The organism is Bartonella sp. AC535YNZD, assembly GCF_042196625.1.
Taxonomy (GTDB): Bacteria; Pseudomonadota; Alphaproteobacteria; order Rhizobiales; family Rhizobiaceae; genus Bartonella.
The window spans coordinates 115343-230685 of record NZ_JBHIQP010000002.1 but is presented as its reverse complement, the minus strand read 5'-3'; the positions used below and the strand labels follow the sequence as shown (position 1 = coordinate 230685).

General features: G+C 36.9%; 84 protein-coding genes, 1 tRNA gene and 3 pseudogenes (1 of these 88 cut by a window edge). 39 read left to right on the top strand and 49 right to left on the bottom strand.

Features of this window, described 5'->3' with window-relative positions:
* Window positions 1-219: 219 nt before the first annotated feature.
* Window positions 220-2313 carry a S9 family peptidase gene (locus ACFIM8_RS02200; RefSeq protein WP_375606386.1) on the top strand — a complete coding sequence of 698 codons (2094 nt, stop codon included), beginning with the start codon at window positions 220-222 and terminating at the stop codon, window positions 2311-2313.
* Between the two features lie 82 nt (window positions 2314-2395).
* Here the strand turns inward: ACFIM8_RS02200 and ACFIM8_RS02195 are convergent, their stop codons facing one another.
* Window positions 2396-2998, bottom strand: coding sequence for a superoxide dismutase (locus tag ACFIM8_RS02195; RefSeq protein ID WP_375614421.1), 603 nt, complete (start codon window positions 2996-2998; stop codon window positions 2396-2398).
* A gap of 875 nt (window positions 2999-3873) precedes the next feature.
* Here ACFIM8_RS02195 and ACFIM8_RS02190 point away from each other — a divergent pair.
* A tRNA-Gln gene (locus ACFIM8_RS02190) sits at window positions 3874-3948 on the top strand.
* Between the two features lie 223 nt (window positions 3949-4171).
* Here ACFIM8_RS02190 and ACFIM8_RS02185 read toward each other — a convergent pair.
* Genes ACFIM8_RS02185 through ACFIM8_RS02175 form a run of 3 tightly spaced genes read right to left on the bottom strand, consistent with a single transcriptional unit; the run spans window position 4172 to window position 7618 of the window.
* A complete protein-coding gene (locus ACFIM8_RS02185) occupies window positions 4172-4636 on the bottom strand; it encodes a toxin-activating lysine-acyltransferase (RefSeq protein WP_375607790.1) in 465 nt (154 codons plus the stop codon).
* Window positions 4636-5961, bottom strand: coding sequence for an HlyD family type I secretion periplasmic adaptor subunit (locus tag ACFIM8_RS02180; RefSeq protein WP_375614420.1), 1326 nt, complete (start codon window positions 5959-5961; stop codon window positions 4636-4638). Before ACFIM8_RS02180 ends, ACFIM8_RS02185 begins: the two co-directional genes overlap by 1 nt.
* Window positions 5951-7618, bottom strand: coding sequence for a peptidase domain-containing ABC transporter (locus ACFIM8_RS02175; protein WP_375614419.1), 1668 nt, complete (start codon window positions 7616-7618; stop codon window positions 5951-5953). Before ACFIM8_RS02175 ends, ACFIM8_RS02180 begins: the two co-directional genes overlap by 11 nt.
* Before the next feature lie 242 nt (window positions 7619-7860).
* Between ACFIM8_RS02175 and ACFIM8_RS02170 the strand changes: the two genes are divergently transcribed.
* The 3 genes from ACFIM8_RS02170 to ACFIM8_RS02160 all read left to right on the top strand — a co-directional run bounded on the left by ACFIM8_RS02170 (window position 7861) and on the right by ACFIM8_RS02160 (window position 12371).
* Window positions 7861-8469, top strand: a complete 609-nt coding sequence (locus tag ACFIM8_RS02170) for a hypothetical protein (protein ID WP_375614418.1) — start codon at window positions 7861-7863, stop codon at window positions 8467-8469.
* 2270 nt (window positions 8470-10739) lie between these two features.
* Complete coding sequence (locus ACFIM8_RS02165) at window positions 10740-11069, top strand: hypothetical protein (RefSeq protein ID WP_375606378.1); 330 nt, start codon at window positions 10740-10742, stop codon at window positions 11067-11069.
* Between the two features lie 1056 nt (window positions 11070-12125).
* On the top strand, window positions 12126-12371 hold the full coding sequence (locus tag ACFIM8_RS02160) for a hypothetical protein (protein ID WP_375606377.1): 246 nt from the start codon (window positions 12126-12128) through the stop codon (window positions 12369-12371).
* A gap of 659 nt (window positions 12372-13030) precedes the next feature.
* Here the strand turns inward: ACFIM8_RS02160 and ACFIM8_RS02155 are convergent.
* The 4 genes and pseudogenes from ACFIM8_RS02155 to ACFIM8_RS02140 form a co-directional block, all read right to left on the bottom strand.
* The gene (locus tag ACFIM8_RS02155; RefSeq protein ID WP_375614417.1) at window positions 13031-13816 is read right to left on the bottom strand and encodes a DUF1499 domain-containing protein; all 786 of its coding nucleotides are present in this window, start codon (window positions 13814-13816) and stop codon (window positions 13031-13033) included.
* A 534-nt stretch (window positions 13817-14350) separates the two neighbouring features.
* On the bottom strand, window positions 14351-14890 hold the full coding sequence (locus ACFIM8_RS02150) for a hypothetical protein (RefSeq protein WP_375614416.1): 540 nt from the start codon (window positions 14888-14890) through the stop codon (window positions 14351-14353).
* Window positions 14883-15479 carry a DUF1214 domain-containing protein gene (locus tag ACFIM8_RS02145; protein ID WP_375614415.1) on the bottom strand — a complete coding sequence of 199 codons (597 nt, stop codon included), beginning with the start codon at window positions 15477-15479 and terminating at the stop codon, window positions 14883-14885. The genes ACFIM8_RS02150 and ACFIM8_RS02145 overlap by 8 nt, the downstream gene beginning before the upstream one ends.
* A 17-nt stretch (window positions 15480-15496) precedes the next feature.
* Window positions 15497-17646: pseudogene (locus ACFIM8_RS02140) on the bottom strand (transglycosylase domain-containing protein).
* A gap of 347 nt (window positions 17647-17993) precedes the next feature.
* Between ACFIM8_RS02140 and ACFIM8_RS02135 the strand changes: the two are divergent.
* From ACFIM8_RS02135 to ACFIM8_RS02080, 12 genes are all read left to right on the top strand, one after another.
* Window positions 17994-18230, top strand: a complete 237-nt coding sequence (locus ACFIM8_RS02135; RefSeq protein ID WP_375606372.1) for a hypothetical protein — start codon at window positions 17994-17996, stop codon at window positions 18228-18230.
* Between the two features lie 21 nt (window positions 18231-18251).
* On the top strand, window positions 18252-18917 hold the full coding sequence (locus ACFIM8_RS02130) for a response regulator transcription factor (RefSeq protein ID WP_375606371.1): 666 nt from the start codon (window positions 18252-18254) through the stop codon (window positions 18915-18917).
* Window positions 18917-20335 (top strand): ATP-binding protein, encoded by a 1419-nt coding sequence (locus tag ACFIM8_RS02125; RefSeq protein WP_375606370.1) that lies wholly within the window; start codon window positions 18917-18919, stop codon window positions 20333-20335. The genes ACFIM8_RS02130 and ACFIM8_RS02125 overlap by 1 nt, the downstream gene beginning before the upstream one ends.
* Window positions 20336-20569: 234 nt before the next feature.
* Complete coding sequence (locus ACFIM8_RS02120; RefSeq protein ID WP_375614414.1) at window positions 20570-21328, top strand: tetratricopeptide repeat protein; 759 nt, start codon at window positions 20570-20572, stop codon at window positions 21326-21328.
* A 331-nt stretch (window positions 21329-21659) separates the two neighbouring features.
* Window positions 21660-22139, top strand: a complete 480-nt coding sequence (gene ccmE, locus ACFIM8_RS02115) for a cytochrome c maturation protein CcmE (protein WP_375614413.1) — start codon at window positions 21660-21662, stop codon at window positions 22137-22139.
* Between the two features lie 7 nt (window positions 22140-22146).
* The gene (locus tag ACFIM8_RS02110; protein WP_375614412.1) at window positions 22147-24126 is read left to right on the top strand and encodes a heme lyase CcmF/NrfE family subunit; all 1980 of its coding nucleotides are present in this window, start codon (window positions 22147-22149) and stop codon (window positions 24124-24126) included.
* A gap of 1 nt (window position 24127) precedes the next feature.
* Window positions 24128-24538: a cytochrome c-type biogenesis protein CcmH gene (locus tag ACFIM8_RS02105; RefSeq protein ID WP_375606366.1), complete on the top strand. Its 411-nt coding sequence runs from the start codon at window positions 24128-24130 to the stop codon at window positions 24536-24538.
* Window positions 24539-24754: 216 nt separating this feature from the next.
* The gene (locus ACFIM8_RS02100) at window positions 24755-26266 is read left to right on the top strand and encodes a Do family serine endopeptidase (protein WP_375606365.1); all 1512 of its coding nucleotides are present in this window, start codon (window positions 24755-24757) and stop codon (window positions 26264-26266) included.
* 72 nt (window positions 26267-26338) lie between these two features.
* Complete coding sequence (locus ACFIM8_RS02095; protein WP_273791552.1) at window positions 26339-27025, top strand: response regulator transcription factor; 687 nt, start codon at window positions 26339-26341, stop codon at window positions 27023-27025.
* The gene (locus ACFIM8_RS02090) at window positions 27022-28404 is read left to right on the top strand and encodes an ATP-binding protein (protein WP_375606364.1); all 1383 of its coding nucleotides are present in this window, start codon (window positions 27022-27024) and stop codon (window positions 28402-28404) included. Before ACFIM8_RS02095 ends, ACFIM8_RS02090 begins: the two co-directional genes overlap by 4 nt.
* Before the next feature lie 77 nt (window positions 28405-28481).
* A complete protein-coding gene (locus tag ACFIM8_RS02085) occupies window positions 28482-31427 on the top strand; it encodes a bifunctional [glutamine synthetase] adenylyltransferase/[glutamine synthetase]-adenylyl-L-tyrosine phosphorylase (RefSeq protein ID WP_375606363.1) in 2946 nt (981 codons plus the stop codon).
* Window positions 31428-32197: 770 nt separating this feature from the next.
* On the top strand, window positions 32198-33022 hold the full coding sequence (locus ACFIM8_RS02080; RefSeq protein WP_375614411.1) for an outer membrane protein: 825 nt from the start codon (window positions 32198-32200) through the stop codon (window positions 33020-33022).
* Window positions 33023-34403: 1381 nt separating this feature from the next.
* Here ACFIM8_RS02080 and ACFIM8_RS02075 read toward each other — a convergent pair.
* The 5 genes from ACFIM8_RS02075 to ACFIM8_RS02055 all read right to left on the bottom strand — a co-directional run bounded on the left by ACFIM8_RS02075 (window position 34404) and on the right by ACFIM8_RS02055 (window position 42714).
* Window positions 34404-35288: a metallophosphoesterase family protein gene (locus ACFIM8_RS02075; RefSeq protein WP_375614410.1), complete on the bottom strand. Its 885-nt coding sequence runs from the start codon at window positions 35286-35288 to the stop codon at window positions 34404-34406.
* Between the two features lie 594 nt (window positions 35289-35882).
* A complete protein-coding gene (locus ACFIM8_RS02070) occupies window positions 35883-37979 on the bottom strand; it encodes a glutamine amidotransferase (RefSeq protein WP_375614409.1) in 2097 nt (698 codons plus the stop codon).
* Window positions 37976-40774, bottom strand: coding sequence for a DUF4159 domain-containing protein (locus ACFIM8_RS02065; protein WP_375614408.1), 2799 nt, complete (start codon window positions 40772-40774; stop codon window positions 37976-37978). The genes ACFIM8_RS02070 and ACFIM8_RS02065 overlap by 4 nt, the downstream gene beginning before the upstream one ends.
* Complete coding sequence (locus tag ACFIM8_RS02060; RefSeq protein ID WP_375606358.1) at window positions 40771-41682, bottom strand: DUF58 domain-containing protein; 912 nt, start codon at window positions 41680-41682, stop codon at window positions 40771-40773. The genes ACFIM8_RS02065 and ACFIM8_RS02060 overlap by 4 nt, the downstream gene beginning before the upstream one ends.
* The gene (locus ACFIM8_RS02055; protein ID WP_375614407.1) at window positions 41683-42714 is read right to left on the bottom strand and encodes an AAA family ATPase; all 1032 of its coding nucleotides are present in this window, start codon (window positions 42712-42714) and stop codon (window positions 41683-41685) included. It abuts the gene before it with no gap.
* 245 nt (window positions 42715-42959) lie between these two features.
* Here ACFIM8_RS02055 and ACFIM8_RS02050 point away from each other — a divergent pair, with 245 nt between their 5' ends.
* Complete coding sequence (locus tag ACFIM8_RS02050; RefSeq protein ID WP_375614406.1) at window positions 42960-44213, top strand: CCA tRNA nucleotidyltransferase; 1254 nt, start codon at window positions 42960-42962, stop codon at window positions 44211-44213.
* 485 nt (window positions 44214-44698) lie between these two features.
* On the opposite strand, the gene ACFIM8_RS02045 is transcribed toward ACFIM8_RS02050, so the two are convergent.
* A complete protein-coding gene (locus ACFIM8_RS02045) occupies window positions 44699-45175 on the bottom strand; it encodes a tRNA (cytidine(34)-2'-O)-methyltransferase (protein ID WP_375606355.1) in 477 nt (158 codons plus the stop codon).
* A 739-nt stretch (window positions 45176-45914) separates the two neighbouring features.
* Between ACFIM8_RS02045 and petA the strand changes: the two genes are divergently transcribed.
* From petA to ACFIM8_RS02025, 4 genes are all read left to right on the top strand, one after another.
* Entirely contained in the window at window positions 45915-46463 is a 549-nt protein-coding gene (petA, locus tag ACFIM8_RS02040; RefSeq protein WP_375614405.1) for a ubiquinol-cytochrome c reductase iron-sulfur subunit, read from the top strand.
* Window positions 46464-46467: 4 nt separating this feature from the next.
* Window positions 46468-47724, top strand: coding sequence for a cytochrome bc complex cytochrome b subunit (locus ACFIM8_RS02035; RefSeq protein WP_375606353.1), 1257 nt, complete (start codon window positions 46468-46470; stop codon window positions 47722-47724).
* The gene (locus ACFIM8_RS02030) at window positions 47718-48614 is read left to right on the top strand and encodes a cytochrome c1 (RefSeq protein WP_375614404.1); all 897 of its coding nucleotides are present in this window, start codon (window positions 47718-47720) and stop codon (window positions 48612-48614) included. The genes ACFIM8_RS02035 and ACFIM8_RS02030 overlap by 7 nt, the downstream gene beginning before the upstream one ends.
* 103 nt (window positions 48615-48717) lie before the next feature.
* Window positions 48718-49158: a PRC-barrel domain-containing protein gene (locus ACFIM8_RS02025; protein WP_375606351.1), complete on the top strand. Its 441-nt coding sequence runs from the start codon at window positions 48718-48720 to the stop codon at window positions 49156-49158.
* Between the two features lie 155 nt (window positions 49159-49313).
* Here ACFIM8_RS02025 and ychF read toward each other — a convergent pair whose 3' ends face one another.
* Entirely contained in the window at window positions 49314-50417 is a 1104-nt protein-coding gene (gene ychF, locus ACFIM8_RS02020) for a redox-regulated ATPase YchF (protein WP_375606350.1), read from the bottom strand.
* A gap of 265 nt (window positions 50418-50682) precedes the next feature.
* Here ychF and ACFIM8_RS02015 point away from each other — a divergent pair, with 265 nt between their 5' ends.
* Window positions 50683-51426, top strand: a complete 744-nt coding sequence (locus tag ACFIM8_RS02015; protein ID WP_375606349.1) for a L,D-transpeptidase — start codon at window positions 50683-50685, stop codon at window positions 51424-51426.
* A gap of 416 nt (window positions 51427-51842) precedes the next feature.
* Here ACFIM8_RS02015 and pth read toward each other — a convergent pair whose 3' ends face one another.
* Window positions 51843-52418, bottom strand: a complete 576-nt coding sequence (gene pth / locus ACFIM8_RS02010) for an aminoacyl-tRNA hydrolase (RefSeq protein ID WP_375606348.1) — start codon at window positions 52416-52418, stop codon at window positions 51843-51845.
* A 76-nt stretch (window positions 52419-52494) separates the two neighbouring features.
* Window positions 52495-53124 carry a 50S ribosomal protein L25/general stress protein Ctc gene (locus ACFIM8_RS02005; RefSeq protein WP_375610123.1) on the bottom strand — a complete coding sequence of 210 codons (630 nt, stop codon included), beginning with the start codon at window positions 53122-53124 and terminating at the stop codon, window positions 52495-52497.
* 287 nt (window positions 53125-53411) lie between these two features.
* On the opposite strand from ACFIM8_RS02005, the gene ACFIM8_RS02000 reads away from it, so the two are divergent.
* The gene (locus ACFIM8_RS02000; RefSeq protein ID WP_375606346.1) at window positions 53412-54911 is read left to right on the top strand and encodes a helicase HerA domain-containing protein; all 1500 of its coding nucleotides are present in this window, start codon (window positions 53412-53414) and stop codon (window positions 54909-54911) included.
* Here ACFIM8_RS02000 and ACFIM8_RS01995 read toward each other — a convergent pair.
* The 4 genes from ACFIM8_RS01995 to lgt form a co-directional block, all read right to left on the bottom strand.
* Window positions 54908-55840 (bottom strand): ribose-phosphate pyrophosphokinase, encoded by a 933-nt coding sequence (locus ACFIM8_RS01995; RefSeq protein WP_375606345.1) that lies wholly within the window; start codon window positions 55838-55840, stop codon window positions 54908-54910. The two genes, ACFIM8_RS02000 and ACFIM8_RS01995, sit on opposite strands and share 4 nt — an antisense overlap.
* Before the next feature lie 474 nt (window positions 55841-56314).
* Window positions 56315-57106 (bottom strand): peptidoglycan editing factor PgeF, encoded by a 792-nt coding sequence (pgeF, locus tag ACFIM8_RS01990; protein ID WP_375606344.1) that lies wholly within the window; start codon window positions 57104-57106, stop codon window positions 56315-56317.
* 124 nt (window positions 57107-57230) lie between these two features.
* On the bottom strand, window positions 57231-58310 hold the full coding sequence (locus tag ACFIM8_RS01985; protein WP_375606343.1) for a class I SAM-dependent methyltransferase: 1080 nt from the start codon (window positions 58308-58310) through the stop codon (window positions 57231-57233).
* Window positions 58285-59163, bottom strand: a complete 879-nt coding sequence (gene lgt / locus ACFIM8_RS01980; RefSeq protein ID WP_375606342.1) for a prolipoprotein diacylglyceryl transferase — start codon at window positions 59161-59163, stop codon at window positions 58285-58287. Before lgt ends, ACFIM8_RS01985 begins: the two co-directional genes overlap by 26 nt.
* A gap of 306 nt (window positions 59164-59469) precedes the next feature.
* On the opposite strand from lgt, the gene ACFIM8_RS01975 reads away from it, so the two are divergent.
* Together ACFIM8_RS01975 and ACFIM8_RS01970 are read left to right on the top strand one after the other, a co-directional pair.
* Complete coding sequence (locus tag ACFIM8_RS01975) at window positions 59470-59715, top strand: accessory factor UbiK family protein (protein ID WP_375606341.1); 246 nt, start codon at window positions 59470-59472, stop codon at window positions 59713-59715.
* Between the two features lie 403 nt (window positions 59716-60118).
* Window positions 60119-60619 (top strand): YbjN domain-containing protein, encoded by a 501-nt coding sequence (locus ACFIM8_RS01970; RefSeq protein WP_273724125.1) that lies wholly within the window; start codon window positions 60119-60121, stop codon window positions 60617-60619.
* A 45-nt stretch (window positions 60620-60664) separates the two neighbouring features.
* On the opposite strand, the gene ACFIM8_RS01965 is transcribed toward ACFIM8_RS01970, so the two are convergent.
* Both ACFIM8_RS01965 and ACFIM8_RS01960 read right to left on the bottom strand, forming a co-directional pair.
* Complete coding sequence (locus tag ACFIM8_RS01965) at window positions 60665-62005, bottom strand: ATP-binding protein (protein ID WP_375614403.1); 1341 nt, start codon at window positions 62003-62005, stop codon at window positions 60665-60667.
* 8 nt (window positions 62006-62013) lie between these two features.
* Window positions 62014-62718 carry a response regulator gene (locus ACFIM8_RS01960; RefSeq protein WP_375606339.1) on the bottom strand — a complete coding sequence of 235 codons (705 nt, stop codon included), beginning with the start codon at window positions 62716-62718 and terminating at the stop codon, window positions 62014-62016.
* 144 nt (window positions 62719-62862) lie between these two features.
* Here ACFIM8_RS01960 and ACFIM8_RS01955 point away from each other — a divergent pair, with 144 nt between their 5' ends.
* A complete protein-coding gene (locus tag ACFIM8_RS01955) occupies window positions 62863-63513 on the top strand; it encodes an MBL fold metallo-hydrolase (protein WP_375606477.1) in 651 nt (216 codons plus the stop codon).
* A gap of 68 nt (window positions 63514-63581) precedes the next feature.
* On the opposite strand, the gene ACFIM8_RS01950 is transcribed toward ACFIM8_RS01955, so the two are convergent.
* Window positions 63582-64205, bottom strand: a complete 624-nt coding sequence (locus ACFIM8_RS01950) for a BA14K family protein (RefSeq protein WP_375606338.1) — start codon at window positions 64203-64205, stop codon at window positions 63582-63584.
* A 482-nt stretch (window positions 64206-64687) separates the two neighbouring features.
* Window positions 64688-65092 (bottom strand): annotated as a pseudogene (locus tag ACFIM8_RS01945) (sensor histidine kinase); the annotation flags it as partial.
* On the opposite strand from ACFIM8_RS01945, the pseudogene ACFIM8_RS01940 reads away from it, so the two are divergent.
* Window positions 65088-65402 (top strand): annotated as a pseudogene (locus ACFIM8_RS01940) (MBL fold metallo-hydrolase); the annotation flags it as partial. The pseudogenes ACFIM8_RS01945 and ACFIM8_RS01940 sit on opposite strands and share 5 nt — an antisense overlap.
* Window positions 65403-65470: 68 nt before the next feature.
* Here the strand turns inward: ACFIM8_RS01940 and ACFIM8_RS01935 are convergent.
* The 3 genes from ACFIM8_RS01935 to ACFIM8_RS01925 all read right to left on the bottom strand — a co-directional run bounded on the left by ACFIM8_RS01935 (window position 65471) and on the right by ACFIM8_RS01925 (window position 69811).
* The gene (locus ACFIM8_RS01935; RefSeq protein WP_375606337.1) at window positions 65471-66259 is read right to left on the bottom strand and encodes a BA14K family protein; all 789 of its coding nucleotides are present in this window, start codon (window positions 66257-66259) and stop codon (window positions 65471-65473) included.
* 667 nt (window positions 66260-66926) lie between these two features.
* A complete protein-coding gene (gene uvrB / locus ACFIM8_RS01930) occupies window positions 66927-69236 on the bottom strand; it encodes an excinuclease ABC subunit UvrB (protein ID WP_375614037.1) in 2310 nt (769 codons plus the stop codon).
* Window positions 69237-69496: 260 nt separating this feature from the next.
* Window positions 69497-69811, bottom strand: a complete 315-nt coding sequence (locus tag ACFIM8_RS01925; RefSeq protein WP_375614402.1) for an SH3 domain-containing protein — start codon at window positions 69809-69811, stop codon at window positions 69497-69499.
* A 336-nt stretch (window positions 69812-70147) separates the two neighbouring features.
* On the opposite strand from ACFIM8_RS01925, the gene greA reads away from it, so the two are divergent.
* The gene (gene greA, locus ACFIM8_RS01920; RefSeq protein ID WP_375606334.1) at window positions 70148-70621 is read left to right on the top strand and encodes a transcription elongation factor GreA; all 474 of its coding nucleotides are present in this window, start codon (window positions 70148-70150) and stop codon (window positions 70619-70621) included.
* A gap of 17 nt (window positions 70622-70638) precedes the next feature.
* Window positions 70639-71697: a glycosyltransferase family 4 protein gene (locus ACFIM8_RS01915; protein WP_375607748.1), complete on the top strand. Its 1059-nt coding sequence runs from the start codon at window positions 70639-70641 to the stop codon at window positions 71695-71697.
* Window positions 71698-72928: 1231 nt separating this feature from the next.
* On the opposite strand, the gene ACFIM8_RS01910 is transcribed toward ACFIM8_RS01915, so the two are convergent.
* The gene (locus ACFIM8_RS01910; protein WP_375606332.1) at window positions 72929-74323 is read right to left on the bottom strand and encodes a TrkH family potassium uptake protein; all 1395 of its coding nucleotides are present in this window, start codon (window positions 74321-74323) and stop codon (window positions 72929-72931) included.
* Between the two features lie 310 nt (window positions 74324-74633).
* On the opposite strand from ACFIM8_RS01910, the gene trxB reads away from it, so the two are divergent.
* Together trxB and ACFIM8_RS01900 are read left to right on the top strand one after the other, a co-directional pair.
* Window positions 74634-75590, top strand: a complete 957-nt coding sequence (gene trxB / locus ACFIM8_RS01905) for a thioredoxin-disulfide reductase (protein WP_375606331.1) — start codon at window positions 74634-74636, stop codon at window positions 75588-75590.
* Between the two features lie 42 nt (window positions 75591-75632).
* Window positions 75633-76538, top strand: a complete 906-nt coding sequence (locus tag ACFIM8_RS01900) for a LysR family transcriptional regulator (RefSeq protein ID WP_273791217.1) — start codon at window positions 75633-75635, stop codon at window positions 76536-76538.
* A 1167-nt stretch (window positions 76539-77705) separates the two neighbouring features.
* Here the strand turns inward: ACFIM8_RS01900 and ACFIM8_RS01895 are convergent.
* From ACFIM8_RS01895 to ACFIM8_RS01880, 4 genes are all read right to left on the bottom strand, one after another.
* Window positions 77706-78908, bottom strand: coding sequence for a pyridoxal phosphate-dependent aminotransferase (locus ACFIM8_RS01895; protein ID WP_375610130.1), 1203 nt, complete (start codon window positions 78906-78908; stop codon window positions 77706-77708).
* A 317-nt stretch (window positions 78909-79225) separates the two neighbouring features.
* Window positions 79226-79435, bottom strand: coding sequence for a cold-shock protein (locus ACFIM8_RS01890; protein WP_012754908.1), 210 nt, complete (start codon window positions 79433-79435; stop codon window positions 79226-79228).
* Between the two features lie 247 nt (window positions 79436-79682).
* Entirely contained in the window at window positions 79683-83168 is a 3486-nt protein-coding gene (gene carB, locus ACFIM8_RS01885) for a carbamoyl-phosphate synthase large subunit (RefSeq protein WP_375614401.1), read from the bottom strand.
* Window positions 83169-83343: 175 nt separating this feature from the next.
* Window positions 83344-83535 (bottom strand): hypothetical protein, encoded by a 192-nt coding sequence (locus tag ACFIM8_RS01880; protein WP_375614400.1) that lies wholly within the window; start codon window positions 83533-83535, stop codon window positions 83344-83346.
* 443 nt (window positions 83536-83978) lie between these two features.
* On the opposite strand from ACFIM8_RS01880, the gene ACFIM8_RS01875 reads away from it, so the two are divergent.
* A complete protein-coding gene (locus ACFIM8_RS01875; protein WP_375606327.1) occupies window positions 83979-84500 on the top strand; it encodes a methylated-DNA--[protein]-cysteine S-methyltransferase in 522 nt (173 codons plus the stop codon).
* Here ACFIM8_RS01875 and ACFIM8_RS01870 read toward each other — a convergent pair.
* From ACFIM8_RS01870 to thiC, 9 genes are all read right to left on the bottom strand, one after another.
* Window positions 84497-86818: an ATP-binding protein gene (locus tag ACFIM8_RS01870; RefSeq protein ID WP_375614399.1), complete on the bottom strand. Its 2322-nt coding sequence runs from the start codon at window positions 86816-86818 to the stop codon at window positions 84497-84499. The genes ACFIM8_RS01875 and ACFIM8_RS01870 overlap by 4 nt on opposite strands.
* 288 nt (window positions 86819-87106) lie before the next feature.
* Window positions 87107-89737 carry an aminopeptidase N gene (gene pepN / locus ACFIM8_RS01865; RefSeq protein WP_375606325.1) on the bottom strand — a complete coding sequence of 877 codons (2631 nt, stop codon included), beginning with the start codon at window positions 89735-89737 and terminating at the stop codon, window positions 87107-87109.
* Between the two features lie 73 nt (window positions 89738-89810).
* Window positions 89811-90650, bottom strand: a complete 840-nt coding sequence (locus ACFIM8_RS01860; RefSeq protein ID WP_375606324.1) for a uracil-DNA glycosylase family protein — start codon at window positions 90648-90650, stop codon at window positions 89811-89813.
* Window positions 90651-91096: 446 nt separating this feature from the next.
* A complete protein-coding gene (locus tag ACFIM8_RS01855; RefSeq protein WP_375606476.1) occupies window positions 91097-91855 on the bottom strand; it encodes a hydroxymethylpyrimidine/phosphomethylpyrimidine kinase in 759 nt (252 codons plus the stop codon).
* On the bottom strand, window positions 91846-92451 hold the full coding sequence (locus ACFIM8_RS01850) for a thiamine phosphate synthase (protein ID WP_375606323.1): 606 nt from the start codon (window positions 92449-92451) through the stop codon (window positions 91846-91848). Before ACFIM8_RS01850 ends, ACFIM8_RS01855 begins: the two co-directional genes overlap by 10 nt.
* On the bottom strand, window positions 92448-93221 hold the full coding sequence (locus ACFIM8_RS01845) for a thiazole synthase (RefSeq protein WP_375614398.1): 774 nt from the start codon (window positions 93219-93221) through the stop codon (window positions 92448-92450). The genes ACFIM8_RS01850 and ACFIM8_RS01845 overlap by 4 nt, the downstream gene beginning before the upstream one ends.
* Window positions 93222-93223: 2 nt before the next feature.
* A complete protein-coding gene (gene thiS, locus ACFIM8_RS01840) occupies window positions 93224-93421 on the bottom strand; it encodes a sulfur carrier protein ThiS (protein ID WP_375606321.1) in 198 nt (65 codons plus the stop codon).
* A gap of 3 nt (window positions 93422-93424) precedes the next feature.
* Window positions 93425-94375, bottom strand: a complete 951-nt coding sequence (locus tag ACFIM8_RS01835; protein WP_375606320.1) for an FAD-dependent oxidoreductase — start codon at window positions 94373-94375, stop codon at window positions 93425-93427.
* Window positions 94372-96207 carry a phosphomethylpyrimidine synthase ThiC gene (gene thiC / locus ACFIM8_RS01830; RefSeq protein WP_375606319.1) on the bottom strand — a complete coding sequence of 612 codons (1836 nt, stop codon included), beginning with the start codon at window positions 96205-96207 and terminating at the stop codon, window positions 94372-94374. Before thiC ends, ACFIM8_RS01835 begins: the two co-directional genes overlap by 4 nt.
* 1865 nt (window positions 96208-98072) lie before the next feature.
* Here thiC and ACFIM8_RS01825 point away from each other — a divergent pair.
* A complete protein-coding gene (locus ACFIM8_RS01825) occupies window positions 98073-99047 on the top strand; it encodes a phage tail protein (RefSeq protein ID WP_375606318.1) in 975 nt (324 codons plus the stop codon).
* A gap of 1144 nt (window positions 99048-100191) precedes the next feature.
* Here the strand turns inward: ACFIM8_RS01825 and ACFIM8_RS01820 are convergent.
* The 5 genes from ACFIM8_RS01820 to ACFIM8_RS01800 form a co-directional block, all read right to left on the bottom strand.
* Window positions 100192-100992 (bottom strand): heme ABC transporter ATP-binding protein, encoded by an 801-nt coding sequence (locus tag ACFIM8_RS01820; protein WP_375606317.1) that lies wholly within the window; start codon window positions 100990-100992, stop codon window positions 100192-100194.
* Window positions 100989-102086: a FecCD family ABC transporter permease gene (locus ACFIM8_RS01815; RefSeq protein ID WP_375606316.1), complete on the bottom strand. Its 1098-nt coding sequence runs from the start codon at window positions 102084-102086 to the stop codon at window positions 100989-100991. The genes ACFIM8_RS01820 and ACFIM8_RS01815 overlap by 4 nt, the downstream gene beginning before the upstream one ends.
* 5 nt (window positions 102087-102091) lie before the next feature.
* On the bottom strand, window positions 102092-102994 hold the full coding sequence (locus ACFIM8_RS01810; protein ID WP_375606315.1) for a hemin ABC transporter substrate-binding protein: 903 nt from the start codon (window positions 102992-102994) through the stop codon (window positions 102092-102094).
* Window positions 102995-103007: 13 nt separating this feature from the next.
* Window positions 103008-104051 carry a hemin-degrading factor gene (locus ACFIM8_RS01805; RefSeq protein WP_375606314.1) on the bottom strand — a complete coding sequence of 348 codons (1044 nt, stop codon included), beginning with the start codon at window positions 104049-104051 and terminating at the stop codon, window positions 103008-103010.
* A gap of 263 nt (window positions 104052-104314) precedes the next feature.
* Window positions 104315-106492, bottom strand: coding sequence for a TonB-dependent hemoglobin/transferrin/lactoferrin family receptor (locus tag ACFIM8_RS01800; protein ID WP_375606313.1), 2178 nt, complete (start codon window positions 106490-106492; stop codon window positions 104315-104317).
* A 243-nt stretch (window positions 106493-106735) separates the two neighbouring features.
* Between ACFIM8_RS01800 and ACFIM8_RS01795 the strand changes: the two genes are divergently transcribed.
* Entirely contained in the window at window positions 106736-107506 is a 771-nt protein-coding gene (locus tag ACFIM8_RS01795; protein ID WP_375606475.1) for an energy transducer TonB, read from the top strand.
* A gap of 1015 nt (window positions 107507-108521) precedes the next feature.
* Here the strand turns inward: ACFIM8_RS01795 and ACFIM8_RS01790 are convergent.
* Window positions 108522-110615, bottom strand: a complete 2094-nt coding sequence (locus ACFIM8_RS01790) for a lytic transglycosylase domain-containing protein (protein ID WP_375606312.1) — start codon at window positions 110613-110615, stop codon at window positions 108522-108524.
* Window positions 110616-110868: 253 nt separating this feature from the next.
* Here ACFIM8_RS01790 and dapA point away from each other — a divergent pair, with 253 nt between their 5' ends.
* Both dapA and smpB read left to right on the top strand, forming a co-directional pair.
* Window positions 110869-111753, top strand: a complete 885-nt coding sequence (dapA, locus tag ACFIM8_RS01785; protein ID WP_375606311.1) for a 4-hydroxy-tetrahydrodipicolinate synthase — start codon at window positions 110869-110871, stop codon at window positions 111751-111753.
* An 18-nt stretch (window positions 111754-111771) separates the two neighbouring features.
* Window positions 111772-112248, top strand: coding sequence for an SsrA-binding protein SmpB (gene smpB / locus ACFIM8_RS01780; protein ID WP_012231306.1), 477 nt, complete (start codon window positions 111772-111774; stop codon window positions 112246-112248).
* Window positions 112249-112296: 48 nt separating this feature from the next.
* Here the strand turns inward: smpB and ACFIM8_RS01775 are convergent, their stop codons facing one another.
* Complete coding sequence (locus ACFIM8_RS01775; protein WP_375606474.1) at window positions 112297-112965, bottom strand: uracil-DNA glycosylase; 669 nt, start codon at window positions 112963-112965, stop codon at window positions 112297-112299.
* 569 nt (window positions 112966-113534) lie between these two features.
* On the opposite strand from ACFIM8_RS01775, the gene rpoZ reads away from it, so the two are divergent.
* Both rpoZ and ACFIM8_RS01765 read left to right on the top strand, forming a co-directional pair.
* Window positions 113535-113933, top strand: a complete 399-nt coding sequence (rpoZ, locus tag ACFIM8_RS01770; protein WP_273791104.1) for a DNA-directed RNA polymerase subunit omega — start codon at window positions 113535-113537, stop codon at window positions 113931-113933.
* A 127-nt stretch (window positions 113934-114060) separates the two neighbouring features.
* Window positions 114061-115343, top strand: the 5' portion of a protein-coding gene (locus ACFIM8_RS01765; protein WP_375606310.1) for a RelA/SpoT family protein. Its footprint extends 940 nt past the window's final position; 1283 of the gene's 2223 nt are visible here — the first part of the coding sequence; the start codon lies at window positions 114061-114063; the stop codon falls past the right edge of the window.

The window sequence follows — 115343 nt, the reverse complement described above, 5'->3', positions numbered from 1 at the left end:
TTTAATTGTTTTACCCGTCACTTTCATTATAAAAGTGGTATTATATCCCTAGAAAACAATAGCTGTGATATGTAATGAACAGAAAGGTATTAGTTTTAAAAATTATCATGGTGCTATTTTTGCAAGTGAATAGAACTTATAGATTTTTACACTTTCATCAATCATTGTGATTCTAACATATAAACGAAGCTATTAACATATTTTAATATAGGATTGTGTATGACTCGCACTTTTGCAATTCCTCCCAAAGCATCTAGAATCACTCATAAGGAAATATATCATGGTATTTTTCGTGATGATCCCTATCATTGGCTACGTGCGTCTAACTGGCAAGATGTTTTTAAAGATCCTAACTGTCTTGACCCCAATATTCGACAGCATCTTGAAAAAGAAAATGCTTATCAATCAGCTCAAATGGCTGATACAAAACCATTACGAGATTTGCTTTTTACAGAAATGAAAAACAGGATCCAAGAGAATGATAGTTCTGTTCCTATAAAACATGGTCCTTTTGCTTACGGATTCTCTTATGTTACCGGAGGCCAACAGCCACATTATTTTCGGACACCAAGGAATGGCGGAGAAAAAAACGTGTACCTTAATGGTGATGTCTTGGCAGAAGGCAAAGAATATTTTAAATTTGGTTCAGTTCAAGAATCTCCTGACCATACACATGTGGTATGGACCTATGATGACAAAGGATCAGAATTCTATACAGCTAAAATTCGTAATTTTGAGACATTGTCTGACTGTACGGACACAATTACTGATACATCTGGTCAAATTGTATGGGATGCTAGGTCTGAAGGTTTTTTCTATACTAAGATGGATAAAAACCACCGACCTTCAGAGCTCTATTATCACCAATTAAACACAGATCAATCACAAGATAAGCTTATTTTTCGTGAAGACAATCCAGGTTTTTTCTTAGATGTAAGCGGTTCTAAGCTTAATGATGTTATTTATATTAATATTCATGATCATGAAACATCCGAGATCTGGTTAATTCCTGCTGAGGCGCCTTTTACTGTTCCCCAATGTGTACGGAAACGACAACAAGGTATTGAATATTCACTTACAGAGGGTGGTGATGTCTTTTATATTCTAACCAATTTAGATAATGCAAAAGATTTCAAAATTATGGTAGCGCCATATACATCTCCACAATCAGAAAATTGGTCTGAGTTTGTCCCACATCAGCTTGGGTGCCTAATATTATCCCATGATGCTTATCAAGATTTTCTTGTCTGGATCGAACGTTTTGAGGGGCTTCCACGTATAAAAGTAATGGAACGTACCACTAAACAAGTTAATTCCATCGCTTTTACTGAAGAGGCTTATTCTTTAGGTCTGCAAGGAGTTGCAGAATATAACAGTCCAACTCTTCGTTTTTCCTATTCGTCTATGACAACACCTGATCAAGTGTTTGATTATGAGATGAAAAGTTGTAAACGAATGCTTTTAAAAACGCAAATAATTCCCTCTGGGCATAATAAAGATGCATATGTAACACGACGGATTATAGCAATAGCAGACGATGGTGAGAAGATTCCTATTTCACTTTTTTACCACAAAAACACTCCCCTTGATGGTGGTGCGCCTTGTCTGCTTTACGGTTATGGTGCTTATGGGATTTCTATTCCTGCCAGTTTCAATAGTAATGTACTTTCTCTAGTAAACAGAGGTTTTATTTACGCTATTGCTCATATTCGCGGAGGAAAAGAAAAGGGAGTAGAGTGGTATGAGAAAGGAAAACATCTCTTTAAGCACAATACATTTACAGATTTTATTGCTTGTGGGCGTTACCTTGTAAACAATAAATTCACTTCTCACGACCGGCTGATTGCCCATGGTGGTTCAGCAGGGGGGATGTTGATGGGAGCCATTGCCAATATAGCTCCCCAGGATTTTGCTGGGATCGTAGCGAATGTGCCTTTTGTTGATGTCTTAGCGACAATGTTAGATGCTTCATTGCCACTCACACCTCCAGAATGGGGTGAATGGGGGAACCCTCTTGAATCAGAAGAAGATTATAAGCTTATTGCTTCCTATTCCCCTTACGATAATGTCAAAGCTCAAAACTATCCCCCTATACTTGTGATGGCAGGATTAACAGATCCTCGTGTAACTTACTGGGAGCCTGCAAAATGGGTGGCAAAATTACGAGACCTAAAAACAGACGATAATGCAGTTTTATTACGTATTAATATGGATTCAGGGCACGCTGGTGCAGCTGGACGTTTTTCAAAGCTAGAAGAAGTTGCCTATATCTATGCATATATTCTAAAGATAGCAGGAAAAGACTTTTGCTAATCCATAATACTTCTGTATGAAAGTCTCCGATAATTTATTGGATTATAGAGACTTTCATACACTAAAAAGTTATCTAGATAGTTTAAAATTCACATTCTTCATAAAGTTCTAAAACATAGTCCCAATTAATTAAATGGTCTACAAAGGATTCGAGGTACTTCGGTCGAGCATTGCGATAATCAATGTAATAGGAATGTTCCCACACATCGACACCCAAAATAGGGCGAGCATTGTGCACTAAGGGATTTTCACCATTAGGGGTTTTCATAATTTCAAGCTTGCCATCTTTAACAGCAACCCACGTCCATCCAGAACCAAATTGGGCACTAGCAGCAGCAATAAAATCAGCGCGGAATTTGTCATAACCACCTAGATCAGCGTCAATAGCTTTTGCTAACTTTTCAGGAAGTTTTTGGCCACCACCATTTTTTTTCATCCAAAGCCAAAAGTGGTTATGATTGTAATACTGCGCTGCATTATTAAACAAACCAATATTTTTTCCAAAACTTTTTTTAACAATATCTTCAAGGCTTTCATTTTCTAAGCCTGAATCTTTCACCAAGTTGTTGGTGTTGGTAAGATAAGCAAGGTGATGCTTATCATGATGATATTCAAGCGTTTCGCGTGACATATAAGGCGAAAGGGCATCGTAATCATAAGGCAACGGGGGCAATTCAAAAGCCATTTAAAAATCTCCTCGATTCTAATTGTTAAGCTTATTTCATAAGCCTAATTTGCCATTTACCGAATTTAAAAGCAAATGTTGAATACCTAGTTTGTATGAAATAGTTTTAATGTCTCTCTTTTTGTAGAAGAAGCTTTTAGGAAATGTATATTCATCAATCAAAAAGGGTATTGGTCTACATAAAGATTGCTTCTGAAGATTTTTTACATCTATGAGCGGGTAATGAATATCATTATCTTTTGAATAAAAAGTAAATGGAAATAGCTATTATTCCTTGTTTTTGTATATCTATTTTTTCAAATACCATATAAAATGTTTTTAATTTTTGCAAAACTCTTCCAGTTTATTGGTGTATCATAATGTTTTCAACAGAATATTAAGTGTTATTTTTTAGGAAATATTTTTCAATGTGCTTGATTTTATTTTATGGTGCTACCCATGAATAATATAATGTAAAAATTAGTGGACATTACCATCTTTATGCTTAATGCAAGAGCACAGCAGCACTATCATACACTTACCGGTTGCTAATGTGGTGACAGCTTTTTTCTTAAATTGAGCAAGATGAGATTTTAATATATCAAGAAAAGTAAATCATATGCAAATTTATTAGATACATGAGTAAACTGAAAGATTTTCATGTTCTGTTCCTAAGACATCAATACAAAGAGCAAAATAATTGGTGGATAAATGGTTGCTACTTATGTTAAAATCACAATTGTATATCAGTTTCTGCTACGAATTTGTATCGATGGCAATTCCATACAAGACTCAGAAATTTTATGATAAAAAAGTAAGGTCTTTGATTTTCAGATATTGCGTCCAATCACAGGAATCGCTATAAGGTGCAGGAGTCGCTATAAAGCGTGTTTTTTTGGGGTATAGCCAAGCGGTAAGGCACCGGTTTTTGGTACCGGCATTCCCTGGTTCGAATCCAGGTACCCCAGCCAATTTTAGTGAAATGAATCAATCATAAACTTGAGAAATCATAGAGTTGAGAGTGGATTAAATCTCTTAATTATCTTTAGCCATTCATATCGGATTGGTCAGAGGGGAAATACGCGTCTGTAGCGGAGTGGCTCTTACTATAACTATAGTCAAAATAGTTATTTTAGGGATTTTTCTTTATAAGAGTGGGGCTTAAATGGTTTATGCGCACTTGCTTTAGAAAAACTATTTGGCTGGATTTTGCGCTCTATAGCAACACCAGCGTGCAATTTTTCGTATTCCACCATCTTCATTACGTCGTACAGCATAACAATAACGCTGATCAGGAAATATATTTCGTTGCATATCACGTACAATATGAGCAGTATGGCCATAAGGTGCTACACAATCAATAAACCATACGTATTTTCCATTTTGCCAATTGGCATCGGGTAAAAATTCTCCCTTTTCAAGCATAGATTGATGATTTTTCTCATCTAAAAAAGCCCAAGTGATAAAGGCGCAAAATTCTCCACGTTCATTTTTATAGAGCTTGTATTGCCCAGTCTGTAAAGCTGGACCTAAGTTTCGGTCTATATCCCAAATTCGCCAGCGGCGGTATAAGGGAGATGTAAGCATTAAAACAACCATGGCACCCAAAGCCGTAAGAGGATCTATGAGTGATGGTGATGGATTTTCATTTACAGACATTATCTTTCCTTTAGGGACTGTTCTAAAATTTTGGTGATAGGTTCAAAGAAATAAGAAATGAGACGCCGTTTTGAGGTAATGACATCCGTTGTTACAGTCATGCCAGGGATAAATTTAAATTGTTTGTTATTCAAAGTGATATGATCTTGGTCAATTTTGATTAAAACAGCGTAGACACCATTAATTTCTTTATTATAGCGTGCTGTAGCGCCTACATTAACGACTGAGCCGTGGATAACACCGAAACGTTCAGGCGGAAAGGCAGAAAACTTGATGTAAGCACGTTGGCCCTTTTCTAAAAAACCAATATCTCGATTATCAAAAAATGCTTCAATAATGAGACCGCCCGCACCAGGGACAATGCGCATGAGAGTTTTACCAGCCTCTACAAAGCCACCCAAAGTATGGATACTTAAATCATCGATACGTCCATCAACAGGTGCATAAAGTGATAAGTGGTCAAGATGGTATTGAGTGCTATCAAGCTTTGCTTTTAATCCTTGAAGATTCAGTTCTGTTTCACGCGAAAGTTGCCGATAGCGGGCGATTTCATCGGAAATGAGACTTTTCCGTTGTTGGCGGAGGGTATTTATTTCGGCGGCATTTTCTTCCAAATGTCTTTGATTGGTTAAAATTTCATGCTCGACATTTTTAAAGTCATGTAAACGCTCTAAGTAAACGGCTTGGCTAATGACTTTTGTTTCCATCAGGCTTTTTGCAGCTTTTAATTTTCCTTGGCTTAATTGACGATCATCTTCCAACCTATCTAATTGCGCATGTTGTGTTGCACCGCTGCGCTCGACGCGGTCCGCTTGTGCTTTTAGCGCTCTTAATTTATCTTGGAGAGATTGAAGGGTAGCGCTAATGAGTTTTTCACCTTCTATTCTTGCAGTCGTGTTGCCAGAAGGAGGAGCTGGCAGATAGGCAAGCCCTTTGGTCACAAAATCTTTATCCAAAGGATCACCTTCATGCAAAGCTGTTAAAATAGCTGTTGCGATTTGTGCTTGAAGAGTTTGTTGCGCGATATCTGCTTGAACACGTGCGTACTCATTGAGGGCTTCACGGGGATCTAATTGAATAAGGAGATCCCCTTGATGAACAAATTGCCCTTCTTTTACAAGGATTTTTTCAATGCGTCCTGTATTTTGCGCTTGGACAAGCTGAACATAGGTGGTGGGAATAACACTTCCTTGCCCCCGTGCAACAATCTCTGTTTTTGCGATAAAGCTGCCGATCACAATAAAGAGAAATAAAGCAATCAAAACAGCAACCACCATATGAAGCGTTGGTGACAAAGGGCGCAAATAGGGAGCTTTATCTGCCATTTTTTGCCTCCAAATCAGTAAAGTTTAAGACGGTTGCATGCTGAGGAAAGAGGTCACTTTTTTGGGTAATAACAAGAACAATACGATCTTGTGAAAGTTTATATAAATGCTCAACAATTTGTGCACTGACAGCGTCATCCAATGCGGAAGTAGGTTCATCCAAAATAAGAAGGCTTGGGTTTATCAGAAAGAAACAAGCCAAAGCCAAGCGTTGGCGCTGACCACCTGATAAAAAACCACCTTGCTCTCCTACTTGAGTATGGAGTCCTAGAGGCAACTGAGCAATCAAATCATGGCAAGCACTAATATATAGTGCAGCGTCGATTTCATCTTTAGTGGCATCTGGTTTTGCAAGAAGCATATTCTCAAGAATGGTTCCGGAAAAAAGGCAAGGATTTTGAGGAAAATACGCGATAGTTTCACGCACGCTACGGACATCAAAATTCTGTAAAGGTTGGGCGTTAATCAATATCTTTCCGCTTGTTGGGGGGTAGAGTCCACAAAAGAGCTTCGCCAAGGTTGTTTTTCCGCATCCTGAAGGACCAAGTAACATAATTGGTTGCCCAGGTTGTAAACAGATATCAAGATGATTGATAATGGACTTATCTCCATAAGAAAAACAGAGATCGTTGGCTTCAAGATGAGGAGGAGCACTGAGTTGAAGAGGCGGTTTTTCTTCTTCCCATTCTGGAGGGGAGTTAAGAATATCGCCCAAACGAAGACGAGAGATTTTCAAATGCTGCCATTCTTCCCATAGGGATGCAAGGCTTAAGATAGGACCAGAAACATTGCCTGCAAGAAGATGAAAGGCAATAAGTTGCCCTAGCGTAATCTGGTTTTGAAGAACTGCTTGAGCACCAAAAAAGATAATAAAAATAGTGAAAAGATCACCAAAAATATGGCTCATGGCTCCATTGAGAAGATGCAATTTACTGGTTGTAAGGCTTTGATCCAGACTACGTGCTAGAGTTTCTTGCATGCGTACCGTATGAGCAGCTTCTTTTACGTGTGCTTTAATGGCTTCAAGATTGGTAAAACTTTCAATAAGGCGCGATTTATGGACAGCTTGCAGAGTGAAAGAACGGCGTAATTGGCGGCGCAAGAAGGGACCGACCAACGCTAAAGAACCCATTTGTAAAGGTAAAATGATAAGGACAATGAAGGTCAGTTTCGGACTAATGGAAAAGAGTGCAACAATATAAATAATGGCAAAGAGAACATTTAGCACAGTTGTGGTGATGGTTCCTGTTAAAAAACCGCGAATTGTATCAACCTCTCCAATACGTGAAAACAATTCTCCCACTTGCCAACGGCGTAAAGTGGGCAAAGAGAGACTTAAAAGATGGGTATAAATGCGCCGTCCAAATTCTAGCGTAAGCCGATTGGCTAAATAAGCTCCTAAATAACCTGATAGAGTGCTAAGAGCTGTGCTAAACAGCATGATAGCAACCATCAAGACAACGATAGCATAGAGACTTTCAATACGCTGAAAAGGGAGAATACGGTCAATAATCGCTTGAAAAATAAAAGGATTTACCAAGCCCAACAAACGCAAAACAACAGCAACGCAACTGAGTTCGATGACATAATAAATATATTTCTTTGTTGTTCTTGTAAACCAAGAGAAGGCTACAGGTTTTTCTTGTGAATGACTCATTTGATTTTATGATTTTGTTTAAGAGAAAGAGCGATGGATGTCGCATATTTAAACAGTATTGTAAATAGTATTATTACTCAACAAAATATACATTTTGTATGAATATAATATAAACATAATGTATTTATTATTTATACAGTATTTTTATTATTATTTTTACAACTTATGTTTGACTTCTTATAAAGTAAGAAGTAAAGAATTTCTCACTGCATCATTATGATACAGTATTTTAAATATATATAATGGATAATAAAAAGGGTAGTTCAAGCTCATCGCATGATTCAAGTAGTAGTTCACATCCAAAAAGTTGGCTTTTTCCAGAAGAAGATGATTGTAGCGCAGGTGCTCATTCCCAAGCAGCAGGTGCAGGTGGCATCGTAGGAGAATTAATAGGAGGTATTGCTGGTGCAGTTGGAGGTCTTTTTTCTGGACCGGGAGGTGTTGGTTCTGGCTTTGTCAATGGAGCAATAGGAGGTGGACTAGCAGGAGCTGGTGACGCTGTGGTAGATAAATACAATAAATGCTATACGGCACCAAGGTGTGAAACAAGCGATTATGTTGAAGCAGCTGCCATACACGGAGGCATAGGAGCAGCAAGTGGTGCATTATTGGGGCCGGAAGTAGCACTAGCAGGCGGATTAGGAGGAGCTGCTAACGGTTTGATAGATAAGTACAATGAATGCCATCCGAATCCAAGTTGTGAAGCAGGCGATTATGTCGAATCAGCAGCCATAAAGGGAGGCGCAGGAGCATTAATTGGTTTATTAAGTGGTCCGGAAGGAGCAGTCGCAGGCGGAGTAATGGGAGCTGTTAGCGGTTTGATAGATAAGTACAATCAATGTCATCCGTAAAGTGGAGGGACATTGTTTCTAATTTATTTAGAAAATAGCTAGTAAGATATTTCTGAGATCAGTGATATTGTAAACATACTTTAAAGCTATGGCTAAACTGATTTCAGGGATATTTTTGTGTGTAATAATAGATATTTTATTTTGGATTTTTTTGTTATGAATACTTTTACTGGCTCCTTATTGGCAACGTTTATATGTGGATTTTTAATGTTCTCTTACAATAGATTTAAAGGTGAGAACTGGAGTATAAAAAGGACAATATTATCAACAATTATGTTTTTTATATTATATTATGCTGGAAATTTATTAGTTAAATATATGGGAATTTTATAAATATTGTTTATATATAAAATTATACTTAATTAAGTTAAGTTTATTATTTGAATTATACTTTCTATATATATTAAAGACTTCATAAAGTAGATGAAATTTCAGTCTGGATTTTTTGTTATGCATACTTTTACTAGCTCCTTAGTGACAGCAATTGGATTTGGACTTTGCATGTTTTCTTACAATAGATTTAAAGGTGAGAACTGGAGTATAAAAAGGACAACATTATCAACAGTTAGGTTTTTTATATTATATTATGCTGCAAATTTATTAATTGAATATATGGGAATTTTAAAATAATATAAAATAAAGTTGTTATCAGTATTTTATTATTTATTATAATTTATATATTTTTACAAATTATAGTTTATTTTTTGCTAAATAGCATGCTCATCACATAATTCAATTAGTAACTCACATCCAAAAAGTTGGCTTTTTCCAGAAGAAGATGATTGTAGCGCAGGCGCTCATTCCCAAGCAGCAAGCGCAGGCGGCATCGTAGGAGCATTAGTAGGAGGTGTTGCTGGTGTGCAGTCGGAGGTTCTATTGCTAAACTAGGAGGTGCAGGTGCTGGCTTTGTGAGTGGAGCAGTAGTAGGTGGACTAGAAGATCTGGTGACGCCATGGTAGATAAATACAATCAATGCCATCCGAATCCAAGTTGTGAAGTAGGCGATTATGTTGAATCAGCGGTCATAAAGGGAGGCACAGGAGCATTAATTGGTTTATTAAGTGGTGTCCGGAAGGAGCAGCCGCAGGCGGAGTAATGGGAGCTGTTAACGGTTTAAAAGATAAGTACAATCAATGCCATCCGTAAAATGGAGGGAGGCTGTTTCTAATTTATTTAGAAAATAGCTAGTAAGATATTTCTGAGATCAGTGATATTGTAAACATACTTTAAAGCTATGGCTAAACTGATTTCAGGGATATTTTTGTGTGTGATAATAGATATTTTATTTCGGATGTTTATTATGTATATTGGTGATAATATTATTTCACTATTAATGAGTAATGTTTTTGATGTGTTGTATTCAATATTTATTTTTATATTTTTATTTGCATTAATTTATAGATACAGTGGTGACAGTTGGAAAAATATTATAAAGGAATCGCTTAAGACATTTGGTTTGTTCTTTTTAGCATTTTTTTATTTATTTTTCTCTTAAATATATTAGATATTAGTATTTATATTTAACTTATCATAAAAAACAACTTTCATTTAAATAAGTTTATATTATTTTTAATTATATATATTATGTTTTGACTTTCTTATTATGTATAATTTAAAAATTTTTTCTTATATACTTAGATTAAGAAGTTGAAAAGAATATAAAATTAGATTTATTTGAGTTAAGTTTATTATTTATAGAATTCTAAATTTCTATCTATATCTCTATATATATAAAATCATTCGTAAAATAGATAAATTATTTTAAATTAAAATATTATTATATATGATATGTTTTTTATCAGGTTAAATAAGATTTATTTTTAGTATTTGTTTTATATCTATGTAGACTTTTTACATTTCAGAAAATGAGCTGACTTAGTTAAAAAGAGATAGAAAAAGCAACATTCTATACGAAAATTCTATTTTTTGTTATAGATTGTTTGCGTATCTATAAATTTATGTAGCTATAAGTTTATAATCAAATTTGCTAAGTTTATTTGTTTTACAGAGTTTTTTCTTAAAAAGCACGAATTGTATTAATCTTTCCAATACGTGAAAACAGTTCTCCCATTTGCTAATGGCGTAAAACAGGCAGGAGAGCCTTAAAAGATGGGTGTAAACGCGTCGTCCAAATTCTAGCGTAAGCCGATTGGCTAAATAAGCCCCTAAGTAGCTTGATAGAGTGCTAATAGCCGTGCTAAACTGCATGCTAACCATCTTAATTGTATCGTTCTGATATGTTTTTTTACAAAATATAAAGGGGGATTTATATGTTTGGTTCATTTAGTTCTAGTTTTTCTAATGGTTGGTCTCATGTTTCTAATACGTGGTCAAATATTTCATCAATGAATTTTTCAAGCAGTGGATCACGACCTGGGTGTACTGTTGGAGATTATCTCTCGACAGCACATTCATCGGGATTAGTAGGATATCATATAGGACAGACTGGTGGAGTAATTATAGGAGGTGTCGCGGGAGCATTCGGAGCAGGAGCGGGTACGTTGGCAGGAGCGGGAACTGGTGGTGCAATTGGTTCTGGTGTTGGCTACGGTCTTGGAGGACTTGTGGGGATAGGTTTTCGGTATAATGTATGCTATTAAGTTATAATATTTTAATATATATTTAAAGTTATAGTAATATTATAGACATATTTTAATAAATATGTCTATAGGTGTTTATAGAGTATATTTCATTAATAAATTGATTTATATTTTAATTTGGAAATTTTATGTGTTATGTATATTTTAAGTATCTTTTCTGAATTATTTTTTACAGTTTGTTGTTTAAGTATATTTATATCTTTGTTTGAATTGTATTATGTCTCTAAGGGATACGATGAAAAAAATATTAAAAAAAAATCATTAATAAGAATAATTTTATTTTTTAGTGTGTTCTTTATTTTGTTTTATTTAGTTAAGTTATTTGTAAATTAATATATTGTTTAACTAGTTTTTATATATCATAATATTATGTATTAAATTATTTAATTAATTGGAAAATATTATGGGAGATATTTTATTTAATATTAAAAATGCATTACTTGCAACAAACATTTTTTTAATTTTAAGTATACTTTTTTATAAATTACAATTTCCTACTTGGAAAAAATCTATTAAATTGGGGGTAGTTATAATTATTATATACTTTATAATATATTTTGGACTTTATTATTTAATAAATGATATTAATATATAAAATATTTGATGTGTTTTATCTTTATTTATAAGTATTTTACTAATGTAAATATAATCTTATGTAAAAATAAAATTAGATAAATTATATTTTATAATTTTATTATTAACTATTTTAGTGGTTATTATTAATGTGGGAAGATTTTAGTCATTTTATTGTAAATATATTACTTTCAATAATAAGTGTAATTACAATAATATATTATTTATTATTGCAAAATAAATATAAAAATTATAATACGAAAGAATATAAAAGAAATATATTATTATTTATAATAAGCTTAATTTTTATATTAATTTTTATAATATTTTTTATGAATATATACTATAAAATTAATTTATTTAATAGTGTATTAAATATATTTAAATAAAATATTAAACCATTTTAATTGTATCTCTCTAATACATTTTTTAATAAACAAGGAGGTTTTATATGTTCCTAATACGTGGTCAAATATTTCATCAATGAATTTTTCAAGTAGTGGATCTCGACCTGGGTGTACTGTTGGAGATTATCTCTCTGCAGGATTGTCAATGGGACATATCGGACATATCGGACATGATATGGGAGTGGTAACTGGTGGACTTATGGGGTGGTCAGTTGGAGGACCAATAGGCGCTGCGGAAGGTCTAATGTTAGGAGGAAGAGTTGGCACTGGAGTAGGATTTGCTACAGGTGTAGGAAATACACTCTATGGATGTTATCGCTAATATAAAAATCAGCAGATATTTCTAAAATGAACAAGCTTGTAGGCATAATTATGTGTCTACAAACTTGACAGGAAGGTTTAGGTGTATAATTTTACAAAATTATATATTTAATTTGGATTTTTTTTATGAATGAGCTTATTAGTATTATTGTAGAATTATTATTTTCTATAGGTGCTTTATTTATATTTTTCTATACATTGTTTTCATGTTATAAATCTAAAGGTTATAGTAAAAAAGAAATTGTGAAAAAAATTTTTTCACAACATTTTTTTTCATTATATTTATTATATTACTTTCTATAACATTTTTTATTTGTATACATTATTTATATGAACAATGACTATTTATTATCTTTATATAATAATGTTTTGATATGAGTTTTATAATAATTTATTTAATATTAAACTTTTAAAAATATTTACTGATTACAGTTAGACAGAGGCTTTAATATTAACATTATTATCAATATTTCTGTTTTTTATTTCCTATTTTTTTAATTTTTTTCATTATTTCAAGAATGGTTAGGTTTGAGAGTATTATCTTTTGTATAAGAATTTTTAGTTTATAGCTTTGAAAAGTGATTGTTTGCTTATGTATCATAATGTATTGAAAAATAAGCAATTTTTGTGAAATAAAGTGTCTTATCTCTCTCTTGATCGTTATTCATCGTCTTGTGAAAGAGGAAGGGAAGCGATTTCCGTATCAAGGGCATCCATAAAATCGATAATAAAAGCAGCATTTGTCCCCAAATCTCTTGGCAAATAACGAGAAGCAGAACGCATATCAACAAAAGTGGTATCCCCTTCATCAGTTAAACGAACGATGATATCTGAAATAAAGCCAAGGTAAAAAGTTTTTGCTATTGTTTCAATGTAAATTTCATTTTCTTCGCCTTTGAATTCTCTTTGCGCTACAACAGGCCAATCATAGGCTTCTAAAACATTGAGAACAGATTCGCAAATACGATCAGGTGAGCCATCATAACGGCGCCCCGATATTTCTGGCCATTGTGAGATCTGTATTGCTGCTTGTTCAGTCAAAACACTTTTGAGCGGTAAAGCATCGCTGGGACGTATTGTGCGAAAAAAAGCCGGTGGTCTTTGTGTATCGGTAGAAATATCGTAAAGAGCTGGTAAGGTAAACCAAAGTCCAAAAAAGAGCATCAATGGTGTCGCAGTTATTAATGAATAAATGATCCCTTTTAAAGCTTTCATTCCCCCTAGAGCACCATAGACCCACAAACTATGAAGTGCTTTAAGAGCCAGAAAAAGAGAAATAATTACACAGCCAGTAGAGATACCTATCAAGATTATGAAGTCGCTTACGTTAAGTAAGGAAAAACGTTGTAAAATGACTGAAAATAATAAAATAAAGAAGGCTAAACCACCAAATCGAGGGGACCATACTGCTGCTCTTGAAACGAATCGAACATATCTCTTCTTCATGAAGTTTTTTCCCCTCAATTGTAAACTATAAGCCAAGTTTTTTCAGAGTGCTATCTTACAAAAAGCTTCTGCTCATAAACCAAAAATAAAGCACTTATTTTTAAGGTCAAGGATGCGTAATGTCTTATAAGTTTCCAGCGGTTATTTTAGCACTTCATTGAAAGTGATCAGTATTTCTTCTATAGTTTATCATGTTGTTGATGCGAACTTTATGGGAATTTTTGTAAATAAAAAGAAGTAAACTCAAATAACAAGTTCTACGGTTGTTAGCAGCATATATTTTTAGAACTTTACTCTTGATTTTTCTCTTCTAATGGCGGGGAGTTTTTTCTGTCAGATAATGCGTCTCAAATAGGATATGATTATGTGCAATAGAGATTTCATTCTACCTCAATAAAAAATTGAGGGATCTACAATCAGATAAATCTGAATTCGAATATTTGATTAATAGAGAAAAAAGATAACCATTTTGATAGGCTTCATGTATTTTGTACAGAAAGTAAGGTATTGTACAAATGAGAGGTTAGTCCGTTTTTATTCATAAAATATGCGACAGGTCGCAGATGAAAGAAAAGCTTCACTTTCTTTTTTTGCAAGGGAAGAAGGGACAAAAATACGTAAAATAACAAACCCTTCATTCAAATTTTTAGCAACCAAAACTGAATTGGCATTTTTTTTAGGTTTTGATTTTTTGAGTTCTATGATTTGTATTGGTTTTCCAATGATAAGATCGAGTATCGCATCAGGGGCTGTTCGGTCATTAAGGCTATAGAAAATAATTCCGTCGTGTGTGTAGGCTGCTAGTGACCAAAATTGTCGTGTTTTCAAAGCTTTTAAATGAACAGGTCCATTTTCAAGATTAAATCTGCAGACTTTAAGAAGAAAGAGTGGATCAGTATATTGTTGAATAGGATTATCAGGAGTAAAATCGACAAATTGATAAGAGGTTCCAGATTTTTTTAGTGCTGTCCATATATTATCTTGTGCCCAGGTGGGGATCAGAAATAAAAAGCAAATATGAACGATAATAGCGCCAATGATTGCAAGAAGTGCGGTATAAATGAATCTAATCACAATTTATTTGTCCTGATGGAATTTGTTCTATAGAGGGCATTGTGAGCTTTTGTAATGCCGTTGCTGAGATGATTGGAGTATCGTATAAAGTAAGAATAAGCCCGAATTCTTTTTGACTAATTGTTGCAAGCCAATTACCGGTTTGCGGTGTGGGTGAAATATTGATGCGGAATGATCCATCATGCTCATAGATAATATTATTAGTGTGAAGTTCAAAAGGTATTTCTTTGGATGAAGTATAGGGTTTAAGGGATTTGTCAGCTGTATAAAGGGTAAAAAGACGGGTTTCAGGGATGGTGCCTTTGAGCAAATAATGACAGTGATGATGAAGTGGACGCCCTTGGTTATCTTGCCAAATCTGGAATTGAATACCTTCAGTTCGTCCGAGTGAAACAATACCTCGTTTGGCAGTGCGAGCGCGGGTATAAGGATCCATATTGGCGGTTCCTACTTGTGGATAAGCGCTCCATTTTCCAATTGTAAAGTGTCCAAAATGATGAAAGGAATTGAGCACATAATCGACACTCAGTGTTCCACATAAAATGGAAAAAGCGAAGATAAAAAAGAAAATGGTGATATTAAAAAACATCAGTGAATATCTTGAATTCAAAATGTTGAATCTCCAGTTGTTTTCATCTTCAAAGAGATTGAAGAGGTTTTTTCAGATCTTTGTTAATCAATCGCACGATATTTAATGTTTCAGGAGAAAGCGTAGAGGGTATTTGGGAGGAAACTTCAGAATCTGCATGGGCGGAAAGTACTGGAGGCTGATAAGGAAGGAGAGAATCTTTAACACCATAGAGCTGTTTGAGCATAATATTTTGATGCGCAGCAAGCATGATACGATGCCATATCATGGCAGGAACGCCACCCCCAAAAGCACGATTCATCGGTGAAAAATTATCATTTCCCATCCATACCGCTCCCGTATAATTTCCCGTAAAGCCAACAAACCAAGCATCACGATAAGATTGTGATGTTCCAGTTTTCCCAGCGACAAGAGTCATGGGCAACGCAGCACGCTTACCAGATCCTCGTGTTGTGACACCCACCATCATTTGATTCATATAAGCTGCTGATTGTTCACTCAGAACTCGGTGTAGTTTTTTTCCGTTATGTTCGAAATCCCACACAACACGACCACCAATTGTTTTGATTTGCGTAAACCCATGACGATTACCCGCTATTCCTCCATTGGCAAAGACATTAAAGCCTGTAGCTTGATCCATGGGGGTCATGTTGGAAGTGCCAAGAACCATCGTTTTGTGTGATAAAATATGCGCGTTAATCCCCATATTTTTAATGAGATCTATGATAGGTTGGGTATCGCGGTTAAGATATTGGTAGGTGAGATAAACAGGGACTGTATTAATGGAAAAGGCTAAAGCTGTTGCTAAGTCAATTTTTCCCAGATAACGACCAGAATTATTTTTGGGTGTCCAACCTCCCCAATTGATGGGAGCATCTAGAACGATTGTTGAGGGTGATAATCCATGTTCCATTGCGGCTGCATAAACATAAGGTTTGAATGAAGAACCAGGTTGTCGACCGCCCTGTGTTGCTCTGTTAAATTGGCTCTTTTTGTAATCTAGTCCTCCAACAATTGCACATACCGCACCGTTATTATCGAGTATAACGGTGGCTGCTTGTGTTACACGATATTGTTGACCATATTGATGTAAATGATAGGCAATTGATTCTTCTGCTGCTTTTTGAATATTCGGATCAAGGGTCGTTTGAATAATTAAACTATGGCTTGGAAGTTGATTGCGCATTTTTTTGACTTCCTCGAATGCCCAATCAAGAAAATAATCAGGCTGATTATTGTCTATTTGGGGAAGGGCCCTAGCAGGGTGGCGATGCGCGTTGATAATCTGGCTTTTCGTCATAAAGCCACTATTAACAAGATTAGAAAGGACGACATTGGCACGTGTTTGAGCAGCAAAGAGATGACTATGAGGGGCATATTTTGTTGGAGCTTTAAAGAGTCCTGCTAACATAGCAGATTCACTCAAAGATACATGACGGATATCTTTTCCAAAATAAAATTTTGCAGCGGCTGCAATACCAAAATTGTTTCCTCCCATATAGGCTCGATCAAGATAAAGTTGCAAAATCTGCTTTTTGCTAAAATTTGCTTCTAGCCAAAGAGCAAGATAAGCTTCTTTGATTTTACGTGTTATGGTTCTCTCGTTTGTTAAGAATAAATTTTTAGCCAATTGTTGTGTGAGAGTTGAACCACCTTGCACCACCCCTTTAGCTTGAATATTTTGTGAAATTGCCCGTGTAAGTCCTTGAAAATCAACGCCCCAATGATCAAAAAAACGACGGTCTTCTGTGGCAAGAACGGCTTTAATAACAGTGTCAGGCATTTCTTCAACAGGGACAGAAATAGCCGGCATTGCACCACGGTGTCCAATTGGATTTCCATAGAGATCGAGAAAAAGAATGGAAAAGTTTTTAGGAGAAGACCAATCTGTTTTGGTAAGTTCAAAAACAGAAATGCCCAAAATGGTGAAAAGAGTAAATCCCATCAACCCTAATGTTAGTATTTCATCGAGAACTTCAACAATAAAACGTTTCCATCCTTGAAGATGAAAATTTTGTGAGACGATTTTTGCCTTTTTCCAGAAAAAACTGTTAGCAGAACGAATGTGATAAAGCGCTGTGTCTAATCGTGCGTCTAATTCAATGAGAGCAGGACTATGAAATGGCTTACGGTGTTGCCCTTTCTTTTTTTTAAAAAAATCAAACATTTAAAGAGAGCCTATGGCAAAGCAATACAACCAAACAAATCTACAATAAGTATATGGAGTAGAAGTATTTTTTTTCTATAGTTATAACAGAGAAAGAATTTGTTTTAGAATTATGCATTTTTTGTAAGATAGTATATTAATATTTTATTATTTTATTGAATAAATTTTATTCTCATTATTAAAAATATTTTTTTGATTTTTTAAAAATTTGGATTAATGTTAATATGTTACTTCTGTAAGATAGAGGATAAAGTTTTTCCATTTGTGATTTTTTAATCGACCAAAAAAAACCATTATTTCTTTTATCCTTTATCAAGGAAGAGAAGAGATGGGTTATTGAAATATTTATGATGAAAAAAAAATTCTTGTTTGTAATAATAGCAGCTTTTTTAGAAGCAGATTATGTTCTAGCTTCGGGGTGTGCTGAATTAGGTAAGAAGGCTGCTGCGCAAGAGAGTGGGGTTCTCGTCCGTTCAAAACCGGTTGTTCAGGATGGAAAGGACATGTGTGCAATTGTGGTTGTTGTACCAGCCCGTAATGGTGAAAAATTACGTCGTGTTGAGTTTTTTGTTCCTGCTGATTAGTTTTTGGCAGATGGTGTTGTGATGCGTATCTTAATCGTTGAAGATGATCGGAATCTTCACCATCAATTAGCAGAAGCTGTAAGACGTGCAGGATATGTTTCCGATAGTGCTTTCGATGGTGAAGAGGCTTATTTTTTAGGTAGCACAGAGTCTTACGACGCGGTGATACTTGATATAGGTTTACCGCAGATTGATGGTATTAGTGTTGTTGAAAAGTGGCGTCAAGAAGGGCTCTCCATGCCTGTTTTAATGCTAACAGCGCGAGACCGTTGGTCTGATAAGGTGCACGGTATTGATGCTGGAGCTGACGATTATGTTGTGAAGCCATTTCATTTGGAGGAAGTGATGGCGCGCTTGCGAGCATTAATTCGTCGCACTACGGGACATGCGACGAGTGCATTATGTTGCGGAAATGTTTTGTTGGATACAAAGACGTCTCGTGTTTTTGTGGATGGTCAATTGATTAAACTAACATCTTATGAATTCAGACTGCTTTCGTATCTCATGCATCATTGTGACAGGGTCATTTCAAGAACAGAGCTTACTGAACATCTTTATGATCAGGATTTTGATAAGGACTCGAATACAGTGGAAGTCTTTGTAGGTCGGTTACGGAAAAAGCTTGGAGTGGATTTGATTGAAACTATTCGAGGAATGGGATATCGCGTGAGAACGCGAGGTGATTAATGAATGTTTTTGAAGAGAATAATTGGTATAGGAGGTTCTTTTTTGTAATTACTCGATCTCTCAGTTTACGTGTTATGATCTTATCAACATTATGGGTTGTTATTTCTCTTTTATCGATTTCTGCAGTAAGTATTTTATTTTATAAGCGTTCAACTGAACAAAGCCTAGAGCGTATCCTTTCTGCTCAACTCTACAGTCTTATTGCAACAGTGACGGTGTCATCGGAAGGTACCTTGATAGGAGGGGCTGGGATTGATGATATTCGTTATTCTGATCCAACAACAGGATGGTATTGGGAAGTTGTTTCGATATCCCATAATTTAAAAGGAAGATTGACATCTCCTTCATTGGGAACAGGCGAGATATTTACACCAAGTGATGTTGATATACCTTTTGACAATAAATTCTTTCGCTCTTATCGGATAACGGGGAACAATGGTCAAAAGCTACAAGTGATTGAGAGTGATGTTGTTCTTGATAATAAAAATCATATTGCACGTTTTCGGCTTGTTGGGAATATCGATGAAGCTCATGCCCAGGTAAAGGGATTTAAGCGAACTTTGCAAATTTTTCTTTGGAGTTTCGGTCTCGGGAGTGTTCTTATTAATATTGCTATTATTTTCTTTAGTTTTCAACCGTTAAAGCTTATTCGACGTGCATTGAATGATATTCGCGAAGGAAGAGTTCATTATGTGAATACGGATTTAGTAAGCGAAGTGATGCCGCTTGTACAAGAGATGAATGCTCTCATTAATAATAATCAGCGTATTATCGAGCGATTTCGCACACAGGTTGGTAATCTCGCGCATTCATTGAAGACGCCTCTATCCGTGATTATGAATGAGACAGATAAGATGCGCGGAGAAAAGGCTAGTTTGTTGAGAGAGCAAACGCAAATAATGCAAGCTCAAATCAATCATTATCTTCAGCGTGCGCGGATTGCAGCACAATGCGATAGTGTTGTCTATCATACGTCTGTTCGCAGTGTGCTTGAACGCTTGGTGCGGGTTATGAAAAAGCTTAATCCTGAAAAACAAATTCAATTTATTATGGATGTTGATGATATTGTTTTTTCTGGAGAGAAGGAAGATTTAGAAGAAATTATAGGAAATTTGATTGAAAATGCTACTCAATGGTCTCGCGCAAAGGTTTTGATCTCTTGTTGTTTAGAAGAAAATGCTGAAGAAACAGAATATTTTAGTATCTTTGTAGAAGATGATGGTCCTGGTTTAACAGAAGACAAAATTGATGAGGCATTAAAAAGAGGGCGGCGCTTTAATGAAAGTAAACTAGGGTCAGGCTTAGGGTTAGCAATTGTTTCAGATATGGTCAGTGAATATGGAGGCAATCTCTTTTTATCACGTTCTGATTTGGGTGGGTTGTATGCAAAAGTTTTATTACCTAAGATGGGAGAATAACATATTTTCTCCTTAAGCAAGAAATGTCTATAAATTTTGTAAAGCAGTATTTTCAGACAATACATTAAAGAGTAAGGAAACATTGTTTTTAGTTTCTTTGTTTAATTGATATATATAATAGATTTTATAATATTCTCCATGAAAAAATGAATTTTTATTAATTCACATCACTCTTCTTATGAAGAGGATAAAAGGTAAGCGAGAGATTCTCTGTTGGTATTGGAAAAAAGTGATATGCTCTTATTCATTTTTGCAGCATTTTTTCTGGCTTTTCTGGCAAGTGTTCTTTTTCTTTCACTCCGTTTTGACGATAGGATAAAGAAAGAAGGAAAAGATCAAACCATGGATGGTGATAGAAGCCATAGGCATACGATTGAGTGTAACAAGCTTTATATGCATTATAAAAAAAGGAATATTCTTAAGGCCTTAAGTGTTTTATTTGTTCTTCTCATCACATGGAGTATTTATGGGCTGACAGGTAATCCGGAAGTGAAAAGCTATTTTTTTAGCGAATTAATGGATAAAGATCCTAAAATTCTAAGTCAGCAAGAAAAGCTTGTTCGCTTACAAGTGCTGTTTTTCCGATCACCTCGTGATGGCAAGCTCGCAGATGCGTTAGCGGTAGGCTATCTTGAAGAGCGCCATTTTCAAGAGGCGGTCAATGCTTATTTAGATGCACTTCGTTTGAATGGAGAGACCGCGCCAAGGCTTGTAGGATATGGTTTAGCATTGGTTGGTTATGAAGGAGGGATGATAACGCAAGAAGCACAAAATGCTTTTCAAAAAGCGGCGGATTTAGCACCAACAGATTTTTATCCGCGCTTATTGTTGGCCGATGCCTTTCATCAAGCAGGAAAAACTGTGCAGGCAGTGCAATTTTTACAAAGCTTTCTTGATACAATGCCTGAAAATTTTGCAGGGCGATCACGTGTTGAAAAAATGATGATTCAGTTACGTGATTTATCGAGTGGGCCGTATAAAGAAAAGGAATAGGCGTCAATTGAGATGAGAAAATAAAAGAGAAAAGCTGTTGAGGAAGACAAAAGAGGGGGCGTTCTAGAAGAGGAAGGTATGTGTAGAGACGATTAAAGAACAGAAATGAAGAATGGAAAGAGCGCGATATAAGTGGTTATATATTAAATAAAATTTGATGAAAAAACTAAAAAAGGAAGAAAGCTATTGGTAAGCTTATTAGCAAAGGTGAGGGACTGGATAAAAAGTTGCACCTCTATAGAAGATGTGCAAAACTCTTAAAAAATAAACTATAGAAATGGATGCTTATATAACGTTTTTAACGCCTTTAAAATTTTTTCGTAGAGTGTCTATGAACAATCAATCTTTAAAAAACTCTCCTTCGTTGAAGGTTATTTTAAAGCAGCGAAAAAAAAGTCGCTTACTCATCGTCTTATTGTGTTGTTTGATTATGGCGATTGCAGCAAGTCTTATCGTGTATGCAATGCGTAATGCGGTCAGTTTTTTTAGAATGCCCTCTGACATTACAAGAGAAGATATTTTAACGGGGCGCCCTTTGCGTTTGGGTGGTTTTGTTGAAAAGGGAACGGTTAAATATGTTGGAGAGATGGGCGTTATTTTTTTTGTAACGGATAGCGTAGAGCATAAAAAAGTGGTTTTCAATGGTGTCCTACCGGATCTTTTTCGTGAAGGTCAGGGAGTGATTATCGAAGGATATTTTGATAAACAAGGTTTTTTTATAGGTAGGCGTATTTTAGCCAAACATGATGAAACTTATATGCCTAAAGGAACAGCTGACCGTTTGAGAAAACATTACAGTGTGGAGAAATAATTCGATTGTGCTTGTTGAACTGGGTCATATTTTTTTAGTTGCAGCATTTGCAGTAAGCTTATTAGAGACTTTATTACCTGCTTTAGGTTTTTGGTGGAGAGAGCGTTTGTTAATGCAAACAGCTGTTCCTCTAACATACATCACTTTTACATTATTGCTCTTATCTTTTTTAGTGATGATTTACGCTCATGTCGTATCTGATTTTTCTGTTTTGAATGTTGTTGAGAATTCTCATTCAGAAAAACCGATGCTCTATAAAATTACTGGTGTTTGGGGCAACCACGAAGGCTCTATGTTGTTATGGGTTTTAAGTCTCGCTTTTTTTAGTGCATTGATGGCGTTATTTAGCCAGCATTTACCAGAAGATTTTAAGACACTCGTTTTAATTTGCCAAAGTTGGATTACAAGTGCTTTTCTTTTATTTATTCTGTTTTTATCCAACCCATTTTTACGTGTGAATCCACCAGCGTTGCAAGGAAATGGTCTCAATCCTCTTTTACAAGATGTTGCGTTAGTAATTCATCCACCGCTGCTTTATTTAGGGTATGTTGGTTTTTCACTTTGTTTTTCTTTTGCCGTTGCGGCATTGATTATGGGACATGTTGATAGAATTTGGGCGCGTGGGATTCGTCCGTGGCTTTTACTTTCTTGGTGTTTTTTGACATTGGGTATTATGGTTGGCTCTTATTGGGCTTATTATGAGCTAGGATGGGGGGGCTACTGGTTTTGGGATCCTGTTGAAAATGTTTCGTTTATGCCTTGGCTTTCAGGAACAGCTCTTTTACATTCTATTCTTGTTCTCGAAAAACGAGAAATATTAAAAAGTTGGACTTTGTTTTTGGCTCTGCTAACTTTTTCTCTTTCTTTAATGGGAACTTTTCTTGTTCGTTCGGGACTTTTAGTTTCTGTTCATAGCTTTGCTATTGATCCAGCACGGGGGCAGGCAATTCTTGCACTTTTATTTTTCTTTACGGGAGCTGCTTTTCTTCTTTTTGCTTTGCGTACCCCTATTTTAAAAACAGAAAGATTTTTTCAACCAATTTCACGTGAAGGGTTTATTGTTTTAAATAACTTGTTACTGACAACAATAACAGCAACAGTATTGATTGGTACGCTTTATCCTTATTTTATTGAGATATTAACAGGGCAAAAAATTTCTGTAGGGGCTGCTTTTTTTAATCTTACCTGTGGACCGCTCATGCTTTTGCTGTTGTTGTTTGTTCCATTTGGGTCAATGATGGCATGGAAACGCGGTGATTTTCTCGCAGTTTTTGAACGGTTGTGGTTTGTTTTTGTATTGGTTGGTATCGTCTGTTTTATAACCTTTTACGCGACATCTTTGCGTGATATTTTTGCAGTTTTAGGCATTGGGCTTTCAGCATTTGTTTTCTTAGGCAGTTTAGCGGATCTGTGGGGAAAGAGTGGATATGGCAAGACAGATTTTTCAATACGCGTTAAGAGATTTTTGCAATTGCCATGGTCTGTTTTTGGTGCTGCAATGGCACATATGGGATTAGGCGTTACATTATTTGGCATTGTCTGTGTGGCCAATTTTGGGCAAGAACGTATTTTAACCATGAATATAGGAGATAGGGTAACAATAGCGGATAAAACTCTTCATTTTGATGCAGTACATGATGGTGTTGGTTCAAATTATTCGGCAATGGAGTTTTATTTTAAAGTGTATGAAAATAACAATATTGTGGGTCATGTAACAGCTTCAAAGCGATTTTACTCAAGTCAAAATACAGCAACGACAGAAGTTGGTCTTCAAAATCATGGCTTATCGCAGCTTTATATTGTGCCGGGACGGATCGATAATCGGGGTCTTGTTGTGCACATATGGTGGAAGCCTTATGTAATATGTATTTGGTTAGGGGCATTCATGATGGCTATGGGAGGATGTCTTTCTCTTTTGGGGTATTGGTTTCGCATTGGCATGTACAATAAGGTAGTGTTTGCTTTAAATTTTTGGAAAAGACATTGAGATGAAAAAAAAATTTTGGATTGTATTTTTTTTAATGGCAGCGTTTCCTTTTCGATTAGCAATAGCAGTAGAGCCGGATGAGATTTTAAAGGATAAGATTCTTGAAGCGCGAGCACGCCATATTTCATCGCATTTACGTTGTCCCGTTTGTCAAAATCAATCAATTGATGATTCAGATGCTGCTTTAGCACGTGATTTACGGCTTTTAATTCGGGAAAGGCTAAAAATGGGCTATAGTAATCAGCAAGTCACTGACTTTCTTGTTGAGCGATATGGTGAGTTTATTCTCTTGAAACCACCGTTGAATAAGATAACTTGGTTTTTATGGTTCTCGCCTTTGATCATTATTATCATTGGCGTAAGTATCATATTTTTCCACTTCAAACGGAATAATCATGAGTTATGTGAATGAAAAAGGACAGTCAAAAATGTCATTGCATTAAAAAAATGTTACATAAAAGAAAAAATAAGATTATCTGCAATGAGCAGACAATCTTATTGTAATTATATTAGGGAATACTGAAACCTTACAAAACTTTAATAATTTAGACAGAAAACGGTAAGGTCTGGTATTTTATAAGTGATCGGAATTGAAATAAAGGTATGATTGAATAGGAGCATAGAATAAATGGTTAAAAAGGCTTTCTTTAAAACGTTTGTCGCAGTGAGTTTTTCTGCGATATTGGAAAGTGCGCTGTTTTTTAGTGGATGTACATCAAGCTTGTGGATGACAAAGGCTCATGCAAGTTCTGTATTTACTTCGTTAATGCAACAACAGGGATTTGCCGATATTGTTGCTCAAGTGAAACCAGCCGTTGTAGCAGTACAAGTAAAGAGCAATAAAAAGAAAGAAGATAGGTTCTTTAGCAACTTTTTTAGTGGTCCAGGACTTGATCAATTACCAGATCAGCATCCTTTAAAAAGATTTTTTAAAGAGTTTTATGATTTTGATAAACCTAAAAATAAATTTCCGCACCAATCGCAGAGACTCCGTCCTGTTGCTTTTGGATCGGGTTTTTTTATTTCATCTGATGGTTACATTGTGACCAATGATCATGTGATTTCTGATGGAACAAGTTATACTGTTGTTCTTGATGATGGTACAGAATTGAATGCAAAGCTCATTGGGAAAGATCCCAAAACCGATCTTGCCGTATTAAAAGTGAATGATAAAAGAAAATTTTCTTATGTTGATTTTGGTGATGATTCAAAGCTTCGTGTTGGGGATTGGGTTGTTGCCATTGGGAATCCATTTGGTCTTGGTGGAACTGTGACAGCAGGTATTGTTTCTGCACGTGGACGTGATATTGGCACTGGTGTGTACGATGATTTTATTCAGATTGATGCTGCTGTTAATAGAGGAAACTCTGGTGGTCCAACGTTTGATCTTAATGGAAAGGTTGTTGGGGTTAATACAGCAATTTTTTCTCCTTCTGGAGGAAATGTTGGGATTGCTTTTGCTATTCCAGCAGCGACTGTAAAACAGGTTGTACAACAACTTATTGAAAAAGGTTCAGTTCAACGTGGTTGGTTAGGTGTTCAGATTCAGCCGGTAACAAAGGAGATTTCTGATTCAATAGGTTTGAAAGAAGCCAAAGGCGCTTTGGTTACTGATCCGTTAAAAGGACCGGCAGAAAAGGCTGGTATTAAAGCGGGTGATGTCATTATTTCAGTGAATAATGAAAAAGTTGCTGATGCGCGTGAGCTGGCGAAACGTATTGCAAATATTAAACCAGGAGAAATGGTAACCATAGGGATTTGGAGATCAGGTAAGGAGGAGAGCATCAAGGTTAAACTCGCTTCAATGTCTGAAGATGAAAGTAAGAAAGAGACTTCAAAATATTCAAATGGACAGAGTGATTTAGATGAAACATTGGAAGATTATGGTCTGATTGTTATGCCTTCTGATGATGGTGTAGGGGTTGTCGTAACGGATGTCGATACCGATTCAGATGCTGCAGATAAAGGGATACGCCCTGGTGATATCATTGTGACAGTAAATAATAAACCGGTTAAACGAATCTCTGATATTATTAACACAATCAAAAATGCTCAGCAGTTAGGACGAAAAGCTATACTCTTACAAGTGCGAACAAATGATCAAAATCGTTTTGTTGCTCTTCCAATTTTCAAAAAATAAAGCTTTAGTTGTAGGACAAATGTTTATTAAATATTTGTCCTACAACATAATAAAATAATGGAGATACGTTTTATGAAGATACTCGTTATTGAAGATGATCATGAGACGGGGCATTATCTCGAAAAAGCATTTTTGGAAGTAGGGCATTCTGTTGATGTTGCTTATGATGGAGATACGGGATATGCTTTAGCAACCACGGAAAATTATGACGTTATGGTTGTTGACCGAATGCTTTTGCATCGTGATGGTCTTTCTATTATTGCTGAATTGCGCGCTAAAGGCAATGAAACACCAGTTCTTATTCTGTCTGCTTTAGGGCAAGTTAATGATCGTGTAACGGGGCTGCGTGCAGGGGGAGATGATTATTTGACAAAGCCTTATGCTTTTTCTGAACTTCTTGCGCGTGTTGAAGTTTTACAACGGCGGAAAAATCCTAAAGAAGCAGAAACTGTTTACTGTGTAGGTAATCTTGAGCTTGATCGGTTAGCACATACGGTAAAACGGGGTGATAGAAACATTCTATTGCAACCACGAGAGTTTCGTTTGCTTGAATATTTGATGCGTTATGCGGGGCAGGTTGTTACACGCACTATGCTTTTGGAAAACGTTTGGAATTACCATTTTGATCCACAAACGAATGTCATTGATGTCCATATCTCTCGTTTGAGAGCCAAAATTGAAAAAGATTTTGATGTTCCCCTTCTCCATACAGTGCGTGGAGCTGGATATATGCTCAAAGTACCAGATAACAAAGCATGAATCGTTTGATTAATATAATGCGCACGACGGCGCTAAGGCTTTCAGCACTTTACATTTTATTGTTTGGATTGGTGGCAACAGGACTTTCGATTTATATGACGGCATTTTCTGCTTCATTGTTAACAGAGCAAACTGAACAGGCTTTACATGAAGAATTAAAGTATATTGAAAATGCTTATAATTATGGGGGATTATCCTTATTAATGCGCACTATTGATTATCGTTCAAGACAACCAGGAGCATTTCTTTATCTTGTTACAGATTCTATGGGGCGTATTTTAGCAGGAAATGTAGCGCGTATTGAATTAGGTCTTTTGAATCAGAGTGGTTTTATTTCTACCTCTTTTTTGTATTCCCGTTTTGGAGAACATGGCAAAACAAGTGAACATCGCGCTTTGGCGGTTATTGTTGACTTGCCTAATGCTATGAAGATTCTTATAGGACGTGATTTGGATGAGCCAGAACGTTTTGCAGTGGTTATTCGCAAAGCTGTGATCATTGCACTTGCTGCAATGGTTGGAGGCGCTTTACTCATATGGTTTTTTGTTGGCAGGAGAGCTTTACAAAGGATTGATCATGTAACGGCTGCATCACAGCGTTTGATGGATGGTGATTTCAGTGGGCGTTTACCTGTTTCTGGAGTAGGGGATGAGTTTGATCGATTGTCAACCAATCTTAATGTTATGTTAGACCGCATTGAAGAGTTAAATATTGGTTTACGTCAAGTATCAGATAATATTGCTCATGATCTGAAAACGCCGTTAACACGTCTTAGAAATCGCGCTGAAGAGGCGCTTTCAGGAAATAAGACAAAGCTTGAATATCGTCAGGTCCTTGATAGGGTTATTGCAGAATCAGATCAACTTATTTGTACTTTCAATGCGATTTTAATGATTTCACGTATTGAGGCCAGCAGTACAATTGAACATCTTGAAATGATTAATATGAAACTGATCATTGAGGATGCTGTTGAGCTTTACGAACCTTTTGCTGAAGAGTCAGGTGTTTTACTTCAGTTGGGAGATATATTTGATAAAGAGCTAAAATTGAATCGTGAGCTTGTTGCACAATCAATTTTTAATCTTATAGATAATGCAATTAAATATGCGCCTAAAGGTGGAAGGCAAGCGAAGGTTTGCTTATCAATGGAATATCGTGATGAACATTTATTAGTTGTTGTGAGCGATAATGGACCAGGAATAGCAGAGGATAAACGTGAAAAAGTGACAGAACGATTTGTTCGTCTTGAAGAAAGCCGCACACAACCTGGGTTTGGGATTGGTTTAAGTATAGCAAAAGCGGTTATGAAGCTTCATGGGGGTGAATTGTTACTTGAAAATGCAAATCCAGGGCTTAGGGCTATTTTGTTATTTCCTTAAAGATATTTTTCTTCACTTTTCTCTTTTCATACGTAATAACTATTTTAAAAGTATAAAGCAATAGAAAGGAAAGCAAAATGCTTTTCAAGGGAGCGCAGACGAAACAAGCTTTTTTAAAAACACAGCTTCTTTCTTTATGTCCTCTCGATAAAAGTGGTTCCCAATGGTTAAAAGACATGGAAGAACAAGCAAGGAAAGAAGGTTTAGAATCGCTTGTTTCCATCATTTCAGAGAGTGGAACGCAGATTGATTTTATCAGTTCGGTTATGACCTTATCTCCTTTTTTGCGTGAGGTTTTAATTGCCAATCCATCATATCTTAGTGTTTTATTAAATGTTGATATAGAAACAAGGCTGAGCGAAATTATAGATGATATTACGGCTATTGATAAGGATGAATCTATAAATGAAACTTCATTGATGGCTGCTTTAAGGCGCAAAAAACGAGAAGCGCATGTTCTCATTGCTTTAGCTGATTTGGGAGGTGTTTTTACTTACGAAATTTCATGTGCTTGGTTGACACGTTTGGGCGAAGCAGCATTAAGTGTAGCACTACGTTTTCTATTAAGAGAAGCGCATGATCATGGTAAGATTAATTTGCTAAGCCGCGAAAATCCAGAAAAAGACTGTGGTTTAATTATTTTAGGGATGGGAAAGCTAGGAGCAGGGGAACTTAATTATTCTTCTGATATTGATCTTATTGTTTTCATTGATGAAACATCACCTCATATTGGTAATCTTTCTGAAAGTGTTGACGTATTTTCTAAAATGGTACGCCGATTAATCCGTATCATTCAAGAACGCACTGCGGAAGGATATGTTTTTCGTCTTGATTTTCGTCTTCGTCCAGATCCAGGATCAACCCCTTTGGCCTTACCAGTAAGGACTGCATTGCGTTATTACGAAGGGCGTGGGCAAAATTGGGAACGAGCAGCCATGATTAAAGCACGTCCAGTTGCTGGTGATAAGAGGGCAGGTTTTAACTTTCTCAAAGAGCTTTTTCCCTATGTGTGGCGGAAATATTTAGATTACGCTGCTATTGCTGATATTCATTCGATCAAACGTCAAATTCATGCGCATAAAAATTATGGTCAAATTGCAGCTTATGGGCATAATATAAAGTTAGGTCGTGGGGGTATTCGTGAGATTGAGTTTTTTGTTCAGACACAACAACTCATTGCTGGTGGACGTTTTCCTCAATTACGTGGACGTCAGACAGTTGCAATGTTAGCAGAACTTCACACGCTTGGTTGGATCAGTGAAAAAACGAGAAATAGCCTTATAAAAAGTTATGCATTTCTTCGAAATGTGGAACATCGTATTCAAATGCTTTTCGATGAACAAACACATCTTCTTCCAAATGATACTGTTCAATTCACGAGTGTTGCCTATTTAATGGGTTATCAAGACAGTAGCAGTTTTATCCGTGATTTATTAAAAACACTTCAGGTTGTTGAAAAACATTATGCTGCACTGTTTGAGAATGAGCAAGAACTTGGTTTAGAAATTGGTAATTTAGTTTTTACAGGTGAAGAAGATGATCCAGAGACATTAATAACGTTAAGCCGTTTAGGCTTTGAAAGAGCAAGTGATATTTGTCGTATTATGCGCACCCTTCACTGTGGTCGTTATAAAGCAACGCAATCAGCCGAAGCACGCGAGAGATTAACGGAATTAACGCCAGCTCTTTTGAAAGCTTTTGGCGCGACAAAGCGAGCTGATGAGGCGATGTTGCGTTTTGATAGTTTTTTACAGGGCTTACCCTCAGGAATTCAACTTTTTAGTCTTTTGCAATCTAATCCCTCTCTTTTGGATATGCTTGTCCTTATTATGGGGGCTGCTCCACGTCTTGCAGAAATTATTGCACGCAGGTCCCATGTTTTTGATGGAATGTTAGATCCGAATATTCTTTCAGAATTACCGACCAAAATGTACTTAGAAAAACGGCTTGAATATTTTCTTGAAAATGTTCTTTCTTATGAGGAAATTCTTGACCATTTAAGAATTTTTGCAGATGAACAACGTTTTTTGATTGGTATTCGAATTTTGAATGGTACAATTACAGGAGAAAGAGCGGGTTTTGCTTTTACTGCGCTTGCTGATCTTATGATTACAAAAACATTTGCTACCGTTCAAGAGGAATTTTCTCGTCTTCATGGTCGTATTAAAGGGGGGCGTGTTGGCATATTGGGTATGGGGAAGCTTGGAAGTCGCGAATTAACGGCAGATTCTGATGTTGACCTCGTTTTGCTTTATGAACACGATGATGATGCAGAAATATCTGATGGAGAAAAGCCTCTTTATATCTCTCAATATTATACGCGTTTAGCACAGCGCCTCGTTTCTGCTTTATCCACTCTTACAAGCCAAGGTGTTCTTTATGTCGTTGATTTAAGATTACGGCCATTAGGCAATAAAGGACCTATTGCTGTTTCTTTTCCATTTTTTAAAAAGTATTATCGCCAAGAAGCATGGATATGGGAATATCTTGCTTTAACAAGGGCTAGAGGCATTGCAGGAGATCCTGATTTTTTACAAAAGCTAGAAAATGAAGTGTGTGCAATTATTGCTATTTCTCGTGATAAGAAGGAAGTTGCAAAAGAAGTATGTGAAATGCGTTCCTTGATTGCAAAAGAAAAGCCGCCAAAAAATCAATGGGATTTAAAAACGATGTCTGGTGGCATTATGGATTTGGAGTTTATTGCTCAATTTTCTCTTATTACGCATGTCATTGAGTTTCACATTGGAGAGACGACAGCAGATATTTTAGATAATTTACCAAATAGTTTTCTTAATCAGTCATGTGTTGCTGATTTACATTATGCCTATGGTCTCTATACAAATTTGAGTCAAATTATACGACTTTGCTTAAATGATTCTCTTGATCCCAATGATATGCCAGCTGGATTAAGTGATCTTTTGTTAAAGAGTGTTGGGGAACCTGATTTGCTTCGTGTTGAAAAATTAATTGCAGAAACTGGGCAATTAGTCTGTTCAGTTTTTACGAAAGTCATGAAACATTAAATGTATTTTATAATGCTTTTATGAAATTATTGAATGCGATTATTAGATAAAATCATAAAAAGATATTATAGAAGCTTAAAAATTATTAATTCCATTTTTATATATTAATTTTGATATTTTATGTCATATAGGTTTGAGAGATCTAGAGAGTAAAAACCATTCTCTACTTATTTCTTCAAGTGTCATGAAAGAGTTTCTCTATCAAAAAAAGTCATTCTAGGTGTTATTCTTTATACAAAAAGAAATAAGGACTAGATTTTAGCGAATGATGTTGCTCATGTATATGATACAAGAATATGGATCAGTTATAAATCAGTAGTATTATATTAGATATACTTATCAAGTTAGAGATATTAAACACAATAATTATATTCAATAATGTTTTTATCATATTAGATTTATATAAAATATTATAGAGGTAGTGGATATATATTATTTATTATTATACAAATATATTGAAGTAAATATGATAAAAATTTTTATTGATTATATATCTCATTTTTTAAACAAAATTGATATTGGAGTTGTTTATATTATTATGGATAATAATGAAATATCCATCTATGAAAGCTATTATAAAGTAATAATTTAAGAAAATTATAAATAATTTTTTTAAAGTATTTATAATAATTATTTATTAAAAAATAATTTTATTTTTAAATAGGAGTTTAAAGTTTTTAACTGTGTCATTTTTGCTATAGATTTTTTGCAAAAAATGTGAAACGATTTACTATTATTTATGTATCACATTAGCTTTTAGGGGAGCAATTATGATTACAAAGTATTTAATCTCAACATCTATATTTTCTTTAATTTCAATTTCTATCGTACAGGCAGCGGATAGCGTTATTCCTGAACAGCCTGTTCCTGTTATTGCAGCGCCTTCTTTTTCTTGGACAGGATTTTATCTTGGAGGGCAGATTGGAAACTTTTCAGGCAAAACGACTGCAAGTTATTTAAAAAAAGAGACAGGGATATGGAATCCAGTTGGAAAAGAGAATTTGCCTAAACTTTCTGGTTTTATCGGGGGCGTTTATGCAGGTTCCAATATTGATATCGATAATGGTTTTATTATAGGTATTGATACGGATGTTATGTGGTCTAATAAAAAAAGTACGAAGGATATCCCTCTACCAAAAAATAAACCTGAAGGAATAGCAAAATCTTTAGAAAGAACAGGTTACACGAGAGATTCTCATGAGGAGGAATCTCCAGCGTTACCTATTGAGGCTATACAGCATACTTTAAAACAAAAATGGTCAGGTGCTACGCGAGTGAAAGTTGGTTTTGCACTTGAACGTATGATGCCTTATGTTTCTGGAGGAATTGCTTATACGCAACTTCAGAATATTTTTGCGGCAGTAGCTGATAGCAAAAATGGAGAAGTTGATTTTTCTGATTGGTTGCATGATGAAAAAAAGACCATGATTGGTTATACCCTTGGAGGTGGTATTGATTTTGCAATGACTGATAATATTATTGTACGTGCAGAATATCGTTATTCAGATTTTGGCAAAAAGAAATTCATACAGGATAAATTTGAAATGGGCTACAAGACAAACGATTTCCGTGTGGGGGTAGCTTATAAATTTTAATTTTTTGCAGAATTAAACACTTCAAAAGTCTCATTTTCGAATGAGGCTTTTGTTTTTCAGATATGTTCTAGTAAATATCCTTTACTCAAAAAAGCTACTATTTTATTCGAACAATACTTTGATTTGTAAATATAAATTACTTTTTGTCATGTTGAGTGAGAGACCCAAGTGTCATAAGATTTTCTCATTTTTAACCTATACCATATTGAACCAATCTAAACCATGTCTTTTGTACATCAAAAAGAGGGAGATTCGTGAGATAAAAACATTCAAGAAAGAATAAAAATGCTTCTTATGAACCATCTTAAGTGCTAAAGACTTTCGCTACATTAGGGGGGTGGCGAAGTATGAGATTTGATACGAGCTTGCTTTTCCATAAACGTGAAGATGGTGTTGCTAAATGGACTTAACATTACATCATTCCTAGGTGCCGTCGGGAAATGGGTTTGGGTGCTTTAAAAGATGCTTTTTTAAACCAACATGTGAATTGGCAAGCTAATGGCATTTTATTTTATTTGAAAGATTTCTCATACAATCAACTTTTCTGTTTTGCGGTATCGTAAAATATTTTATTTAATAACAAAAAGCTCGCAAAAAATTCTAAAGAACATAAAATTACATCCACAATGTAACTCAATAATAAAATAATTATAAAGAGTATTATAAAGTGATTTATAGGAAAAAATAGATGAAAAATTAGGAATTTATTGAGACATAAAAAATATTATTACCTATGTTTTTTATCGAAACATAATCTATTATTTTTCCTAAATTTTTAATGTACGATAATAAATTTTGAGTGAAATAGTAATGGATCATTTCAAATCTATTTACGATAAATCAATCAACATCATTTGTTTATGAATCACAAGTATATTGGGTTATTTAAATTATATAATTTAGTTATTATTTGGCTTTTTTAGCCATTGATTTTCAGGCATAGAAGCTGAATGAGCTTCTCTATTATTCTATAAAATATCATCATTGTAATAATATAAGGATTTTACGCATTAGATGCTTTTGGAGGAGTGGATGATGAAATTCAAAGCAGGGTTTATGTGTAGAGCTTTGTGAAGTAAATCACATGTGCGATTAGCAGATGGAACCCTTGAGACAAGAATCCGAATTATTTATAAATCAGATGTGGTAGAATTTTCGTCCTTTAGGGCGGGAAGGAAGAAAACCAAAACCGATAAGTTTGTAAAAAGCTAGTCACATAAGTGGGGCTGCAGATGGAACTGTCTGAGAAAAATTGATCTATTGACAGAGAAGGTGAAACTTTATCTTTTAAGGAGAAAAAGGAAATAAGAATTATGATTTCCAAAGGGATATGAAATAAAAATATTTTCATTTTTGGTTGTTTGGGCAACTATGAAGGTGTTTAAAGATTAATTGTTTCAGTACATGCAATCTCGTTTTTGGGGTTGATAATGCTATAACGTTGTAATTGGCAATGCCATTGATTTTGTAAGCGTTCAATGGAAAATAAATTAAAGCCTGCGGGCGGTTTTTTATCACCAAAAGCTTGTGATGCGGAAGGAACACCAACAATAGGGATTTTTTTAATTGGTCCTTCAATGTAATTCAATGTGGGTAAATGAGTATGTCCGTGAAGAATAAGCTCACAACCGTGGTATTTGATAATGTCTAGAAAACGTTTTATATCCCGTAGTTTTTTATGCCAAGACGTTGCCTTTGGAAAGGGGGGGTGGTGAATCATGACGACACGAAAAAGGTTGCATTGTGCTGCTTCCTTTAAAAGGAGCGGTAAAGTTTGCGCTTGCATTTTACCAAAATAACCGGAAGCTTGAAAAGGCAATGTCGCAATGGCTGAAGAAGCTGCTATGATGGCAACATCTTTACGAATGCGCATATAAGGAAAGAGGCTTTTTTGAGGGATGTCACCTGTAATCCAAGGTTTAAAAAGAGTGCATGCTTTTTGTAAAGCGCCGCGGACATAGGCATCATGATTTCCAAATGTCAAAGAAATATCTTGGGGTTGTCCTAAGTTAAGGAGCCAACGATACGCTTGTTCAAATTCCTTATCGAGAGCAAGATTGACAAGATCACCAGAGATCACCAGGTGATCAGGCTTTGTTTTTTTCAAGGCATCCATTAAAGTTTCTAAGACATTTGTTGCCATCTGACTCTTACGTTTTTTTTGCCAGTTCAGATAACCGGTAAGACGCTTCCCAGAAAGTTCAAAAAGGGAAGGTTGCGGGAGAGGGGAAAGATGTACATCCGATATATGGGCAAGATAAAACATAAAAGCTCGTAGAGTATTAAAAACGATTTAAAGAATAAACATAAGATAACTTAGTGTTTAAAGGCAAGAAAGATGGTAAAATGAAAATTAGCTTGCAAAAAAGAATGTCTCAAGCGGAATGTTCCAAATAGAATATCCCTAATAAAATATCATTGTGTCGTACATTCACATATTTGTAAAAAACATTTCTCAATGCGTTTGAGCTAATTTCAAGACGGTACTCGATATTATAATGGAAAGCTTCTGTGAACTATATAGGGCTTACTGTACACTACCATCTCTACGCTTATACAAGGTGCAAATAAAAAACATCATACTATTTTCCCCCAATTTTATGAAAATTCTTGCTTTGCTTTAAGAGGATTTATAAGAGGTATTTCACTCTTTTCTTCAATGGTTTCTATCCATACAGCATTTCTTCTAATAATACGCAAGAGAATGTTTTTTATTATTTTAATATGAGGATATTGGAAATAAGGAGAATTCCACTGTATTTTTAGTTATAAATCAATACGTTATATAATTATAAAAGACAAGTAAATACGTAAAAGGATAAGCTAAATTTAAAAACTATTATACTAAATTTCAGATTTTTTAACGGCCTTCACGATACCACATGCTGCTCAACAGTAAAAGGCAGGCAAGCAGTGCAAAAAAGCCAGAAAATATCGAAAAATAAAAGGTATTGATTAAACGGGTTTCGGTTGCTTCTTTCAGAACAATTGAATGTGCTGGGGAAGAGGACGGACTTTTTTTTGATTGAATCAGCTTGAATGGAGGAAGATGAAAATTTTCTTTTCCCTCAGAGTGTAAACGTCCGATGTAGCCACCAGTGTGCTTAATAATGGGGGCCAGTTTTTCTTGTGTTGAAGTCAAGTCAAACAACTCAAGATTATCGAGCATCCCTACAGAAGAAAGTATTGTTAAATCGCCATTTTTAATGGTAAAAACTCCTGTCTCATCAGTGGTCACAGTTGCAGTAAAAAGGCCTTCTTGTTCTTTGGTGAGAGTAATATTTTCTTTTTTTCCAGAGGGAAAGATTATTTCGACGGGCTCTGGATGCTCTTTGAGGGTTTGGCGGCGAATTGTTAAATGATGATTGCTGCTGGTTGCACTTAATTTTTCTTCTTCAAGTTCTGGTTCTTTCATAAGCCAATGGGCAATTCGTCGATAAAGAGCAGCATAAGGACCTCCGCCTTCGAAACCTCTAGCCCAAAGCCAACTTTCATCGGAAAGCAACATGCCTACACGCCCTTTATCAACATGGGAGAGAATTAAAAGTGGTTGTTCATTGGCTCCTTTCATGAGGGCGATTCCGTTATTTATATTTTGAATAGCAATTTGTCGCAACCATTGTCCCCATTGAGAAGCGGGAAGGTTAAGTGTTGCAAGACCCCTTGTGACAGGATGGCGCTCACCTTCTTTGGTTAATGTGGGGCGAAAAGGTTTTTCAATAATAGTTCCATTGGGCAATGCCGGTAGAATGCTTATTAAAGGTGTTTTCGCAAGTGAGTTTTTTTGGGTAAATTCAGGTCCTGTTACCATCAACAATGCACCCCCCTTTTGTACATATTGGGCGATATAATCATAATAGATTAAGGGGAGAACAGTAGAGTGCTGGTAGCCATCAAGGATGATGAGATCAAAGTTATTAATTTCTTCAACAAAGAGCTTTCTTGTGGGAAAGACCACTAAGGATAATTGGCTTGAGGGCGTATTATCTGCTTTGGTGGGGGGACGCAAAATAGTAAAGTGAACAAGATCAATATTGGAGTCACCTTTCAAAAGGTCTCGCCATGTCCGTTCTCCATTATAAGGAGCACCTGAAATAAGAAGAACGCGTAAATTTTCTCTGATTCCTTCAATAATTGTTATAGCGCGGTTATTTTCAAAGCTTAGTTCACCTTTGTATGGATCAGTTATAACTTGGATAATATTTTTTTCAGCATGAGGAAGAGTAATTTCAGTTTGAAAAATCACGCCAGGAGTTACAGAATAATGGCCAATGTCTTGTCCATTGACGCTTAGTGTAATATTTGCTTTCTGTGGTATTGTTTTTTTGGCGGGGCCTTTATCTTCTACCAAAATAGAGAGCGTTTGTGGTTTGTTGACAAGGGCAAAGCGTGGAGGAGAAATAAACTTGATTTGGCGATCAAATTCATCTGAGTATCCTGTAATCAAAGCATTGAGAGGTACTTCATGATGAAGATCTGATAGGTCAGGGATGTCATGCACTTGTCCATCAGTGATAAAAATGGTTCCTGCATAACGAGAGAGTGGTACATCAGATACTGCTTGTGTTAAAGTCTCAAACAAATTCGTTGAGGGCGCATACTGATTATCAGCAAGTTTTCCAGCTTCAATAAAACGTGGTTCAAATTGTGGATAATGCGCCAATACTTGAGTTAATTGCGCGCGCGCTTCATCACTGTCGTTTGTACGTGTTCCAAATGTTTGGCTTTTGCTGCGGTCAATAATAATTCCCACTGTGCTTTTCAGTGGTTCGCGCTGTTCTTTTATGATCATTGGATTAAGCAAAGCAAGGATGAGGGCGCTTAATGCCATCAGACGAAATATAGAACCTTGACGTTGCGTAACAAGACCAACAACGACAAAAAGAAAGGATATTCCGCTTAAGAGCAGAATCCAAAAGAGTGGTAAGAAAGGCTGAAAAGTAAAAAGTGGTATCATTGCCTTCTTTCTCTTTTAAAGCGTTCCAAGAGCGCAGGAACATGAACTTGGTCCGCTTTATAGTTTCCTGTAAGCACATAAAGAACAATATTTAAACCTGCGCGAAATGCCCATAGACGTTGCATTGGATCATTGGGAACAAGGGGATATTTCCATGTTCCTTTTTCATCGAGTGCCCAAGCACCGGCAAAGTTATTTGCGGTGATGAGAAGAGAACTTACGTTATCACCACTGGCAAGAGAATTTTTATTTTTTTTGTTTGTTGATGAGGATTCAACCCATAAAGGTGAACCACGGTAGAGACCAGGAAAATCTGGCATAATATAAAAGGAACGTGCAACAACGTGATCGGTTGATGTTGGCTCAATGGATGGAATATTTAATCCTTTTAAGATGGTTCGTAATCTTTGCGTTTCTGGAGTGGCATCTCCTTCAAGATTAAGATTGCTCTTTATCTGATCGCGTGTGTCAAATAAAATTGTTCCCCCATGTTTCATAAAATTATTTATTTTTTCAAGGCTTTTGGGAGTTGGTATAGGACTCTCAACATCAATTGGCCAGTAAATAAGAGGATAAAAGGAGAGTTCATCTTTATCGAGATCAAGTGCTGTAACAGAGCCAGGGGAAAGCATTGTGCGCTCTGCAATAAATTGGCTTAAGGCTTCTAGACCACTTTTACTCGTTGTATCAATTTCACGATTGTTGGTTATAACGTAGGCAAGATGTGTTGCACCAGCGGCTTGTACACTATCATGATGATTTTCTGTCGTTTGTGCATGAAGAATTGGAGCATATGCAAACAAGGCAATAAGAATTATGAGAGGGAGGAAAAACATATTATGCCGTTTATTGAAAGAAAAAATACCTCCCATCCATAAAATGAGAAAATTATCAAAGGCGAATAATAAGATGGCTAATCCTAAAAGTGGACCGGTAAGATTTTTTTCTTTTATATCGTAAGATAAAGGACTCTTGTTAAGAGAAGGTGGCAATGATGATTGTTTCATCAAGCGCGATGAATGAGTTAAGAGATTAAGCGCATAAAAATTGTTTTTGACACCATAAAGTCCTGGTGGGGTATGATAGGAAGGACGGGGTGGATTTTGAGCATCAAAGACCAGTGGAACAATATCAGAGGATGGTACTTGTAATTGTCCGTCAACGGCTATAGTTCGCCAAGGGTTTTGTACCACTGTTCTTTTTTCTCTGTGTGTTAGGTTTGTGTTTTCGTTAGAACCTAATGTGATTAATTTTTGCAGCATTTGTGCAAAAAAGCCAGAAAGAGGAAGATTAGACCATGTTGGGTCAGGAGCAACATGAATGAGAATGAGGGTTCCTTTACCACGTTTTGCTGCGGTAATAAGAGGAGTTCCATCCGAAAGGCTAAGCCACGTTTTTTCAAAAAGATCTGGGGTTGGTTCTGCGAGGATTTGGCGAGAGACAGTAACATCTCCTGGAAAGGGAAGACCAAAGAAAAAGCTATTTTTTGCAAAAGGTGCAAGCTTTTGTGGTTTTGTCCAAGACATAATACTTCCAAGGGAACGTTGGCCTGGGCGCAGTGGTATCGGAAGAAGGTTATCGTAATGTTCTGCGCTACTGAGTTTTTCTCCTGCAAAGCGGATGAGTGTTCCCCCTTTATTCACAAAATCAGAAAGTTTTTTTTCTGCATTTTCGGGCATGTTAACAATGTCACCCATAATAAAAACAGATGGATTTTGTTTAAGCAAATGATCAATATCCGTTGAAAGTTCTCTTCCACCGGCTGTTATAAGCTGTGTATGACCTTGTAAGGCTTTAATAATGTAATAAAATGGAGCAAGTAAAGGCTGTGCCATTTCATTGGTATCGGGTGAGAGAAGAGCAACACGGCTTATCCTGTTATGGCTGTCTACCAAGAAGGTTGCAGCAGCATGGTTTTGATTGTTTATTTTTATCCAAGCGATATCATTGCGTAGTTCAAGTGGTACATTAAAAGGAACAAGTACTGTTGTTTCTCCTTCAGAGAAATTGTTCGTAAATTGACCGAGAAGTTGATTATTTGAATCGTAAAGGCTGAGTATAGCGGGAGTATTACTGTGTGTTGTTGAGCGGATAATACGCGCGCCCATGTTTCCATTGTTATTTTCTATGGATGTTATGCCGGTTAAATCGGAAATATCAGTCAAATACCACAAGAAGTTTCTAGGTTTTAGTTCTTCAAGAAGAGCAAAAGCTTGCTCATCTTCATTTGTTTGTAATCCATCACTTAAATAAGCAATATCAAGAGGTTTTCCTTTGGTTATTTCGCTGAGTTTTTTGAAGGCATGCACACGGTTGACAGGCCAAGGACGCGGTTGCAAATGCATTAAATGCTGTGTTATAATCTTGGCTGGTTGGGGCTCTATATTGGAGATATCATGTTCAGCCGTTGCAACAAGATAAATATCTTTTTGCTGTTTTTCTGCCTGTGCAAGGAGTATTTCAGCGATAGAGATGCGTTTTTTCCATTCTTTTACAGAAACCCAACTATTATCAATAATGAGTGCAAGGGGTTGAGACCCAGAAAGGCTTATTGGTTTTTGATTCCAAGTGGGGCGTGCTAGAGCTATGATAACAAGTGCCGCTATGGTTAAACGCAACAAGAGCAACCACCAAGGTGTATGTTTTGCTGTTTCTTGTTGATGAGTTGGTTTGGGTAAGAAGCGAAAAGGGGGAAAAAGCTCTTTACGCGGAGATGGAGGAGTTATCCGCAATAGCCACCAAATGACCGGTAGGAACAAAAGCCCTAGTAACAGAAAGGGAGCAGCAAAACTCAAAGTGCCCTCCTTTTTTGCAATGGAGAGTCGCTCATTGTATTTGCGAGATGAAAAATGGTCTCTGTTAAAGGTTGATCCGTTGTACTAACGTGATAAGACCATCCTTGGCGTGCGCAAAAATTTACCAATTCTTGTCGCCTTGCGTGATATAGTTTACAATAGCTCTTACGAAGATCTTCTGCTTTAGTGGAAACATGTTTCTCTTTCGTTTCAGGATCCAAAAATGCTGTGTGACCTGTGTAGGGGAAGCTTTCTTCTGCGGGATCAGAAATTTCAATTAAATGAGCTGTCACCTGTTTTGTAGTTAAAACGGTTAAATGTTGGATGATTTTTTCAGGATAGTCGAGAAAATCACTCATTATAACGACATGTGAAAAGCGTGTAATCGTTGAAAAATCCGGAAATGAATTTTCATCTGAATGATTTTCTAAAGCAAAGGCTATTCGTTCTACGACATTGGATGTCATTGTGGGGGACATTAAGTTGGGAATAGCAATATGTTCGCCACTGCGTGCAAGAAGGGATGCCAAGGTAAGGGTAAGAAGAGTGGCATGATTACCTTTAGAGATTTTAGAAAAGCGCGAACAGTAATGCATTGATGCGCTCTGATCAGGACAAAGCCAAACGGTTTGTGTCATTTGCCATTCATGTTCACGGAGATATGTATTTTCATCACGCGCTGAGCGACGCCAGTCAATGCGGCTAATGGATTCTCCTTCCATATAGGGACGAAATTGCCAAAAGTTTTCCCCATTACCGCTTTTACGTTGTCTATGCCATCCGGTTATCAATGTATTAGCGATATGACGCGCTTGTAAAAGGAAATATGGCATTTTGCCAGTATCCTTATGCAGTTCATTTGCCAGCGACAATGGAGGCTTTTGTAAAACTTTTTTGCCAAGAGCCATTCAAAGAGCATCTTTCACAAGGTTATTAATAATATCTTTTACGGTTATATCTTCAGCACGGGCAGAAAAATTAAGAGCCATGCGGTGTTGTAATACGGGATAGGCCAATGCTTCAACATCATCAAGTGAAGGAGCTAAGCGTCCATAATAAAGAGCACGAGCGCGAACACAAAGTGAAAGGGCTTGTGATGCCCGTGGACCAGGTCCCCAAGAAACATAAGTATTAGCAAGGCTATTGTCTTTATGAGGGCGAGATGAGCGGACAATTTTTAAAATAGCTTCAATCACATTTTCTGAAAGAGGCATTTGGCGAACGATATTTTGAATTTTTTGCAATTTTTTGCCGGATAAAATTGGTTTTGCATTTGATTTTTTTTCTTTTGTTGTTTCTAAAATAATCCGTCGCTCTGTTGTGAGGTCAGGATAGTCAATATCGATTTGCATCAAAAAGCGATCCAGTTGTGCTTCAGGAAGTGGATAGGTCCCTTCTTGTTCGAGAGGATTTTGCGTTGCAAGAACATGAAAAGGTTGTGGCAAATCATAACGGGTACCTGCAACAGTAACATGATATTCTTGCATAGCTTGTAAAAGGGCTGACTGTGTCCGTGGGGAAGCACGATTGATTTCATCGGCCATGAGAAGTTGCGTGAAAATAGGACCTTGAATGTATCGAAAAGAACGTTTACCGTCTTTATCGGAATCCATAATTTCAGAACCAATAATATCCGATGGCATTAAGTCAGGAGTGAATTGGATGCGTTTTTCATCAAGCCCTAAGACTGTTCCCAATGTTTCAACAAGACGTGTTTTTGCAAGTCCTGGAGCACCGACAAGAAGGGCGTGACCACCAGCAAAAATAGCGATTAAAGCATATTCGATTACCTGATTTTGCCCAAAAATAACTTTGTCAATTTCTTTTTGTAAAATATCCAACTCTTTGTGTGCCGTATCAATATCATCAATAATGACTTGAGCTTCATGATTGATATTGACCTTTTTTATAGAATTGGATGATGGATCATGTTGACTCATATTTCTTCCTTAAGGCGTTTGTCGCAAAAATGGTAATTTTCTCTGCATGATAATGGATATCTTATTGTTTGTAACAGAAAATGAGAAGAAATGAAGTATCATATGCCGTTTTTTTTCATATTCATATAGAAGAGAAAAGTTTCTTTGGAAGAATAGACGTGCTTTATAAGGGATGTCTTAAAAAAATTGTTTTATGAAGAGAGTTTTTTAAAGCAATGAAGACAACTTTTTTGAAAGGTTAAAGGGTGAATATAAGACAGAACTTCAAACAGGTTGCGTGGTTACAACAAAGCGATATCCAAACACTTCTTCGTGTTTTGTCTGTGGAGGGGGAAGAGGCGCGTATTGTAGGGGGAGCAGTACGCAATCAACTGCTAGGGCAGCCTATTAGTGATATTGATATTGCCACAACCTGCTTGCCGCAACAGATTATCGCACGTGTAGAAGCAGCAGGATTTAAAGCTATTCCTACAGGGATTGCGTTTGGTACAATAACAGTAGTTGCTCATTCATGTTCTTATGAGGTTACAACGCTTCGCTGCGATATTGAAACGGATGGTCGTCATGCAAAAGTGGCATTTGGTCGTGATTGGAAAAAAGATGCTGAACGGCGAGATTTTACGATAAATGCGCTTTATTGTGATGCTGCTGGCAACCTTTATGATGATGTGGGAGGTTTGAGTGATATTGCTAGCCGAACAGTTCGTTTTATTGGGGTTGCAGAAGATCGTATTGGCGAAGATTATTTGCGTATTTTACGGTTTTTTCGCTTTTTTGCGTGGTATGGAGCAGGGCGACCTGATGTGCAAGGATTGAAGGCATGTGTTCGTTTAAAACACGGTTTAAAAAAACTTTCTTCTGAACGTATTTGGGCAGAAATGAAAAAGCTTCTTGCGGCGTTTGATCCAACGCGTGCTCTTTTATGGATGCGACAAAGCAGAATTTTGGCACTCATTTTCCCTGAAACAGAACGATGGGGTATTGATGCAATTCACGCATTGGTGAAGACAGAACAGGCTCTTGGTTGGAAAGTTGATCCATTGTTACGGCTAGAAAGCCTTCTTCCTCCTGATCCCATGCGTCTTCATGAAATGGCACAGCGCTTGCGTTTTTCTCTTAAGGAAACAACGCGATTAAAAGAATGGGCGGAGTTAGAAATAATCAGCCAAAACTGTTCTGATCATTTTGTGCAAAAACTGATTTATTTTCATGGACGACAGCCAGTTTTAGATCAATTATCGTTGTCTGTCGCTGCATCACATCTTGATCATCTGGAAAAAAGTGATGCTTTGCAAAAAGCAGAGGGTTATATTAAGCTTTATCAACTTGCCAAAAAATGGCAAATTCCAACTTTTCCTATTAATGGTAACGATTTAATAAAAAAAGGTTTTACGAAAGGTATACTTTTAGGAAAAAAGCTTAAAGAGCTAGAAATGATATGGATTGAAAGCGGATTTTTAATGGATCGTCATGCACTATTAGAAAAAATTGATTTATAATATTTCTGTTTATAAACCCACTGTTTTTTATATTTTTTAAGTCAACATATTAATTTATAATAATCACTATTCATGTGAAAGAAGAGTCCACAATATTGTAAGGTTATTTCAAACCTGTTCATATTACATCAATCAAAATTATTGCCTTACACGTCACAAGTGAGGAAAAATGATTACAGAGGGGGAAAATGTCTCTTATAAACCATCTCAAAGATAAGGATTCTCGAAAATGAGAACGAATAAAGAGAATAGTGATAGCGGTTTGCACCTTGTATGACCATAAAGAGGGGGATGTTCACTGGATTTTTACTATGAGGAGTATTTAATCATTCATAGGTGGTGATATGAGGTGATATGAAATGGATGTGATGGGCACTAATAAATGTTTATTTTACAAGCACTTAATTGTTTGAAAATGATAGGCATTATACGCTCTAACTGTTCTTTATATGTTGTATTATTGTTTTTCGTGATAATTTATATTTTTATAAAATACATTTTCTTTCATAATAACCAATTTGGCGCAATGCTTCTCCTGTTGTTATAGCCACGCTCATGGCGAGATTGAGAGAGCGTGCCTGTGGTTGCATGGGAATTTTCAGTGTGTAATCGGCCGTTTCATGAACATAATCGGGAACTCCAGCTGATTCCCGACCAAAAAGTAAAACATCATTTCTTTGATAGCATATCTGTGTATAGCATGTTTTTGCTTTTGTACTTAAAAGCAACAGGCGGCGGTTAAAGTGTTTCATGGAGCTTATAAAATGTTGCCAATCAATGTGTCGTTCTAAGGAAGCATATTCGAGATAATCCAATCCTGCGCGTTTGAGATTACGATCCGACAGATTAAAGCCTGCAGGTTCAATAATGTGCACATGTAAACCAAAGCAAGCGCTAAGACGTAAAATCGTTCCAGTATTACCAGCAATATCAGGTTGGAAAAGAGCTATATGAAGTGTCATGTTCTCTGTAATATGATTTTTCTTTCGACTTTGTAAAGAAACACCACAATTTATTCGAAAAATATGCTTTGAGAAATACATGTTTTTTACGGTTAATTTTTATTCCCTTTAAATTTCAGGGAAAAAGTTATGTATACAGATCTGTTTGGGATAAGAGAGAAGCTCCCTATTCGGGACTTCATTTTATTGAGCGATCCATGAATGGATTGGCTCATTATGTTGAAAAGTGGGATATTTAATGAGGTTAGATCATCCATTTTAATTAAAATCAACAAAATATGCTTTTTATGCAAAAACAGAAGCTTATGCAAAAAAAGAAGCGAAAAAAATACTCATACAACCAGTTGGAATTGAGAGAGGGAGAGATGCTGTAAATGTGTTAAAGAAATAACCGATAAGCTCAACTTGTTTACTGAGATATGGTCATAATAAGACTATCTTTCTTTAGAAGTGTTTATTTACATGCTATCTCTGATTTTCACGGGCGGGGGAGTAATTTTGATTGATTAATATGAATAGGTTGGAAATGAAAAAACCTTACGGTGTTTCAGGATTTCATTCACTCTGTAAAATGATGAATTATCATTATAAAACAGTTTTTTGTATAAACCATACAAATGGCAGGAGTTTTTACGGGGATGTTTTTATGATTGAGGTAACTGAGTGATCAAGCATTGTACAATGGGAGAGGGTATGGTAGAAAGGATGCTTTAGCAAAGTGTCTCTTTAAGTTAAGGCCATGGGTGAGCAAACGAGGCGGGATTTTCTGTTTTTGGTAACAGCTGTTGCAGGAGCAGTTGGAATGGGAGCGGTTATGTGGCCTTTTATCCGTCAGTTGTGTCCAGATGAAGCTGTTTTGGCATCTTCCTCTGTTGAGGTTGATCTTTCTGGTATTGAAGAGGGGATGTCGATAACGGTAAAGTGGCGAGGACAGCCTGTTGTTATTCGAAATCGTACGGCAAAAGAAATTGCTGATGCGCGCGCTACTGAATTGAGACTTCTAAAAGATCGTCAAGCGCGCAATCCTAATCTTGAAGGTGAAAAGGAAGCAACAGATTTTGCGCGTTCAGCAGGTAAAGGACGTGAAAATTGGCTTATTGTTATTAATCTTTGTACGCATCTAGGCTGTGTAACACTTGGGCAATCGGGTAAATTTGGAGGATGGTTGTGTCCCTGTCATGGGTCTGTTTATGATACAGCTGGAAGAGTGCGTTCGGGTCCAGCTAACTATAATTTGGCTATTCCTCCTTACCAATTTCTTTCTGATACTTTGCTCAAAATAGGATAAGGTTATGACAAGGTTTTCTCCTTATTGTCCTAAAAATGCACTTGCTCGTTGGTTTGATAAGCGTTTTCCTCTTCCTCGTTTTTTTTATAATGCATTTGTGATTTTTCCTGTTCCGCGTAATCTTAATTACTTTTACACATTTGGCGGTATTTTAACCATTATGCTTTTATCACAGCTATTGACAGGTATTGTCTTGGCTATGCATTATGTTCCGGATATTCATTTGGCTTTTGAAACTAGTGAACGATTTCGGCGTGAAGGGCAGTTTGGTTGGCTTTTTCGTCCATGGCATTGTGTAGGCTCTTCGTTTTTTTTTATTGCTGTTTATATCCATTTGGCACGTGGACTTTATTATGGTTCTTATAAAAATATGCGAGAAATGGTATGGGTTACAGGTATTTTTATTTATATCATCATGATGGCAATAGCGTTTTTTGGTTATGTGCTTGTTTGGGGGATGATGTCTATTTCAGCTGCTTCAGTGATTGCAGGGCTTTTCAAAACGATTCCTTTAGTGGGGTCTTGGTTGCATGAGACACTTCTTGGTGGTTATGTCGTAGGACAACCAACGTTGAATCGTTTTTATGTTTTCCATTATGTTTTATCATTTGTTTTGCTTCTTTTTGTGGGGCTTCATATTTGGGCAATTCATTGTGTTGGGCAAGGAAATCCAACGGGTCTTGCTATACAGTCAGATAAGGAAACGGTTCCATTTTCGCCTTATGCACTGATCAAAGATATTTTTGCTATTACTGTTTTTCTCATCTTCTTTGCCTGGTTTTTGTTTTATATGCCCGATTATATGGGGCAGGTTGAAAATTATAGTGTGGCAGATCCTTTAAAGGCACCTCTTCGTGTGGTTCCAGAATGGTATTTTTTGCCTTTTTATGCGATGCTTCGTGCTATAACTTTTGATATTGGTATTTTCTCTTCAAACTTTGTTGGCTTTGTTTTATTCGTCAGTTCGATTTGCATTTTAATTTTTGTGCCATGGTTAGACCGCTCTAAAATATGTTCAGCAAGATATCGACCTGTTTATAAAATTTTCTTTTGGGCGTTGGTTATTGATGTCGTTTTTCTTGGTTGGTTGGGGTCAAGAGAAATAAGTGACAAAATTCTTTTATGGACACAATTGGCTACGGTTTATTATTTTATATTTTTTTTGGTTATTTTGCCGATTTTGCCAGCGTTTGAAAAAAATTATTCTCTTCCTTCTTCAATTATGCAAGATTTAAAACAGAAAAAAAAGAGACTATGGTAAATGTTTTTTTCGGGCTGGTTGTTATTGTTGCTATGAGTTTTTCTGCTCAGAGTTTAGCGGGTGATGCCTCTGATCAGGAAGAGGGATTTATTTCTTTTCCTTTACAGGTTCCTAAAAAACAAGAATGGAGTTTTTCAGGTCCATTTGGGTTCTACGATAAGGCGCAATTGAGGCGCGGATTAAAGGTTTATAAACAAGTTTGTTCCAGCTGCCATGGGCTAAAATATGTGGCTTTTCGCAATTTAAAAGCTCTTGGGTATGATCAAGAACAGATTAAAGTTTTGGCGGGGCAGTATGAAGTGCGTGATGGTCCTAATCGAGAAGGAAAATTTTTTAAACGTGCTGGGGTTGCAACGGATTATTTTCCTTCTCCCTTTGCGTATGAAGAAGAAGCAAGACAGGTTTTGAATGGTGCTTATCCTCCAGATTTGTCATTGATGGCACGTGCACGTGGTGTATCTTTGCCTTTTCCTGCTTTAATTACGGATGTTTTGACTCATTATGATACGGCTGGTCCAGATTATATTACAGCTCTTTTAACAGGATATCAGGAAGCGCCGAAGAAAGTAAAAGTTGCTGATGGTTATTGGTATAATCCTTATTTTATTGCCAGTAATTTTTTAACTATGGCACCTCCTTTGAGTGATGGTGTAGTTGCTTATGAAGATGGAACCCCAGAAACCGTTGAACATTACGCTCGTGATGTTTCTGCTTTTTTGATGTGGTCTGCTGATCCTCATATGGAAATTCGTAAAAAAACCGGTTTTCGTGTTATTTTATTTTTAATCATTTTTGCAGGGCTTGTTTATATTTTAAAAGGTCGTATTTGGCGTAGTTTAGAAGAAGAGTTTGAGAAAGAAACAAAAGACGAAATAAAGAAAAAAGGATAAGGCGACTGGTTTTGAAAGAGTATAAAAAGCATAAGGAACAAATCTGTTTATAATGCATTGAGGTTTTATAAAGTAAAAGCAAAGTAAAAACGGAGATGTTAAAATGAAAAAAATTTCATGTACTACTCTTATGTCAATTTTGATGATTTCTAGTACTTATGCGCAGTCTTTTGAAGGACCTTCTAAACCTGAAATGATTTCTTCGACAGGTATTGTACAGGTAGGGATAAATAATTCTGTGCGTTATGTAACACCTTTAGCAACGGATTTTGTTGCTTCTAGCCTTATAGGTGCTAAGGTATATAATATAGAAGATGAAAATATTGGTGAAGTAAAAGATATTATTTTACGTGAAAATAATATTGCGGGATTTGTTGTTGCAGTTGGTGGTTTCCTTGGTATAGGGGAGAGTTATGTGGTCGTTTCTCCAGAAACAATCCAGATGACAAATGATTATGGTAAGTGGAAACTTATTACAAATGCGACAAAAGATTCTTTAAAGGACGCTCCAACATTTAAATACGAAGGGCGTTGGACGCGCTAATTTTATATTTCCATTCTTGAATGGATAAAACAGTTGCTGTCACAATAATGGTAGCACCTGTTTTTTGTTCAGGAGACCTTTAGGAACTTTTGCGGTAAGCTCTCATGAACTTAATACAAAATTTTCAAGATAAACTATTAAGATAGAGTGAAGATTTAAGTATTATGTTTAAATAACATGATATCGCCATCTTGCACAATGTATTCTTTTCCTTCATCGCGGGCTTTTCCTGCTTCTTTTGCACCGCTTTCTCCACCCAGAGCAATATAGTCATTGTAGCTGATGGTTTGTGCACGAATGAAGCCGCGCTCAAAATCTGAGTGAATAACGCCAGCTGCTTGGGGAGCTTTGGTACCACGCGCAATTGTCCATGCTCGCGTTTCCTTAGGCCCACAGGTGAAGTAAGTAATGAGATCAAGTAAATGATAACCAGCGCGAATAAGGCGATTTAAACTTGGTTCAAAGAGTCCTAGAGCATTGAGATATTCTGAGGCTTCAGCATCACTCAGTTGCGTGATTTCCGCTTCGATAGAAGCCGAAATGATAATACTTTGCGCATTTTGCTCTGTTGCCATTTTTTCAACTGTTTGGGTAAAACTATTGCCATGAGCGGCGTCATTTTCGCTTACGTTGCAAACATAAAGTACAGGTTTGGAGGTTAAAAGATTTAAACTTTTAAGAATGTTCTTTTCATCAGAAGAGATATCTTTGAGTAATAAGCGGACAGGGTTTCCCTGTTGCAGTATGTTTAATGCTTTTTCCATAATGGGTAGAATTGTAAGGGCTTCTTTATCTTTTCCAGTTGCTCGTTTACGGATTTGTACGATTCTTCTCTCAAGACTTTCAAGATCTGCAAGCATAAGTTCGGTTTCAACCGTTGTTGCATCACTAACAGGATCAATACGTCCTTCTACGTGGGTAATATCTTCGTTTTGAAAACAGCGTAAAACGTGGACAATGGCATCGACTTCACGAATATTGGCTAAAAATTTATTCCCTAAACCTTCGCCTTTTGAGGCTCCTCGTACCAACCCCGCAATATCCACGAAGTTAATGCGTGTAGGAATCGTTTCTTTTGAACCAGCAATTGATGCAATTTTTTCCATTCGTAAATCTGGAACAGCAACTTCACCGGTATTGGGTTCAATAGTACAAAAAGGATAATTGGCAGCCTGTGCAGTGGCTGTTTTTGTTAATGCATTAAAAAGAGTTGATTTCCCGACATTAGGTAATCCGACAATACCGCATTTAAAGCCCATGAGAGTCTTTCTTTTCTACTGATTTTATGGTTAAGATAAAGCTTCCTTTTTATAGCATATTTTCAGAAGAGTTATAGTCCTTGTCTTGCGATAAGTGAGAAAAAAGTCTAAAGTAGTAGGTATCTACTTTTTTACCTTAGTTCTTCTTATCTTAATGCTCTCCTTAGTTACAAGGATAAGAAAACTTCGAATTAATGTTAATAGTGTGCTAAGTTTTTCATGGTATGCAAATCTGCATAAATAATTAATCGGAGAAAATAGAAGAGTGTTATCTCGTTGTGCCTTTTTAATTGCAGCACTTTTGGCTTTGGCTGGATGTGCTACACGTCAGTCAGATATGTCATCGGTACCTTTTCAACAAGTTCGATACATTCCACCAGAAATACAGGCTTTGTATGGTCCTGTAACGAATGAGGCCTATTCGTTACCTGCTGTTGATCTTGCGACAATTGATCCAAAATATTGGCGACAAGAGGTGATTTATTATACATCTTATGCGCCTGGAACATTGGTTATAGATACGCAAGAGTGTTTTCTTTACCTTATTGGTGAAAATGGAAAAGCTTTGCGTTATGGGATTGGTGTCGGTAAAGAAGGCCTAGCATTTGAAGGTGAGGGGGTTATACAGCGCAAGCGTCGGTGGCCAAATTGGGCTCCTACTGCAGCTATGATGGCTCGAGAACCAGAACGTTATGGTCATCTTGGGAAAGGAATGCCACCAGGGCCCGATAATCCATTAGGTGCGCGGGCACTTTATTTGTTCAAAAATGGGAAAGATACACTTTTCCGTATTCATGGCTCACACGAATCGTGGTCAATTGGGCGTGCTATTTCAAGTGGGTGTATCCGTTTGCTTAATCAAGATATTATCGATCTTTATGATCGTGTTCCCGTTGGTTCGCGTGTTGTGGTATTGCAAAACAATAGGAGTATTCCTACAGTTTATAGTCAACAATCAAATGGTTACGATCCGCTACAATCGACCATTCAGCCAAATGATTTTTTTTAATTTAGGGGAGAAGATTGGAGAGAGCCGTTTGGGTATTTTGGTTTGCTGTTCAATCTTCTCTTCCTCCAAAAAAAGAGTATAGACCTCTTCTCTGTTTCAAAAGATATGTACAAATATCATTGTTCTATTTGCTAGCTTTCATATTTTCCCAACAGGTTTTGCCTTTGAGGAAATTTATAAGAGGCATTTTTCTTTCTTTTTTCAAAAGTTTTTATCCATATGTCCTCCAACTTGTGAGGTGTAAGCCAATGGTTTTTATGGTTTCATTATTAATAGATTTAAAATAAATCTTGTGATATTTGGCATTTCTATTCAAGAATATAAAACAATTAATTCTTATAAATCAATAAGTTATATGTATAGATTTTATAGAGAAAAGTTGTTTTTTTATTGATGAGAGAAATAAGCTGTTAGGGTCAGTTCTTATTTTTTATTGTTTGTGAAACTTCATTCATAAAGAGGGATTTGTCATCTTTTATAAGGAGAGCGATATTTTTTGCGATTGCCTCTAAGAGAGGGGGAAGCCATTCTTGATCAGATTTGGTAAAATTTCCTAGGACATGCTGATGAACAAGTTCTTTGCTTCCAGGATGACCAATTCCTATGCGTATACGGCAATAATTAGTACCACAATGGGTATCAATAGATTTAATACCATTATGTCCATTATTTCCTCCACCAATTTTTACACGGACTCTTCCCGGAGGCAGGTCTAACTCATCATAAATGATGATCAAATTCTTCAAATCTAATTTATAAAATCGCAAAGCTTCACCGATAGCTTGACCCGAGCAATTCATAAAAGTTTGCGGTTTTATAAGAAAAATTTTCTCATTATCTATGAAACCATTGGAGATTTCTGCTTGAAACTTTTTCGACCATGGAGAAAAAGAGAAGGACTGATAAATGGCATCAACAGCCATAAAACCGATATTATGGCGGTTATTTTGATATTGTAAACCAGGATTACCAAGACCAGCAATAAGCCACATGTGTATTTTCAGTCAAAGTATGAGTAAGGGTAATGTCTCATAAATTAAGGCGGAAAAAATTTCCGCCTTTTGAGTTTTATGAAGTTTCCGTGTCTTCTTCATCATTTTCTTGTTCAGAGGTTTCATCGCTGACATCCATGCCAGCAGGAGCTGCAATGGTTGCAATGGTAAAGTCTCGATCTTGGATGATGGGAGTCACATCTTTTGGCAGTTGCACTGCTGAAATGTGAATAGAATCACCAATAGAGTAGCTGGAGAGATCAATTTCAATAGCTTCAGGAATAGCACTTGCTGGAGCTGTACATTCAATTTCGTGCCGAACAATATTGAGGACACCACCCTTTTTAAGTCCAGGGGCCGTATCTTCATTGAGGAAGTGGACAGGAATATTCACTTCTACAACGGATTTTGCTGAAATGCGTAAGAAATCTACATGGAGGGGAAAGTCACGCACGGGATCTAATTGATAATCTTTTGGCAAAACCATAATTTTTTGCTTGTCAAGAATAATCGTTGCAATGGTGGTACGAAAGCCACCAGCGTGAATTTTATAGAAAATTTCTTTATAGGGAACTGTTATTGCCAAAGGAGGTTGTTTTTCACCATAAATGACAGCAGGAATAAGACCGTTGCGGCGAAGTTCACGGGAGGACCCCTTACCAACCCGCTCGCGTTTTTCGGCCTTAAGAGTGTAGCTTTTGCTCATAATTTAAGTCCTTTTTACATGATTGGAGATCCTTCAAAAACAATAACAGTTTTTGCATGGATATGAAGATATGCGCTGATAAGCAGCGATTGCTCCATTCTGCGTTGCCTCCAAGGGTGTCTACGCAGAAGTCTGTTCTATAATTCAAACTATTCATAGATGCAAGAGTTGTGGGAAAAATCGATGATTTCTATCGTTAAAAAAGAGGAAATGTTACACATTATGGTACAGGATGGAGAATCAACCAATATGCGCTGATATGTTCAAAATCAAACACTGGAGATGTTATGAAGGTTGAGATTGCCTTGGGTGAGATATCAGAGAGTCGTGCTTTGCATAAATCGATGCCAGCACTTCTTGATTTGGAAGAGTTATTGGCAACACGTCTTCTTGTTCAAGGTAATTCTGGTTCAGGTAAATCACATCTTTTACGCCGTCTTCTAGAACAAAGTGCTCAGTGGGTACAGCATTGTGTGATTGATCCAGAAGGTGATTTTGTAACTTTGGCAGACAAATTTGGTCATGTTATTGTAGAGGCTCAACGGAGCGAACTAGAATTGACGCGTATTGCGCATCGCATTCGACAACATCGGGTTTCTGTAGTATTTAATCTTGAAGGTTTGGATACTGAACAACAGATGCGTGCTGTGGGTGCTTTCCTTGGGGCACTGTTTGATGTGGAACGTGATTATTGGTATCCTATGCTTGTCGTTGTTGATGAAGCACAATTGTTTGCTCCAACTGCTGCAGGAGAAGTTTCTGATGAAGCACGTAAAATTTCACTGAGTGCTATGACTAATCTTATGTGTCGGGGGCGCAAACGTGGTCTTGCTGGTGTTATTGCGACACAACGTTTGGCTAAGCTGGCCAAAAATGTTGCTGCTGAAGCTTCAAACTTTTTAATAGGGCGGACTTTTTTAGATATTGATATGGTGCGCGCTGCTGATCTTTTGGGAATGGAGCGTCGTCAAGCAGAAATGTTTAGAGATCTTGAGCGGGGAAATTTTATCGCTTTAGGTCCCGCTTTATCACGACGTCCCTTACCAATCATTATCGGTTCTGTTGAAACTTTGGCACGCTCTTCTAGTCCTAAATTAATGCCACTTCCAACAGAGCGGGATGATGTGCAAGAGCTCGTTTTTACTGCTTCACCAGAGGAAATTTTAACGCCATTTAAACAAACACGAGAGCCGATGAGGGAAAAATCAATGCACGAGATGTTAGAGGAGGTAGTACATAAAAAACAAGAGCTGTTGGAAGAAAACTTGAGTTTATTTCCTGAACTTTCTGATGTTGAGCGTGACGGCCAAGCAGAACATATTATTCGGGAAATTCTTGAGGATTCTGAGGCTTTTTATCGTTCAACAGCGGTGCTTTATCAAGATTTTTCAGTTCGTTGCCGTATCCATGGTATGTCAAAGGTTCCTTTTAATCTTTCACAATTTCGGCGTAAATTGGCTATTGCTCAGGCTTTTGTTGATGAACAAACGGCTGTCAGTGAACATTGGAAACATATTTTGCAGATATCAGAAAGTTTGGAAGAAGATGTTCAAGGAGTCTTCTTGAACGTGGCTCAAGCCGCATTGGGCGGAAAGCCTTGTCCATCCGATGCATTTTTAGCACGTCTTTATGGGACTCATTCTTTAAGCCGCGTCCGTCGGCTTTTAACCTACTTTGAAGAACGCGGTCTCATTGTTATTCATACGCATTTTAGTGGCCAACGCATTGTTGCATTTCCTGATCTTGGTGTTGAAACAGCACCAGGAGATCCCAAGGAACCACTTTAACCAAATAAGCTTGAAACGGATTGTTCTGCTGCTGTCCTTGCTATTGCTTCTCCCATAAGGTCGGCAATGGGCAAAACACGAATATTATGGGTTTTCTCAATAGCTTGTGTTGGCATGATTGAATCTGTAATAACCAATTCTTTCATCTCTGAATTGGCAATTCGCTCGATTGCATTACCAGAAAGAACACCGTGCGTGATATAAGCTGTGACACTATTGGCACCATGTTTAAGCAGAGCACTTGCTGCATTGCATAAAGTTCCACCTGAATCAACAATATCATCAAGCAAAAGGCAATCTTTTCCCGATACATCTCCAATGATATTCATAACTTCTGATTCACCGGGGCTTTCGCGACGTTTATCCACAATAGCGAGCAAACTGTTCAAGCGCTTGGCGAGTGCGCGCGCGCGCACCACACCACCCACATCAGGTGAAACAACGATAACATTTTCAAGAGAATAATGCACTTTGACATCGCGAGAAATGACAGGAACAGCATAGAGATTATCTGTAGGGATATCAAAAAAACCTTGAATTTGTCCTGCATGAAGGTCCAATGTTAAAACACGATGGGCCCCTGCTTCAGTAATGAGGTTGGCAACAAGTTTTGCAGAAATAGGAGTTCGTGGTCCTGGTTTTCTATCTTGGCGTGCATAGCCAAAATAGGGGATAACAGCTGTAATACGACGCGCAGAAGAACGACGAAGGGCATCAATCATGATGAGTAATTCCATCAAATGATCATTTGCGGGATAGGATGTAGATTGCAAAACAAAAACATCTTGTCCACGTACATTTTCATGCAGTTCTACGAAAATTTCTTGATCAGCAAAGCGCTTTACAGTTGCTTTGCCTAAGGGGATGTTCAAATAATTTGCAACATCTTCAGCTAGGCGTGGATTAGAATTTCCGCAGAAAAGTTTCATAGTAGAACCTCTGAATCATCATGGTAGGAATGCGACACGGTTTTTAATTTCTTTTTATTAAATTGCAAGAAAACAATTACAAAACCATTACAATTTTATTGATTATTATTAAAGAGCTATGCAGTATGTTTTCTCTTTTTCCAAAAGTTTGTTACTTTTAGAGCAAAGTTTTTTCTCCATGCGGCAAAGAAAAACATATTGATTAAGCTTTTTGGTTATTACTTTATAAAAATACTTTCAATATGGGGAATGTTTCATATTTAAGATGAATGAAAGGGAGTAATAAAAAGAAGTATTATCTTGCCTTCAATCATTATAACCAAACATTGAAAATGATCATAGCGAAGGCTATCATATTTTATGGGCTGGTAGATAATTTCGTGAAAAAAGCAAAGTATAATGGGATTTATTTTTATATTTGGGTAAAAAGTTTAGTTTTGCAGTTTTGGTATTGTTCTCAAGCATAAAAGGGGCTCATCTTTTATTTTTCAGCATAATAGCAGAAATTTGCCGTCCGTAATCGGGTTCGTTGCGGTGTATTGCACGGCGATAGGAGAAAAAACGCTGTTCATCTTGATAGGTACAAAGCTCTACACAAGAAGCATTAACACCTGCTTCTTTGAGTTGATTTATAATAAATGCCCATAGATTAAAATAAAAGCGATTTATTTTGTCTGTTTTTAAAAAATATTTTTGGTATTTGCTGTGGTAATCAATAAACTGGTCGTAAAATTCGTTTGTTACTTCATAGTGATAAGGGCCAATACAAGGTCCAAGGACTGCTGTTATTGATTGTCTTTTGGCTCCTTGTTTTTCCATAACAGCAATTGTTTTCTCGATAATTCCATTTAAGCTTCCACGCCAGCCAGCATGAGTTGCAGCGATGACTCCAGCTTGTGGATCAGCAAACAGAATGGGTCCGCAATCTGCTGTAAGAACTCCAATAACGAGTTCTGGGGTAGTCGTAACCAGAGCATCAGCTTGAGGAGGTGCACCGATAGTTGCTTGATGAGCTACGACAACGTTACAGGAGTGTATTTGATTAACTGTGACTAAATTTTGCGCTTCAATAGAAAAATAATTGGCGATCAAAAGACGATTCTGTACGATATGTTCAGGTTGATCATTTGAACCTTTCCCAACATTAAGACTATGATAAAGATTTTTTGAAAAACCACCTTGACGTGTAAAAAATCCATGTTTTATTCCATGGGTGTGTAAAGTAGAAAGATTTTTTGCAAGAATGGGATGAGGGATAGATTTCATAAAAGTTCCTTATGGAGATTATTTAAAGTGAGGATGGAGATGTTCATATTTGTCAATGAATATTTCAGATAATGATGTGGAATATTTCAGATAATGATGTGTTGATTGACAAAAGCGCCGATCATTAAAATTGGGGAGGTATGGAGATATTTTTATCACTGAAATGTAAAACTTTAAATAATTTTCCCATCTGATCTGGACCAGCGAGCCGTTCAATGTCTTGGCGGATTTTGTCTTGCAAAGGAGCACTTTTGCCAACTCCAAGCTGTTTTGCGCGCTCCAGTAGCCCCATTTTAAAAAGAAACTCTCCTTGCTCTAAGATTTCAGCAAAACAGCCCTGTTCAAGAGCTATGTTTTTTAAAAAAGAAAAATCAACATGGGATGTTAAATCATGTTCACCAGGGGCATCAAAAACATCACGAAATCTATGTTTTGAGAGTGCTTGCAAGGTATCGCCAAAGGCAAGCTCACAAGCACCATAGTCGATAAGTAAAGCAGAACCTGTCACTTGCACTAAATGGTGGCTGATTTGTTGCATGAATTGATGCCGTAAGGGGGCATGTTCAAAAATTGTTCCATCAGGCACTTTAGAACAATAGGTTTGTAGACAAGAAGAGGGAAGTTTATGCGGGGCAGCAATAAAGATAAAATCTCCATTTTGATTGACTGTAATGCGGCGCTCTTTCCATTTTCCATTGACTTTAATATATTGGTTGATAGGGAGTGTATCGAGAAATTCATTAGCAATGAGGAAGAGAGGTTTTGAAGGAATTTGATTAAAATTTTCAATGCTATGGATTTGTTTTTGATAAGAGCAAAGGCGCTTTTTTTGTTCTTTTGCGAGTTTTTGGCTTATTTCGATCAGAAAAATTTCAGCAGCATTAAATGCCGTTTGAGAGAGCTTTTGGATGGTTCGCAAAATGTCATCCATCAAAGTTCCTCGTCCTGGACCTATTTCAGCGAGAATAAAAGGGTGAGGACACCCTTGAGCTTTCCAGCTCGCAAGAGTCCAAATGCCAATCATTTCTCCAAATAATTGGCTTATTTCAGGTGCTGTAATGAAATCACCAGCACGTCCGAAAGGTGTTTGTGTTTGATAATAACCAAATTGAGGATCTGTAAGTGCCAACGTCATATATTGGCTAACAGTGATTGGTCCATTAAGGACAATAATTTCTTTAATTTTTTCTTTGAGATTGGCCATTTTCTGTCGGTTTATATTTAAAGGCGTGGAGAAGAAGATAAAACCCTACAAGAAGCATGGGAAGAGATAAAGCCATGCCATAGGTAAAACCAGTAGAATGGAAAAGAGTCGAAAACCATTCTGGATCTTCTTGAGGCGCACGGTAAACTTCAGAAATGCTGCGTGTTACTGCGTAGCCTATAATAAATGTTCCTGATACAGTACCGGGACGTTTTAATGCTTTGAACCCAAAAATAAGAAGACACAGGATGATGAAGAGAAGAAATCCTTCCATAAATGCTTCGTAAAGCTGGCTTGGATGGCGCGGTAAATAGTAAGGATCGAGAGGAAAACAAACAGCCCAAGGACGTGTAGTAATATTGCCCCATAATTCTTGGTTGATGAAGTTGCAGATTCGTACAACGCCGATACCAATAGGAGCACCTGCCGCAATGATATCAAACATGGCTCGTATGTTAATATGATTTTTACGGGCAAACCAGATCATAGCAATGATAATACCAATAAGTCCGCCATGAAAGGACATTCCCCCATCCCATACGGCAATAATAGCACTTGGATGGTTAAAATAGTAAATGGGATCCCATACAAGAACTTGTCCTAAACGCCCTCCGACAACAACACTTATGGCAGACCAGACAACAAAATCTCCGATCTTTTCTTTATCCATAGGAGGATAGTTTCTATACCATAGAGATGTTTTTTTTAATAATTTTTGCGCATACCACCAAGCAAAAAGAATACCCAGTACGTAACCAAGTCCATACCAATGAAGTGCTATGGGACCTAGATGGATAATGACAGGATCAAGAAAAGACGGAAAAGCAATGGCTGGACAAGACAAATTGTTCATGAGTTAAGCATCTTACATTATACGAGATGAATATGAAGTGACTCTGATGGTCAGAAATGACAGATGAATACACAATGGTCAAGTCAGTAGGAAGGCTAGTCAGAAAGGGGGGGAGATTTCCACTGATTTATTACGGTAAAAAAATATGGTGATAAAAGGAATATTAAAAAATCTGAAACAAAATCATTATGAAAAATCTGCACAGTATGTAAAATATAGAGTAAAAGGAACAAATTACAGTATCTAAATGTTATGAGAATACGCTATAATGCGTGTGTCAATAATTAAAATTTAAGGAAAAAGGTTATGCGTAATGGATCAAATCGTATTCTTGATGAATTAGCAAAATTAGCAACAGATGCTGCTGATGTTGCGCAAGGCATACGACGTGAAGCTGGAACAGCTTTTCGTGTGCAGGCTGAAAAGATAGCAAACAAACTTGATCTTGTTTCTCGCGAAGAGTTTGAGACTTTTAAGGAGATGGTGCTGAAAATCCATACTGATAACGCTGATTTGAAAAGACGCCTTGATGATTTAAAAAAAGATGATTAAAAAAAACGCAGGCACAAAAAAGTAAAATAGTTTAAAAAAAAGAATCTTCAAAAAAATATCCCCAATTTTTCAATATGATGCGTGAAACTAAAAAATGCTTAATCTTGAGTCTGTTAGAGCGGAGCATTTGTTTATTTTTGATTTTTTTTGGGTAAAAATACATTTTTTTGAATCAGGGGGGCTGGCGCTATCAAATTGTATCAATACACTGAAAAAACTTGATGATTCGTTTCATGATTATCAGGTTTCCCTAAAGAGCGCGATTGTGTTCTAGGTGTTTGTGTTTTGTTGATGTTTTTAATGTGTATTTGTTTGGTGTAAGAGGTTTGATTGTAGCAAATATTGTTACAATTTAAGCGGTTTATATTCTGTTGACAATGTTTTAAGATGATTGAGGATTGTGATGAGGCTTGCATTTTGCGCCACAGAAAGAAAAGAGCACCCTGTTGACTTTATCGAACAGATTGCCTGTGAATATGATTGGTCGTTTGAGCGAGATGCACAAGATGAAATTAGCGTTTGTGTGGAAGGAAAACGCGCAAACTATCGTCTTGCTTTTTCATGGATGGAAGAGCATGAAGCACTTCATTTAGCTTGTTCGTTTGATCTTTCTATTAAAAATGCTCGAACAGCTGAAATACAGCGCTTATTGCTAGCAATTAATGAAAAATTGTTGTTGGGACATTTTGATTACTGGCAAAGGAATAATTCAGTTATTTATCGACAAGGTCTTCTTTTGGCTGGTGGGATGCATCCATCTCATATACAGGTTGAAACATTATTGATACATGCACTTAAAGCCTGTGAAAGCCATTATGTTGCATTTCAGATGGTTGCTTTATCGGGAGAAAGTGCTTACAAGGCACTGCAGTACACTTTGTTTGAAACTGTAGGGAATGCCTAAAACATCAAGTTTGTTATTTTTACAGACGGTTTGCTGAAATATTGCTCATAGGGGGATATCAAGAATAGCGCGCAATCCCCCGAGTGGGCTCTCGTCTAATTGTATATTGCCACCATGGCTGCGTGCTATGTCTTGAGCAATAGAAAGACCAAGTCCTGTTCCACTTGCATCTTGATTTCGCGCTTTATCAAGTCGAAAGAATGGCTTAAAAACTTCTGTGCGCATATTTTCATGAATTCCAGGTCCATTATCATCGATTATCAATATAAAAGATTCTTGTTGAGAGTTAGCTGTTAGTTTAATGGTTGTGCCGTAACAAAATGCATTTGATACAAGATTGCTGACCAAGCGTGTGAAAGCACGTGGACGTACTTGTATTTCTGTAGGACCTTCAATAGTGTAAGAAAATTGACGTTTGTGAAGATGAGCATCGGTGGAGAATTTTTGCATAAGAGCATTTAAATCAAAAGTCTTGACACTTTCACTTCCTTCTCCACGGGCAAAGGCAAGATAATCTTCTAACATATTTTGCATATCACTTACATCTTGCTCAAGCGGTTTAATATCAAAGCCAGTATTTGCTAATGCTAACTGAAGTTTAAAACGTGTAAGAATGGTTCTTAAATCATGACTTACTCCTGAGAGCATCATGGTGCGTTGTTCTATTTGGCGTTCAATACGTTCTCGCATACGTAAAAAAGCGATGCCTGCACGACGGACTTCATCAGCTCCTAGTGGTTGAAATCCTTTTGGTAAGGGACGACCTCGCCCAAAGCTTTCAGCCGCTTCAGCGAGTTGTTGAATTGGTTTTATTTGGTTGCGTAAGAAATAAATTGCTATCAACAATAAAACAAGAGCTGTTCCTACCATCCAGCTTAAAAAAATAGAGGTATTGGAAGCATAGGCTTGGCTGCGTGGAGCGAAGACACGCAAGATGTTGTGACCAAGGTGGATACGGATTTCAACAAGATCAGAATCTCCTACGGTATCGATCCAGAAGGGACGGTTAATTTGTCGGGTAATTTCTTCGCTTAAAAAATAATCAAGAATTGCAAAAAATGGCTTAGGTCCCGGTGGGGGTAAGGGGGCAGGAGAGAGAATAGAAATGTTTAATCCCATACGTTGTTGTGCAATACGCTTGATATCTTCATAGTTATCTTGTTGTGGATATGTTTCAATAATATCAATAATGGCTGAAATATCATGCACGACAGCAGTTGAAAGACGCTCGGTTACCATTTGCCAATGACGTTCCATAAAGACGTAAGCAATAACCGTTTGCAGAAGCACCATGGGAGCAATAATAATGATCAAAGAACGAGCATAAAGCCGTTTAGGCATTTTTTTCGTTAGCCATCGAAAAAAAAATCTTAAAGGTTTGAACATTCTTGTGCCTATTCAATTGAGAGTTTATACCCTATTCCTCGCACAGTTTGGAGCCATATAGGAAGTGCTGGATTTTTTTCGATCTTACGGCGAAGGCGGTTGATTTGTACATCAATGGCACGTTCACTTATATTGCTGTCATCGGTCGCGAATTTATGGCGCGGAATTGTATCGCCTGCATTTTCGGCAAAAATGATCATCATTTCTTGTTCTTTATCGGTTAATTTAATAATTTCTCCTCTTTTTTTGAGTTCGCGCCGTGAAATTGAAAATATATAAGGACCAAAAATGATTTGCTCAATTTTAGGTTGGCTAAGGGGAAAACCACGTCGTAAAATGGCGTTGATGCGAAGGAGAAGTTCACGAGGGTCAAACGGCTTAGCCAGATAATCATCTGCCCCTGCTTCTAATCCACGGATACGATTGTCTATTTCTGATAAAGCTGTTAACATGAAGATAGGGACATCTTTTGTTTGACGGAGTGAATGAGTGAGATCAATACCGTTTTCGCCAGGCATCATGACATCAACAATAAGAAGATCAAAATCTAAACTTGCTAACAGTCGTCTTGCTTCATTCGCATTGGCTGAAACTGAAACACGAAATCCATTTTTAATGAGAAACTGAAATAAAAGATTGCGAATACGCGTATCGTCATCAATCACAAGAAGGTGAGGGGCATCGTCACACAAAACTTGAACGTGATTGCTCATTCTTAAAAAAACCTTGATAAAAATTTAGTTTACACAAAGTGCAAGTTTACATAAGTTGTATAAAGCTGTCGAGCAGCACCTTTACCTTAAAGGAGAGAAAGTTTTATTTATAAATTGAAAAAAGTTATTTTTGAAAAGGATATGATGGGTAGTCTTAATATACATATTATTCCAGTTACGACATTCCAACAAAATTGCACTTTGCTTTTTGATAGTGAATGTAAAACGGGGGTTCTCGTTGATCCTGGTGGTGATTGGCCGCGGATTCAAGACGTAATCGAAAAGAATGGTGTTATCGTTGAGGCTATTTGGATAACACATGGTCATTTTGATCATGTAGGAGCAGCAATGCAAGTGAAAGAAGCGCTTAATGTAAAAATTATCGGTTCACATCGCGATGATAAGCCTGTGATGGATGCCGTGAGCGAAAGCGCAAAAAATTATGGCATCACTGATGCTTGCATTTGTATTCCTGATCGATGGTTAGAAGATGGTGAGTGCGTTCATTTTGCTGGACATGTGTTTAAGGTTTTTCATACACCAGGGCATTCTCCTGGTCATGTTATTTATTTCAATGAAAAAGAGCGCTTAGCCCTCTTGGGTGATGTTCTTTTTCGTGGCTCTATTGGACGTACGGACTTCCCCTTCTGTTCCCATGAAAAATTGATGCAATCTCTTAGAGAAAAAGTTTTACCTTTAGGCAACGATGTTCGTTTCATCTGTGGGCATGGTCCCAAAAGTAGCATAGGCTATGAGCGCCAAAATAATCCTTTTCTTCAAGATTTTAATATATGAGCAAACAAAAAAAACGCTTTGAAGCGTTTTTTTGCCATTTAAAACTTTTTAGTAGGGCAGAACAGAAGTTAATTTATTGGGGCATAACAAAGGTGTTCGACGCCTTTACGGTCTCGGAAAGTTCCTGTTTTAGGGTTGAAGGAACGGTATTTTTTCTTGCAATAGTTAAGCCAATCAGATTCTAATGATTGTTGTACTGGCTCATATTCCACCGTTTGCGGAGCTTCATAAATTATCTGTTCTTGTGGAACCTGTTGATATACAATTTGATGCTGTGGTGCGGTTTGATAAACAACTTGTGGCTGTTCTGTTTTTTTAAAAATTTTGCCGAGAAGTGCACCTGCTGCAAGAGCAAGAATGCCCATTGCTAAAGCTTCTCCTGAGTTATTTATATTAATACTACTGTGTTTTGTCTTTTTGCGCTCGACATAATGATATGTCTTGTGTTCAACATGATGGTGTTGTTGTGCTCCCCATTTATGGCTAACATAATGACGCTTGTGGGGATTATCAAAAGAGTGATGTTCACTATGAGAAAAATGGGAGCTAAAATTGTGAGACGGTAAACCAGCCTCCCTTCTCATATCATAGTTATGATACCATGCCATATCCGCAAGCGTTGGATCTAATGGCATCAAAACGGTTACAGTAGACATTGCTGATAATACCGCTAACCTGATCACTTTTTTCATAATGATGCTCCTTGTGTCAATTCGTATTTTTCACATCCTACACGTTTCAAACTGAATAGAGACTGAACAATTTTGGACTTTATTGTGACAAAAAAATAAAAATTCATTTAGTTAAAACTATTATCAATACAATAAAATAAAATCATGACAGAATTTTGATTTCAATTAATGTACTCTTCTTAAGCTTAATTAAGCAGCTTGTATTTAGAGCACCAGATTTTTTACTATTGGTTATAAATTATTTATTGATGAGTACTTTTTTATTGCTTGATACAATATGAATTGAACAATAGGTGTATGAATAAAAGTTATCGTTTTTTATTATAGGCTTATGGTGCTAAGATAGAACCTTATTTCACCTTATTTGTGTGATTGAATACAGTCCTGTTTCACTACTCTCTTGTGAGGCTAAATATTGAGTTCGATATCATATTATAACTGTATAAATATAATATGTTGCGGGAACTTTTTTTGATATATGGGAAACATTCTTGTTGGGATATGGCTGTTAGTTTGACAGTATTGGCATGACAAAATGCATTTGACACAAGATTGCTGATGAGACGCGTGAAGGCACGTGGGCGTGCTTGTATTTGTGTAGGGCTTTCAATGGTGTAGGAAAATTGACGTTTGTGAAGATGTGCATCGGTAGAGAATTTTTGCATAAGAGCATTTAAATCAAAAGTCTTGACACTTTCACTTCCTTCTCCACGGGCAAAGGCAAGATAATCTTCTAACATGTTTTGCATGTCGCTCACATTTTGCTCAAGCGGCTTGATATCAAAGTCAGTATTTGCTAATGTTAGCTGAAGTTTAAAACGGGTGAGAATGGTTCTTAAATCATGGCTTACATCCGCAAGCATCATGGGGCGTTGTTCGATATATTTAGAAGATGGTGAGTGTGTGTATTTTGCTGGACATGAGTTTAGGGTTTTGCATACACTGGGGCATTCCCTTGGTCATGTTATTTATTTCAATGAGAAAGAGCGCTTAGCCTTCTTGGGTGTTGTTCTCTTTCGTGGTTCTATTGGACGTACGGACTTCCCCTTCTGTTCTTATGAAAAATTGATGAAATCCCTTCGAGAAAAAGTTTTACCCTTAGGCGATGATGTTTGTTTTATCTGTGGGCATGATCCCAAAAGTAGTATAGACTATGAGCGCCAAAATAATACTTTTCTTCAAGATTTTAATATATGAGAAAACAAAAAAACGCTTTGAAGCGTTTTTTTGCCATTTAAAACTTTTTTAGTAGGACGCAACAGAAGTTAATTTATTGGGGCATAACAAATGTGTTCCAAACCATTACGGTCTCGAAAGGTCCCTGTTTTAGGGTTAAAGGAACGGTATTTTTTCTTGCAATAGTTAAGCCAATCAGATTCTAATGATTGCTGGAATGGCTCATATGCCACCGTTTGCTGCACTTGATAAACCCTTTGATTTTGCGGAACTTTTTGATAAATTACCTGACTTTGTGGTACTATTTGATAAACCACTTGTGGCTGTTCTGGTTTTTTTAAAATTGTACCAAGAATTGTACCTGTTGCAAGACCAAGAATGCCCACCGCTAAAGCATCTCCTGAGTTGTCTATATGAATATTACTGTGTTTTGTCTTTTTGCGCTCGACGTAATGATATGTTTTGTTTTCAACATGATGATAATGGTGGTGGTGGTGATGATGGTGTTGTTGTTGTTGTTCCGTCTTACTATGTTTGGCTACAGACCTTTCATGTTTGGCTTTAAATCTTCTCTTGTTGTCATCAGAACTCTTGTGGAAATCATCAACAAACTTTTGGAAATCATCAGAAAAAAAGCCACGTTTTTTATCAGAACAATGGGAGTGAGAAAAACCGCAAGGCAGAATATCAGCTCTCTTCCTTATTTCCCTTATCGCATCATCTGTTTCTTTACGCATCTTCCTCATCATATCATCTATTTCTCTCGAGATAGAGTCACTACGATTCCATGCCATATCCGCAAGCGTTGCATTTAGCGGCATCAAAATGGTCACAGTTGACATTGCTGATAATACCGCTAACCTGATCACTTTTTTCATAATGATGCTCCTTGTGTTAATTCGTATTTTTCACATCCTACACGTTTCAAACTGAATAGAGCCTGAACAATTTGGGACTTTATTGTGACAAAACAAATAAATAAGCCATTTAGTAAAAGCTATCATAGATACTGACAAAATTTTGATTTCAATTTAATGTATTTAATTGATAAGATTGTATTGGTAGTAGATGATTTTTACTATGTTGTATAAAGTATTTATTTGGGAATAATTTGTTCCTATCAATTAATTTAATGTAATTTAATAACTATTTTATAAATAAAGCCTATAGTTTTATTACTATATAATTATGATTAATATTAAATTATATATTATAGTATAATTGTATAAATATAATATATTTGTAGTAATATTTTGTTTCATGGAAGATATTTTTTAAAATTTGTCTGCATTTATTTATATTTTAGAAGTTTTTACAGTTTTAAAGATTTTTATAATAAGGTTGAACAAGAAAGATTTTTTGAAAAGTCAATAATTTTAGGCATTTTTTGTAAAATATCCTCTCTTATGTTATCTTAGAAAAATTGGAATATTTTTAATATTTGCTGTTATCTATTTTTAGGGCAATACTGTTTACTCTTCATCGATAGTCAGTTTTTTAGAAGAGCTAAAGATTAGTTTTGGCGGTGTGAAATTTCTTGCTCCTTCATTGATTGCGTTTTTTTCGTTTTATTGTTGCTTGATTAGGAGTGTTTTTACGAGATTTTCCTTTTTGATTTTCCAAAATACCAGTGTCCATGGTTGGTCCCATGTGTGCAAGGTCTGGTTTGGAGAAAAGACTTGGTTGTAACACGGGCTCTTGGGGGGATTGTTCTCTATGATGTGTTAAGGGATTCTCCGCGAGTTCTAGTTCTATCTTTTGTAATTGTTTGATTTCATCGCGAAGGCGTGCTGCTTCTTCAAAATTAAGATCAGCAGCTGCTTCATGCATTAATTTTTCGAGGTGTTTAATATGAGATGCTAAATTGTTGCCAACCATATTTTTTTTCTCGATGACATCAGGGATATTTGTACGAATATGGTTGTTTTCATAACCTGAATTGAGAATATCTCCGATATTTTTTTTGATACTTTTCGGTGTGATATGGTGTTCTTCATTATAGGCTATTTGTTTTTGTCGACGTCTTTGTGTCTCTTGTAAGGCTCGTTTTATGGAACCAGTGATCGTATCTGCATAGAGGATAACACGGCCATCTACGTTACGTGCAGCACGTCCGATTGTTTGTATGAGGGAAGTTTCAGAGCGCAAAAAGCCCTCTTTATCGGCATCTAGAATGGCAACAAAACCACATTCTGGAATATCTAAGCCTTCTCGGAGCAAGTTGATACCGATGAGGACATCAAAGGTGCCAAGCCGAAGATCGCGTAGAATTTCAATGCGTTCTAATGTATCAATGTCGGAATGCATATAGCGTACACGAATACCTTGTTCGTGGAGATATTCAGTTAAGTTTTCGGCCATACGCTTTGTGAGAACTGTCACCAATGTACGGTAGCCCTTTTGAATTGTTTTCCGAATTTCATTCACAACATCATCGACTTGAGTGCGTGCTGGACGAATTTCTGTTTCTGGATCGACAAGCCCTGTTGGGCGAATGATTTGTTCAGCAAAAATACCATGGGATTGTTCTATTTCCCAGCGTCCAGGTGTTGCGGAGACAGCAATTGTTTGTGGGCGCATGGCATCCCATTCTTCAAAGCGCAAAGGACGGTTGTCCATACAGGAAGGGAGGCGAAAACCATATTCTGCTAAAGTTGCTTTTCTGCGAAAATCACCTCGGTACATACCACCAATTTGGGGAATGGTTACATGGCTTTCATCGATAAAAACAAGAGAATTGAGTGGAATATATTCGAATAAAGTTGGGGGTGGTTCACCGGGATTTCGTCCTGTTAAATAACGTGAATAATTTTCAATTCCCGGACATGAACCGGTGGTTTCCAACATTTCCAAATCAAAAACTGTACGTTGTTCTAAACGTTGTGCTTCTAAAAGACGCCCAGCTTCGTTCAATTCATCGAGGCGTTGAACGAGTTCCATTTTGATAGATTTCATCGCTTGGTTAAGTGTTGGGCGTGGTATTACGTAGTGTGAGTTGGCATAAATTTTAATTGATTGAAGATCGCCTGTTTTTTGTCCGGTGAGAGGATCAAATTCCGTAATTGTTTCCACTTCATCGCCAAAGAGCGAAATACGCCAAGCACGATCTTCGAGGTGGGCAGGGAAAATTTCGATTGTATCCCCTCGTACACGAAAGGAACCACGAACGAAGTTGATATCTTGTCGATAATACTGTTGAGAGACTAAATCAGCCAAGAGTTTTCGTTGATTGAGTTTGTCCCCTTTTTCTATTTCGAAGGTCATGGCCGTATAGGTTTCTACGGAACCAATTCCGTAGATGCAGGAGACAGATGCGACGATAATAACATCATCACGCTCTAAGACGGCACGTGTTGCAGCATGACGCATCCGGTCGATTTGTTCATTAATAGAGGACTCTTTTTCAATATAAGTGTCAGAGCGTGCAACATAGGCTTCTGGTTGATAATAGTCATAATAAGAAACAAAATATTCGACAGCATTGTGAGGAAAAAAGCTTTTAAATTCTCCATAAAGCTGTGCCGCTAAAGTTTTATTTGGAGCTAAAATCAGAGCTGGACGCTGTGTTTTTTCAATGATATTGGCCATTGTATAGGTTTTTCCTGAGCCGGTAACACCCAAAAGCACTTGTGTACGTTCATCTTTTTGAATTCCCTCAACCAGAGTTTTAATGGCTTGAGGTTGATCTCCCGCTGGTTTAAAAGATGTTTCGAGTTGAAATGGAATACCACCTTCAGATTTTTCAGGACGAATAGGGCGGTGAGGTGTCCATAATGCACCATTCTTAAAAAGAGGATTACCTGAAGCAATGAGAGCAGAAAGAGCTTCTACTGTTGCAGTAACACCATTTTTCATTGTTGTATCCTTTGATAGAAGCGTGCTGGTGATTTTAAAGAAAATACTAATTTTTACAATTTCATTACAACAACAGCAAAACATTATTGAACAGATTTGTTTTGGTTTATTGGAGCTTTCATTAGGATCTTGATCAAGTTTTTTCTGTGAGACAAATTCTTCGAAGTATTTCTTTGGAGGGAGCATATTTGTGGTTGTTCATAGACACTATTGCATTTTTTCCATGATGATATTCAAGAGGGCATAAGTTATTATGGCTGTTATGGAGAATAATCGGTACGTTTGGGCACTAAAGGCATTGTGTATGTGTGATAAAGATCATTTCCATCTTTAAATGAAAGATAACGAGATGACACCCAACCCATTTGAGCGTTATATCGGATATGGCACCAGTTTCCTTCACAGTTTTTGACAAAGACCAATTCCCCCGCAGAGATTAAGCCACAAAGCGCATACTGAGTGCTGGGACCTGTTCTAAAATTAAGATTTCTCGTAACAAAAGCATCTGCTGCCTCTGATATTGTTGTGGCTAAAAAGAAAGGAACAAACATAAAAAAAATTATGATTTTTTTCATTTTACTGCAAAGAACTTCTTTAGTAATTTTCTATCCTTCTCTCTTCGTATCACATATGATTTCTTTTGCCAGACTATGATAAAACAGAAAAAAATACAATTCTTTCTTCTTTAGGAGACTCAGCAGTAGAGTGAATTTTAATATTTTAAACACCAAAATGAGATGTTTTAAACACTATTGGTGCATGTTTTGTTCCCTTTATTTATTTTTATATGGAAAACAGAGAGACTGTACTATATAATGAAAAAGATCGTAGTTTTCGGATTCCAAAAGTAATTTTGGAAGCCGTTTTTTGTATTTTTATTAAACTTTCCGTGTAATAGAAAGGGACGGATTATGGAAAAAGTTCCGATGACTACAGCTGGTTTTGAAAGTCTTAAAGAAGAGTTGCGTTGGCGTCAACAACAGGAGCGTCCGCGGATTATTGAAGCAATTTCTGAGGCGCGAGCACATGGTGATTTGTCAGAAAATGCCGAGTATCATGCAGCTAAAGAAGCGCAAAGTCTTAATGAGGGGCGTATAAATGAGCTTGAAGATTATATCGCACGAGCAGAAGTGATAGATGTCTCGCGTCTTTCAGGTGACAAAATAAAATTTGGCGCAACCATTAAACTCTTGGATGAGGATACTGAAGAAAAAAAAGTGTATCAGATTGTAGGGGATCAAGAAGCTGATGTAAAAATTGGTAAAATCTCTATTTCTTCGCCTATCGCACGTGCACTTATTGGCAAGCAAGAAGGTGATGTGATTGAGGTGAATGCACCAGGTGGTGCGCATAATTATGAGATCATTAAGGTTCAGTACATCTAAATAACATATGGATTATTATGCGTATCTCTTTGGAAGAAACTGAGGTTATTGCGCCTCATTTAAAAAAGCGTTTGTCGGGAGTGACATCTACGATTATTCAGCTTATTCCACTACAGCGCGAACAGGGGGTGCGTATATCTACTTTGGGATTTGGATTACCACAAAACTTGCCTGCTCTTACCTTTAGGGACCTTTTCGGACTTTGGAAAAGTCCGAAAGGGAAATCATTTCGTATTTGGCATGCACGACGCAATATTGAGATGCTTTGTGGGATCTTTTTACGCGATATCTTGCGAATGAAGCTGAGGCTTATATTCACATCGGCTTCACAACGCCATCATAAGCCTTTTACCAAATGGTTGATTCGCCGTATGGATAGAGTTATTGCTACCAGTACGCATACGGGTGCTTATCTAGAAGTGCCTCACAAGGTTATTATGCATGGGGTGGATGTAAGGCGTTTTACGCCACCACAGACTCTTAATGATTACTTTTCTTCAACAGGATTTCCAGGAAAATATGCGGTAGGATGTTTTGGACGTGTGCGTAGCTCAAAGGGAACAGATTTATTTGTTGATGCTATGATAGCATTATTGCCCCACTATCCTGAGTGGACAGCACTTATTGCTGGTCGTACGACAGAACAACATTATCATTTTGAAAAAGAATTACGCCAAAAGATTGCTAAGGCTGATCTGAATGATCGCATTATTTTTCTTGGTGAGATTCTGGATACACCTTTATGGTATCGTCGTTTATCACTTTATGTGGCACCTTCTCGTACAGAAGGTTTCGGTTTAACACCATTAGAGGCAATGGCATCACAGGTTGCGGTTGTAACGAGTGATGCGGGAGCTTATAAAGAGTTGGTAGTAGCAGAAACAGGAACGGTTGTAAAAGCAGGAGATGGTTCGGCTTTAACGGCAGCGATTGAACTTTATTTTTCTGATGTAGAAAAAACATTAGCAGCCGGAAAGAAAGCTTTAACCCATGTTCGTACTCACTTTCCTTTGGAAAAGGAGGCAATTGAGATTGGAAGTATTTACAAAGAACTGTTTGCGGAAAAAATACTTTAAAATATATTATATCAAAAATCTTCTTGAGGAATGATAAAAAGTGTTTCCTTTAAAGGTTTTTTATGATCATCAAGAAAACATCTCAATTATATAAGTGTTATTTCAAAAAATTTATCATGTCTTTCATATAACGCTATAAGAAGTTCTCAAAGTTTGGGATCAAAGATTAAAAAATCTATAGGTTTGAGAGCGATATATGGCTTATGACAAAGCATACGAGGAGAGAGAAGAATTATTTTAATTCCAGCAATATTTTAGAATGAGAAAATAATACTTTAACTTTTAAAGTCTAGAGATTTATGCACTATCTTAACGCTGTCATGCTAATATTATTACGTTTTGTAAGACTTAAATATAGAGCAAAAAAATTCTTATCTTAAATGAGAGAAAATTTTTGAGGTTTTCTCTAGTATTTTCATGGATAAAATAGTTGTACATATTTTCGGGTAGTAGAAATTCATAAACAAAATGTGCTTTGATTAATATATTGATATCATATAAATAATTTATCTTTGCAATTTGAATAAGAACTTTCAATATCGTATGATTCTTCCATGTCAAATCTGTTTATAGTAAATCAATAAAAACTATACATTTGCACGTCACAATTGGAAGAGAGCATGTGGCGGATAAAAACTATTTAAGAAAGGTGTAAAGAGATTTCTTATAAATTGTCTGAAATGCAGTCTGTTGCACATTAACAGCAGAAAAATAATATGATGGTGCTAATTGTATCTTATGTTGTGGTTTCGGTATGCACTTTATTATTTAAGTAAAAATGATGGGACCAATTAGATCTTATACCTTTCATAAGAATTGTTGTGAAATGAATAAGATGAGTATTGTGAGATGTTTTTTAACAAGCTCGTAAATTTGTAATAGAATGCATTCTATTTTCCATAAAGATGTTGTTCTATTAAAGAGAAAAAACACTTTTATCAGCAAATATTCATATTTTTGCATGAGGGATTATTCGTAAAAGAATGTTCTATGCGTCCACTTTATTTGATAAAGAAGATCAATAAAGTGAAGTTTTATATGTTATGGCTTTGAGAGTATTGGTATTTGATTGTTTTTGTTGAATTATTTTTATATCATTGATATGATGTTTTGTATGAAATTTTAGGAAATCTTCAGTAGATTGGGTGAGGGGTGAATATTATGACGCATACTGTTCTCGCCTTTTTATCTTGTAAATTTTTTATCATGGTAGCATAAAATACTCTATGCATTAGAATTGTTCACGCCAGAAAGCGGGAATAAAAAGGACGAATATTGTTATGATTTCAAGGCGTCCAGCTAACATTAGAAAACTTAAAATCCATAAAGCATTATCATTGATTGTAGAGAAATTACCTGCAGGGCCAATGATATCTCCAAAGCCTGGACCAACATTTGAAAGTGCGGTTAAGACACCTGTAAAGGAAGAGGTAAAGTCAAGACCGGTTGTAAGCAAAAGTGCAGTGCCGATAACAAGGCAGAACATATAAAGACATACAAAAAATAAAACGGCTTGAGCAACATCGTTTGATATATTTGAGTGATCATAGCGAGCTTTTACGACAACATTAGGAGAAAGAAGTTTTTGTATATTTGTTTGTGTAATACGCCAAAGAATAATAAGGCGATTGATTTTCATACCACCAGAAGTAGAACCAGCACACCCACCTGTAAAAGAAACAATAAAGAAAATTCCAAGCGCAAAGGGGCCCCAAAGTTGATAATCTTCAGCACTGTAACCTGTGGTACTAATAATGGATGAAAGGTGAAAAATGGCATCAAGAAAAACCAAATGGAAAGCGCGATGATCATGAAACCGTAGCCACACTGCTAAAGCAAAGCTGAAAAGGAGAACGATATGGAGAAAAACAATTACTTGTGGATCAAGGAAGCGTTTGGAGTGTCCAGGAAGAACTAATTTAACATAAAGGACGAAGGGTAAAGCAGAAAGCAACATGAAGATTGTTGAGATAATTAAGATAGCTGGTGTATTAGAAAAATAGCCAAAAGAAGCATCGTGAGTCGAAAAACCAGCAGTTGCTACTGTACTCATTGCATGGTTAATGGCATCAAATAAATTCATGCCTGCAGCAAAATAAGAAAGCATACAAGCCAATGTGAGACCAACATAAGCTATGATAATTCCATTAGCAATTTGGTTGATGCGAGGCAATATTTTTTCAGATTTATCAGATGATTCCATATGAAAAAGTCGTACTCCCCCCACACGCAGTGAAGGCAAAATCAAGAGGGCTAAACCGATAAAACCGATGCCTCCAATCCAGCATATGATAGAACGCCATAACAAAATACTTCGCGACAAATTATCAAGACCCGAAAGGACTGTAGAGCCTGTTGTTGTAATTCCAGAGACAGATTCAAAGATGGCACCTGCTAGAGAAATGGGTAGAGGGGAAAGATAAAGAGGTAAGGCACCCACGATGCTTCCTGTGAGCCAAAGACAAACAGTGAGCATAAAACCAAGGCGTGCTGAAAAACGACAAGTAGCCCCCTTAGTTGCTAAAAGAATCAGCGTTGCTAACATGGTGGTTATGGCACAAGAATAGAGAAAGCTTATCCAATTACGATTGTTGTCGTGCAAATCCACAAAAATTGGCAAAAGCATTGCTCCTCCCATGATTAAGGCAAAACGTGCACAGACATTGATAATAAATTGAAAAATGATCGTTCCCTATCTTTGTATCTCTTTTTATTATGGTTTTGTGCTCATAAGAAGTTACATTTTTCTCTTTATAGGATAAGGATTAATTCTTAACATTAGCGCGCCTTGATGAATTAGTAATCAGACCTTTTCATAAAACTTGAAAAGAAGTATACATAACATAATTAGGGCTCTTGAAAAATATTTTTTTAAAAGGCTGCATTCCGTTATCATTTATAGAATAATTAATTTATAATAAAGTGAAGGGGATTTAATGGTACAATCTCATATTCGTCTGCTGATTATTGGCTCAGGTCCGGCTGGTTATACAGCGGCGATCTATGCAGCAAGAGCAATGCTTAAGCCGGTTTTGGTGACGGGCTTGCAGCAGGGTGGGCAATTAACAATTACAACTGATGTTGAGAATTATCCAGGTTTTGCAGATCCCATTCAAGGACCATGGTTGATGGAGCAAATGGCAAAACAAGCTGAGAATATGGGGACAAAAATTGTCTATGATACAATTATAAAGGCTGATTTGTTGAAGTATCCTTTTGTTTTATATGGGGATTCAGGAACACAATATTCTTGTGATGCACTGATTATTGCAACAGGAGCTCAAGCGCGCTGGCTTGGTTTAGAAAGTGAACAGACCTTTATGGGCGGAGGTGTTTCCGCTTGTGCGACATGTGATGGCTTTTTTTATCGTGATAAGGACGTTATTGTCGTGGGAGGAGGAAATACGGCTGTTGAAGAAGCACTTTATTTATCGCATTTGGCTAAAAGTGTAAGCGTGGTTCACAGGCGGGGGCAGTTTCGGGCAGAAAAAATTTTGCAAGATAGGTTGCTAGCTTGTAATAATGTACGTGTTCTTTGGGATCATGTGGTCGAAGAAATTTTGGGGCTACCCGCTCAAGATTCAATGGGCGCTGTTGTAACAGGGGCACGTCTGAAAAATGTTAAGACAGGTCACGAGATGAAAGTGAATGCAGAGGGCATATTTATTGCCATTGGGCATGATCCTGCTGTTTCTCTGTTTGAAGGACAGCTGAAACAAAAACAAAGTGGCTATTTATGGACAGCACCGGACTCAACAGCAACAAGCATTGCTGGTGTTTTTGCTGCTGGGGATGTGACAGATGAAACATTCCGCCAAGCTGTAACAGCTGCGGGAAGAGGATGTATGGCAGCGTTGGAAGCAGAACGGTTTTTGGATATACTCAAGCGTTAGTCACCCATTGAGAACATAGAGAATATAGAGGTAAAATTAATTGTGGCGCCACCGTTGGATTGGGATAAGTTAAGGGTTTTTCACGCTGCAGCAGAAGCGGGATCTTTTACGCATGCTGCTCAAAAACTTCATTTATCTCAATCAGCCGTTTCACGACAGGTTTCGGCTTTAGAACAAGAGGTTGGGGTATCCTTATTTCAACGTCATGCGCGTGGTTTGATTCTTACAGAACAAGGAGAAACTCTTTATCGTACAGCTCATGATGTTTTGATGAAGCTTGAAAGTGTGCGTTTGCAATTAAGTGAAAGCTATGCAAAACCAACGGGGCACTTGCGTGTGACCTCGACCTTTGGAATGGGGGCAGGGTGGATTGCAGAGCGTATGCCAGAATTTCTTAGTCTTTATCCTGATATGCAGGTTCAGCTTTTGCTTTCCGATGAAGAGCTTGATTTGACAATGTGTCATGCGGATTGTGCTGTTCGCTTACATCAACCCAAACAACCTGATCTTATACAAAGAAAACTCTTTACAATTCATATGCATGTTTATGCTTCGGAAAAGTATATTGCAAATTATGGAAAGCCGGAAAAATTGTCTGATCTCGATGAGCATCGTATTATTTCGTTCGGTGAACCGGTTCCACCTTATTTGTCTGGTTTAAATTGGTTGGAAAAGGCTGGTAGAAGTGATGGATCATTGCGCGTTTCAGTTCTACAAATCAACAATATCATCTCAATAAAGAATGCGCTTATGCGTGATCTTGGGATTGCTGTGCTTCCTGATTATATCGTCAATAATGATGAGCATTTAGTGCGTCTTTTTCCTGATATGGTTGATATTCCTTCTTTTGATACTTTTTTTTGTTATCCTTATAATTTAAAGAATTTGGCAAGGTTAAATGCTTTTCGAGATTATATTTTTTTAAAAGCCCGTCAGTGGTCTTTTTAATATTAATATCTTAATTTATAAGGGACAATTAGCTATTTTGCAACTTGAGACTCCCGTAATATTCTTTCGTTTCAAATTTGCCTATATTGAATCAATTAAAATTATTTGTTGCACATTAAAAGTGGAGGGAGTCTGTGCGGATAAATATTTTTGAAAAGAGGGATAAATGTTTTTTATGAATGCTAGCAACGGTGAGGGTTATTATATATTGAAAAATGGAAAATCGTGTGATGGTGTAGTTAACATTTTTACTATTTAATTAAAGAGAGTGGTACATGATGGAGACAAATTTAAAGCTATGTGTTTATCGCATAGCAGATACGCTTAAGTCTTTATTGTGCTTTTCCTTATAAAATGACATAGAATATTATCTCTTGATTATGTTGCCTCCCAGTTTCGTTTTCTTGAGTGTTCCCTTACGAAGATCTATCAGATTGATTTTATCTCTGAGGATTTTCCAAATTTGCCGGACATATGTCCGGCTTTTTTTTTAATTTTTGAAAGAGTCCCTAGAAATTGCAATATATGGGAAGATGATAAAGAAAAAATTTCGAAACTGGCGGATATCCAACAATTTTTTTAAGAATACTAAAATTCAATGAGGAATTTGAGAGGGGGTATTCTACTGTACTGTAAAAGTCTGTCTTTTAGGAGCGTGATATAAAATATTTAAAACCTTATACATGAAGTGCTTTTTATTAGAATGTGAGATGAATATTTAAGGCAGGTCTTGTTCATAAAGCCTATGAAGTAAATCAAGTAGTTATTAGATAGAACTTAAAGGAAACTGGATTGTTTACACAACGATGGGAGGTGGCTTCTTCTTCATTTTAGGACGAAGAAGAAGCTGAGAAAGAAATAGAAGAGATTTTATTGTAAGGGCCTTTGATTATAAGGGCAATTGTGTTTAAAAGTGCTCGGTCTTTTTTAGAGTTATAAATTGAATGGAGAAAGCAGAATAGGCTTGTCATCTCTTATGATAAGAGACCGATTCATTTATTTGATAGCTAGATTTTTTTGATCTTTATCTACAGCATCTATTTTTGTGTTTATTCATAGATATTTTTGCTGAATCGATAGATTTAGACCATGACGCAGTTTCTGGTATTTTCTCGGATATACTAACATTCGGCAAAAAAACAATCACAAGAGATGATGTTAAAAATTTTAAGTTAAACTGTTGCAAAAGCGCTGGATACGTAAGCAAGCTTCTTCAAGCAGTTTTTCTGATGTTGCATAAGAAATACGAAAAGTTAATCCAAGTCCAAAAGCAGACCCTTGGACGACAGCAACAGCCTCTGTTTCTAGAAGCGCTATGACAAAGTCTTCATCATTCATAATACATTGACCGTTAGGTGTTTTCTTACCAATAAGTCCTTTGCAAGAAGGATAAACATAAAAAGCACCTTCGGGTGTTGGACAGTGAATGCCAGGAGCTTGGTTTAACATGGAAACAACGAGATCACGGCGTGCTTGAAAAATACTTTTATTTTTAGTGATAAAGTCTTGTGGTCCATTGAGAGCTTCAACTGCAGCCCATTGTGAAATAACACTCGTGCCAGATGTTTGCTGGCCTTGAATGGTATCCATAGCTTTAATGAGTTCTTGTGGTCCGCCTGCATAACCGATTCTCCAGCCCGTCATCGCATAAGCTTTAGAAACACCATTCATTGTGAGTGTGCGATCATAAAGCGCTGGTTCTACTTGAGCTGGAGTAACAAAGGTAAAACCCTCATACGTGAGATGTTCATATATATCGTCAGTGAGAATATATACATGAGGATATTTTACTAAAACATCGGTGAGTTTTTTCAGTTCATTATATGTATAAGCGGCACCTGATGGATTTGAAGGAGAGTTAAAGATAAACCATTTGGTTTTTGGGGTAATGGCAGCTTCTAGCTCTTGTGGTTGGAGTTTATAAGAAAATTCCGCTTTTGTTTCTAAAAAGACAGGCGTACCATCGTTAAGTGTGACCATTTCTGGATAACTAACCCAATAAGGAGATGGAATGATGACTTCATCTCCTCTATTCAAAGTTGCCATAAATGCATTAAAGAGAATTTGTTTACCACCGGTACCAACAATAATTTGTTCTGGTTGGTAAAGAAGGTTATTTTCTCTTTTAAATTTTGCAGAAATTGCTTGGCGCAATTCTGGAATTCCAGATATGGGAGGGTATTTTGTTTCTCCCCTTCGAATAGCTTCAATAGCCGCGTTTTTGATGTTGTCTGGGGTATCAAAGTCTGGCTCTCCAGCACTTAAAGCAATAACATTTCGCCCTAATGCTTTTAAATGACGGGCTTTTTGAGAAGCAGCAATTGTTGCAGAAGGTTTGATACGAGACAGTTTGTCGGCAATAAAAGCCATAATTTAAAATCCTTATATTATATCAAATGATTATTGCTTTAAGAATATTTTATAAGAGATTATATTGTATGCAATAAAAAACTTCCACAATACTCTTACATAGGCTTTATATTCTTCTTTTTTGAGATTTTTGCAAGGTCATTTCTTCTTAGGTTTTATGAAAGATTTAAAGGAAAGATAGAGGAGGTTTGATAAATTGTGCAAAGGAGATAAGCAGTCTTTTATTTTAACAAGGTAAAATAATGTTTTATACAAAATAAAAAATCTTCGTCGTTACAGACGAAGATTTCTAAATAAAATATTGCAGAATTTAAACTTTAAAGTGCTGCAAGGTTACCAGCGGCAAATTTTCCTGAACGACGATCTTGAAGAACATCATAAGAGATTTTTTGCCCTTCATTAAGACTGTTTAGACCTGAACGCTCGACGGCAGAAATGTGTACAAATACATCTGCACTACCATCACTAGGCTGAATGAATCCGAAACCTTTTGTTGTATTAAACCACTTAACTGTTCCTGTAGACATAGGAAACTCCTTAGAATATATAATTATATTGAGCATTGAAGCTTTTATCCCTTCAATACGGCTGTAGATCGAAATTAGGTGGGAGAAGTTTCGTCGAAAGTGCAGATTGCACAGGAAAGAAAGTCACGTAACCGAAAATTCGATGAAACCTCTATAAAAGTTTTTAGAACAAAAAGCAAGTCTTAATCAATTTTTATATAAAGAAAAAACAAGAAAATAGTGTACATTTTACTAAGTAGAAAAAAAATCAACTAAAATAACTTTGTAGTGAACGTACCTCAAGGTGCCTTTTTTTGAGTGCTTTGATCGCTTCTACGACGGCTTCGGCTCCAGCTATTGTTGTATAATAGGGAACATTTTGCATGAGTGCTGCATAACGTAATGATTTTGAGTCTGAGATGGCACTGGCAGTGCTAGTTGTATTAAAAATCAATTGAATTTGGCGATTACGAATAGCATCTTCAATATGGGGGTGTCCCTCTAGAACTTTGTTGATTTTTTTTGCTTCAACGTGGTGTTCGGTGAGAAATTTTTGTGTTCCACTTGTGGCGACAACAGAAAAGCCAAGCTCAGTTAAACGTTTTACAGGATTTAAGATGCGTTTTTTATCTTCATCCCTTACAGAAACGAACAAAGTTCCCTCTTTAGGGAGTTTTACACCAGCTCCAAGTTGGGCTTTAGCAAAAGCAAGCGAAAACTCATAGTCAAGACCCATAACTTCACCGGTTGAGCGCATTTCTGGACCAAGAAGTGTATCAACACCTGAAAAACGAGCAAAAGGAAACACTGCTTCCTTGACAGCAATATGTTGTTTTTCCTGCAAAGAAGGTAATCCACCATAAGCTTGAAGAGCATCATGAAGCGTTTCTCCTGCCATAATACGTGCAGCCATTTTAGCAATAGGGCGACCAATCGTTTTTGCAACAAATGGAACAGTACGTGAAGCACGGGGATTGACTTCTAAGACATAAATGGTGTCATCTTTTATAGCATATTGTACATTCATTAAACCGCGAACATGAAGTGCTTGTGCTAATGCTTTGGTTTGGCGCTCTAATTCAGTAACTATTTTATTTGAGAGCGTATGGACTGGTAAAGAACATGCTGAATCACCAGAGTGGATACCAGCTTCTTCAATGTGTTCCATAATACCAACGATTAGTGTTTCTTTGCCATCACAGAGACAATCAACATCTACTTCAATTGCTTCTGTTAAATAGGTATCAAAAAGAAGCGGATTTTTACCAAGCAATATATTGATTTGTCCTGTTGTGTCGTTAGGATAACGGACTTTGATATCTTCTGAAATTAATTCAGGGACACTCTCAAGTAAATAATTTTGTAAGCTACGCTCATCACGAATAATTTGCATAGCACGTCCTCCTAAAACATAAGATGGACGTACAACCAAGGGGAAGCCTAGTTCGTGGGCAATGAGGCGTGCTTGTTCGATGGAGTGGGCAATACCATTTTGAGGTTGTGTTAAATTAAGTTTAAATAACAGTTTTTGAAAGCGATCTCTATCTTCAGCTAAGTCGATAGCGTCAGGTGAAGTACCTAGGATGGGGATGTTGTGTTTTTCTAGAGCGCTTGCCAATTTCAAGGGTGTTTGTCCGCCAAATTGGACGATGACTCCAACCAAATCTCCTTTTTCCTGTTCTGCTTCTAAAATAGCGATAACGTCTTCTGTTGTTAAAGATTCAAAGTAAAGGCGATCAGAGGTATCATAGTCGGTTGAAACTGTTTCAGGATTACAGTTAATCATAATCGCTTCAAATCCTGCATCACGCAGTGCAAAAGCAGCGTGGCAGCAACAGTAATCAAATTCAATACCTTGCCCAATGCGGTTTGGTCCACCGCCTAAAATAGCAATTTTTTTGCGTTCAGAAACGTGTGCTTCCGAGTGCTCTACACCTGCAAAGGGAACTTCATATGTTGAATACATATAGGCTGTAGGAGAAGAAAATTCAGCCGCACAAGTATCGATCCGTTTGAAGACGTGTTTAACATTCAGTGATTTACGCAAAGCTGCGATATAATCGGTTTCTTGTCCGATAAGGGAGGCTAATCGCGCATCTGAAAAGCCCATAGCTTTTAACATACGTAAATTATCTGCATCTTGGGGTAATCCATGAATGCGGATACGCTGCTCCATTTCAATGATGGAGGCTATTTGTTCTAAAAACCACGGATCAATTTTGCTAATTTGGTGAATCTCATTTAAAGGTAAGCCTGTGCGCATAGCTTGAGCAATATAGCGTAGACGATCAGGGCTTGGTATGGCAATGGCTGAGCGTATAGAACTTTTTTCATCACCTTCAGCATGCTCTGGAATCACAATTTCATCAAGACCCGTAAGCCCTGTTTCAAGTCCACGGAGTGCTTTTTGTAACGATTCTTGAAAAGTGCGTCCAATTGCCATGACTTCTCCTACAGATTTCATCGCAGTTGTGAGGACAGGTGATGAACCGGGAAATTTTTCGAACGCAAAACGAGGAATTTTTGTCACAATATAGTCAATAGAAGGTTCAAATGATGCTGGTGTTGCACCGCCCGTGATATCATTTTTTAATTCATCAAGTGTATAACCAACAGCCAGTTTAGCCGCTACTTTGGCAATGGGAAACCCCGTTGCTTTTGAAGCAAGCGCTGAAGAGCGAGAAACACGCGGATTCATTTCAATAACAATGAGGCGCCCATTTTCAGGATTGACAGCAAACTGTACATTGGATCCCCCCGTTTCAACGCCAATTTCACGCAAAACAGCAATCGAAGCATTACGCATACATTGATATTCTTTATCGGTTAAGGTGAGAGCAGGTGCTACAGTGATCGAATCACCGGTATGAACCCCCATTGGATCAATGTTTTCGATAGAACAAACGATGATACAATTGTCGTTCTTATCACGAACAACTTCCATCTCATATTCTTTCCACCCTAAAACACTTTCTTCAATTAATACTTCTGTTGTTGGTGAAGCTTCAAGCCCACGTTCAATAATTTCATAGAATTCAGAGCGGTTATAAGCGATTCCACCACCAGTTCCACCAAGGGTAAATGAAGGACGAATAATAGCTGGAAGCCCAACAACATCAAGAGCTTGAACTGCTTTTGCTGTTGCATGAGCGATATAATGTTGTTTGCGATCAGCTTCGGTATGTCGCCAGTTGCGCTCAAGTTCTTCGAGTGCTTTGTCAAGCGCGGTACCAGAAAGCTTTGCTTTAAGTTCAGCACACGTTTTTGCGTGTTGTTGGCGATTTTCTTCTTTCAGTTCTGTTGCATTGGCTAACATAGAGCGTGGCGTTTCCAAACCGATTTTTGCCATCGCTTGGCGGAATAAAGCACGATCTTCAGCTTTATCAATAGCATCAGCATTGGCTCCTATCATTTCAACATGATAGCGGTCTAAAATACCCATACGCTTTAATGATAAAGCAGTATTGAGGGCTGTTTGTCCTCCCATAGTGGGTAAAAGGGCATCGGGACGTTCATGGGCAATAATTTTGGCAACGATTTCAGGCGTAATGGGCTCTATATAAGTTGCATCAGCTAGATCTGGATCTGTCATAATCGTGGCAGGATTAGAATTGACCAAAATAATTCGGTAACCTTCTTCTTTTAATGCTTTACAGGCTTGAGTACCAGAATAATCAAATTCACATGCCTGACCAATGATAATAGGTCCTGCTCCGATGATAAGAATAGATTTTATATCTGTGCGTTTGGGCATGACTTTTTCCTATGACAAATATCTATGTGCGATTGTTGCAGGCAAAATATTTCAGTTTTGAAGCTACAGTTATTTTATAAGTTAAGTGACAAAGAAAGTAAGCATTAAAATACCTTTTCCATGCTTTTTTTCATAAAATTTAAGATAAATTTCTTTTTTGAGTTGAGTCATCTCATCAGTCTATCAAAAGTATGACCTTTGATAAAAAATAATAACAGTGCTCCAACAAATTAGAATATTCAATCATACGTGGAGCATAAAAAGTCGGAACATCTTCCCAATACATTGCTTGCATATTTTGTGTTTTATGACGTTGTTTGCCTAAGAGACCCCGCGCTTTTTCTATTGCTTGTAAAACATAAGCCATTATTTATGGTTTGATGGGATTTCGTACAATGAAATGGGAAACTTATCGTGTTGTTCCGTAAAATACTGCTGTTTAGAGCTGTGATATAAGGTATGAAAATTTACCACATTAAGGTGTTTTTTGTTAGAGCGTATGATAAAATTCAGGACCAAATTTGTCTGTAGAGAGCTTATGAAATAAACCATATAAAATGGTTTCAGTTGGAATCTGTTAAATAAACAATAAGATTGTTGATAAGTCGGCTCTGGTCGAAGTTTCCGTTTTAGGGTAGGGAACGTCAATCTATAGATGTGTCCGTTTCATAAAAGGGTGAGAGTGTATTTTAATACAATGGCTAAGGAGATAATTTCAGAATGATTTTGTTTGTTTTTAAAAGAGAGTAAATACTCTCCCTTTACTTTATGGTGATGTTCAAAACTTTTTAAAATATAAAGAAGGATAAAATGCCGAGCATTTCCCAAACGAGATTTTGTCTGAAAGATGTATCAATAGGAAAGCTTTTGGTGGCTAGGTCTCAAAAAGGGATTTGTCATAGTGCGTTAGGAGACACTATAGAGCAATTACTACAGGAGTTTACGCTACGATTTGGTGATGCACAACAAGTTGTAGGTGACAATACATTTAAGAGAGAAGTTGCCCATATTATAGCCATGATAGAAACACCTAAGCTGGTAAAAAAATATAATTTTCCCTTAGATATAAATGGTACAGTTTTTCAACGACAAGTATGGGCAGTATTATGTGATATACCATGTGGTGAAACAATTTCATATGAGGTTTTAGCATGCCGTATTGGTATGCCGAATGCTTTTCGTGCCGTTGCTAATGCCTGTGCACGTAACGAATTGGCTGTTATCATTCCGTGTCATCGTGTTGTGCGTAAAAATGGTTTTATTTCAGGGTATCGTTGGGGGGACAAACGGAAACAGATTTTACTACAACGAGAACAAAATGGAGAAATTTAACTTTGTGTGATGGGCATTATAATCGTTACAGTTGTTCCTTTCATTTCTTTTGAAGTAATTTCAAGTTTTCCCTTGTGGAGTTCTAGCAAGGAGCGTGAAATGGCTAAGCCAAGACCTGAGCCCGTATGAGATTTAGTAAGTTGATTTTCAACTTGTTCAAAGGGTTGTCCAAGTTTTTTAATTGCTGATTGTGGAATACCAACACCTGTATCTGTAATTTTAAAAATAAGATTATTTTTTTTCTTGAAAGCGCAGACATCAATATTTCCGCCAGAAGGAGTGAATTTAACGGCATTAGAGATGAGATTAAGGAAAATCTGTTTCATTGCACGACCATCAACTTCAGCATGAAGTTCTGGGGTAATGTTTGTTGTAACAGCAATATTTTTTTCTTGAGCCTGAGGCGTTAGTGTTCGTACTGCTTCACTAATGATAGGTTCAAGATCGGTATTTTTACAATCAAGCGTAAATCTTCCAGCTTCGATTTTTGACATATCAAGGATGTCATTGATAAGGGTTAGAAGATGGGTTCCTGAATTATAAATATCATGCATATATTCTTTATAGCGTTGTGAACCAAGAGGGCCAAAGGTTGATTGTAACATAATATCTGAAAAGCCGAGAATAGCATTTAGTGGAGTGCGCAATTCATGAGACATATTGGCTAAAAATTCTGATTTAGCCTTATTAGCACTTTCGGCGCGTTCTTTTTCTGCTTTCAGACTTTTATTAAGTTTTTCAACTTCTGTTGCGCGTTGTTGAGCACTCCCTCTCGCACGTTTGAGTTCTTGAATGAAAGAAAAAAGACGCCTTTCGCTGTCTTCAAATTTTTCCTGTTGTTGTTTAAGCTCAGAAATGTCAGTACCAATACAAACCAATCCTCCATCTTGGGTTCGTCGTTCGTTAATTTTGAGCCAACAACCATCTGCCGTTTGGCGAATACTGGTTAAGTTACCAGTACCATCATCTTTAAGGGGATATTCACTAAGAGCAGGGCGTGCCATGGCTTCGACGGTTGCACGTTGGATACCTGATTGGAGAATTTGTTTAGGAATAGCGGCATATTCGCAAAATTTGCTGTTGGACATGACTAAACGTCCTTCAGCATCCCACAAGACGAAAGATTCTGAAATGTTTTCAATCGCGTCACGAATACGAAGGTCGGCTTGTGCCGTTTGTTCAGCCAATTGTTGCTGTTCACTAATATCGAAGGAAATACCAACCAAATGGGGTTCTTCTTCTTCAGTCACTTCGGCACGAATGCGCATCCATACATAATGACCATCAGCATGACGCATAGGAACGTTAATATCGATATGCTTTTTTTTGCCGCTCATTAATTCCTGAGCAAGGTCAAAAAAATTCGCATCATTTGGATTGATAATGGCGCTAATTTGGGAAATTGAGAGCAATGCATCTTGAGGGACATAGCCGAGCATTTCGTACATTGCTCGTGACCAGTAGACGCGCCCACTGGCCATATTCCAATCCCATAGTCCACAGCGTCCACGCATCATTGCCATATCAATACGGTTTTGAATTTTTTCTGAAACAAGATCTGTTTTGCGTGCTCGTACAATTTGGTTATAATAAGCATAAAGAAGAGCGAGGATAACGCCACTAGTTCCAATGAACATGGTTATATTTAACGAGAGAGCTTTCCGCCATTCCATATAAATATGTTGCATCTTTTCGCTAATGAATACGCCATATTGTCCATTTTCTGTTTGGTGAAATGAAGCAAGAGCAGGGGTATCTTTGCCTATTGTGATTTTCATAACTCCAGCGTGTTGTCCAAGAGATTGTAAAGCAATGCTGTCAGAGATAAAATCTTGCAAAGGTTTTCCTAGGATGATCTCAGAACTTGATGAAGCTAGGACATTGCCTTTTTGATCGACAATAGCAATAACAGCGCTGGTTTTTATAAAACCTTTGTTACGAAAATTGGTTAGGATATTTTGTAAATGATTATGAGAAAGAGCAGCAGCTTTTCCTTGTCGAGTGGCGGCAAGTAAGTCACGGTCGATTGTATTGGTAATATGAGAAGCTAAGAGAGTGATGGTAGAATGCGTGTTTTTATCAATTGTGTTGCGCCAATCATAGATTGATACGAAACGGATTGCTGCAAGCGCAATAAGAAATGCCACAATGACAAATGGAAGTGAGCGTCGCAACCAAGGTTCAATAAAGAGAAGCTTTTGATAGGTAGAGCCAGAAAACAGATGAATACGCTTTGTCTGCGCTTTATGGCTTTGAGCGCTCGATTTTGAATCAGCATATATCTCCGTTGGCGCATTATATGCGTCCAATTTAGCCATCTCTTGTTCCTTTAATTCCGGAATAATGTGATTTAAAAACTGCTTCGATATTCATTAATAACCCCATGAGAGTGCAATGAATCAAAACAGGAGTCTTCTGTCCAGTCTTTTTTTAAAAAAAAGTATTTTACTTTTATGAATTTGGAATATGAAAAGGAAAAGGCATTTTAAACATGGCCTATAAACAGGCTTAGATTGCCTGTTTATAGGTTTAATGATGATCAAAGTAGCTTGTAGAGTTTATTTTTAAAAATATTATAGTATATTGATTTAAAATGTTTTTTTGTTTCAAGTGAGTAGACGATTGATGATATCAGAAACATCGCTTGATAATTTTGGTGCGGCAGCAATCGTTTTTAATGCCGTTTCAAGTTTTTGTTGCCGAATGGGTTCTAATTGTCGCCAAGAGCGCAAAGTTGTTAATAATCGTGAAGCAAGCTGTGGATTTTTTTTGTCAATTTCTAAAATGATTTGGCAAAGAAAATCATAGGAGGCACCATCAACTCTGTTAAAGCCTGTTAGGTTGTTAGAGGCAAAGATACCGATCAGAGATCGTACACGATTAGGATTATCCTTTGAAAATAGCGGGTGTTGCATGAGCTTTTGAACATTTTCGAGTGTTGATGTGCCAGCAACCATTGCTTGAATAGAAAACCATTTATCCATAACCAAAGGGTCATGTCGATAGCGGTTTTCAAAATCATTTAAGGCATTTTGTGCCTGCTCACTTTCATTAAAACGCTTCACGAGAACAGCAATACTCGCCATTCGGTCAGTCATATTATCAGCTGTTGCATACTGTGTCGCCGCACGATTTGGATTGTTCTCAGAAATGGAAAGATAATCCAATAGTATGTTCTTGAATGCTCGCTTTCCGGCTTGTACAGTGTCTGGTGAATAGGGTTCTTGGGTTTGCATTTGTTCATAAAATTTTGTTAAGAGTTTTTGATGTGTTTGTGCAAGTGAAGCGAGAAACTGATTGCGCACGTAATGAATACGATCTGGATCAATATTTTTACCGATTGTATGAGCAAGCTCAACTTCACTAGGTAAATTTAAACAGAAGGCACGAAATTCAGGCTCTAAGGTTTCATCTGTTATGATTGTTTCAATCAGGTTTAGCAAAGCAGAGGAGATTGTTTCTTTTGCTGCTTGTGTTTTATCTTGAATGCTTTGAAGCAAAGCTTGCGTCATTAAATGATTAAGAGATTGCCAGCGATTAAGGTGATTGTCATCATGTTGTGCAAGAAAAATAAGTTCACTTTCATTAAATGGCGTGTGTAGAATGATTGGTGCAGAAAAGTCTCGCAGCAGTGATAAAACGGGTTTTTCACGCAGTCCTTTTAATGTAAACGTTTGGCTTTCCTTGGATAAAAGCATAACGTCTGATTGAATATCTGTATCCGCTTCATAAGCGAGGGTTTCTCCGTTAGGTCCTAATAAGCCAAATGCGATAGGGATAAGCATGGGCTTTTTTGTTTTTTGTTGTGGGGTTGCGGGAATATGTTGCTTTGTATGAATTGTTAAAACACCATCGCTATAATGACTATCGATTTCTACATTGGGTGTTCCTGCTTGTTCGTACCACAACATGAATTGGGAGAAGTCTTGACCAGATACTTCAGCAAAACAGGTAATAAAATCTTCAATTGTACAAGCTTGTCCATCATGACGTTGAAAATAAAGATCAGTGCCTTTACGAAACAGAGTAGGACCTAAAATAGTTCGTATCATGCGAACAACTTCAGCACCTTTTTCATAAACAGTTGTGGTGTAAAAATTATTAATTTGGCTATATTGACGAGGACGTACAGGATGCGCAAGAGGTCCTGCGTCTTCTGTAAATTGCGTCGCTTTTAATGCTTTTACATTTTCAATTCGCTGTAGGCTGCGTATATTTTGATCTGATGAAAATTCCTGATCACGATAAACAGTGAATCCTTCTTTTAAACAGAGTTGAAACCAATCGCGACAGGTAACACGATTACCGCTCCAATTATGGAAATATTCATGGGCAATGACACGTTCAACATTTCTATAATCCTGATCGGTTGCTGTTTCAGGATCGACAAGAACATATTTATCATTAAAAACGTTAAGGCCTTTGTTTTCCATTGCTCCCATGTTAAAGTCGGACACAGCAACAATATTGAAAACATCAAGATCATATTCGCGTCCGAAACATTGTTCATCCCAACGCATGGAACGTTTAAGAGCATCCATTGCATAGGTTGCGCGTTCGGTTTTTCCTTTTTCTACATAGATACCAAGCTCGATACGTCGTCCAGATACAGTTGTAAAATGGTCTTCTAACTTATCAAGATCTCCACCTACTAAAGCAAAGAGATAAGATGGCTTGGGATAAGGATCTTCCCAAATAGCAAAATGACGATTATTCTCTAAAGTTCCTGTTCCCACGAGATTACCGTTTGAAAGCAAGATTGGGATTGTTTTGGAATCTGCTTCAATTTTTACTCTATAGGTAGAAAGAACATCTGGGCGGTCGTAAAAATAAGTGATACGACGAAAACCTTCCGATTCGCATTGTGAGCAATAAACACCATTTGAAAGATAAAGCCCCATAAGTTGGCGGTTGCTTTCAGGATTCAGTTCCGTAACCAATTTTAATGTAAAAGGAGCCGTTGGTGGCGTTGTAATCTCTAAACGTGAAGGCGTCACTCTATAAGTGTTTGGGGCTAATATCTCATCATTAATAGAAACGGAAATTAAAGTAAGATCATCACCAGAAAGAACGAGAGGTGTTAATTCTTTTGTATCGTGACGGGGCTCAATAAACAATATGGCTGTAACATAGGTTTTTGTTGGTGCCAATTGGAAAGAAAGGTGTGTTTTAGGGATAGCGTAAGGAGTTGGTTGGTAATCTTCCAAACGATAAATAGATGTTATTGGCTGTTTCATAGTTTTTTCCCATTAGTATTTTAAGAGTTAAAGAAGGGTGTTTTAATTTTAGAAGCAAGATAGGATTAAAGAATTACAAAAGGCTGTCGAGGCGATTTTTTACTTCTAAGAAGTCTATCCATGTAAGCTTCTTTTGACTAGGGGTTCTAAGAAGGTAAGCTGGATGAAAAGTTGGCATAACAGGTATTTTTATATTATCTTCGCTTTCATAGATATGCCATTTCCCTCTTGTTCGGATAATCCCATTTTGAGATCCAGTAAGAAATTGTGCAGCAACGCCTCCCAGTGCTATAAGAACACGAGGACGTGCTAAATAAATGTGCCGTTCAATAAAAGGGCGGCACAAGGCAACTTCTCTTGGTGTTGGTGTACGATTTCCTGGTGGACGCCAAGGAATAGTGTTGGCAATGTAAACATTATTTCTTGCTAAGCCAATTGATGCGAGAATTTTATTAAGTAACACCCCTGCTTTTCCCACAAAAGGAATTCCTTGTATATCCTCTTCTCGTCCTGGTGCTTCACCTATGAGCATTAGGGGACTTCCTGCTGTTCCATCTGAAAAACAGGTATTTTTTGCTGTCAATTTTAGTGAACAGCCATTAAATGCAAGGAGGGCAGATTTTAATTCATCAAGTGTCTTTGCACTTTTTGCACTCTCTATAGCAGCGGATTCGTTTTGTATAGGACTAGAATTATACAGTGGATGATTATCTAATTTTACGCTTGGAGATGTTTTGGCAGATGTTTGTTGATTACCAGAAATGTTAACAACAGGCGTTAATTTTCTCTCTGAACAAGCAGACTGCTTAAAACGATCAATAGGGAAGTCTGTCAGAACGGCATCCGCACCACTTTCTTTATAAAAGTTTAAGAGTTCTTCATAGGAAATCGAGTACGGCGTTTGATTTAACATTTTACTTTTTCTAATGATCTAGGCACTATAGATCAAACAAAATTATCCTTCAAGTTTTATAAACGTATTCGCTAGCCATTAATGTATAAGAATGCTGATAGGATTCTCTCTTTTCACAAAAAAGGCAAATCGTAAAATGCGAGTTTTCGCGATTATATGCATCTTTAAATGTATAATTTGTTTAAATTGCGCTATTTCAACTTTTTAAACAAAATAAACTCACTCATAATAAAAGAATTTTTTACTGAATGCAAGTGGCGTGATAATATTTTTAATCATTATATTCTATATTTAATACTTAGTGAAAGTGAATTTTGTAGTATTTTATTTAAAAAATTAAGTATAATTTTTTATTATTTAATTTATTTAATAGCTTTTATTAAATAAATTAAATATATTAATTGAAATATATAATTATTACTTTTATATGAGAAAACACTAAGACGTTACAAACAGTTTTCACAATGGGTTAAAAGCAATGTGTGGATATATTCTTTTGCTTTTTTTACAGCTGAAATGAGAGGTTCATTGAGTGCCAAATGCGCTGCAATAGCGCTTGATAGAATGCAACCTGTTCCACGCATTGTTCCTTTTAAACGTGGAGTAGAAATATTGATGACTTCAATTTTGTCAATGAAGCTATCAATTGCAAGAGGACCCTCCGCATGTCCGCCTTTTACTAAGATAGAGCGAGCTCCCAATGACAAAAGTTTTTTTGCTTGTTGTATTGCTTGCTTATCATTAGATGCCAATGGACTTTGGCTAAGAAGAGCGAGTTCTTCTCTATTCGGTGTTAAAAGATCAACATGAGGAAGCAGTTTATCGATCATAGTGTCGATGATTGTTTCTGTTATTAGTTTTCCTCCTGATGAAGCGACAAGTACAGGGTCCAAAACAACTGGAACATGGGGATAGTCTTTGAGTACGTTACAGATTGCTGCTATAATTGCTTTTGTCCCCGTCATACCAATTTTTATTGCGCTTATTGGATTTGCTTCTAGAGCAGCACGCATTTGCGCAGCGACGAGGTCTCCACACATTGGAATGATTTCGACAACGCGATTATCATCTTGTACGTTAACACAAGTAATTGCTAAATTTGCTTTTATTTGAAAATGTGCAGAGGTTTCTATATCACGAACAATACCGGCACCTCCTGTTGGATCAGTGCCTGCAACAATAAGAATGGAAGGTATCAACGCCATTTTTGTGTCACTTTTATCCACTGCTGTACACGCTCTTCAGGTTTTTTATGGAGGATAATATCAGTCACAACAGCAGCACTATTTGCTCCTGCATTTAAAACACTAACTGCACGTTCTGGTGTTAACCCACCAATACCCACTAAAGGTAAAGCACCAATCCGTTTTCTCCATTGTTTGATTTTCTCTAGTCCTTGTGGCATCCATTTCATTTTTTTTAAGATTGTCGGATAAATAGGACCAAGTGCAATATACTCAGGATTAGCAGAGAGTGCGATATCCAATTCATGTTCATCATGTGTACTAAGACCAACTTTTATACCACTTTTACGAATTGCGTGAAGATCAGCATTGCTCAGGTCTTCTTGTCCCAGATGAATAAAATTACACTTTTCATCAATTGCTATTTCCCAATGATCATTAATAATTAATTGTGTTCCCAATTTATTGCATATGTTTTTTGCACGCTTAATATGTTGACGGATTATTTGTTGATTTTCATGTTTCATACGCAATTGTACGAGCTTGATACCAAGAGGAAGCAAACGTTCAATCCAATCAGCGTTATCAACGATGAGGTAAAAAGGATCCAGTTTCATGAAAATACCGCTTTTCCAATGATTGGTGTTGAAGGGACTGCTACATTGCGTGCTTCGATCATGCCAGCTTTATACCCCATACGCCCTGCCTGAATAGCTTTGGAAAAGGCCTCAGCCATCAAAACAGGATCAGCTGCTTTAGCAACTGCGGTATTAAGCAGTACTGCATCATAACCTAGTTCCATCGCAATGGCGGCATGGGATGGGCGTCCAATGCCGGCATCAATAACAAGAGTAGCATCAGGAAGGTAAGCACGGATAGAACGCAATCCATCAGTATTATGAGGTCCTTTGGCAGAACCAATAGGAGCACACCAAGGCATAATAACACGGCAACCAATGTCGAAAAGTTTTTCAGCAACAATGAGATCATCCGTTGTATAGGCAAAAATTTTGAAACCTTCATTGTTTAAAATTTGAGCAGCTTCGATTAAGGAAAAAATATTTGGCTGTAAGGTGTCTGAATTACCGATAATTTCGAGTTTAATCCAAGCTGTTTTAAAAAGATCTCTTGCTAATTGCGCTGTGGTTACGGCCTCTTTAACAGTATAACAACCAGCAGTATTAGGAAGCAATGTTACCCCAAGATCTTGAAGGAATTGCCAAAACTGCCCTCCTTGTTTTCCACCTGCGCTTTCTCGACGTAATGAAACGGTTACAATTTCTGTATTGGATTTATGAATAGCATCACGAAGGATGACAGGAGAAGGATATTGCGCTGTACCTAACATAAGACGAGAGGTGAATTGTCGTCCATAAAGATTCAACATAATTAACCACCTTGCATTGGGCTTAAAATTTCCACTTTATCTCCTTCATGCAAAATAAATTGGTCTCGCGCATCTACAGGAACAACTTCAGCATTAACAGCAGTTGCTAGCCAATTTCCTTCATACCCCAATTCCACAAGCAAGAGACTAAGAAAAGGAGCTTCTGTTTGAAGTGTTTCACCATTAACAAATATTTGCATGCTTTATTCCAATGCCAATTTCACTGCTCGTTTTGCCATTTCTGGAGACAAAAGAAAACCATGTCTATAAAATCCATTAATAGAGATATGGTTACCATATTTGCATACAGAAGGGAAGTTATCAGGATAAGCTGGACGAATACCAATGCCGGATTCAACAATTTCTGCTTCGGCAAAAGCAGGGTGCAATGTATAGGCCGCGTTGAGCAATTCCATCATTGATCTTACAGAGATTGCACCATCAAAGTCACTTTCAATCATCGTTGCGCCAATCATGAAAATATCATTCTGTCGTGGAACAACATAAAGTGGAAATCGTGGATGAAGAAGACGAATTGGGCGGGAAATTTTAATTTCTGTACTCCGCAAGAGTAGCATTTCACCACGTACACCCCGTATATTTTTATCTTTTCCTAAACGTCCTATTCCTGTCGCATCAATAACAATATCAAAATTTTTTTCAGCCTTCTCTACATCAACAAAACAGGCTCCATTGTTGAGAAGCTTTTCTTTTAAAGCCATAAGTGCTTTGCGAGGATCAATATGGGCTTCATTTTCATAAAAGAGTGCACAGTTAAAACGTTCCGCAAGATCTGGTTCAAGATGAGCTATTTCTGTATTATCTATGGTTTTGTGATTATGCGTACGCATAAAAAATCGTTCAAGCTCTCCTCTATCTCGTGTAGGTGCAACTACTAAAGTGCCTTTTTGTATGACAAGGTTGGGGAGCGTTTTACGCCACCATTGTATAGCTTGTACACCAAGATCTTCAACAATCTGTTCCGCATTTTCTCTTTCACAGTAAGGTGCGAGCATTCCTCCTGCATACCAACTAGCACTTCCTATAGGTGAATGAGGGGGGGCTGATACAGTAACAGAAGCACCTTTTTGCTGTAACATAAAGGCAACTGTTAAGCCGCCTACACCTGCACCTTTGATAAGAATGTTCTTCAACTGTTTACTTTCTTTTTTTGAGGAGGAACAATTTCCATATAAAGATCACCACTTTCTTGATATTTTTCAGCCATAGCAATCATACCTTCACCTTTTGTTTTTTTGAGTGCTGCAGCATCACGAATATCATGGGAAATACGCATAGAACAGAATTTTGGTCCACACATGGAACAAAAATGCACCAATTTATGGGCATCTTTAGGCATTGTCTCATCATGAAAGGCACAGGCTGTTTCTGGATCAAGAGAAAGGTTAAATTGATCATGCCATCTAAAATCAAATCGTGCACGCGAAAGAGCATTATCGCGCAATTGTGCTCTCGGCAAACCTTTGGCAAGGTCTGCGGCATGAGCAGCAATTTTATAAGTAATCACACCAGTTTTTACGTCATTCCTATCGGGGAGTCCTAGGTGTTCTTTAGGTGTTACATAACACAACATAGCAGTTCCAAACCATCCAATCATAGCGGCACCAATTGCTGATGTAATATGATCATAACCCGGAGCAATGTCCGTTGTAAGAGGTCCTAAAGTATAAAAAGGCGCCTCATGACAAAGATCTAATTGTTGCTCCATATTTTCTTTAATTTTGTGCATTGGGACATGCCCAGGGCCTTCAATCATAACTTGTACATCTTTTTTCCAAGCAACTTTTGTCAATTCTCCCAAGGTTTTAAGCTCTGCAAATTGGGCCTCGTCATTGGCATCGGCAATAGAGCCAGGACGCAATCCATCCCCCAATGAAAGAGAGATGTCATACGTGCGTGCAATATCACAAATTTCATCAAAATGTTCATAGAGAAAACTTTCTTTATGATGATGCAAACACCATTTTGCCATAATAGAACCACCTCGTGAAACAATACCTGTTACCCGATCAACGGTCAAAGGGATAAAAGGTAGTCTTAATCCTGCATGAATGGTAAAATAATCAACACCTTGTTCTGCTTGCTCAATAAGGGTATCACGAAAAATATCCCATGTTAAGTTTTCGGCAATACCCTGTACTTTTTCGAGTGCTTGATAAAGAGGAACTGTTCCGATGGGCACAGGAGAATTTCGGATAATCCATTCACGAATATTGTGAATATTTCGTCCTGTAGAAAGATCCATAACTGTATCTGCTCCCCAGCGAATGGCCCAAACCATTTTATCAACTTCTTCTTCCATAGATGAAGTTACTGCTGAATTTCCAATATTGGCATTAATTTTAACACGAAAATTACGTCCAATAATCATAGGTTCGCACTCTGGATGATTAATGTTTTGTGGAATAATGGCGCGTCCACAAGCAATTTCATTGCGAACAAATTCCGCAGTATAAGTTTCAGGTATTGATCCAGAAAATGTTTCATTTGATGGTACATTTTGCCGCTCTTCTACTGCTAATCCTTCATTTTCTCGTATAGCCACATATTCCATTTCTTCGGTAATAATGCCTGCGCGTGCGTAAGCCATTTGTGTAATTGCTTTGCCATTTTTTGCTCGTAAAATAGAACGTTTTTGCTTAAAGGCTGGTGTAAGGTTTTTATCAGAAGTCAATCCATTATCTTCAGGTTTAACTAATCGTGCAGGATAAGTTTCAGTATCATCCCGTTTAGAGAGCCAAGGCAAGCTAATTGCTGGAAGGCCTTTTGTAATATCAATGATCATATCTTTATCTGTGTAGGGGCCAGAAGTATCGTAGACGTTTAAAGGTTTTTCACCACTGCCATCAGCCAGTGAAATTTCACGCAATGGTACGCGCACATCAGAAAAGAGAAGGCTCTGTTGATAAATTTTGCGTGAAGCGGGAAAGGGGTTACAACTAATTGATGGAGTATTTTTCTGCACAAACTTTTTCCTTATAGACACGGAGTTCAAAAATAGGTTGCGATGTTAATGGAGTTACGATGTTAATGGAGATGTATTCAAATTATCAATCACGAGCATTCGGATGAATAGGGGTAAGTATTGCTTTGTAGCAAAGAAAACCCAATACAGCTCAAGAAAAGTTATTTTGAAAAACTGATACAATATCTATTCTAATATTTGCATGCCTCCTCCCACTTAAAGTATTTTTGTTAATACGAATATGGTTGGCTTAAATATCTATATTGTCAATCATAAAAATATATTTTAAACGATTTTGGTGTGTTTTTAAGAGTGAAAATAAATATTATGAAGTGATAAACTATGATATTGAAGCTTTTATAAACCAGAATAAAGTTAAAAGCGGATTATCAGAGAAAAAGTAGATAGTTTATGGCTCTGATTGAGATTTTTTTCATATTAAAATAATAACTCAGAATACCATAAGATTCTCTCATCATATATCTTTTCATATAAAAACACTTCCTTGCACGTCATAAGTGGGAGCGTATGGGGCAAAACACTTGAAGAAAGGAAGCCAAATGTCATTTAATGAACATTCTAAGATGTGAGGCTGTCAAAAAGTGGAGGCCAACAAAATGTATGATGGATTCCACTTGTATCTTCAAAAGCTTAAAGCTGATGATCTATAATGGCTTGCTATTGTATCATTGACGTGCGCTGTCGTAAAATGAAAGGAGTATATTTTGAGCAATATTTCTTAAAAAGTGCGTAATATGCAATATCATTATATTTTGTTTGGGGTATTCTATTCTTCATGAGGGGGATGTTTCCATTAAGAATGCGATAAACAAAAGCGGGAAACAATACCTAATCTTTATTATTAAAAATAATATTGTCTTGAATTAAGAAGAACACCAATAATTGCAAGATGTTGTTTAGAATGATTTATTGCTCTTGCAAAAAACATATACATATAATAGTATATAGAGGGAGATGTGCTAAGTGTGGGAGGGGGAAAGTTGGTTATGGGGCGTTTAAAAAACAAGGATATTGTTCATAAAGATTGGGGGAGGGGCTAGGTTATGCTTTTTAATTTTTTCCGGATCGGATACAACCTTCAAATTTTGTGAAGGTGTGTGATATTTGATATTTCAAAGTATTTTATTTCCAGTTTAATGAAAGTGTGGAGCAAGTGTCCATATTGAATATATTTTCTATGATACATTTAGATTGAATAAAAGCTTATTCAAAAAAACATTGGTGCTAATCTTGTGACACAATTTCAGAAATAAATTGAATAAAATAGAACAAAGTATCTGCGTGTGAATAAAAAGATAATGAAGCATGTAAAAAATTTGAAGCTAATTTTTAAAGTTTTAATACAAATGATAGCCAAAAGATAGAATTTCTTTGTTTAAAATATATGGTATAAAATATCGATGAGATAGATTTAAACTACTGAAAAAAATAAAAAAAGATAATGTTTAAGTCAGAAACTTTCTATGTGGATGATAAGTTATTACATTCAGTAATGGTTATATGAAATCCATAATAAGGAAAAATTTGAATAATATTTATAAATTTTGCAACAAGATGCAAGATTTAAAAAATAATTATATAACAACAGCAAAACAACAAAACAAGATATTAAGTAACATCAGATGAGGTGGTTACATTATACATTAGAAGAGAAAGCATTCATACTAATGTTATGAAAAGCGTCTGGTGAATTTAGGTTATAAAATTGGAAGGAGTGAAGAGAGATAAAATGCGTAAATAAGGATGGTGCAGTGGTTATGATGTATCAATCAACAGCGGCAGCACATTTTAGTGCACAGAACGAGAAGTTGTTAGAAAAACTATGAAAATAATGGGGGTTTAAAATGTCAAATATTTACGATTGGTCTCTAAAGGCTGATGAAAATGCTTATTCAGATAGTATCATTAATTGGGCAGAAGGACAGCCGCCTAGTTCTGTTAATGATAGTGCACGGGCGATGATGCAGCGCGTACGAGAATATCTTGCAGATAATGGTGGATCTATTGACTCAAGCTTTATGGTAAATGCGGAAGATAAAACAACATTAATTACCTTAAAGACAGTTTCACCAATAAAGAAATACAACAATGATATCATCATACGTTTTAAAGCTCGTGGCACAAATATTGGCACGACGACAATAACTGTTAATAATATAGGAGAAAAGCTTATCTATAAAGCCACTGATGTGGGGGTTATCCCCTTAGAAGGGGGAGAGCTGCAAAGAGGTGGCATTTATGAAATGGTATATAATAATGGTGTTTTAATAAAAGAGCATGAAGGGTGGTATTTATTAAATCCTACACCACCAAAAATAGAAAATTTTCCTGCTGGATTCATTGCAACATTTGCTATGCAAAGTGTGCCAAATGGTTGGCTTTTATGTGATGGTAAGTCCTATAAGTGTGAGGATTATCCGCAGTTATTCAAGGCAATAGGTGATAAATGGGGGAAAAACAGCTATGGAACTTTTAAAGTTCCTGATTTTAGAGGTATGTTTTTACGCGGCTTTGATGATGGCCGTGGTTTAGATGGTGGTAGAAAATTTGCAGATAAACAACAAGATAGCATAAGATCGCATACGCATATTGGGACCATTGAAGAAGCAGGCGAGCATGCACACAGTTTTGAGTATAAAACAGTAGGATGGCCCGTTGGTGATATTGGAAGACTACCAAATCATTATACCTATAATGCGACCCTGAAAGGGACAACAGCTTCTGCTGGTGCACATACACACAAGATCACTCTTTCCCATACGGGTGAAACAGAAACGCGCCCTGTTAATACAACTGTTGTCTATGCTATAAAATCATGAGTATGATCTGCTCATAAATAATCTATACACTTTGATAATTTTGTTAACGCGGAGCAATTCCGCGTTATTTTTTATGTATGTGAAGAGGAAATCTATACTCTTTATACAATACTTGAGAGAGTTAAAAAATAATTTTAAATGATTGGAGGGAAGAGTTAAGGATATAATTTATTATAATTGTATGATTATGAAGAGAAAATATGTAAAAATTATTTTAAATTTGCCATTAAATGATCTGGAGATATATCTTTTCATCAGGTGTTTTGATAGGGGCTAAAGTGATACAATTACTCAATCTGAGGCATGAAAAAGTGCAACATTTGTAGCGTTTTATTACAAAAACAGTATATCTTTGTATCAGCGAATTGATCTCATAAAGAGATTTCTCATCTCTTTATCAATTTTATTTCTTTGCAATGCTATGATGTAGGTTATATTTGTAAATTGTATACTCCTTGAGTGAAATTATCGTTATACTTTCTTTTCATCTCTATATTACGCATTGTTTTTGCGTTAAGGGGACGACAAGAAGCGTTATTGAATTTATTTTAAATATTTTATTCAATAGTTTAATTCTTTTGATGTACCAATAAACAATTTTTCTAATAGAGGAAGAAAAATAAAAATATGATTATATTTAATGTTTTTATTGACTACAGAGATAGATAAAGAATCAATATAAAAAAAGATAAAGAAAAAGCATATATGTTATGAGAAAAAATAACGCCGTTAAAGCAACAAATAAATCTTTTACAGATTGTTAAGAGGTACTTAATTTTTATCTAGTCCCTAGAAAATATAAATAATCCATGTAATTATTATGACAAAGGTATTTGTATGTATTTCTGGATCATTTTTATTAAAGACAAGAGTGATAGAAATAGCGAGGAAAATACATATTTATGTCGTATAAACTTGCATTATATAAAAGTATGATAGCAAAACAAAATCTCAAATATTTTTAGTACGTAAAATCTTGAAAGATTTTAAACAGATAGTCTTTTCCAAAAATATCTTTGATGCGAGCGGAAGACGTTAGATGATAGAAAGGAGTTCATTAAAAATAAAATAGAATCTTGAATATTTGCGTACTTTATTGTGCTAGGTACATTAATTTTTAGATTGAAGCTGACTGCTTTAGGATCTAAATCTCATAAGAGGATGCTGTTTGAGGGAGTATAAATGGGATATCTTCTTTAGGTAATTCAGAAACGTTTAAGGAACAATGATAAACATCGCGGAGATTTTGTGTTGTCAAAACATTAGTCGCATTTCCTTCGCAATAAATCTCTCCTTCTTTTAGCAAGATCATGCTATCTGCATAATGTGCTGCAAGATTGAGATCATGAAGAACAGCGAGAACGCCGCCACCAGAATGAGCAAATTGTTTAGCAATATCCATAACGATGATTTGATGTTGAATATCGAGGCTAGCAATAGGTTCATCTAATATCATCCAGCGAGGAACCTCATTATGAACAGGTTTCCAGATTTGGCAAAGAACACGAGCAAGTTGTACGCGCGCTTGTTCTCCACCTGATAATTGGTGATAATATAGGTTACCATAATCAGAAAGGTCAACGCGATCTAAAGCTTTCTGGATAAGATTTTGCAATTCGGCTTTGGCAGTGCTAAATTGGTTTACAGAAAGGCCAAGCCCTACAACTTCATGGACTAAGAACGGAAATACGAGCGTTGTTGATTGTGGTAGTACAGCGCGCATTTTTGCCATTACATGAGTTTTTGTTTGGCATACATTATAACCATTTAAAGTTATTTTTCCACTGTAAGGAATTTCACCACTCAGAGCTTTGATAAAAGTACTTTTTCCTGATCCATTAGGGCCAATAATAATGGTAAAAGCACCACTTTTAGCTTGAAGATTAATGTGTTTAAGAATCTGTTTTTTTCCGCGCTGAACACAAATATTTGTCGCTTCAATCATGAAAAGTCTGTTCCTCGTTTGCATATAAGGATCCATAGAAAGAAAGGTGCACCAAAAAGTGCTGTTACAATCCCAATCGGCAATTCTGCGGGGGCAACAATTAAGCGTGCAAACATATCAGCAAAAATAAGTAATGCTGCTCCCAAGAGAGCAGAGCAAGGAATGAGATAGCGATGATCAGGACCTATGAGCTGACGTAAAATATGAGGAACAATAATACCAATAAAACCAATACCACCACTGACAGCAACAGCACTACCACACATAAGAGCAACAAGGGGAATAGAAATATTTTTGACGCGTTGAATATGGAAACCAATATGGCCAGCAACAGCTTCTCCAAGAGCAAGGGCATTAAGTGCTCGTGATAAAAAGGGAGAGAAAAGAAGACCAATAACGATAAAAGGGAGAACGAGCCATACTTTCAACCATGTAGCGCCCGCAAGAGAGCCCAGACTCCAAAAAGTGATATCACGCAGTTGTTGGTCATTTGCGACAAAAATCAATGTTCCGACAACAGCACTACTTAATGCACCAAGAGCAATACCAGCAAGCAGCATGGTTGCAATAGAGGTAAAGCTGTTATGTGTTGCTATTATGTAGAGAATAATCGTTGATAAAAGTCCACCAAAAAAAGCACCTATGATAACTTTATAAGGCTCTAGAAAAGGTGCAAATGAAACAGGAAAAGCAATGCCGACAACAATTGCTAAGACTGCTCCAAGTCCAGCACCTGCTGATACACCTACAATTCCGGGATCTGCAAGAGGATTACGAAAAAGCCCTTGCATAAGAACACCGGAGACAGCTAAAGCTGCTCCAATCAATAATCCCAAGATAACACGGGGAAGCCTTATGTCGATGAGCACGAGGTAATCACGCGTTTTACTACTTACCGAAAAATCTTGTGTAAGCATCACATGGAGGAGATCAACGAAAGAAACCTTTGCTGCACCATTCAAGAGCCCACCAAAAATACTTAAAATAAGGAATATTATTAAGCTTAATAATAAAATCTTCCCCTGCTTTGAACGGTTTATTTTTTTACCTTCTTTTTCTTTAGGTAAATGCATCCTGGATGTACCGTCTACCATTTTTATCAGCTCTTACCGTTTTGATGTGCACCATAAAGTATCTCAATAAGCTCTCTTGATGCGTCTGCAGTACGTGGACCAAATCCCAAAAAATACATAGCATCCATCTGTTTTATGGCATGATTTTTCGCTGCAGTTGTTGCTTGAATTGCCGGTATGGCTAAAATCTTATCAATGCTGGTTGATCTTGCACCATGTTTTACAAGCAAAATAACATCAGGATCTGATTTCAATAATGCTTCGCCGTTGAGAAGTTTATATCCTTTATAATCGGTGATAGCATTGATAGCGCCTGAAAGTTTGATCATACTATCAGCTGCAGTACCTGTTCCAGATGCCATGACGCGTCCATTTTGCACAGAGAAAACAAAAAGAACACGCTTTGGTGTTGTTACTTTCGCCAAAAGCGCATCGTTGTCTAAAAAATTACGCTTCAATTTCTCAATTAACGCTGCGGCTTGCACTTCCCGATGAATGGCTTGACCAACGAGGCGAATCTTTTCTATCACATTTTCACGGGAGTAGTCTTCTGGTATGATCACCAGAGGTATCGATGTTTTTTTGAGAATATCAATTGTTGAAGCGGGACCACTTCCTTCAACAAGCAATATACCCTCTGGAGCAAGTGATAAAACCCCCTCAGGTGAAAGAGCACGCATATATCCTAGCACAGGAAGCTTGAGCGCTTCTTGTGGGTAGACGCTTGTACTATCACGGGCGACAAGTTGATCTTGGGCTCCCAATGCATAGACAATTTCTGTAAGTGCTCCGCCGATAGAAACAATTCGAGCATTTTCAGGAAAACGCGTTGCAGGTTCAGCAATCACTTGTTTAGAAAAACAAGTAAGAGAGAGCAGTAAACACATAAGAAAAAGGTTTGATAACCTATGTAAAAGAGATATGAACATGTCTAACCTTATCTTAGTTACTACTGTTTTCTTGGCATGATGGCAAACTATTCAATAAAGAACGCCAATCTTCACGTTCTTTTTGACCCTCTTTGCGTACGCCAAAAAATTGAATAACCATCTCATCATCTTTATCGAAAACTTCAAGTGAACTGACATAACCATCACGGGTAGGTTTGCGAACATGCCATACACTAGAAATCCCAGACGTGAGTAAATGAAGGTCAAATCTTGGATCAAGAACATTAAGCCAAGGTCCCATTTGCTTAATATTTTTTACAGTCCCACTAAAAATTTGAATACACCCTTTATTCCCAACAAAACACATGATTGGCAGTTCTTGTTGTGCGACTTGGTTAAGCATTATTTCAACAGCATTTACCTGTAATTCATCGGCAAATTCATTACCAACATATTTTACAGCATGATGTCGATTAATTTTAAATTCGGAAATAATTTTGTGAAGTTGGTGTACATCTGTCATTTTCCGCCAACGGTCCCGAAAACTCTCAATATCCAATTCTGTTATGTCACACTGGGCTGGGAGAGAAACGGGAAGAATGTTAAGAACAGGAGACTGATCTTCAAGAAGGAGCTTTTCAACAAGTTTATTCCACTCTTCCATATTTGTCATATCTTTAGAATAGACCTTTAAGATAGCAACGCCATGTTGATCAAAGAATTGCAGACTTTTTGTAGGTTTTCCAAGAATAACGACATCATATTCAAAACCGAACTTCCATTGTTTTGTAAAAATACGCAAATCAATTTCACCAAGTGTGATAGGAATATGTTCGTTTTGAACAATTTTTTCAAAGCGTCCCGTTATTTCGTGAACAGCATATTCATTGCGAGTTAAGACCATGACGGTTCCAAGTCGAGGTGCATTTTCCAAGAGAGTAGCAACATCAGTTTGTAGCCTTTTTGCTTTTCCAATGGTACAATAAGCCGCAATAAGCTCCGCTTCAGATATACCAATCGAAACCGCAAAATCGCGGTTTCGCATTTCTTTTTTTTCTTCACGCAAACGAAGAATCATTTCAGCTGTATGTGCCATGAATTTACCTTATGCTACTTAACTCAAAAACTAACTTTCAAATTTTACAATTCCAAGGCAATAAATTAAATTCTTTTAAGAGTTCAATCTATCACAAAATAACACTCTATCGCCAACAGCTGAGCAATCAAAAAACGATAAAACAGAAAGAATTAAAACTTTTCTACCAAATCTTTGTAATTTTAAAGATGTTGAAAATAGAAACACAATAATTAATCCTTTTATCAATATGATTTTATTGACCGAATAATTAACAGAAGTGACTAAAACTTTTGTACAAACGACACCTTAAAGTTACGACCAGGCTGGCTATAATAGTCTTTTGGTGTTGAACTTTTACCTGAAGGAAGTTCAGATACATTCCAATATTTTGTATTGAAAAGATTATAAACACCGGCTCTTAGAATAGGTCCTGTTTCACCGAATGGTTTCCACCACCCTGTCATATCAACGACATGATATCCTGGAATTTTTTGGTAATCAGATTCTCCGGCTACTTTATCACGTTTAGCTGCCAAAGTAAGGATAATATCGCTTCCCCAAACCTCTTTTGCATATCCTAATCCGATAATTGCTTTCAAAGGAGGAATTGAGTTAAGATACTCCTTTTTATCAAGATCTTTTCCTTGTGAATAAGCAAGAGCAACATTGCTATGAAAACCGTTTTTAAGAACTAAATGGGCTTTTGTCTCAACACCAAAAATTTGCACGTGAAAACGATTCATATAATGCCGACGCGCAAATCTAAATTCCTCTGATGGCCCTCTATCCTCAGTATCTATGAAATTCTTATATTGATTAAAAAAGGCATTGAAGGAACCACCGAAATTTACATTTCCATACCGTAAACCAACATCATACCCATTGCTTGTTTCTGGTTGAAGATCAGGATTCCCTTTCACGTAATAAGCAGAAGGTTTGATATAAGAGACGTAAAGTTCTGGAATACGTGGTGCACGAAAAGCCTGAGCCCACTGAGCATAGAGCGTTACTTGATTACGAACATCCCACTCCACGCGTAATTTAGGAGAAAAGCGTGAACCACTTCTTTCTGGAGGGAATTTATCAGAAATCAGAGCTTTCTCATAAGAAGGTGTTTTCTGAGGAACATATTTGTACCAATCATACCGGATTCCCGGTGTTACACGAAAACGATCATCAACCAACCCAATTTCATCTTCAAAAACAAAACCTAAATTGTAACCATTTGTGTCTGGCGAATCTGATCGATTAGCAGGAACAAAAAGACATCCTCGAGCGTATTCTTTTATATGACAATTGTCTTTACCTAACAAATAGTGATGAAATTTAGATGACGAAACACTCATTACAAACTTTAACGTATGGTTTATAGTGCCAAAATCCACTTTTTTAAGGGCATCAGCATTGAAACCATAATTGATATTACGCAAGAAATTATCTCTCAAATAATCCCCTTTGGGGGCTGAAACACGAACGCCTGTCATAACGTAACGACTTGATTGCCTTTGCCAATAAAGCTGCCCATTAAACGCATCAAGAACTGCATCACCATTACCATTATAATTATAAGAAAGAGAAAAGCGCTCACGAAGTTTATTATCCTGCTCATAAACGGAACCTGGAGCGTATCTTTTAGACGAATTTAATTCATGTGTGTTACTCTTATGACCAAAACGCTCTGCGGTAAAACCAAGGCGGTGATTATCACTCAAATATTGATGAATTTTAAAAAGTAAGTTATTTTTATCAAAGTGAGAAGGGTTTTTGCGCGTGCGTTCCTCATACCCTTCTACTGTTCCCATATTTTTGCGCTCATGACCTTCTACATAAGATCCTTGAAAAAGTAAAAATGTCCGGTAATTACGCACAGCAAAAGCTTGATCGATGCGCCAGCTGTTATCAACAGAATTATAACCACCTTTTATAAGGCTTCCCCAATTCTTTTCTTCCACGATCAGGTCTTCAGGATCAAGGGTACGCAACGCAATGATTCCCCCTAAGGCGCCAGAACCATAAAGACTAGAATCTGATCCTTGAATAGTATCAAACGTAGAAAGAGCATTGAAATCAAAAGTTGTGTTTCCACCTCCACCACGGAATATATCATTAAACCACGGAAGAGAAATACCATCCATTGTCGTAAGAACACGGTTCGCATCTAAACCCCGAATAACGAAACTGTTATTTTCTGAGTTATAGGATACGGAAGGATTAAGACGACTCACATCATAAACATCAGTTATTTGTCTTTCATCAATATTCTTGTTGGTCTTACGATCAGTCAGAATGGTTATTGAATTTGAAGCATCTTCTATTTTTTTTCCTTTAATAAGGATTGGTTTGAGTTCAGTGACAGCACTTCCATCTTTATTTTGTGCAAAAACAAATGAAGGTATACAAACCGATAATGCACTTAAAATTACACAGCTTTTATAGATATTTTTTCGTCTTATTTGCATAACACATCATAACCCTTTTAAACATCCCCTCTCTGTTTTGAAATTTTTTTAATACAAAAAAGCTGGACTCACTAATTAAAACTTGCCAGCCAAGTAGGAATGATTTTGACAACAGCACAAAATCATTAGAAGACCATATTAAACATGACAAAATCAGTCAAGAAAAAAGTTGCAATTTCAAAATAGCCTGTTTTAATGAGATTGAACACCAATATTAAGCTTAAAATAGTGGCAGAAAAAACGATGAATTTTGCAAATACGAAACAATTATTAATTCTTTGGATTGGTGCATTTATTGGGGCTTTCTTTTTGCATGTATTATTGGCAGCACAGTTTTATTTTCAAAGTACTGGTATAAGTAATGGCTTGCTCTCGTCGGAGATTATGCTGACTTTTGTGCAAGAAACTGTATATCCGGATGTTGATACAGACTTGCCAGATATTCATAGAGAGTTGGATATTAATACAGAGCAAGAAGTATTACAGTCTGATCTCCTAGAGCAGGAGTCAGAAGGATTGGAATCCGTGGATGAAGTTCAATCGGAAGAACCTCAGCATATAGTAGAACAAGATGATTTAAAGCCTTTGGAAGAACCCCTACCTCAAAAAGTGGAGCATAAAGCGTTTATCAAAAAAACAATACCGATGCCAAAGGCAGTAGTAAAGCGCTCCAATGCAAAGGCGGTACGTTCTTCTTCCATCAACAAGGGCGGCGGTACAGCAGGGCTTGAAGATATGTTGTTAATGGAGTGGTTAGCAAAGGTACAGTCACAATTAGAAAGGCAAAAAAATTATATTGTGGGACAGCGCACCAATCGTACAAAAGGAACGGTGAAGTTAGAATTTATGGTGCATGAGCAGGGGAGTATTTTTTCTAGTCGTGTCGTTGTTTCTGCTGGAGATCCAGAACTTGATCGATTAGCGATGGCAGCCCTTCGACGCGTTGGTTCTTTTCCACCACCACCACCATCAAAAGTGAATAAAACAATTAGAGTATCCCTAATATTTAGCTGATTTTTTATACGGGGCGATTTTCTTATAATATATTGATTTATAATGATTGTTTATAATTTTGATGAAAGTTAAAATATAATTTATTCGAATTTTTTTGATGTTGAATCAATCAAAACCATCCGCTTACTTATGATACAAGTTGAGGAGGAGCATGGACAAAAAACTTCTAAAAAGCAGTGAACATACTTCTTATGAGTGCTCTAAATGAAAGGGCTTTTGCAACATTGGGAGTTAAGGGATGATGGAGCTATAGCTTTTATTAATTCAAGGTCTAATCGATTTTTATACCATTCGTGAGAAGATTTTCGTAAGTACTTTTCAGATACACCGTTGTGAAATGGACTTAGAAACATTAAAATAAAACAATAATATAAATAAGAAAAACATACTATTTGGGGATGCTCTGTTTTGTGTAAAGGATGTGAGCTTATATGTAAAAATGAGAAAAAAGCAAAGCTTCATCTTCATTATTAAAAGATATTGACATATTTAAAAGTCGTAAAACCGAATGAAAAGGGAAGGGGCAGAAGAGAATTGTTTGTCTTTAAGGCTTTCTAACTCAATGAGTCTCTCTTTCTGTTATCAGAGATAACCCAAACGATATACACAATAATGCGCCCCTATTGGGTATAGAAATATTGTAAGCAGAAAAAATAGTCTTAAAATAAGCTGTTTCACAAGATTTGAATATTGACTAATAAGCAACAGTAAAAGGATGAGCTATTTGTTTCACTCTTCTCTTATATTTGTAATCTCTATGATATTGTCATCTATGTTGAGAAGAAATGAATTATTTGTACTACCTGTTGATTTATAATGATAATTCATCATTTTGTATTTGAAATAAAAGACCCAAATAGTATAGGGTTTTCTCATTTCGAATTTATGAATACTGAATCAATTAAAATTACTTTCTTATACGTCCTAAGAAGGTTGGTATGTGGGTACTATTTAAAAAGGAATAAAAACACTTCTTATGAACCCTTTCAAATGCTACTTGGGAAGTTCAGGCATATTATTTCCGTCGACCAGAAAGCAAGTCGGTTTTTATATCTATTTTCCCAGTGAGTCTCGCTTTGTAAACACCGTAATTTTCCATGACACACATCACGTAATTCCGTGTTTCTGTATAAGGGATACGTTCAATCCAATCGATGACGTTATCGAGAGGTTGTCCTCGAGGATCGCCATAGCGCTTGATCCATTCATTGACACGGCGGGGGCCTGCATTATAGCCAATAAGAGTTAGTATATAGGATCCATTAAAACGTTCCAATTGTTCATTGAGAAAATGGGTGCCTAATGTCACATTATAACGCGCATCACTGCTAAATCTTTTAGGAGACCATGCGATTGAGTATTTTTTTGCTAGTGCTTCTGCAGTTGTAGGAAGCAATTGGAGTATCCCTTGTGCACCTGCTTGTGATATGGCTGTTGGATTAAATTCGCTTTCTTTGTGTGCAATGGCATAGATAAGCGATTTTTCTTCTACAGAAATATGAGCAGAGTCTGGTATAGCTCCCAGAGGATGAGAGAGTGCTCCGACATTTTTTCCTAGGAAAGCAGCCATTTTTCCGATTCTGAGGCTGGTATAATAGTCACCATTTTTTTCTGCCATAACAGCCAGAAGAGCTAATTCACCGGGGCTTTCTATTTTTTTTCCGAGTTCTCTATAAAAAACTTTAGCAAACTCAGCATATCCAGCTTCTTCAAGACGTTGAATTGCTTTGATCGCTTTTCGTGCACTAAAATGTTGTCGCTCAGCGATTGTTGGTTTAGGAAAAGAGATATTAAATTTTTTTTGGTTGAGTCGCGCAGCGGCTAATTGACCATAATACGTTGCGCCAAAATGAGCGGCGCGATGAAAGTACAGCTGGGCATTTTTATGTTCTCCTAGCGTTTCTGCTGTTCGTCCCATCCAGTAATATCCACGTGATGCAGCAAAAGGTAAAGAGGAGAGTTGAGGAATGCGTGAAAAATGTTGCATTGCCAACTTAGGGTTATGAAGAAACCGTAGTGCATACCATCCTGCGTGAAATTCAGCATCGACGGCTAATGCAGATGTCATACCGGTGTGCCTTGCAACGAGTTGATAAGCTATTTGGGGTTTGTTTAAATCAAGCATTTCACGAGAAAGGGCGCGTTGCTCTTTCCACAATGATTGAGGGTTCATAAGATGGAATGCATCTTGTGATGTTTTCATCATGAGTGTTGCGGCTGCATCATATTGTTCTGTTCGCCGCAGATGGCGCATTCGAGCAAACTGGAAGAGAGGATCTTTTTTCCATACTCTTTCTAAAGCTTTTAATTTTTGTGTTGCGCTAGGATCATTTTTTTCAACCGCCACAAAAGCATCAAAAAGAGATTGAGCATGGGCTAATTTTGCAACGCGTGCCGCTGAATCAAAACGATGTGCATACAACATAAACTGCATGCGTTTTAAATGATCAATAGGTTTTAAGGCAGCACTTGCATTTTTAAGAACAAATACTTCTTCTTGTGCATTAAGCCGTGTTTTATGCCACCATGGTGCAATAATGTGTTGAGCACGGGTGATTTGTCCCGTTGTAATGAGTGCTTTAGCAAAGAGAGCCATGCCTTGTGCTGTAAGGGGGGGATGATGAGAAAATTTTTGGATAATGGCGTGTGTGATATTGGTTTCGTTAAGAAAAGCACGTTCAGCATTGCGTTGCATCGTTTCTATACCAGGCCATCCTTTTAGCATGTTAATTGCATTAGATATTTCAGAGCTTGGTATATTATTTTGCTTTGATAGTCCTAGCGCCCATGTCAAAATATAACGATCAAGGCTATGTTTTTCCATTGAATTACGAAGATTTATTGTTTTTGCAATATTGTTGTTTGCTAGTGCATCTAATCCAGCTTTTAGTTGTTTGAGTGTCGCAGTATTGTGCGATGTCGTGTGTCTCTGTTGAAGAGGTTCTTGAGCTTCTTGTTTTATGGCAATGGGGGTAGGACGTGTCGAAGGGATTGGTACTTTCCCATGTAAAAGCGGTGTTTGTGCAAGTGCACTTGAAAATAAAATTCTTATTGCCAGTATAAGTGCAGTAAAGGTTGATACGAAAAGAGAGGTGGAAAATACACGCATAGAGAAAAGACCTTGAGACCTTGCTTTTTGTAAAAAAAACTTAAGGTTTTTTAGAACACAAGCGTGAAAAACGCGTTAATATAGACGGTTTGTTTTAAAGAAATGTTCAACATTTAAGGAGGTCCATTTTCATCTTATGAGGGCTTTTTTTGAAATTCATCTTGCTTCAATGATAGAGCAAGATTATGCTCTATTTAAAATTTATAAAAGGCGATTATAAAAAAATAAAAGCAAACATTATAGGGAGTTTATCATGCTCAAGGGAGCTATAACTGCGCTTATCACCCCGTTTGATAACAAGGGCGCAATTGATGAGAAGGCATTTTGTGATTTTGTTGAATGGCAGATTACACAAGGGATTAATGGTGTAAGCCCTGTTGGGACAACAGGTGAATCAGCAACTTTAAGTCATGAAGAACATAGGCGAATTATAGAATTGTGTGTCAAGCAGGTCGCAAAGCGTGTTCCTGTTATTGCGGGAGCGGGATCAAATAGCACAAGTGAGGCTATAGAGCTTGCACAATATGCAGAAAAGGCTGGTGCAGATGCAGTTTTGGTTGTCACTCCTTATTACAACAAACCAAATCAATCTGGTTTATACAAGCATTTTTCTTCTATTGCCAAAGCTGTTTCTATTCCGATTATAATTTATAATATCCCTGGTCGTTCTATTATCGATATGGCCGTGGAAACGATGAGAGATCTTTATCAAGATTTTAAAAATATTGTTGGTGTTAAGGATGCGACGAGCAGAATTGAGCGCGTTAGTGAGCAACGTGAAAAGTGTGGCAAGGATTTTATGCAGCTTTCCGGTGATGATTGTACAGCGTTAGGATTTAATGCACATGGAGGTATGGGGTGTATTTCGGTTTCCTCGAATGTTGCTCCAAAGCTTTGTGCAGAGCTTCAAGCTGCGTGTTTTCGTGGTGATTATAAAACAGCACGAGAATTAAATGATCGCCTCATGCCTCTCAATCGTGCTGTGTTTATTGAACCTAGCCCAGCAGGGATTAAATATGCTGCTACAAAATTGGGGCTTTGTGGTGAGACTGTACGTTCTCCGATTGTTCCATTAACAGAGAGCACAAAGAAGGTTATTGATGTAGCCCTCAGCCATGCTGGTCTTTTAAAAGCATAAAATGATATTGAAAAAGTCATGAATAAAAAAAAGAACGCGCCCGTACGGAAAATAATTGCTGACAATCGTAAAGCACGTTTTAATTTTGAAATCCTTAATAATCTCGAGGCTGGTCTTGTCCTTCAGGGAGCGGAAGTGAAGTCCTTACGTTCCAATCATGCTAATATTGCTGAAAGCTATGCGAGTTTTGAGAATGGGGAATTATGGTTAGTAAACAGCTATATTCCTGAATATACGCAGGCTAATCGTTTTAATCATGAACCACGACGTTTGCGCAAATTATTACTTTCAAAACGTGAGATGGCACGTTTTTTTAATGCAACGTCTCGTGAAGGAATGACACTTGTTCCTCTCAAACTTTATTTTAATGAACGAGGGCGCGTTAAGTTGGAGATCGCTCTAGCGCGAGGGAAAAAGCTTCATGATAAGCGCGAAACGGAAAAAAAACGCGATTGGGGACGTGAAAAAGCAAGACTTTTAAAAAGATATGGATGACGGATGCGATTTAGATATCCTTTATTTATAGCGCTATTTAAAACAGTTTTAGCATTGATCTAAGTATGTTTTTACTGCTTGAAAAATTTGGTGAAACATAGCGTCTGTTAAGCGGCCAGTATTCGTATTATAACGAGAACAGTGATAGCTTGAAAAGATGCGTAATCTACCGATATTATTGATTTCGCCATGTCCAAAAGGGTGAGCTAAAACTTTTGCATTAAGGGCACGTATTGTTGAATGGTGCGCAATGGTACCTAAGGTAATAACGGCTTTAAGTTTGGGAAGATTTGTTAAAAGAGGAGAGAAGAAATAGCGGCACGTGTTAATTTCTGCACCGGTGGGTTTATTTTCTGGTGGAACACAACGAACAGAGTTAACAATTGCTGCATCAATAAGTTCAAGAGTATCGTCTGCTCTTTCTTCAAAGGTTCCTTGGGCAAAACCAAACTTTTTTAAAGTTGAATAAAGTAAGTGCCCAGCATAATCACCAGTAAATGGACGTCCAGTTCGATTTGCTCCGCGTAATCCAGGGGCAAGCCCAACAATAAGAAGGCGTGTTGTGTCTGGCCCTTTATAAGGAAAGAATGGGCGCACCGGTGCATTATACCAACTTGGTTCTTTTACACGCCAGCCAGCGATAAATTGATGAAGCCTAGGACATAAATTGCAATTTGGGGGTGGTTCTGGGCAAAGCGATGTTAATTGGCTATTCATGGTGTTAGGCATTAATCGTTTTTCTATTTTTTTGAGTCTTTTATAGCGTATATGACGGGTTATGGTTTGATAAACAATCTATAATGAATATAAATAAACTTTTTTAGAAGAAAGTTTAATATAAACTTATTGCTCATTATTGTGTAAGGATAGGTCATCTTTCAGTAATTTATTCGATGAATAAGAGTGCAATACACATGATGTTCAAAGAAAAAAGTTCTCTCTTTAGATAAAGATATTATCATAAAAAGTATGTATAAGGCTGCTGTTATTGCAAAGGGTTTAAACAGCAGGTATTCCTTTTAAAAGGATAAGGACTCCAGACAAGTATTCTGTCAAGAAAGATCTCCTTTTGTTTGAAGTCAATCTATTGGAATGCTTTTAAAAGAAATTTTGATAACGAGCATGAATAGGTTATACATTTTTATAAATTTTCCAAGATTTTTTTTAAATAAGTTCTTTAATTAAAAAATATAAAAGTTTGTGTTGTTTTTCTTGTGTTTTATTTTGATTATTGTATATACTACTTTATCCGCTATTAAATTTTTTTATTTGAGAAAGAGGCATAAATGGCCCGCGTAACGGTAGAAGATTGTATTGATAAAGTTGACAACCGCTTTGAGTTGGTACTTTTAGCAGGTCATCGGGCGCGTCAGATTTCACAAGGAGCGCAGATTACGGTTGATCGCGATAATGATAAAAATCCAGTTGTTGCTTTACGTGAAATAGCAGAAGAAACATTGTCGCCTGCTGATTTAAAGGAAGACCTTATTCATTCGCTGCAAAAACATGTGGAAGTAGATGAGCCAGAAATGGCAAGTGAATTTATTACCCATTCAGGTGAAGCTGAAAGTGTTTTTAATACGTCGTCGCAAGAAGAAGGTACTTCATTTGATCATATGTCAGAAGAAGAGCTTTTAGCGGGTATTGAAGGTTTGGTTGTTCCAGAAAAAAGTGACGATTACTAATTGCAGCAATTTATGTTACAGGAGTAAAGATACCTTGTCATGTAAGGAGCAATTATTTTTCTTGTCTTTTTTGATAGGACATGTTCAATAAAGATTAGAGGTGTGAAAAGATAAAGGATATGCTCGTATGATGCGTCAGTGTGAGCTTGTTGGACGTGTTCAACGTTACAAGTCTGACGTAGATGAGGCTCTTTTAAACAGGGCCTATGATTATGCAATGAAAAAGCATGCACATCAAAAGCGTGCATCAGGTGATCTTTATTTTTCTCATCCTTTAGAAGTTGCTGCTATTTTGACAGATATGCGGTTGGACGAGGCAACGATTGCTGTTGCTCTTTTGCATGATACAATTGAAGATACAAGCGCTACACGAGCAGAAATTGATCAGATTTTTGGTTCTGAAATTGGAAAGTTGGTTGAAGGGCTTACAAAGCTTAATAAGCTTGATCTTGTATCAAAGAAAGCCGTACAAGCAGAAAATCTTCGTAAACTTCTTATTGCTATTTCTGATGATGTTCGTGTTCTTTTAGTCAAACTTGCTGATCGTCTTCATAATATGCGTACCCTTGGTGTTATGCGTGATGATAAACGTCGGCGAATTGCTGAGGAGACGATGGATATCTATGCGCCACTTGCAGGCCGTATGGGTATGCAGGATATGCGTGAGGAGTTAGAGGATCTCTCTTTCTTTTATTTAAATCCAGAAGGTTATCGTACGATTACCAATCGACTTTCTGAATTATTGAAACACAACCGTGATTTGCTTTCCACAATTGAAAATGAATTGACAAAACTTTTTTTCGAGCATGGCATTAAAGCAGATGTTAAAAGCCGTCAGAAAAAATCTTATTCAGTCTTTCGCAAAATGGAAAGTAAAGCATTATCTTTTGAACAATTATCGGATATTTTTGGATTTCGTGTGATTGTTGAGTCTGTGAATGATTGTTATCGTGCTCTTGGTGTCATTCATACGACATGGCCAATGGTTCCTGGTCGTTTTAAAGATTATATCTCTATACCAAAGCAAAATGATTATCGTTCTATTCATACAACAATTGTTGGTCCTTCAAGACAACGTGTTGAGTTGCAAATTAGAACGGCTGCTATGGATGAAGTTGCTGAATATGGGGTTGCTGCTCATTCTATATATAAAGAGCACGGTTCCAATTATTCGACTGTGAAGTTATCAAGTGAAACGAATGCCTATGCATGGTTGCGTCAAACGATACAATCTTTGTCTGATGGAGATAATCCAGAAGAGTTTTTAGAACATACAAAACTTGAGCTTTTTCAAGACCAAGTTTTTTGTTTTACGCCGAAAGGTCGATTAATTGCTTTTCCTAAAGGAGCTACGCCTATTGATTTTGCTTATGCCGTCCATACAGATATCGGTGATTCTTGTGTAGGTGT

What these genes read in the sequence shown, in the direction of transcription:
- ACFIM8_RS01805 (WP_375606314.1), bottom strand. Translation starts at nt 104,051, where the DNA reads ATGGCACATACAGCTGAAATGATTCTTCGTTTGCGTGAAGAAAAAAAA.
- ACFIM8_RS01890 (WP_012754908.1), bottom strand. Translation starts at nt 79,435, where the DNA reads ATGTCTACAGGAACAGTTAAGTGGTTTAATACAACAAAAGGTTTCGGA.
- ACFIM8_RS01850 (WP_375606323.1), bottom strand. Translation starts at nt 92,451, where the DNA reads ATGAAACTGGATCCTTTTTACCTCATCGTTGATAACGCTGATTGGATT.
- ACFIM8_RS01875 (WP_375606327.1), top strand. Translation starts at nt 83,979, where the DNA reads ATGCCGAGCATTTCCCAAACGAGATTTTGTCTGAAAGATGTATCAATA.
- ACFIM8_RS02085 (WP_375606363.1), top strand. Translation starts at nt 28,482, where the DNA reads ATGCTTTTCAAGGGAGCGCAGACGAAACAAGCTTTTTTAAAAACACAG.
- pth (WP_375606348.1), bottom strand. Translation starts at nt 52,418, where the DNA reads ATGTGGCTTATTGCTGGTCTTGGTAATCCTGGTTTACAATATCAAAAT.
- ACFIM8_RS02145 (WP_375614415.1), bottom strand. Translation starts at nt 15,479, where the DNA reads ATGTTTTTTAATATCACCATTTTCTTTTTTATCTTCGCTTTTTCCATT.
- thiS (WP_375606321.1), bottom strand. Translation starts at nt 93,421, where the DNA reads ATGCAAATATTTGTTAATGGTGAAACACTTCAAACAGAAGCTCCTTTT.
- ACFIM8_RS02100 (WP_375606365.1), top strand. Translation starts at nt 24,755, where the DNA reads ATGGTTAAAAAGGCTTTCTTTAAAACGTTTGTCGCAGTGAGTTTTTCT.
- ACFIM8_RS01855 (WP_375606476.1), bottom strand. Translation starts at nt 91,855, where the DNA reads ATGGCGTTGATACCTTCCATTCTTATTGTTGCAGGCACTGATCCAACA.
- ACFIM8_RS01950 (WP_375606338.1), bottom strand. Translation starts at nt 64,205, where the DNA reads ATGAAAAAAGTGATCAGGTTAGCGGTATTATCAGCAATGTCTACTGTA.
- ACFIM8_RS02035 (WP_375606353.1), top strand. Translation starts at nt 46,468, where the DNA reads ATGACAAGGTTTTCTCCTTATTGTCCTAAAAATGCACTTGCTCGTTGG.
- ACFIM8_RS01800 (WP_375606313.1), bottom strand. Translation starts at nt 106,492, where the DNA reads ATGCAAATAAGACGAAAAAATATCTATAAAAGCTGTGTAATTTTAAGT.
- ACFIM8_RS01825 (WP_375606318.1), top strand. Translation starts at nt 98,073, where the DNA reads ATGTCAAATATTTACGATTGGTCTCTAAAGGCTGATGAAAATGCTTAT.
- ACFIM8_RS01975 (WP_375606341.1), top strand. Translation starts at nt 59,470, where the DNA reads ATGCGTAATGGATCAAATCGTATTCTTGATGAATTAGCAAAATTAGCA.
- ACFIM8_RS01895 (WP_375610130.1), bottom strand. Translation starts at nt 78,908, where the DNA reads ATGGCTTTTATTGCCGACAAACTGTCTCGTATCAAACCTTCTGCAACA.
- ACFIM8_RS02060 (WP_375606358.1), bottom strand. Translation starts at nt 41,682, where the DNA reads ATGGCTCTTGGCAAAAAAGTTTTACAAAAGCCTCCATTGTCGCTGGCA.
- greA (WP_375606334.1), top strand. Translation starts at nt 70,148, where the DNA reads ATGGAAAAAGTTCCGATGACTACAGCTGGTTTTGAAAGTCTTAAAGAA.
- ACFIM8_RS01845 (WP_375614398.1), bottom strand. Translation starts at nt 93,221, where the DNA reads ATGTTGAATCTTTATGGACGACAATTCACCTCTCGTCTTATGTTAGGT.
- ACFIM8_RS02000 (WP_375606346.1), top strand. Translation starts at nt 53,412, where the DNA reads ATGAAGGTTGAGATTGCCTTGGGTGAGATATCAGAGAGTCGTGCTTTG.
- ACFIM8_RS02165 (WP_375606378.1), top strand. Translation starts at nt 10,740, where the DNA reads ATGTTTGGTTCATTTAGTTCTAGTTTTTCTAATGGTTGGTCTCATGTT.
- ACFIM8_RS01775 (WP_375606474.1), bottom strand. Translation starts at nt 112,965, where the DNA reads ATGAATAGCCAATTAACATCGCTTTGCCCAGAACCACCCCCAAATTGC.
- ACFIM8_RS02160 (WP_375606377.1), top strand. Translation starts at nt 12,126, where the DNA reads ATGAATTTTTCAAGTAGTGGATCTCGACCTGGGTGTACTGTTGGAGAT.
- ACFIM8_RS02095 (WP_273791552.1), top strand. Translation starts at nt 26,339, where the DNA reads ATGAAGATACTCGTTATTGAAGATGATCATGAGACGGGGCATTATCTC.
- ACFIM8_RS01955 (WP_375606477.1), top strand. Translation starts at nt 62,863, where the DNA reads ATGGGTAGTCTTAATATACATATTATTCCAGTTACGACATTCCAACAA.
- ACFIM8_RS01910 (WP_375606332.1), bottom strand. Translation starts at nt 74,323, where the DNA reads ATGCTTTTGCCAATTTTTGTGGATTTGCACGACAACAATCGTAATTGG.
- ACFIM8_RS02070 (WP_375614409.1), bottom strand. Translation starts at nt 37,979, where the DNA reads ATGATACCACTTTTTACTTTTCAGCCTTTCTTACCACTCTTTTGGATT.
- ACFIM8_RS01870 (WP_375614399.1), bottom strand. Translation starts at nt 86,818, where the DNA reads ATGGCTAAATTGGACGCATATAATGCGCCAACGGAGATATATGCTGAT.
- ACFIM8_RS01915 (WP_375607748.1), top strand. Translation starts at nt 70,639, where the DNA reads ATGCGTATCTCTTTGGAAGAAACTGAGGTTATTGCGCCTCATTTAAAA.
- ACFIM8_RS01860 (WP_375606324.1), bottom strand. Translation starts at nt 90,650, where the DNA reads ATGTTAAATCAAACGCCGTACTCGATTTCCTATGAAGAACTCTTAAAC.
- lgt (WP_375606342.1), bottom strand. Translation starts at nt 59,163, where the DNA reads ATGAACAATTTGTCTTGTCCAGCCATTGCTTTTCCGTCTTTTCTTGAT.
- ACFIM8_RS02185 (WP_375607790.1), bottom strand. Translation starts at nt 4,636, where the DNA reads ATGTCTGTAAATGAAAATCCATCACCATCACTCATAGATCCTCTTACG.
- petA (WP_375614405.1), top strand. Translation starts at nt 45,915, where the DNA reads ATGGGTGAGCAAACGAGGCGGGATTTTCTGTTTTTGGTAACAGCTGTT.
- ACFIM8_RS01985 (WP_375606343.1), bottom strand. Translation starts at nt 58,310, where the DNA reads ATGGCCAATCTCAAAGAAAAAATTAAAGAAATTATTGTCCTTAATGGA.
- ACFIM8_RS01995 (WP_375606345.1), bottom strand. Translation starts at nt 55,840, where the DNA reads ATGAAACTTTTCTGCGGAAATTCTAATCCACGCCTAGCTGAAGATGTT.
- uvrB (WP_375614037.1), bottom strand. Translation starts at nt 69,236, where the DNA reads ATGAAAAATGGTGTTACTGCAACAGTAGAAGCTCTTTCTGCTCTCATT.
- ccmE (WP_375614413.1), top strand. Translation starts at nt 21,660, where the DNA reads ATGAACAATCAATCTTTAAAAAACTCTCCTTCGTTGAAGGTTATTTTA.
- ACFIM8_RS02135 (WP_375606372.1), top strand. Translation starts at nt 17,994, where the DNA reads ATGATGAAAAAAAAATTCTTGTTTGTAATAATAGCAGCTTTTTTAGAA.
- ACFIM8_RS02125 (WP_375606370.1), top strand. Translation starts at nt 18,917, where the DNA reads ATGAATGTTTTTGAAGAGAATAATTGGTATAGGAGGTTCTTTTTTGTA.
- ACFIM8_RS01880 (WP_375614400.1), bottom strand. Translation starts at nt 83,535, where the DNA reads ATGGCTTATGTTTTACAAGCAATAGAAAAAGCGCGGGGTCTCTTAGGC.
- ACFIM8_RS02055 (WP_375614407.1), bottom strand. Translation starts at nt 42,714, where the DNA reads ATGAGTCAACATGATCCATCATCCAATTCTATAAAAAAGGTCAATATC.
- pgeF (WP_375606344.1), bottom strand. Translation starts at nt 57,106, where the DNA reads ATGAAATCTATCCCTCATCCCATTCTTGCAAAAAATCTTTCTACTTTA.
- ACFIM8_RS02025 (WP_375606351.1), top strand. Translation starts at nt 48,718, where the DNA reads ATGAAAAAAATTTCATGTACTACTCTTATGTCAATTTTGATGATTTCT.
- ACFIM8_RS02130 (WP_375606371.1), top strand. Translation starts at nt 18,252, where the DNA reads ATGCGTATCTTAATCGTTGAAGATGATCGGAATCTTCACCATCAATTA.
- dapA (WP_375606311.1), top strand. Translation starts at nt 110,869, where the DNA reads ATGCTCAAGGGAGCTATAACTGCGCTTATCACCCCGTTTGATAACAAG.
- ACFIM8_RS01810 (WP_375606315.1), bottom strand. Translation starts at nt 102,994, where the DNA reads ATGTTCATATCTCTTTTACATAGGTTATCAAACCTTTTTCTTATGTGT.
- ACFIM8_RS02090 (WP_375606364.1), top strand. Translation starts at nt 27,022, where the DNA reads ATGAATCGTTTGATTAATATAATGCGCACGACGGCGCTAAGGCTTTCA.
- ACFIM8_RS02075 (WP_375614410.1), bottom strand. Translation starts at nt 35,288, where the DNA reads ATGTTTTATCTTGCCCATATATCGGATGTACATCTTTCCCCTCTCCCG.
- ACFIM8_RS02120 (WP_375614414.1), top strand. Translation starts at nt 20,570, where the DNA reads ATGCTCTTATTCATTTTTGCAGCATTTTTTCTGGCTTTTCTGGCAAGT.
- ACFIM8_RS02080 (WP_375614411.1), top strand. Translation starts at nt 32,198, where the DNA reads ATGATTACAAAGTATTTAATCTCAACATCTATATTTTCTTTAATTTCA.
- ACFIM8_RS01935 (WP_375606337.1), bottom strand. Translation starts at nt 66,259, where the DNA reads ATGAAAAAAGTGATCAGGTTAGCGGTATTATCAGCAATGTCAACTGTG.
- ACFIM8_RS01795 (WP_375606475.1), top strand. Translation starts at nt 106,736, where the DNA reads ATGAATTTTGCAAATACGAAACAATTATTAATTCTTTGGATTGGTGCA.
- ACFIM8_RS02005 (WP_375610123.1), bottom strand. Translation starts at nt 53,124, where the DNA reads ATGAGCAAAAGCTACACTCTTAAGGCCGAAAAACGCGAGCGGGTTGGT.
- ACFIM8_RS02170 (WP_375614418.1), top strand. Translation starts at nt 7,861, where the DNA reads ATGGATAATAAAAAGGGTAGTTCAAGCTCATCGCATGATTCAAGTAGT.
- ACFIM8_RS02175 (WP_375614419.1), bottom strand. Translation starts at nt 7,618, where the DNA reads ATGAGTCATTCACAAGAAAAACCTGTAGCCTTCTCTTGGTTTACAAGA.
- ACFIM8_RS02155 (WP_375614417.1), bottom strand. Translation starts at nt 13,816, where the DNA reads ATGAAGAAGAGATATGTTCGATTCGTTTCAAGAGCAGCAGTATGGTCC.
- ACFIM8_RS02180 (WP_375614420.1), bottom strand. Translation starts at nt 5,961, where the DNA reads ATGGCAGATAAAGCTCCCTATTTGCGCCCTTTGTCACCAACGCTTCAT.
- ACFIM8_RS01790 (WP_375606312.1), bottom strand. Translation starts at nt 110,615, where the DNA reads ATGCGTGTATTTTCCACCTCTCTTTTCGTATCAACCTTTACTGCACTT.
- rpoZ (WP_273791104.1), top strand. Translation starts at nt 113,535, where the DNA reads ATGGCCCGCGTAACGGTAGAAGATTGTATTGATAAAGTTGACAACCGC.
- trxB (WP_375606331.1), top strand. Translation starts at nt 74,634, where the DNA reads ATGGTACAATCTCATATTCGTCTGCTGATTATTGGCTCAGGTCCGGCT.
- ACFIM8_RS01815 (WP_375606316.1), bottom strand. Translation starts at nt 102,086, where the DNA reads ATGGTAGACGGTACATCCAGGATGCATTTACCTAAAGAAAAAGAAGGT.
- ACFIM8_RS01960 (WP_375606339.1), bottom strand. Translation starts at nt 62,718, where the DNA reads ATGAGCAATCACGTTCAAGTTTTGTGTGACGATGCCCCTCACCTTCTT.
- smpB (WP_012231306.1), top strand. Translation starts at nt 111,772, where the DNA reads ATGAATAAAAAAAAGAACGCGCCCGTACGGAAAATAATTGCTGACAAT.
- ychF (WP_375606350.1), bottom strand. Translation starts at nt 50,417, where the DNA reads ATGGGCTTTAAATGCGGTATTGTCGGATTACCTAATGTCGGGAAATCA.
- ACFIM8_RS01965 (WP_375614403.1), bottom strand. Translation starts at nt 62,005, where the DNA reads ATGTTCAAACCTTTAAGATTTTTTTTTCGATGGCTAACGAAAAAAATG.
- ACFIM8_RS01970 (WP_273724125.1), top strand. Translation starts at nt 60,119, where the DNA reads ATGAGGCTTGCATTTTGCGCCACAGAAAGAAAAGAGCACCCTGTTGAC.
- ACFIM8_RS02030 (WP_375614404.1), top strand. Translation starts at nt 47,718, where the DNA reads ATGGTAAATGTTTTTTTCGGGCTGGTTGTTATTGTTGCTATGAGTTTT.
- ACFIM8_RS02105 (WP_375606366.1), top strand. Translation starts at nt 24,128, where the DNA reads ATGAAAAAAAAATTTTGGATTGTATTTTTTTTAATGGCAGCGTTTCCT.
- pepN (WP_375606325.1), bottom strand. Translation starts at nt 89,737, where the DNA reads ATGAAACAGCCAATAACATCTATTTATCGTTTGGAAGATTACCAACCA.
- ACFIM8_RS01925 (WP_375614402.1), bottom strand. Translation starts at nt 69,811, where the DNA reads ATGAAAAAAATCATAATTTTTTTTATGTTTGTTCCTTTCTTTTTAGCC.
- ACFIM8_RS01820 (WP_375606317.1), bottom strand. Translation starts at nt 100,992, where the DNA reads ATGATTGAAGCGACAAATATTTGTGTTCAGCGCGGAAAAAAACAGATT.
- ACFIM8_RS02200 (WP_375606386.1), top strand. Translation starts at nt 220, where the DNA reads ATGACTCGCACTTTTGCAATTCCTCCCAAAGCATCTAGAATCACTCAT.
- carB (WP_375614401.1), bottom strand. Translation starts at nt 83,168, where the DNA reads ATGCCCAAACGCACAGATATAAAATCTATTCTTATCATCGGAGCAGGA.
- ACFIM8_RS02195 (WP_375614421.1), bottom strand. Translation starts at nt 2,998, where the DNA reads ATGGCTTTTGAATTGCCCCCGTTGCCTTATGATTACGATGCCCTTTCG.
- ACFIM8_RS02045 (WP_375606355.1), bottom strand. Translation starts at nt 45,175, where the DNA reads ATGACACTTCATATAGCTCTTTTCCAACCTGATATTGCTGGTAATACT.